This is a genomic window from Yersinia similis (genome assembly GCF_001053095.1).
GTDB classification, from domain to species: domain Bacteria; phylum Pseudomonadota; class Gammaproteobacteria; order Enterobacterales; family Enterobacteriaceae; genus Yersinia; species Yersinia similis.
This window is the reverse complement of the sequence record NZ_CGBP01000004.1, coordinates 1-115,343: the sequence shown is the minus strand read 5'-3', so window position 1 is coordinate 115,343 and position 115,343 is coordinate 1. Positions and strand designations below refer to the sequence as shown.

Below are 115,343 nucleotides of genomic sequence, written 5' to 3'. Positions count from 1 at the left end.
CGAGGGTGATATGCGCTCGTTGCGAGTACAAGAGGTTCCAACGGCTCGTGGCATGATAAGCGATCGCTCTGGCCGCCCTTTGGCGGTCAGTGTACCCGTCAATGCGGTTTGGGCTGATCCAAAAGAACTGATCGAACAGGGGGGGATTTCACTGGATACCCGCTGGAAAGCCCTGTCGGATGCATTAGAGATTCCTTTGGATCAACTTGCCACGCGCATTAATGCCAATCCGAAAGGCCGCTTTGTCTATCTGGCCCGTCAGGTGAACCCCGCAATTGGCGACTATATCCGTAAGCTGAAATTGCCCGGTATCTATCTACGTCAGGAATCTCGTCGCTACTATCCGGCAGGCCAGGTGATGGCTCACATTATTGGTGTGACCAATATAGATGGGCAAGGCATTGAAGGTGTTGAAAAAAGTTTTGATCGCTGGCTCACCGGCCAACCGGGCGAACGAACGGTACGCAAAGACCGGTACGGTCGTGTTATTGAAGATATCTCCTCCGTTGACAGCCAGGCGGCACATAACCTGGTGCTGAGTGTGGATGAGCGTTTACAGGCGCTGGTGTACCGCGAACTTAATAATGCGGTGGCGTTTAACAAAGCAGAATCAGGTACAGCGGTATTAGTCGATGTGAACACGGGCGAGGTACTGGCGATGGCGAACAGCCCGTCTTACAACCCGAATAACCTAACCGGTACGCCGAAAGACGCGATGCGTAACCGGGCAATAACCGATATTTTTGAACCCGGCTCGACAGTGAAGCCAATGGTAGTGATGACGGCCTTACAGCATGGTGTTGTGAAAGAAAACAGTGTGCTGAATACCTTGCCGTACTTTGTTAACGGCCACCAGATTAAAGACGTGGCCCGTTATGCTGAGTTGTCCGTAACCGGGATCTTACAGAAGTCGAGTAACGTCGGTGTTTCTAAACTGGCGTTAGCGATGCCATCCTCAGCGTTAGTAGATACTTACTCACGGTTTGGGCTTGGGAAAGCGACCAATTTGGGGTTGGTCGGAGAAAGTAGTGGCTTATATCCTAAAAAACAACGGTGGTCTGACATAGAGAGGGCCACCTTCTCTTTCGGCTACGGGCTAATGGTAACACCGTTACAACTAGCGCGAGTCTATGCAACTATCGGCAGCATGGGGGTCTATCGCCCGCTGTCGATAACCCGAGTTGACCCGCCCGTCGCCGGTGAACGCATCTTCCCTGAACCCTTGGTACGCACCGTGGTTCACATGATGGAAAGCGTGGCACTGCCTGGCGGTGGTGGTACCAAAGCGGCCATCAAAGGTTACCGTATCGCCATTAAAACCGGTACGGCCAAAAAAGTCGGTCCCGATGGTAAGTATATGGATCGATATCTCGCTTACACCGCTGGCGTTGCGCCGGCGAGTAACCCTCGATTTGCTCTGGTTGTGGTGATCAATGACCCTCAGGCAGGGAAATATTACGGTGGTGCGGTTTCCGCACCGGTATTCGGTGCCATCATGGGCGGTGTTTTACGTACCATGAACATTGAGCCAGATGCGTTACCCACCGGTGATAAAAGCGAATTAGTGATTAATACAAAAGAGGGTTCAGGTGGCAGATCGTAATTTGCGCGACTTATTCGCTCCTTGGGGGCTAGAGGTCCCGGAGCGGGCGCTACGGGAAATGACATTAGACAGCCGTATTGCCGCTGCCGGCGATTTATTTGTTGCGGTTGTTGGCCACCAGACGGATGGGCGTCGCTATATCCCGCAAGCTATCGCCCAAGGTGTGGCTGCAATTGTGGCCGAAGCCGATGGTGTCGCACCGGATGTCAGCGTTTCCGAGATACATGGCGTTCCTGTTATTTATTTGCGTAATTTGAATCAGCGCCTATCCACGCTGGCTGGGCAGTTTTACCATCAGCCCGGAGCAGCATTGCGTTTGGTCGGTGTAACCGGAACTAATGGCAAAACCACCACCACGCAATTGTTAGCACAATGGAGCCAGGCGCTGGGCGAAACCAGTGCGGTAATGGGCACCGTAGGTAATGGTTTATTAGGGCAGGTGATACCCACAGAGAACACCACGGGTTCTGCGGTGGATATTCAACATTTGCTGCGCAATCTGGTTGATCAAGGTGCGACTTTTGCCGCCATGGAAGTTTCCTCCCACGGTTTGATTCAAAACCGTGTTGCTGCATTACCCTTTGCAGCCGTAGTGTTCACTAACTTAAGCCGTGATCATCTGGATTATCATGGCAATATGACGAGTTATGAGGCGGCTAAATGGCAACTGTTCTCCACGCATCAATCCGAACACAAAATTATCAATGCTGATGATGAAGTTGGCCGCCGTTGGTTAAGCCAATTGCCGCAGGCTGTCGCGGTCAGTATGGCAGGCAATATTCCCGCAGGCTGGAATGGCCCGTGGTTATCTGCTAGCAAGGTGATTTATCACGATAATGGTGCCAGCATCGCTTTTGACTCAAGCTGGGGTGAAGGCGAGCTAGAAAGCCGCCTGATGGGCGCTTTCAACGTCAGTAATCTGTTGGTGGCATTAGCGACATTACTGGTTCAGGGGTATCCCATGGCGCAGTTGTTGGCCGCCGCTCCTCATTTGCAACCGGTTTGTGGGCGCATGGAAGTGTTTAATGCCCCAGGTAAACCAACGGTTGTGGTGGATTATGCCCACACGCCCGATGCATTAGAAAAAGCCTTGGCCGCTGCCCGTTTACATTGCACCGGCAAGCTATGGTGTGTGTTTGGCTGCGGCGGTGACCGTGATAAAGGTAAGCGCCCACTTATGGGCGGTATTGCAGAACAACTGGCTGACCATGTCGTAGTGACCGATGATAACCCACGCAGTGAAGAGCCACAGGCGATTGTTACTGACATTCTCAGTGGCTTGCTGGACGCGGGGCGTGTGCAGGCGATACATGGCCGTGCCGAAGCCGTAACCAGTGCCATTATGCAAGCTAAAGAAGACGACGTTGTCCTGATTGCCGGTAAAGGTCATGAAGATTATCAATTAGTTGGCAATCGCCGCTTAGATTATTCAGATCGCGTCACCGTCGCGCGTTTGTTAGGGAGGCCGGCATGATTAAGGTCTCTCTACGTTTGTTGGCGAACTTACTTAATGCTGAATATATCGTTGCTGAATCAGTCAGCGATGATATCGAGATAACCGAAGTGACCATTGATACCCGCAAGGTCACTGCTGGTTGTCTGTTTGTTGCGCTGAAAGGCGAGCGTTTTGATGGGCATGATTTTGCCGAAGATGCTATTGCCGCAGGTGCTGGCGCTTTGCTGGTAAGTAAACGCTTACTGGTGGGGGGGCCGCAGTTAGTCGTCAAAGACACGCGCTTGGCGTTAGGGCAATTTGCGGCCTGGGTTCGCCAGCAAGTTCCGGCTCGGATAGTGGCATTAACCGGTTCATCGGGTAAAACCTCGGTAAAAGAAATGGCGGCAGCGATTTTGCGCCAATGCGGCAATGTGTTGTATACCGCTGGTAACTTTAATAACGATATCGGTGTCCCGCTAACATTGCTGCGCCTAACGGCCGAACATGATTTTGCTGTTATTGAACTTGGGGCCAACCATGTTGGTGAAATTGCCTATACCACTGATTTAAGCCGTCCAGAAAGCGCTTTGGTGAATAATTTAGCCGCCGCTCATCTGGAAGGGTTTGGTTCGCTAGCCGGTGTGGCTCAAGCCAAAGGTGAGATCTTCGCCGGCCTGCCTGCCAACGGCACGGCGATTATCAATGCTGACAGTAACGACTGGCCTCACTGGCAAGAAACGCTGTATGACAAACGGGTTTGGCGCTTCTCGCCCCATGCCGCAGAACATATTGATTTCTATGTCAGTGACGTGCGGATCACCCCTCAACTCACCTATTTTACTTTGCATTCACCGCTTGGAGCTGTGGCTATCGCATTGCCTCTACCGGGGCAGCATAACATCGCCAATGCGCTAGCAGCGGCAGCATTAGCCATGTCGGTCGGGGCTGATTTAGCCGCAGTACGCCAAGGGTTAGCACAGTTACAGGCAGTGCCTGGCCGGTTATTCCCCGTCCCATTAGCGGAGGGTAAATTGTTGTTGGATGACAGCTACAACGCCAACGTGGGTTCCATGATTGCCGCCGCACAGGTCTTGGCCGAGATGCCCGGTTACCGGGTGATGGTGGTGGGTGACATGGCGGAATTGGGCGAAACCGCGGCAGATTGCCATCGTCAGGTCGGTGAAGCCGCGAAACACGCGGGTGTCGATAAAGTATTAAGCGTTGGCACATTAAGTCAGATACTGAGCAGCGCCAGCGGGAATGGCGAACACTTTCAGGATCAAAACACATTGAGCGTCCGTGTAAACGCGTTGCTGAACGAATATCCGGTTATCACTGTTTTAATTAAAGGTTCACGTAGCGCCGCTATGGAAAATGTCGTGCGTGCGTTACAGGAGAAGGCATCATGTTAGTTTGGTTGGCTGAATACTTAGTGAAATTTTACTCAGGCTTTAACGTCTTTTCCTATTTGACGTTCCGCGCCATCGTGAGTCTGTTGACCGCACTGTTTATTTCATTGTGGATGGGGCCGCATTTGATTGCCTGGTTGCAAAAGCTGCAAATCGGTCAAGTTGTGCGTAACGATGGACCAGAGTCACATTTCAGTAAGCGCGGTACGCCAACCATGGGCGGCCTGATGATCCTTTTCTCCATCACCATTTCGGTTCTGATGTGGGCCTACCCCTCTAACCCGTATGTCTGGTGTGTACTGTTCATTTTGGTGGGTTATGGCGTTGTCGGTTTTATCGATGATTATCGCAAAGTTGTGCGTAAAAACACCAAGGGACTGATCGCGCGCTGGAAGTATTTCTGGCAATCAATTATCGCATTGGCTGCAGCATTCACCATGTACAGCATTGGCAAAGATACCTCGGCCACTGAATTGGTTGTGCCCTTCTTTAAAGACATCATGCCGCAATTGGGCTTGCTGTATATCCTGCTGGCGTATTTCGTGATCGTGGGTACCAGTAACGCGGTTAACCTGACGGATGGATTGGATGGGCTGGCAATCATGCCGACGGTGTTCGTCGCGGCAGGCTTTGCTTTAGTCGCTTGGGCGACCGGTAATGTGAATTTTGCTGCTTATCTGCATATTCCTTACCTGCGCCATGCGGGTGAACTGGTCATTGTCTGTACCGCGATTGTCGGTGCAGGTTTAGGTTTCTTATGGTTTAACACCTATCCGGCACAAGTGTTCATGGGCGATGTCGGCTCACTGGCGCTGGGTGGTGCATTAGGCACTATCGCCGTATTACTGCGCCAGGAATTCTTATTAGTGATTATGGGCGGGGTCTTCGTGGTTGAAACCCTGTCAGTTATCTTGCAGGTTGGGTCCTTTAAGTTACGTGGGCAGCGTATTTTCCGCATGGCCCCGATTCACCATCACTACGAACTTAAAGGCTGGCCAGAACCACGGGTGATCGTGCGTTTCTGGATTATTTCGCTGATGCTGGTGCTGATTGGCCTAGCGACGCTGAAGGTGCGGTAATTATGGTTGATTATCAGGGTAAAAAAGTGGTCATCATCGGGCTGGGGCTAACCGGCCTTTCCTGCGTTGATTTCTTTATAGCGCGTGGTGTCACGCCGCGCGTGATGGATACCCGCATCAATCCACCGGGCTTAGATCAATTACCCGAAAGTGTCGAACAGCATGTGGGTGATTTGAACCAACAATGGCTACTGGACGCCGATTTAATTGTTGTTAGCCCCGGTATGGCTCTGGCACATCCTGCATTAAGTGAAGCCGCCGAGGCCGGTGTCGAGATTATTGGTGATATCGAACTGTTCTGCCGCGAGAATCAAGCACCGGTTGTGGCTATTACTGGCTCCAATGGCAAAAGTACCGTGACCACGCTGGTCGGTGAGATGGCAAAAGCGGCAGGTTGGTCAGTGGGCGTCGGCGGTAATATTGGTGTTCCGGCACTGACATTGCTGAAGCAAGATAACCAATTAATCGTATTGGAATTATCAAGTTTCCAACTGGAAACTACCCAGAGCTTGCGGGCCTCTTCCGCGACTATTCTGAACGTGACGGAAGATCATACTGATCGTTACCCGCTCGGCTTGCAGCAATACCGTGCGGCGAAACTGCGGGTGTATGAAAATGCCAAGGTTTGTGTTGTGAATGCCGATGACGCACTCACCATGCCTGTTCGTGGTGCTGATAGCCGTTGCATCAGCTTTGGGGTCGATGTCGGTGACTACCACCTGAATAAGCAGCAGGGTGAAATTTGGTTACGGGTTCGTGGTGAAAAAGTGCTGAACACCCGTGAAATGAAATTAAGTGGGCGTCATAACTATACCAATGCGCTGGCCGCCTTGGCATTAGCTGATGCAGTCGGTATCCCACGGGCATCCAGCCTGAAAGCTTTGACGACCTTTTCTGGCTTGCCACACCGCTTTCAATTAGTGCTTGAGCGTAATGGTGTGCGCTGGATAAATGACTCCAAAGCGACCAACGTCGGCAGCACTGAAGCCGCATTGGATGGTTTACAGGTTGATGGCACCTTGCATTTATTGTTGGGGGGCGATGGCAAATCTGCTGATTTCTCCGGGTTGACGCGTTTCCTGCAAGGGGAGCGTATCAAAGTTTACTGTTTTGGCCACGATGGTGGTCAATTGGCAGCGTTACGTCCTGACGTCTCTCAACGTACCGAGACGATGGCGCAGGCCATGGTGTTGGTGGCAAAAGCTGTATTACCCGGCGATAGGGTGCTGCTGTCGCCTGCGTGTGCCAGCCTGGATCAATTCCGCAGCTTTGAACATCGTGGTAATGAGTTTGCTCGTCTGGCAGAGGAGTTAGGCTGATGCGTATGCCGGGGCTGGGGCTGTTTAATACCTTAAAACATTATGTCATGGGGTCGCGGGAGAGCGACACCACCAGCATGGTGCTTTACGACAGAACCTTGCTGTGGCTGACATTTGGTTTGGCGATCATTGGTTTTGTGATGGTGACGTCGGCGTCAATGCCAATCGGTCAGCGTCTGGCTAATGACCCTTTCCTATTTGCTAAGCGTGATGCGCTCTATTTGGCACTGGCGTTTGGTTTGTCACTGGTGACGTTGCGTATCCCAATGGATGTCTGGCAGCGCTATAGCAATATCATGTTATTGATTTCCATTGTGCTGTTGCTCGTCGTTCTTGTGGTCGGTAGTTCGGTAAACGGGGCATCACGTTGGATTGCACTGGGGCCGTTGCGTATCCAGCCGGCGGAATTATCCAAGTTGTCTCTGTTTTGTTATTTGGCCAGTTATCTGGTGCGTAAGGTTGAAGAAGTCCGCAGTAACTTCTGGGGCTTTTGTAAACCCATGGGCGTGATGGTCATTCTGGCCGTGCTATTGCTGGCCCAGCCCGATTTAGGGACGGTGGTGGTGCTATTTATCACTACACTGGCGATGCTATTCCTGGCGGGAGCCAAGATGTGGCAGTTTATGGCGATTATCGGTTCTGGTGCCTTCGCCGTTTGTTTGCTGATTATCGCCGAGCCTTATCGTATGCGCCGTGTAACATCATTCTGGAATCCGTGGGCCGATCCCTTTGGCAGCGGCTATCAGTTAACCCAGTCATTGATGGCATTTGGCCGTGGTGAGTTTTGGGGGCAAGGTTTAGGCAATTCAGTACAAAAACTGGAGTATTTACCGGAGGCGCACACCGATTTTATTTTCTCTATTTTAGGTGAAGAACTCGGCTATTTCGGTGTGGTTTTGGCCCTGTTGATGGTATTCTTCGTCGCTTTTCGCGCAATGTCCATCGGCCGCCGTGCATTAGAGATTGGTCAACGATTCTCTGGCTTTTTGGCTTGTTCAATTGGTATCTGGTTCAGTTTCCAGACGCTGGTTAACGTTGGTGCCGCCGCCGGAATGTTGCCGACGAAAGGCCTGACGTTGCCCCTGATAAGTTACGGTGGTTCAAGCCTGATAATTATGTCAACGGCGATAGTGCTGCTGTTACGTATTGATTTTGAAACGCGGCTGGCAAAAGCCCAGGCGTTTGTAAGGAGTACCCGATGAGTGGGAAGACCAAGCGTTTGATGGTGATGGCCGGTGGAACCGGGGGGCATGTTTTCCCCGGTTTGGCCGTGGCACATCATCTGATGGCGCAAGGCTGGCAGGTGCGTTGGTTAGGCACTGCGGACAGAATGGAAGCTTCACTGGTTCCCAAACATGGCATTGAAATTGATTTTATTAAAATTTCTGGTTTGCGTGGCAAAGGGCTGATGGCCCAATTGACAGCACCGATACGTATTTATCGTGCGGTGCGTCAGGCGCAGAAAATCATGCGAGATTACCAACCAGATGTGGTGTTGGGTATGGGTGGGTATGTTTCTGGCCCCGGCGGTTTGGCCGCATGGCTGTGTGGCGTACCAGTGGTATTGCATGAGCAGAATGGGATTGCGGGTCTGACTAACCGTTGGTTGGCCAGGATCGCCAAAAAAGTTTTACAGGCATTTCCAGGGGCATTCCCCAATGCAGATGTCGTGGGGAATCCGGTTCGAACCGATGTGCTGGCATTGCCATTACCCGCAGTGCGTTTGAGCGGCCGTGAAGGGCCGATTCGGGTCTTGGTCATCGGTGGTAGCCAAGGTGCTCGAGTACTGAATCAGACCATGCCTTTGGTTGCCGCAAATCTGGGCGAACAAATAACGCTGTGGCATCAGGTCGGTAAAGGCGCATTGCCAGAGGTATCGCAGGCTTACCAACAAGCGCGGCAGGCCGGGCACCAAGTGGTTGAATTTATAGACGATATGGCCGCGGCTTATGCCTGGGCTGATGTAGTGGTGTGCCGTTCAGGTGCACTGACGGTCAGCGAAGTGGCTGCGGCGGGGCTACCCGCGATTTTTGTGCCATTCCAGCATAAAGATCGCCAGCAATATTGGAATGCGTTGCCGCTAGAGAAAGCGGGGGCAGCAAAAATTATTGAGCAGCCACAATTTACGGCAACCAGCGTTAGCACCCTGCTGGCGGATTGGGATCGTGCAACATTACTGACGATGGCCGAACGGGCCAGATCGGTTGCCATCCCTGACGCTACTGAGCGCGTTGCGGCTGAAGTGGTTGCAGCCAGTAAGTCACCATGAAATAGCGATGACCTTGAAATAAACAGTGATCAGTTGGCGATGAATGCAGGCTGTGAATACATGACAGACAAAAAAGTGAAGAGAAACGTGAATACACAACAACTGGCGAAACTGCGTACTATCGTGCCCGAGATGCGACGTGTCCGGCACATTCACTTTGTTGGCATCGGTGGTGCCGGCATGGGTGGTATCGCCGAAGTGTTGGCCAACGAAGGTTATCAGATTAGTGGTTCAGATTTAGCACCTAACCCGGTAACTCAGCATTTGACCGCCTTGGGTGCACAGATTTATTTCCATCATCGCCCAGAAAACGTGCTGGATGCGAGTGTAGTCGTGGTTTCTACCGCAATCTCTGCGGATAACCCAGAGATTGTCGCGGCCCGTGAGGCGAGAATACCGGTGATCCGTCGCGCAGAAATGTTGGCTGAATTGATGCGCTACCGCCATGGGATTGCCGTTGCTGGCACCCACGGCAAAACCACCACAACGGCGATGTTATCCAGTATTTATGCCGAAGCAGGGTTAGATCCAACGTTCGTCAATGGTGGGTTAGTCAAGGCCGCTGGTACACATGCCCGTTTGGGTTCCAGCCGTTACCTGATTGCAGAAGCCGATGAAAGCGACGCGTCATTCCTGCATTTGCAACCGATGGTGGCGATTGTCACCAATATCGAAGCTGATCATATGGATACCTACCAAGGCGACTTCGAAAATTTAAAACAGACATTCATTAACTTTTTGCACAATTTGCCCTTTTATGGCCGTGCGGTGATGTGTATCGATGACCCGGTGGTGCGTGAATTATTACCGCGTGTTGGCCGTCACATCACAACCTATGGTTTCAGTGATGATGCTGATGTGCAGATCGCCAGTTATCGGCAGGAAGGCCCACAAGGGCACTTCACGTTACGCCGCCAGGATAAATCGTTGATAGAGGTGACCTTGAATGCACCAGGCCGCCACAATGCACTGAATGCGGCAGCAGCGGTAGCTGTCGCAACAGAAGAAGGCATTGAAGACGAAGACATCCTGCGCGCATTAGCGGGTTTCCAAGGGACGGGGCGCCGTTTTGATTTCCTCGGCAACTTCTCACTGGCACCGGTTAACGGTAAAGAAGGCAGTGCGATGCTGGTTGATGATTATGGACATCACCCTACCGAAGTGGATGCTACCATTAAAGCCGCGCGTGCTGGTTGGCCGGATAAACGCATTGTCATGCTCTTTCAGCCACACCGCTATACTCGAACCCGCGATCTGTATGACGATTTCGCTAATGTGCTGTCACAGGTCGATGTTTTATTGATGCTGGATGTGTATGCCGCAGGTGAGCCACCGATCCCAGGGGCGGATAGCCGCTCGTTGTGCCGAACGATTCGTAATCGCGGCAAGTTGGACCCTATTTTAGTACCAGACAGTGAATCAGCACCTGAAATGTTGGCGCAAATACTGAACGGGGAAGACCTGATCTTGGTCCAGGGCGCAGGCAACATCGGTAAAATTGCCCGTAAATTGGCTGAGCATAAATTGCAGCCACAGTTAAAAGACGAGGAACATCATGGCTGAGAAAGTCGCGGTATTGCTGGGTGGGACCTCTGCGGAGCGTGAAGTGTCATTACTATCAGGTCAGGCGGTATTGGCAGGCTTGAAGGAAGCCGGTATCGACGCTTATGGTGTGGATACCAAAGATTTTCCGGTAACTCAGCTTAAAGAACAGGGCTTTGATAAAGTTTTTATCGCCCTGCATGGTCGTGGTGGCGAAGACGGTACGTTACAAGGCGTATTGGAGTTTCTACAACTGCCGTATACCGGCAGTGGTGTAATGGCTTCCGCCCTGACAATGGACAAATTGCGCACCAAATTAGTCTGGCAAGCCTTGGGTTTGCCTATTTCGCCTTATGTCGCGTTGAATCGCCAACAGTTTGAAACACTTTCACCAGAGGAATTGGTGGCGTGTGTCACTAAGCTTGGCCTGCCACTTATTGTCAAGCCAAGCCATGAAGGCTCTAGCGTTGGGATGAGTAAAGTTGATCACGCCAGCGAATTGCAGAAGGCATTGGTTGAAGCTTTCCAACATGATAGCGATGTACTGATTGAGAAATGGCTGAGCGGGCCAGAATTCACCGTCGCGATCCTTGGGGATGAAGTTTTACCTTCTATTCGTATTCAGCCTCCAGGCGTGTTTTACGATTATGACGCCAAGTATTTGTCAGATAAAACACAATACTTCTGCCCAAGCGGTTTAAGTGATGAGTCGGAGCAACAATTGGCAGAGCTGGCATTGCAGGCTTACCAAGCGCTGGATTGCAGCGGTTGGGGGCGGGTAGATGTGATGCAAGACAGCGATGGCCGTTTTTACCTGCTTGAAGTGAACACTTCACCGGGTATGACCAGCCATAGTTTGGTTCCAATGGCTGCCCGCCAGTATGGGTTGAGTTTCTCCCAATTGGTGGCGCGCATTCTGATGTTGGCTGACTGATATGTCGCAAGCTGCCTTAAATGCGCGAGAGCGTGCGGCGGAGAAAAATGCAGCCCGGCGCAGTAATGGGAGCCAATTGGCAGGGGTAATTTTTCTGCTGATGGTCCTGGGGACAATACTCTGGGGGGGCTGGGTCGTTATTGGTTGGATGAAAGATGCCAGCCGGCTACCACTTTCGAAACTTGTGGTAACCGGTGAGCGCCATTACACCACTAATGACGATATTCGGCAGGCGATTCTGGCATTGGGCGCACCAGGTACTTTTATGACGCAGGATGTGAATATCATCCAGCAGCAGATTGAACGGTTACCTTGGATCCAGCAGGTCAGTGTCCGCAAGCAGTGGCCGGATGAACTTAAAATCCACCTGGTGGAGTACGTGCCCTTCGCCCGTTGGAATGACTTGCATATGATTGATGAGCAGGGGCGATCATTTAGCGTGCCTTCTGAGCGAATGGGTAAGCTGGTATTGCCGCTACTGTATGGTCCTGAAGGCAGTGAGCGGGATGTTCTGGAAGGTTATCGAGCAATAAATAAGGTGTTAGCGGCCAATAAATATCAGCTAAAAATGGTGGCGATGAGTGCCAGGCATTCTTGGCAGTTGGCTTTAGATAATGATGTTCGGCTGGAGCTGGGGCGGAGTGACCGAATGGGGCGTCTGCAACGTTTCATCGAGTTATATCCGATGTTGCAACAGCAGCCAGATAAACGGGTCAGTTATATTGATTTGCGTTATGACACCGGGGCTTCAGTAGGTTGGGCGCCGGTTTTTATCGACAATCAGGGTGGAGAACCACCGATTAATGGCCAGCAGAACAGTAATCCGTAACAAAATCAGGCACAGGCAAAACAACAATGATCAAGTCGACGGACAGAAAACTGGTAGTAGGTCTCGAGATCGGAACGGCAAAGGTCTCCGCATTGGTAGGGGAAGTTCTGCCTGATGGCATGGTCAATATTATTGGGGTAGGCAGTTGCCCATCCCGTGGCATGGATAAAGGGGGCGTTAACGACCTTGAATCGGTAGTGAAATGCGTTCAGCGCGCTATCGATCAAGCTGAGTTAATGGCGGATTGCCAAATTTCCTCTGTTTATCTGGCATTATCGGGTAAACACATCAGTTGCCAGAATGAGATAGGGATGGTTCCTATTTCAGAAGAAGAAGTTACTCAGGAAGATGTTGAGAACGTAGTGCATACCGCGAAGTCAGTACGTGTACGTGATGAACATCGTATCCTGCACGTCATTCCGCAGGAGTATGCCATCGATTATCAGGAAGGCATCAAGAATCCTGTTGGGCTTTCTGGCGTGCGGATGCAAGCCAAAGTGCACCTGATTACCTGCCATAACGATATGGCAAAAAATATTGTTAAAGCGGTGGAACGTTGTGGCCTAAAAGTGGACCAACTGATCTTTGCCGGTTTAGCCGCAAGTTATGCCGTCTTGACCGAAGATGAGCGTGAGCTGGGTGTCTGTGTTGTCGACATCGGCGGTGGCACCATGGATATGGCGGTTTATACCGGTGGGGCGTTACGGCACACCAAAGTGATCCCCTACGCCGGGAATGTGGTTACCAGTGATATTGCTTATGCCTTCGGTACACCGCCAACAGATGCGGAAGCGATTAAAGTTCGACACGGCTGTGCGCTCGGGTCGATAGTCAGCAAGGACGAAAGTGTTGAAGTGCCAAGTGTTGGCGGACGGCCTCCTCGTAGTTTGCAAAGACAAACACTCGCTGAGGTTATTGAACCACGCTACACCGAATTGCTGAATTTGGTTAATGACGAGATTTTACAACTGCAGGAGCAACTACGTCAGCAAGGCGTAAAGCACCATCTGGCGGCAGGTATTGTGCTAACCGGTGGCGCTGCACAAATTGATGGTTTAGCTGAATGTGCACAACGGGTGTTCCATGCCCAGGTCCGAATTGGTCAGCCACTTAATATCACCGGGCTGACGGATTATGCGCAAGAGCCTTATTACTCCACTGCTGTTGGGTTATTGCATTACGGTAAAGAATCTCATCTCAGTGGTGAGTCAGAAGTAGAAAAACGTGCCTCAGTGGGCAATTGGTTCAAACGTATCAATAGCTGGCTGAGAAAAGAGTTTTAATGTTTCAACAAAGAGATCAAGCTGAACTTATTTTTTTGATCTCGAAGCGACAGGCACAAAACGGAGAGAAACTATGTTTGAACCTATGGAACTAACCAATGACGCGGTGATTAAAGTCATCGGCGTCGGTGGTGGCGGTGGTAATGCCGTCGAACACATGGTGCGCGAGCGCATTGAAGGTGTTGAATTCTTCGCCGTTAATACAGACGCTCAGGCGCTACGTAAGACGGCTGTTGGCCAAACCATCCAAATCGGTAGCGGTATTACCAAAGGTTTGGGGGCTGGCGCGAACCCTGAAGTGGGCCGCAATTCAGCAGAAGAAGACCGTGAAGCTCTGCGTGCAGCACTTGACGGTGCAGATATGGTCTTTATCGCAGCTGGCATGGGTGGTGGTACCGGTACTGGTGCAGCACCTGTTGTTGCTGAAGTTGCGAAAGAGCTGGGTATTCTGACAGTTGCTGTGGTTACCAAGCCTTTTAATTTTGAAGGCAAGAAACGCATGGCATTTGCTGAGCAGGGTATTGCTGAATTGTCCAAGCATGTGGACTCACTGATCACTATCCCGAACGATAAGCTATTGAAAGTTCTGGGACGTGGTATCTCCTTACTGGATGCATTCGGTGCAGCGAATGACGTGCTGAAAGGTGCGGTTCAGGGGATCGCGGAACTGATTACCCGCCCTGGTCTGATGAACGTCGACTTCGCGGATGTGCGCACAGTTATGTCCGAAATGGGTTATGCCATGATGGGCTCAGGTGTGGCTTGCGGTGAAGACCGTGCGGAAGAAGCAGCAGAAATGGCTATCTCCAGTCCGTTGCTGGAAGATATTGACCTGTCTGGTGCCCGTGGCGTGCTGGTTAACATCACGGCGGGTTTCGACTTACGTTTGGATGAATTCGAGACCGTGGGTAACACTATCCGTGCTTTCGCGTCTGACAATGCAACCGTGGTTATCGGTACATCATTAGACCCGGAAATGAACGACGAACTGCGGGTGACAGTGGTTGCGACCGGTATCGGCATGGATAAACGTCCAGAAATCACACTGGTGACTAACAAGAAAACCCAGCCTGTGATGGACCACCGTTACCAGCAGCATGGCATGTCACCTTTACCTCAGGAAGTTAAACCTGCGGCTAAAGTGGTCAATGATACTACTGCTCAAACCAATAAAGAGCCCGATTATTTGGACATCCCGGCGTTTTTGCGCAAGCAAGCCGATTAATTTCCGAATATTTGGAATCTCCGCTCTTTGTGCTAAACTGTCCCACCGATCTTGTTATAAGCTTGGTCGGTAGGATGGATAACATTGCGAGATAAAATGATGATCAAACAAAGGACTTTAAAACGTATTGTTCAGGCGACTGGTGTCGGTTTGCACACCGGTAAAAAAGTCACGCTGACAATGCGACCCGCGCCGGCTAATACCGGGGTCATCTATCGTCGCACTGACTTGAATCCACCGGTTGATTTTCCGGCAGATGCAAAATCCGTGCGTGATACCATGCTCTGTACTTGCCTGGTCAATGAGCATGACGTGCGTATTTCTACTGTTGAACATCTCAACGCTGCTTTGGCAGGGTTAGGGATTGATAACATTATTATTGAAGTTAACGCCCCTGAAGTACCGATCATGGACGGCAGCGCCAGCCCATTCGTGTACTTGTTGCTGGATGCCGGTATTGAAGAGTTAAACTCAGCGAAGAAATTTCTGCGTTTGAAAGAGACAGTACGGGTTGAAGATGGTGATAAATGGGCTGAATTGTCTCCATTCAATGGATTCCGTTTGGACTTTACCATTGATTTTAATCACCCGGCGATTGACTCAAGTACACAGCGTTATTGCTTAGATTTCTCGGCCGATTCTTTCGTCCGCCAAATCAGCCGTGCGCGTACTTTTGGTTTCATGCGTGATATCGAATATCTGCAGTCCCGCGGTTTGTGCCTGGGCGGTAGTTTCGATTGTGCCATCGTGGTAGATGATTACCGCGTATTAAATGAAGATGGCCTGCGTTTTGAAGATGAGTTTGTTCGTCACAAAATGCTGGACGCTATTGGCGACCTGTTTATGTGCGGCCACAATATTATTGGCGCATTTACTGCGTACAAATCTGGTCATGCCTTAAATAACAAGTTGTTGCAGGCTGTTCTAGCGAAGCAAGAAGCTTGGGAATTTGTGACGTTCCAAGATGAAGCCGAAATGCCTTTGGCATTCAAAGCTCCGTCGACAGTATTGGCTTACTAAGTATACTTACACCCAAAGTTATTGGAGTTGAAGTAATTGAAGTTGTAGCCAGGCAGCAAACGAACAGATCCCACTGAGCTGATGTAAATTAGTGATTCGGGTGAATGGAATAGCTACCGCATCATTGATGCAAACAGGGCTGCAACTTCAAGTAAGAAAGGTAGGCTACTTATCACGCTTGGTTGCGTTGGCACCCTCTCCGGCCAACGCAGCCAGTCGTTCCAATATCACTTTCAGTTTTTCAGGGCTACGGCTCGCTAATCCTCTTAGTTCCTTAGCACTTTCCAAACTTAAATGACGTACTGGCGGTGATTTTACAAGATCTTGCGGCGATTTTGCGGCATCTTGTGTCACGTTATGGCCTTTCGCCATTAACGATGGATTAATCCTGATGTCGATTGAAGACAATGATGGTAGAATTTGCGCTCGTAGTGCGGATAGCAACGCGGGTTGTTCGTAGCGTAAGCGCATCAACCAACTGGCATTCGCTGTCTCTAGCACTAAAACACTCTGTCGATAGTTTGCGACACGGCACCACGGCTGTAATTGTGAAGGGAGTAATCCTTTTACTGCACGGTTAAGTTTTAACAGTGCAGTCGCGCGTTGTTGTACGTTATGTAGCGGTCCGTTTTCTGCTGCAACCGCATCATCGAACAGAACATCTAATAATTGTGGGCGGTTTTCACGCATTGACAAGGCTCCGGCGGATTTTAAACTCGTGATCGGTATTCTAAATCGTTGGCGACAATTTGGCAGACGTTATTTCTGGCCGCATCTCCTGTTGGGGATGGTCGCGGCGAGTCTTGGTGTGCCATCAAATCTGTCTGGCGTTCCAGACCATGCGGCATTAGCGAACACATCATCCAGCCAAAGTCGTCAGAATCATGGTACGACAAACTTCAACAGTTTGGCACTGTTGCATGATATACACCGTCGCCCCTCATTCAGTGTAGATTACTGGCAACAGCATGCACTGCGCACGGTCATCCGTCATCTCTCTTTTGCTCTGGCACCACAAGCGGCATATGCACGCGTGCAAGAAGTGATAGAAGTAGAACGGGTTGCACCATCAAAAATTCAGCAACTCGCGTTACTGGATACGCTAAATGCACTACTGACACATGAATTTAAGCCACCGGCCATTATTCGCTATACAGAACAGGTTAAACGGCCTGTTCTTTCGCCATATAAACCCGGGCTCTGGCTTGCACAAGTGCAAGGCATTCGTGCCGGTCCTGCCAACTTAAGCTAATTATTCTCTTGGTTTATCCCAATTTTATACAACCTTTGGCCGCCGGTTTGGTGGTCTTGTAAGAGATATTAAGAATCATGCTAATCAAATTATTAACCAAAGTTTTTGGTAGCCGTAACGATCGTACTCTGCGCCGCATGCAAAAAGTGGTTGATGTCATCAACCGTATGGAACCTGATATTGAAAAACTGACAGACACCGAATTGCGCGCTAAAACGGATGAGTTCCGTGAGCGTTTGGCGAAAGGTGAAGTGTTGGAAAACTTAATTCCTGAAGCCTTTGCGGTCGTTCGTGAAGCGAGTAAGCGAGTATTCGGTATGCGTCACTTCGACGTGCAGCTGCTGGGCGGGATGGTCCTGAATGAGCGTTGTATCGCAGAAATGCGCACAGGTGAAGGTAAAACCTTGACTGCAACCCTACCAGCTTACCTGAATGCGTTGAGTGGTCGTGGTGTGCACGTGGTTACCGTCAACGACTATTTGGCTCAGCGTGACGCCGAAAATAACCGCCCATTGTTTGAGTTTTTGGGGCTGAGTATTGGTATCAATTTACCGAATATGACTGCGCCAGCCAAACGTGCAGCTTATGCCGCTGATATCACTTACGGTACTAACAACGAATTCGGTTTCGACTATTTGCGCGATAATATGGCGTTCAGTCCTGAAGAGCGTGTGCAGCGTAAACTTCACTATGCGTTAGTAGATGAAGTCGACTCCATCCTGATTGATGAAGCTCGGACCCCGCTGATTATCTCCGGCCCAGCCGAAGACAGTTCCGAAATGTATATTCGGGTTAACAAACTGATTCCAAAACTGATTCGTCAGGAAAAAGAAGACTCGGACAGCTTCCAGGGGGAAGGTCACTTCTCGGTAGATGAGAAGTCACGTCAGGTTCATTTGACTGAGCGTGGTCTGATTCTGATTGAACAGATGTTGGTTGAAGCGGACATCATGGATGAAGGCGAATCGCTGTATTCCCCTGCTAACATTATGTTGATGCACCATGTCACAGCAGCTTTGCGTGCTCACGTACTGTTTACCCGTGACGTTGACTATATCGTGAAAGACGGTGAAGTTATTATTGTTGACGAACACACCGGTCGTACGATGCAAGGTCGCCGCTGGTCTGATGGTTTACATCAGGCGGTTGAAGCGAAGGAAGGCGTGGAAATCCAGAATGAAAACCAGACACTGGCTTCTATCACTTTCCAGAACTATTTCCGTATCTATGAAAAACTGGCTGGGATGACGGGTACCGCGGATACCGAAGCATTTGAATTCAGCTCAATTTACAAGTTGGATACGATTGTCGTTCCTACTAACCGTCCTATGATCCGTAAGGATTTGGCCGACCTGGTCTATATGACCGAGCAGGAAAAGATCGGCGCGATTATCGAGGATATCCGCGAACGTACAGCGAATGGCCAGCCAGTGTTGGTCGGGACCATCTCGATTGAAAAATCCGAGGTTGTTTCTGCTGAGTTAACCAAAGCCGGTATTGAACACAAAGTGTTGAACGCTAAATTCCACGCCATGGAAGCAGATATTGTTTCTCAAGCTGGTCAGCCAGGCGCGGTAACCATCGCCACAAACATGGCGGGTCGTGGTACTGACATTGTGCTCGGTGGGAGTTGGCAGAGCGAGATTGCTTCGCTGGAAGATCCAACTGAAGATCAAATTGCGGCAATTAAAGCCGCCTGGCAGATTCGCCATGATGCAGTATTGGCATCGGGCGGTTTACATATCATTGGTACCGAGCGCCATGAGTCACGCCGTATCGATAACCAGTTACGTGGCCGTGCGGGTCGTCAGGGTGATGCGGGTTCTTCACGCTTCTACCTGTCAATGGAAGATGCCTTGATGCGTATTTTTGCCTCTGACCGTGTGTCTGGCATGATGCGTAAATTGGGTATGAAGCCAGGTGAGGCGATTGAGCATCCATGGGTGACCAAGGCCATTGCTAACGCACAACGTAAAGTTGAAAGCCGCAACTTTGATATTCGTAAGCAACTACTTGAATATGATGACGTAGCAAATGATCAGCGTCGGGCGATCTACAGTCAGCGTAATGAACTGTTGGATGTGTCTGATGTCAGCGAAACCATCAATAGTATTCGCGAGGATGTCTTCAAAACCACCATTGACAGCTACATTCCAACCCAGTCACTGGAGGAAATGTGGGATATCGAGGGCCTGGAACAGCGCCTGAAAAATGATTTTGACTTAGATATGCCGATTGCTAAATGGCTGGAAGATGAGCCGCAACTGCATGAGGAAACCTTGCGTGAACGTATTCTTCAGCAAGCTATTGAGACTTATCAACGCAAAGAGGAAGTTGTTGGCATTGATATGATGCGTAACTTCGAGAAAGGCGTGATGCTGCAAACACTCGATTCCTTATGGAAAGAGCATTTGGCTGCAATGGATTACCTGCGTCAGGGTATCCATTTACGTGGTTATGCGCAGAAAGATCCTAAGCAGGAATATAAGCGTGAATCTTTCGCCATGTTCGCCGCAATGCTGGAATCACTGAAATATGAAGTGATTAGCGTTCTGAGCAAAGTACAAGTGCGGATGCCGGAAGAGGTCGAAGCGCTGGAAGTGCAGCGCCGCGAAGAAGCCGAGCGTTTGGCTAGACAGCAGCAACTGAGCCATCAGACTGACAACAGTGCATTGATGTCAGAAGAAGAGGTAAAAGTTGCTAACAGCCTTGAGCGTAAAGTGGGGCGTAATGATCCATGCCCATGTGGTTCGGGTAAGAAATATAAACAGTGTCATGGCCGCTTGCAGTAATACTTGCGCTAACCTGTAATATAGATAACGAGGGCGGCTAATACCGCCCTTTATTTTAAGTTTTTTTCGTTAATAAGTCGGTCATTGAAGCGCCCTGACCAGGAGAAAAAATGAAACACTTACAAATTGCTGTTGGGATCATTCGGAACCCGAAACAGGAAATTTTTATCACTCAGCGTGCTGCTGACTCACATATGGCTGGCTTTTGGGAGTTCCCCGGCGGCAAGATTGAGCAGGGTGAAACACCCGAAATTGCATTAAAACGTGAATTGCTGGAAGAAACGGGAATTGTGGTACAGCAGGCGACTTTATTAAAAGTGCTGGAACATACTTTTAGTGATCGAATCGTCACATTGCACTTCTATTGGGTAGAGGTGTGGGATGGTGAACCCTTTGGCCGTGAAGGGCAGCCTATGCGCTGGGTATTGCAATCGGAACTACGAATTGACGAATTCCCTCCCGCTAATGCCGCAATTATTGAATTATTAACAAAATAAATGATTAACTGCATAGCGCCGCTGTACCTGCTTTATTTTAATGGAGCAAGACGTTGTCTGCTCCATTTTTTAAGAAACAATAACGCTTAAGACACATCTCGGTTAAAGACATATTACCGTTAAAAATAGACAGCGGTTAATGCTTGAGAGGATCTTCCTCGCTCCATTCGTCACTGTCAGACAGCTCTGTATCGCTAGAGATCCGTTTTTCTTCGTCTGCCCACTCACCTAAATCAATAAGCTGGCAGCGCTTGCAACAAAAAGGGCGAAAAGGGCTTTGTTCACCCCAGATAACGACTTTTCCACAGGTGGGGCAGTTAACCTGTATTTGTTCTGATTCCATGTTCTCTCCTAAAATCTATCGATACCCTTCATCTTTCAAGTAGTAGATGTATTGGCGGTTCCCGTTCACCCGTATTATTTGCTGATGTCAATGATGCGGGATTCACTCCTTTGCAGCCTTCCTACGCCTTGAAATCTATTGGGTATCACACTTATTACAAAATCAGCAGCAGGCTAATTCAAACGATAAACGGGCCGGAACGGTACCATTTTCACTATCAAGCGCTAAAAAGCGAATGGCATACCGTGTTTTATGGCCGGAAATCTGTGGATACAGTTGTGGATCGAGCGGTAGACGTAATCTGAGCAGATCAGCCCCCCCAGCATTATCCTGAAAGAAACCATTTAAACTTATCTGGCTACGTAAAGGGCATGACTGGCGAATTAAGTCCAAAATGATCGTCAGTGACTGGTGAAGAGGGGCCAGACTCGCTAGCAATTTATTGATGTGCAGGTCTCGTTGTTCTGGCGGTTGATGTAACCAGACATGTAACGTCGGTAAATCAAAACTACAACATCCTCCAGGGATACTCAGACGCTGGCGGATCACACTGATCAAGCGATCTTCTTTTAGTGATTGCCCGATACGCGGGGCTGACATTAATATGGCGGCACGGCTTTTTAGCTGATTGCGAAGAGAGTCTACCAATGACACGTCAACACCGGGTATATCAGCCCATTGCTGTAGTTTTTGCTGTTGGCGCTCAAGTTCTTTTAACAGATCAGTACGGACTTCACCGCGTTCAAGTACATCAATTAAATCCGATGCGGTACGGAAAAAGGTTAATGCATTGGCAATATTATCTAATGAGCGGTGGCTTTCTAGCTGTTGTAATAAAAACTCCATTCTTAGCCAAGTGCGCATTTTTTCATTGAGCGGATGTTCAAAAAGTATTGTTGAGGTAAGGTCACTCATTGATGTAGATCCTGTTGGGCCGCAGTTGCCAATTTTAAGTACCGTTGGTGTAGTGAGGCAACATGTTGGGCGAGCATTAACGGGTCGCCGCTATTGTCAATAATGTCATCAGCACAGGCCAAGCGTTGTTGCCGCGAAACCTGTGAAGCCAAAATATTTTCTGCCTGTTGGCGTGTAATACCATCTCTCGCCATGGTCCGTGCGAGCTGTATGTCTGGTGTTACGTCGACTACTAACACACGATCTGCCCGGTGATGTAAACCATTTTCAACCAGTAGAGGTACAACCCAAAGGGCATAAGGTTGATCAATACCGGCTAATTGGCGTTGCGTTTCCTGCTGAATAAGGGGGTGTAACAGTGAATTTAACCATGCTTTTTCCTGTTGCTCACTGAAAATTTTTTGTCGCAATGTCGCTCTATCTAATGAGCCATCTTGCTGCAAAATATTTTCACCATAACGGGATACAATGGCCGCTAGTGCAGATGTCCCTGGTTCAACAACCTGACGAGCAATAATATCAGCATCAACCAACGGCACACCGAAATTGGCGAATGTATTTGCTACCGTACTTTTTCCACTGCCGATCCCACCGGTAAGAGCCACAATATAGGTCATTTATTCGCCTTGTTTACTGCCATTGGGTGCTCGAATTGTATCTGAAAGCTTGGGCGAAGGCATAGGCAAGGTATGCATTCTATCTGTGTGGCGCAGTAAAATAAGCGGAGAAAACTCACGGATAAGAGCGTGGTTAGTCATATTCAGGTAATTTGTGGGATTGTAGCGCAAATAAAGGTTAATTCGCAGTCTTGCCGAAGAATTATTCATGCGTATGATAGCTCCACTGGGATGGCGTGTTTTACGCCCGATCACATTTTGCGATCTATCGCCAATAACCAGGGAATAATAAGTCATGCGCATTGAAGAAGGTTTGAAATTAGGCTTTAAGGATGTGTTAATCCGTCCGAAACGTTCAACGCTGAAAAGCCGTTCTGAAGTTGCTCTGGAACGTCAGTTTACTTTCAAACATTCAGGTTGGAATTGGTCCGGTGTTCCTATCATAGCCGCTAATATGGATACCGTTGGTACCTTCCGCATGGCTGAGGTTTTGGCTTCATTTGATATTCTTACCGCTGTTCATAAGCATTACACTCTCGAACAATGGGCAGAGTTCGTTAAGCGTTCTCCAGAATCAGTGTTACGCCATGTCATGGTATCAACTGGCACTTCTTCTGCTGATTTCGACAAAATGAAACAAATTTTGGCGTTATCACCATCATTAAAATTTATCTGTATTGATGTCGCGAACGGCTACTCAGAACACTTTGTTTCTTTCCTGCAAAGAGCGCGTGACGCTTGTCCTGATAAAGTTATTTGTGCGGGTAATGTCGTGACGGGCGAAATGGTAGAGGAACTGATCCTCTCTGGTGCTGATATTGTTAAAGTCGGTATTGGCCCTGGTTCTGTTTGTACCACTCGAGTTAAGACCGGCGTTGGTTACCCACAACTGTCTGCTGTCATTGAGTGCGCTGATGCTGCTCATGGACTTGGGGGACAAATTGTCAGCGATGGCGGTTGTTCTGTTCCAGGTGATGTGGCTAAAGCTTTTGGTGGTGGTGCCGATTTCGTGATGCTAGGTGGCATGTTGGCAGGCCATGATGAGTGTGAAGGGCGCGTTGTCGAAGAGAATGGCGAGAAGTTCATGCTATTTTACGGTATGAGTTCTGAATCTGCGATGAAACGTCATGTCGGTGGTGTTGCACAATACCGTGCGGCAGAAGGTAAAACGGTTAAGTTGCCACTGCGTGGTTCAGTCGATAATACCGTGCGTGACATCATGGGAGGCCTACGTTCTGCATGTACTTATGTGGGCGCTTCACATCTGAAAGAATTAACGAAACGCACAACGTTTATCCGCGTAGCAGAACAAGAAAACCGTGTATTTGGCACTGATTGATGTGGGTTATTACGGCATGATAATTTGCTGGTAATAGCGTCATCATGATACCTGAGCGCTGAGTGACAGGGTACCAACGCAATTCAATATAGGATTGCATGGTAGATAAGGGACTAATTTGTGCCCTTATCTACTGGTCAGGCGATGAGCCGTTTTATTATCGAGTTCGGTGACCGTATTGACGGTCACCTTTAAATTAATATGGTGGCAGTTACACCGAATTATTTATAGGGTCCAGACGAACCCGTCTCAGATCATTATTCCAGGCCGTTGTATGTGTCTGTATTCCATAGACAATTTTTATTTATCTGCTCTACATCCTCCCCCTTAGCCTGTTATATCCACCATGCCCAGCATATCCACCATGTCTGTAATGAGGTTATCCGATAACATCGCCCAACTGGAATATGGGTAAATACATAGCGATTACTAGTACACCTACAATACTGCCAATAATAAGCATCAGAAGTGGCTCTAGCATTTGAGTGACGTTGTCTGCCAAATTCTGAGTTTGTTGCTGATGCCAACAGGCCAACTTTTCCAGCAACACATCCAGTGAACCTGATTCTTCACCAACCCTAATGAGTTGCTGACAAATGGCGGGAAATAAAGGATGTTGAGCAAGAGTGGTATACAGCGGTATACCTTGGCTAATCTGTTTTTGAATACACCTTAAGGCTTGCTGATAATTGTAATTGTGAATGGATCGGGCTGCTGCATCTAATCCGGCCGATAAGGGCAGCCCCGCTTGTTGCGTGATGGCTAACGTTTGAAAAATTTGGCTAAGGCAGCTACCACGGATTAATGTTGAGACCAAGGGAATGCTTAATAGAATGGTCTGTTCCCATTGTTGCCAACGGGCTTTTTTTCGTAATGTATAGAAATACCCAATACACAGTACCGCTATTATCAGCGCCAGATAGGGGCCATAAAAAGTGAGAAAGGTTGATAGCCACAGCAAGCTCGCAGTTAGCCCCGGCAGAGGGGTATCAAACGATTGATATATTTGTGCAAATTCGGGTAACACCATGACTAACATAATGATACTGACTACCAATGCGACGATGCAGACTACAACGGGGTATTTCAGCGCTTTTATGACTTTTTTGTGTAAATTTTGCTGCCGCTCCTGATGGTGTACTAATTGAATACAACATTGCTCAAGATTACCAGTAAGCTCCCCGACGGCAATCACTGGAGGATATAGTCGGGGAAATGCGTGTGGATACAGCTCCATCACTTCCGATAGTGACTGGCCTTGTGCAACTTGCTGACTTATTTCATCTAATAGGCAACGCCATGCTGAGTCATCTGCCTCTTTTGCCAATAACTGTAAACTGTTGACCAACGGTAAACCTGCTTGCAATAAAGTTGCTAATTGGCGGGTCATTGCCACTAACCGTTCCCCTTGCCAGTAGCGTGCAGATAGCCGCCTTCCCCCTTTCACTCCTAGAGGCTGTAAACCATGCTGGATGATATGTTCATAGACACTGTTTCTCTCAGTTGCTAGTAGCATACCCGTCTGTAGCTCCCCTGTTTTGTTTAGAGCTGTCCAATTGAATAAACGATGGTAGCTCAAGAGGTGGCCTCTGTTTCTGCTACGAAGCCCACAACACGATTAATTTCACTAAGGGTAGTGATGCCTTTCTCGATTAAAGCTAAACCTGCGCAGAGTAAGGCTGTTTGTTCTTGTTTCTGGGCAATTTGTACCAGTTTTGCAGGGCTGGCATTATTGAGTAAGGCCTGCTGAATCTGCGGTGTTACATTCAGCATTTCATAAACGCCTGTTCGGCCATAATACCCAGCACAACAGTGCTCACAACCTACAGCTAGATAGTGTTGGATCGGACCAGACCTTATGTGACCTGGTGGAAAAAAGGGGTGAGATGCAGCCTGACGGCAATGTAAGCATAGGCGGCGCACCAAACGTTGAGCAACGACGAGTTTTAGACTTGATGCGATTAAATGGCGTTCTATTCCCATTTGCGTCATGCGTATTAGCGTTTCTGCTGTTGAGTTAGTGTGCAGCGTCGATAGGACCAGATGCCCTGTTTGGGCCGCGTTAACTGCGATACTGGCGGTTTCATTATCACGAATTTCGCCAACCATAATGACATCTGGATCCTGACGTAGGATGGCTCGTAGTACTCGAGAAAAATCCAGACCGATCTTGCTGTTTACCTGGGTTTGGTTAATGCCATCAACGGGGATCTCAATAGGATCTTCGACGCTACAGATGTTTCTTTGTGTCTGATTCAGCCGCGCTAAACTGCAGTATAGCGTAATGGTTTTTCCACTACCTGTGGGGCCAGTGACCAGAATCAACCCTTGCGGTACTGATAATGCCTGCGTTAATTGTTTCAGTGCCGCATCCGTCATCCCCAACTTTTCCAACGTGGTTTGCTGCTGTATTTGAAGAATACGCAACACCACTTTTTCACCATATTGCGTAGGGAGGGTCGCTATACGCATTGAATAGCGTGAATCACCAAAGGGTAAGGTTAGTTGACCATCTTGTGGTAATCGTCGTTCAGCAATATTTAATTTCGCCATGACTTTCAGGCAACTGCTAATCCGAGCTGCCCATTCTGCCTCGGGTGGGGTAAATTCATGCAAGACACCATCAATTCTTAAACGAACACGATAGTGGTGTTGATAAGGCTCAAAATGGATATCTGAAGCGCGTTTTTGAATGGCTAGACTTAGCGTCTGCGTTATGAATTGAATGACAGGTATGTCACTCTCATTATCAAACAAAGTATCATCTATTGGCTGTTGCTGATTGTGCGGTTTTAGTCGTGACGGATCACCTCCTTTTGGGGATAAAGAAGTGCTATTTAGCCCGTTGTTAACACTACTATTTAGGTTGTTTTTCGTCGTACTCCCCAAATACAATGATTGTTCAATCTTGGCTTCGGGCCAATATTCCACTCTTACTTGACGGCCACATGTGAAACGCAGCGCGGTCAATAATGCTTCATCAACGGTCTGGGCTGATGCTATCAAAAGGCTTTTACCATCAAGTGTGAGTGCAACTGCCCGATAACGCCGACAGAGAAGGTGTAATTCATCACTAATTGTCTCAAATGAGGACATCATAAATTCAGCCATTTGATGGGTCCTTATCATTAAAGCGGAATACCATTTTACAGCTATCAGTCATGGCACTATCTGTTGCCGTACACGTTCTGGTCCAGATTAAATTTCCATTGCTGTTTCGGGTTGGTGATATTGCCAATGTCAGGCCAGTAAGTGTGTGTTGTCCGCTTAATGTAATAACACCTTTGGCAATATTTATTGCATTGATATAACGCGATATTTGCCCTGCTGGGATTCCATTACTGCCTGCGTTGCAGCTATCAAGGTTAGATTGCTCGAGAGCGCAAAGCTCTACTGCCATCTTGTAGGGGACAATGGCTTGTAGCATGTCGGTGAGTGCTGCTTTTTGGATATAACGCTGATACGAGGGAATTCCAATACCACTGAGGACCGCGATGATAGCAATCGCAACCATCAGTTCAATTAATGTAAAACCTTTCTGTAATGTTAAACCCTGATGTTTAGTCATTTTACCCCTCCATGTGTTTTAGCAACTGGAGGTAGGGTGCCGTTTTTTAATTCATATCAACAGGGGCTTTGCGCTGAATTGCGGGACGTATTGACGGATATTTAGGTTGTTACAATGACGTGACAGATAACTTCGGCGGTACTCGCAAAACAGGATATTGACCTGATAATAATTGCTATCCGCCGAAGATAGTTTGGTAGGGTTACTGGAAACGCATTGAGAGGTCTAACGCTGTTATGTGCTTGGTAAGCGCTCCTACTGAGATGAAGTCAATGCCGGTTTCAGCGTAACTGCGTAACGTTTCTAAAGTGACATTACCCGAGACCTCCAATTGTGCACTGCCTTGAGTCTTAGCCTGTTCATCGCGCATTTTGACGGCATCACGCATCATTGGAATGGTAAAGTTATCTAACATAATGATGTCTGCACCTGCTTCCAGTGCTTGCTGTAATTCATCGAGGGATTCAACTTCAACCTCAATAGGGACATCGGCATGTATCCAAAAGGCTTTGGCGACGGCTTCTTTAATCGAACCGGCCGCAATAATATGATTCTCTTTAATAAGGAAGGCGTCAGATAGACCGAGCCGATGGTTATTACCACCACCACAGAGGACGGCATATTTTAATGCAGTACGCAGGCCTGGTAGTGTCTTGCGGGTATCGAGTAGTTGTGTCTTCAGCCCAGCGAGTTGTACAACATAGCGGCTGACTTCGGTGGCCACCCCTGATAGCGTTTGCAGGAAGTTAAGTGCGGTGCGCTCACCTGTCAGCAGAATGCGAGCAGGCCCGGTCAAATGGCAAAGTGTTTGATTGGCTGTCAGTTTATCGCCATCTGTAACCAGCCACTGAATTGAGGTTTGTGCACCCAGTTGAATAAAGACTTCATTCAACCAGCGTTGTCCACAAAAGATACCGGCTTCACGGGTAATAATCGTGGCGGTAGCCTGTTTATCTGCGGGGAGTAATTGTGCGGTGAGATCACGATCTGCATTGACCTCCCCGCCTAGGTCTTCACTCAGTGCCTGAGCAACAGTCGCAGGTATATCACTTTGAATTCGTTCCAATAGCGCTACGCGGCGGCTGTTGGAATTGTAGCGGCGGGGCGGCATATAAACTCCGAAATGGCGAATAGACAATCGTCTAAACATGCTACCCTGTTGCAGGCTGAAGTGCTATCAAAGAGCCGCTCAAAGTGAACGATCAGGATGACTGGAGTAAATGATGCTACTGGAAAACGGCTGGATTGTCGGGGTTAAACAGGTGCTTTCCCCCCATTTTGATCAGCGGCCAGAGGGCGAAACGCCCTCTCTGCTGGTGATTCATAGTATCAGTCTACCGCCCAGTGAGTTTGGTGGCCCCTATATCGATCAGCTCTTCACCGGGACACTCAATGCCGATGAGCATCCCTATTTTGCTGATATTGTACATTTACGCGTCTCGGCCCATTGTTTGATTCGCCGTGATGGTGAAATCATTCAGTATATTCCGTTTGATAAACGGGCCAGGCATGCAGGTGTTTCAGTATTTTCTGGGCGTGAGCGATGTAACGATTTTTCTATTGGGATCGAGCTGGAAGGGACAGATGTGTTACCGTTTACTCCCGTGCAATATCAACGGCTGACTGAGATCAGTGCAGTTTTATTTGCCCACTATCCAATAACGGTAGAGCGGGTGACTGGTCACAGTGATATCGCACCAGGGCGTAAAACAGATCCAGGGCCAGCCTTTGATTGGTTTTTTTATCAACAAAGTTTAGCTAAGTTGCTTGTATGATCAGGTTGTCGGTGGCATCACATAGCCAGTGTAATTGCATGATCTATTTAACTATATGATCTATTTAACTACATACTCTGTACAACCATATAATCTCTGTAACTCAGTAAAGTTAATGCAGTCTTATTATCAGGCAGGTATTTATCGCTAGGGGATAGATCCATCCCGAATGCTGTCTGGTTCTGTCATTCATGAATGCCATAGGGTATATGCCCTGTCTCAGGATAGGTTCAATCGAAGGGAGAATAAGAACTAATGACATTGTTTACGCTGTTACTGGTGCTGGCATGGGAGCGCTTGTTTAAACTGGGCGAACATTGGCAGTTAGATCACCGCCTTGAAGTTGTATTTGCCCGCTTGCAGCGATTTTCCTTGATACAAACCATTTTGTTAACTGTCCTATGGATGGTGCTGGTTTGGGGGATTTTGCAATTAGTGCAAAATATTTTGTTTGGCTTCCCACTATTATTGCTTTGGATCCTGATTTGCCTAATGTGTATTGGGGCGGGGGGGATTCGTAGGCACTACCGTGCATATTTGAAAGCTGCTCGCCAAGGCGATATGCATGCTACAGATAAAATGGCAGAGGAACTCGCGCTAATTCATGGTTTGCCGATAGAAAGTGGTGAGAAGGACCGTCTGCAATCTTTGCAAAATGCCTTGCTGTGGATTAACTTTCGCTACTATTTAGCCCCTATTTTCTGGCTTATTGTGTGTGGCAGCTATGGCCCTGTAGCGTTGGCTGGTTATGCCATATTACGAGGATATCAAACGTGGTTAGCACGCCATCACACGCCTTTAGAGCGTTCTCAAACGGGTATTGACGGTATCCTGCATTGGCTGGATTGGGTTCCTGTGCGGTTAGTCGGCGTTGCCTATGCTTTGTTGGGGCATGGTGAAAGGGCTATGCCCGCTTGGCTTGCTTCATTGGGCGATTTCCACTCTCAGCAATATCAGGTGCTGACGCGGCTTGCTCAGTATTCTTTGGCACGAGAACCGCATTTAGATCCGGTGCAGACACCCCGCGCAGCGGTGTCTTTAGCCCGAAAAGTTACATTGACGATCATTGTCGTCGTCGCATTACTGACGATTTACGGCGCACTGGTTTAATACGCTAATGGATTCCGATGCTTGGGGATTATTGTGCCCAATAATTGGTTACCCCAATAATTGGGCGTCTCAGCGTACCCATGCTCTCTGCCTCGGGCACTTTGTCAATAACCTCAGGCCAGCACTTAGTGCTGGCCTTGATAAGGCTAACTAGCGGGTTTCCAAGGAAACGGGCTATTCTTTACTTGGTTACTTGGTTACTTGGTTACTTGGTTACTTTCCTACTGCCAGTGCTCTGCTGCTGGGTCTGATTCTTCAGAATATAACCAATCGCTAGGACGACTACCCAGGCAGGAATAAGTAGTACTGAAATCCGGATGTCGGGTGTCAGAAACATGATCACTAAGATGCCAGCCAAAAACAATAAGCACAGACAGTTACCGAACGGATACCAAAATGCTTTGAATTGTGGGGTTACGCCCTGGCGGTTTTTCGCCGCACGGAATTTAAGATGTGCCAGGCTAATCATCGCCCAGTTGATCACTAAAGCTGATACCACTAATGCCATCAGCAATTCAAAGGCACGGCCAGGTAACAGGTAGTTAATCAGTACACAGAAAGCGGTAGCAAACGCAGAAACAGCAATCGCAATGACTGGAACACCTCGCCCATCCACTTTCAACAGGATTTTCGGGCCGTTACCTTGTTTAGCTAAACCAAACAGCATGCGGCTGTTACAGTAAACGCAGCTGTTGTAGACCGAAAGTGCAGCCGTCAGTACGACAATATTTAAGACAGTGGCGACTGCATTACTGTCCAGTGCATCGAAAATCAATACGAATGGGCTGCCGCCTTCGACCACTTTTCCCCATGGGTAGAGTGATAATAATATTGCCAGAGAACCTATATAAAACAGAAGGATACGGTAGATAACCTGATTGGTTGCTTTTGGAATGCTTTTGGCGGGGTCTTCTGCTTCTGCTGCGGTGATACCCACTAATTCAAGGCCACCGAAAGAGAACATAATGACTGCCATTGCCATCACCAGACCCATGATGCCATTCGGGAAGAAACCGCCTTGGGCCCATAAGTTGGTTACCGTGGCTTCTGGGCCACCCCGGCCACTAATGAGCAGGTAACCGCCAAATAAAATCATCGCAATAATCGCGACCACTTTAATGATGGCAAACCAAAATTCCATCTCACCATAGACTTTTACGTTAGCCAGATTGATGGCGTTGATGGCCAAGAAGAAGATAGCGGCGGAGACCCAGGTTGGGATCTCTGGCCACCAATATTGCACATAGATACCCACGGCGGTCAGCTCGGCCATCGCCACTAACACATAAAGTACCCAGTAGTTCCAGCCAGAAGCAAAACCGGCAAAATTTCCCCAATATTTATACGCAAAGTGACTAAAGGAACCGGCTACAGGCTCCTCGACCACCATTTCTCCTAGCTGGCGCATAATCAGGAACGCAATAAAACCACCAATTGCATACCCCAGTAAAACCGAAGGACCAGCCATTTTGATGGTTTGCGCTATGCCGAGGAAGAGTCCGGTACCAATTGCACCACCTAGGGCAATAAGCTGAATATGGCGGTTTTTAAGCCCCCGTTTTAGCTCAGCATCCTCTTGTTGAACACTCATCAATTGCATCCTCTGTCGTTGTGACTACTCGCGGGCTTAATCTTAGCCTTTTGCTATACCCTTCATTTTTGACGTTACAGAGGCGCTAGCTACATTCACTTGGACCACTTACCGTCACTTGAACCACTTACCATTACTCGAATCGCTTGCCGGAGTAAACTTATCGGAATCCATTTGATTGTTGCTTGCTTACAACGCCAGTGATTTTGGGTAGTTATGTAATTTTTTTATTACATCCATTGTATTTTTTTCTTTACGATAATCCTGTTGTGAATTTTATTCACAGGCTACCGTTTGAGAGAGAATAGTGGTATGAAAAATTTTTTGCATCTGCTTTCTTTTTTAGTTGTCTAATTTTTGAGCAGAATGGCAATAAATATATTGATACGTGATCAAACTGATATTTTGGAAAAAATCTTATAGTGAGGAAAAAGAGTCATGCTGGTGCGCTGATGAAAGAAAAAGTAGATATGACGTTCATTTAGTTAAATGTGAATTTAAATTCAAAAAATATGAATTTAAATTTAATAATTAAATAACTATAACGCTTCAGCTTGCCTAATTATACGTTTTATCAAGGTTAATATTCGGTAGCGTCAGGTAATGGTATTACCACCGGTACGTTATCACTTTGCTCTGCTTTATTCATAAAGTTGTTAAAATGTGCTGGGTTTCATGATTTCGGTCAAGGTCCGTATGGACAGCTAGTGAATACTTTGTTACTTTATCGTCACGTTTTTTAAATTGGTATTACCAATTGACTCCGCGCCACCCGCAGAGACGATTCACTCAATACGGCTTACACCAAATATGGCCTACAACAAAATACGTCAACCCAAACTATCAGATGTAATCGAGCAGCAGCTCGAATACTTGATCTTGGAAGGGACGCTGCGTCCGGGTGAAAAGTTACTGCCTGAACGTGAGTTGGCGAAGCAATTTGATGTTTCCCGACCTTCTTTGAGAGAAGCCATTCAGCGATTAGAAGCTAAAGGCTTACTGTTGCGTCGTCAGGGAGGGGGTACCTTCGTTCAGACCAATCTGTGGCAAAGTTTTAGCGATCCGCTAGCTGAACTGTTGGCAGACCATCCAGAAGCACAATTCGACCTGCTTGAAACCCGTCATGCCCTCGAAGGTATTGCTGCCTACTACGCAGCACTGCGTGGCACTGATGAAGATCTGCAACGTATCCGTGAGTGCCATACTGTCATCCAGCAAGCGCAGGATAACGGTGATTTGGATGCTGAAGCCGATGCGGTGATGCAGTATCAAGTGGCGGTCACAGAGGCCGCACATAATGTGGTCTTGCTGCATTTACTCCGTTGTATGGGGCCAATGCTGGAGCAAAACGTCAGACAAAACTTTGAATTGCTCTACTTGCGCCGCGAAATGTTGGCCACTGTGAGCAGTCACCGAGCCAGGATTTTCGAGGCGATTGTGGCACGTGAACCAGAAAAAGCACGAGAAGCATCGCACCGTCACTTGGCGTTTATTGAGGAGATTCTGTTGGATCTTAGCCGGGAGCACAGTCGCCGTGAGCGATCTTTGCGCCGGCTCCAACAGCGCAAGGAGTAGAAACGAATCATTCGGGTTGCGCCTCTGCAAGACCTCAATAACTCGTTTTGGATTCTCATTTGAGAATTATTAGCGGCAACTAAACTGATGGGCCTATCTTTCTGTTCTTCACCAGGGCGTGTGCTTTAGCCTTGTGTTAAAGCATTAGAAGATGGACTCCAAATAAACCATTAGAAATAAATAAGGAATACCACCATGTCAGAACGTTTAAATAATGACGTGGATCCGATCGAAACCCGCGACTGGCTACAGGCGATCGAATCGGTCATCCGTGAAGAGGGTGTTGAGCGTGCTCAGTATCTGATTGATCAGGTCTTGGGCGAAGCCCGTAAAGGTGGCGTGAGTGTTGCTGCAGGTTCTGCAAACCGTGATTACATCAACACCATCGCAGTAGAAGACGAACCCGCTTACCCTGGCAATCTGGATCTGGAGCGTCGTATTCGTTCTGCTATCCGTTGGAATGCGGTGATGATGGTGTTGCGTGCATCTAAGAAAGACCTGGATTTGGGGGGCCACATGGCGTCCTTCCAGTCTTCTGCTACATTCTACGAGGTTTGCTTCAACCACTTCTTCCGTGCCCGTAACCAAAAAGATGGTGGCGATCTGGTTTACTTCCAGGGCCACATTTCTCCAGGTGTTTACGCGCGCGCCTTCCTGGAAGGCCGTTTGACTGAAGATCAAATGAATAACTTCCGTCAGGAAGTTCACGGTAAAGGTCTGTCTTCATACCCGCATCCAAAACTGATGCCTGAATTCTGGCAGTTCCCAACAGTATCTATGGGGCTGGGTCCAATCAGTGCAATTTATCAGGCCAAATTCCTGAAATACCTCTCGCACCGTGGTCTGAAAGACACTTCAGCACAGACTGTTTACGCCTTCTTGGGTGACGGTGAGATGGATGAGCCGGAATCCAAAGGTGCGATCACCATCGCGACCCGTGAAAAATTGGATAACCTGGTCTTCGTTATTAACTGTAACTTGCAGCGCCTTGATGGCCCGGTTACTGGTAACGGTAAAATCATTAATGAGCTGGAAGGTATCTTCAATGGTGCTGGCTGGCAGGTTCTGAAAGTCATTTGGGGTGGTCGTTGGGATGAACTGCTGCGTAAAGATACCAGCGGCAAACTGATCCAATTGATGAACGAAACGCTGGATGGTGACTACCAGACGTTTAAATCTAAAGACGGCGCCTATGTGCGTGAACACTTCTTTGGCCGCTTCCCAGAAACGGCTGCATTAGTGAAAGACATGACTGACGATGAGATCTGGTCTCTGAACCGGGGTGGTCATGATCCGAAGAAAGTCTTTGCTGCACTGAAAAAAGCGCAAGAAACTCAAGGTAAACCAACGGTTATCCTGGCCCATACCATTAAAGGTTACGGCATGGGTGAAACGGCTGAAGGTAAAAATATTGCTCACCAGGTGAAGAAAATGAACATGGATGGGGTTCGCCACTTCCGTGATCGTTTCAATGTGCCAGTTGCCGATGCTGAAATCGAAAACCTGCCATACATCACCTTCGAGAAAGACTCTGAAGAGTATAAATATCTGCACGAACGTCGTCAGGCGCTGGAAGGCTATGTGCCAACCCGTATGCCTAAATTCACCGAGAAGCTGGAAATCCCTGCATTGTCAGATTTCAGCTCCTTGTTGGAAGAGCAGAATAAAGAGATCTCTACCACTATCGCCTTCGTGCGTGTGCTGAACGTGATGCTGAAGAACAAGTCGATCAAAGATCGCATTGTTCCAATCATCGCTGATGAAGCCCGCACCTTCGGTATGGAAGGTCTGTTCCGTCAAATTGGTATTTACAGCCCGAATGGTCAGCAGTACACCCCACAAGACCGTGAACAGGTTGCTTACTACAAAGAAGACGAGAAGGGCCAGATCCTGCAAGAAGGGATTAATGAACTGGGTGCTGCCTCTTCATGGTTGGCTGCTGCGACTTCATACAGCACCAACGATCTGCCAATGATCCCATTCTACATCTACTACTCAATGTTCGGTTTCCAACGTATTGGCGATCTGTGCTGGGCGGCGGGTGACCAACAAGCTCGTGGCTTCTTGATCGGTGGTACTTCAGGTCGTACAACCCTGAATGGCGAAGGCCTGCAACATGAAGACGGTCATAGCCATATTCAGTCACTGACTATCCCGAACTGTATCTCTTACGATCCGGCCTATGCTTACGAAGTCGCCGTCATCATGCATGACGGTCTGGAGCGTATGTATGGTGAAGCGCAGGAAAACGTTTATTACTACCTGACCACGCTTAACGAAAACTATCACATGCCAGCTATGCCACAGGGCGCAGAAGAAGGTATCCGTAAAGGTATCTACAAACTGGAAACTGTTGAAGGTAGCAAAGGCAAAGTGCAGCTGATGAGCTCTGGTGCTATCTTGCGTCACGTTCGCGAAGCGGCTCAGATTCTGGCTAAAGACTACGGCGTAGGTTCTGATGTGTACAGTGTGACCTCCTTCACTGAACTGGCCCGTGACGGTCAGGATTGTGAGCGTTGGAACATGCTGCACCCGACAGAAACACCACGTGTTCCTTATGTGGCTCAGGTAATGAATGATGCCCCTGCTGTTGCATCTACTGACTACATGAAGTTGTTTGCTGAACAAATTCGTAACTTTATTCCTGCCAGCGAGTTCCGTGTACTGGGCACTGACGGTTTTGGCCGTTCTGACAGCCGTGAGAACCTGCGTCACCACTTCGAAGTTGATTCTTCTTATGTTGTGGTTGCTGCTCTGGGTGAATTGGCGAAACGCGGTGACATCGACACCAGTGTAGTTGCAGAAGCAATTACTAAGTTTGGTATCGACGCTGATAAAGTTAACCCGCGTCTGGCATAAGAGGTAGAGAATAATGTCTATAGAAATTAATGTACCAGACATCGGTGCAGATGAAGTGGAAGTCACCGAAATTATGGTGAAAGTGGGCGATACTGTTGAAGTGGAACAGTCGCTAATCACCGTTGAAGGCGATAAAGCTTCCATGGAAGTTCCTTCACCGCAGGCGGGCGTGGTTAAAGAGATCAAAATTGCGGTTGGCGATAAAGTGGCTACCGGTTCTCTGATCATGGTCTTCGAAGCAACGGGTGCCGCTGCGGCACCGATTAAAGCAGACGAAAAACCGGCAGCACCTGCTCCGGCAGCCTCTGCTGCGAAAAATGTTGAAGTGCCAGATATCGGTGATGACGAAGTTGAAGTTACTGAAGTGATGGTGAAAGTTGGCGATAAAGTTGACGCTGAACAATCACTGATTACGGTTGAAGGCGACAAAGCGTCGATGGAAGTGCCCGCACCGTTTGCTGGGATCGTGAAAGAAATCAAAATCAGTACTGGCGACAAAGTGAAAACCGGTTCTCTGATTATGGTCTTCGAAGTTGAAGGTGCCGCGCCAGCACCAACAGTGGAAGCGGCTCCGGCTCAACAAGCCGCACCTGTCGCGCCAGTGCCAGCCGCCGCACCAGCCGCCAAAGCAGAAAGCAAAGGCGAGTTTGCCGAGAATGACGCTTACGTGCATGCAACGCCGGTTATCCGTCGTCTGGCGCGTGAGTTCGGTGTCAACCTGGCGAAGGTGAAAGGGACGGGTCGTAAGGGCCGTATCCTGCGCGAAGACATCCAAGCTTACGTAAAAGATGCAGTGAAACGTGCCGAAGCTGCACCTGCAGCGGCTGGTGGCGGCCTGCCGGGCATGTTGCCTTGGCCGAAAGTTGATTTCAGTAAATTTGGTGAAATCGAAGAAGTCGAATTAGGCCGTATCCAGAAAATTTCTGGTGCGAACCTGAGCCGTAACTGGGTCATGATCCCACATGTGACGCAATTCGATGAAGCGGATATCACTGAAGTTGAAGCCTTCCGTAAGCAACAGAACATCGAAGCTGAGAAGAAGAAACAAGACCTGAAAATCACCCCGCTGGTGTTCCTGATGAAGGCCGCCGCTAAAGCGCTGGAAGAATTCCCACGCTTTAACAGCTCCATTTCCGAAGATGGTCAGAAACTGACGCTGAAGAAATACATCAATATCGGTGTGGCGGTTGATACACCTAACGGCTTGGTGGTTCCAGTATTCCGTGACGTCAACAAAAAGGGGATTGTCGAGTTGTCTCGTGAGCTATCTGTCATCTCTAAGAAAGCACGTGATGGCAAGCTGACGGCATCTGACATGCAAGGCGGCTGTTTCACTATCTCCAGTCTGGGCGGTATCGGCGGTACGGCATTTACGCCAATCGTCAATGCGCCAGAAGTGGCTATCTTGGGTGTATCAAAATCATCCATGAAACCTGTCTGGAATGGTAAAGAGTTTGCTCCACGCCTGATGTTACCGCTGTCTCTGTCCTTCGATCACCGTGTGATTGATGGCGCAGCAGGTGCACGCTTCACCGCGTATATCGCTACCATTATGGCTGATATTCGCCGTCTGGTGATGTAATCGCCAAGGCCGGCTTCGTGCCGGCCTTGTTGTTACTGCTCTTGTTATTGCTGATTTTGTTATTACTGATCACCGATAGAGAAAAGACACTTATAAACCGACTTTGTCTGGCTGTTACATTAGTCGACAAGGTTGTTGAGACACTGGTCACGCGATGCGGCTTTTCAGTTTATTAACAATTCTGTAAACTGCCCACGAGTCAGTTCCCGGTATAAGAGCGTCCCGGTGGATGAGGGCGTTATGAAATTGATTCGCCTAAAAAATGATGTCAGACCCGCCGGACAAACAATTAAGAGGTCATGATGAGTACTGAAATTAAAACTCAGGTCGTGGTACTTGGGGCAGGTCCAGCAGGGTACTCTGCTGCTTTTCGTTGTGCGGATTTAGGTTTAGAAACCATTCTGGTTGAACGCTACTCCACTCTGGGTGGGGTTTGCCTGAATGTGGGTTGTATCCCTTCCAAGGCACTGTTACACGTTGCCAAAGTGATCGAAGAAGCTAAGGCGTTGGCTGAACATGGTATCGTTTTTGGCGAGCCTAAAACTGATATTGATAAAGTCCGTGTCTGGAAAGATAAAGTTATCAATCAGTTGACTGGTGGTTTGGCAGGTATGGCTAAAGGCCGTAAAGTCAAAGTAGTGACTGGTTTTGGTAAATTTACCGGTGCGAACACCTTAGTAGTTGACGGTGAGAATGGTCCAACAACCATTAACTTCGATAACGCCATTATCGCTGCGGGTTCTCGCCCGATTCAACTGCCATTCATTCCTCATGAAGACCCACGTATTTGGGATTCAACTGACGCACTGGCACTGAGAACGGTTCCTGAGCGCTTGTTGGTAATGGGCGGTGGTATCATTGGCCTGGAAATGGGGACCGTTTACCACGCATTGGGTTCCAAGATTGACGTGGTCGAAATGCTTGATCAGGTTATCCCCGCAGCAGATAAAGACGTGGTGAAAGTCTTTACCAAGCGGATCAGCAAGCAGTTCAATCTGATGCTGGAAACCAAAGTGACCGCGGTAGAAGCCAAAGAAGACGGTATCTATGTCACGATGGAAGGCAAAAAAGCACCTGCAGAACCACAACGCTATGATGCGGTGTTGGTTGCGATTGGCCGCGTACCTAACGGTAAGTTGCTGGATGCGGGTCAGGCGGGTGTTGAAGTTGATGATCGTGGCTTTATCCACGTTGATAAGCAATTGCGCACCAATGTGCCACACATCTTTGCTATCGGTGACATCGTGGGTCAGCCAATGCTGGCGCATAAAGGTGTCCACGAAGGCCATGTTGCCGCTGAAGTTATCGCAGGCATGAAGCACTATTTCGATCCGAAAGTTATTCCATCGATTGCGTACACTGAACCAGAAGTCGCATGGGTTGGTTTGACCGAAAAAGAAGCAAAAGAAAAAGGCATCAGCTACGAAACCTCCACTTTCCCGTGGGCGGCATCGGGCCGTGCTATCGCTTCTGATTGTGCAGATGGTATGACTAAACTGATTTTCGACAAAGAAACTCACCGTATCATTGGTGGCGCGATTGTCGGTACTAACGGTGGCGAACTGTTAGGTGAAATCGGTCTGGCCATTGAGATGGGTTGTGATGCAGAAGATATCGCATTGACCATTCATGCTCACCCAACATTGCATGAATCAGTGGGCCTGGCGGCGGAAATCTACGAAGGTAGCATTACCGACTTGCCTAACCCGAAAGCGAAAAAGAGATGATTTTTTGCTAATGCTGCATTTACAGATGTGAATGTACAGCGATAAAAGTTGAAACGGTCCCTATATAGGGGCCGTTTTTTTTAGCCTATACGCAGTAGTTAAGTGTAGCGACTCAGGGAGATGGTATCCTCTTATTGGTTATGGTTATTATGAGCAGCTGGTTTTACCGATAAACCTTGTCAGCAACAAGCCAAGTGAGAGTGATTATCAATATCTCAGGTGATTACACTGCACTCAACGATTCAGCAAAAATTTAATGTTGCTTTTATGTGAACGAATTAACACTGAGTTTAAATACTGGTATGCTGGCAGGGCGAAACTGGACGTCTTACCCTACATCGACTACATCAGTGCTGATGGCTGGTAGCAATATACCTAATAGATTTTAAGGTGCAGGAGGGCAGCAAGCGAGAGAGGCCCGATGAGCTTATATACCAATAAGTGATTTGGGTGATTGAGCGTAGCCAACGCACATGCAGCTTGAAGTATTACGGGTATAGATAGCCGGGTAAAATAAATGACAATAAGAGCGAGGAGAAAGTCGTGCTAGAAGAATACCGTAAGCACGTAGCCGAGCGTGCTGCAGAGGGTATCGTCCCCAAGCCATTAGATGCGTCACAAATGGCAGCGCTGGTTGAATCATTAAAAAATCCGCCTGCGGGCGAAGAAGAATTCCTATTAGACCTGCTGATTAACCGTGTTCCACCCGGTGTTGATGAAGCAGCTTACGTTAAAGCCGGTTTTCTGGCTGCTATCGCCAAAGGCGAAGCCCACTCCCCACTGATCACCGCAGAGAAAGCGGTTGAGCTGCTTGGCACCATGCAAGGCGGTTATAATATCCACCCGCTAATTGATGCCTTGGATAATGAGCAACTGGCACCTATCGCGGCGAAAGCGTTATCCCACACGTTACTGATGTTCGATAACTTCTACGACGTAGAAGATAAAGCCAAAGCTGGCAATCCGTATGCGAAACAAATCATACAATCTTGGGCTGATGCGGAATGGTATCTATCCCGTCCGGCGTTGGCAGAAAAAATCACCGTAACTGTATTTAAAGTCACGGGTGAAACTAACACTGATGATTTATCTCCTGCCCCTGATGCATGGTCGCGCCCGGATATTCCATTACATGCGTTGGCGATGCTGAAGAACGCCCGTGAAGGGATTCATCCAGATCAGCCGGGTAGTGTTGGCCCGATAAAACAGATCGAAGAACTGAATAAAAAAGGTTTCCCGCTAGCTTATGTGGGCGATGTTGTGGGTACCGGCTCCTCCCGTAAATCGGCGACTAACTCCGTATTATGGTTTATGGGTGACGACATTCCTTACGTGCCGAATAAGCGCGGTGGTGGTGTGGTTCTGGGCAGTAAAATTGCCCCAATCTTCTTTAACACCATGGAAGATGCCGGTGCTCTGCCAATCGAAGTCGATGTTGCCAAACTGAATATGGGCGACGTGATCGATATTTTCCCGTATCAGGGTGAAGTTCGTCGCCACGACACCGGTGAAGTATTAGCCACCTTTGAACTGAAAACTGATGTGCTGTTGGATGAAGTACGCGCCGGTGGCCGTATTCCGCTGATCGTTGGTCGTGGCTTGACCACTAAAGCCCGCGAGTCACTGGGCCTGCCCATCAGCGATGTGTTCCGTGTGCCGAAGCCGGTAGCCAAGAGTAATAAAGGTTTCTCACTGGCGCAGAAAATGGTTGGCCGTGCTTGTGGCGTCGCGGGTGTGCGCCCTGGTGAATACTGCGAACCTAAAATGACGTCGGTCGGCTCACAGGATACTACCGGGCCTATGACTCGCGATGAGCTGAAAGACTTGGCTTGTCTGGGCTTCTCTGCCGATTTGGTAATGCAGTCATTCTGTCATACTGCAGCGTATCCTAAGCCAGTAGATGTGACGACCCATCACACATTGCCTGATTTCATCATGAACCGTGGCGGTGTATCGCTACGTCCGGGCGATGGTATCATTCACTCTTGGCTGAACCGTATGCTGTTACCGGACACTGTCGGTACTGGCGGTGACTCCCATACCCGTTTCCCTATCGGGATCTCCTTTCCCGCTGGCTCTGGTTTAGTGGCCTTTGCGGCAGCGACTGGCGTCATGCCATTGGATATGCCTGAATCTGTATTGGTACGCTTTAAAGGTGAGATGCAACCGGGTATTACCTTGCGTGATCTGGTTCATGCTATCCCTTACTACGCGATCCAAGAAGGCTTGCTGACGGTTGAGAAGAAAGGCAAGAAAAACATCTTCTCAGGCCGAATTCTGGAAATTGAAGGTCTACCAGAGTTGAAAGTAGAACAAGCTTTCGAGCTGGCGGATGCCTCTGCTGAGCGTTCTGCTGCCGGTTGTACCATCAAGCTGGATAAAGCGCCAATTATCGAATACCTGCAATCCAACGTTGTCTTGCTAAAGTGGATGATTGCGGAAGGTTACGGTGATCGTCGCACGCTGGAGCGCCGTATTAATGGGATGGAAAGCTGGCTGGCAAACCCGAATCTGCTGGAAGGTGATGCCGATGCTGAATACGCCGCGGTAATCGAAATCGATCTGGCTGAGATCACGCAGCCTATCCTGTGTGCACCAAACGATCCGGATGATGCTCGCTTGTTGTCTGATGTGGCTAACAGCAAAATCGATGAAGTCTTTATCGGTTCCTGTATGACCAATATTGGCCACTTCCGTGCTGCTGGTAAGTTACTGGATCAGCATAAAGGTCAGTTGCCTACCCGCCTGTGGGTAGCACCACCGACCAAGATGGATGCAGCACAGCTGACAGAAGAGGGCTATTACAGCGTCTTTGGTAAGAGCGGTGCCCGTATTGAAATCCCCGGCTGTTCACTGTGCATGGGTAACCAGGCGCGGGTTGCTGACGGTGCGACGGTGGTTTCCACCTCAACCCGTAACTTCCCGAACCGTTTAGGAACTGGAGCGAATGTTTATTTGGCGTCGGCTGAACTGGCGGCGATAGCGTCTCTGCTTGGGCGTTTACCAACGCCTGATGAGTATCAGACTTACATGGCGCAGGTTGATAAGACCGCCGAGGATACTTATCGTTATCTGAACTTTGATCAATTAAGTCAATATACGGATAAAGCTGACGGTGTGATCTTCCAAACCGCTGTGTAAGGCGTGATACCCTCTGTCAGTGACGTTGGGTATCTATTCGCATCTGCTAAAAACGGGGGGCCATTGGCCTCCCGTTTCTATTTTAAAAACGGTGCCGTGTTTTAACTATCAATTGTGTTTTAACTATCAATTGTGTTTTAACTATCAATTATGTTTTAACTATCAACTATGTTTTAACTATTAGACAATATGTTTTAACCATTCCATCATGTTTTAAACATCACATTATGTTGTAATGCTCGCGGTATTTTAAGTAGTGTGAGCTTTCGCCAAGCTAGGTTGGTAATAATGTTTACACTAATAAAAAGAGCATCAGGAGGACGTGCTATGGATTATGAATTCTTGCGTGATTTAACCGGGCAAGTACTCGTCAAATTCTCCATGGGGCATGAAGTGATCGGCCATTGGCTGAATGAAGAGATCAAAGGTGATCTGGTCAAACTGGACCACATTGAAACGGCGGCTAATGGTGTCAGAGGGAGTGAGCGCCAGTGGCAGCTACCGGGCCATGAATATACGTTGTGGCTGGATGGTGAAGAAGTGATGGTGCGTGCCAATCAATTAGATCTCGATGGCGATGAGATGGAGGAAGGCATGAATTATTACGATGAAGAAAGCCTCTGCTTATGCGGTTTAGAGGATTTTTTGCTGGTGTTGAAAGGTTATCGGGCTTTTATCCTTACTCAATAATATATTACCCAAAGAACATGGAGTTGCAGGTAAGCAGCAAGAGAGCGCCCCCAATGAGCTTAGAATAAGTAAGCGATTTGGTAAGCGAATATCGCTAACAGCCCTGGCTTCACGTACTAAGGGTATTTCGGCTGGCTGACCAGCATAGCAACGAACCCGCCACCACCATGGCAACACCGGGCCAGAAAGCCGCAGAAGGCAAGGTATTGAGCCACAAGCTTGCAATCAATATTGATAACAATGGCGTGAAATAGGATAGGGCAGCGACCAGTGTGGCGTTGCCTTTTTTCATTGCAATATCCCAACACTGGTAGGCCAAGGCGGTATTCGCCCCCATTAGTAACAATTCAAATATAGCTCGTGGGGTAAAGTGTAGTTTGCCCGGAGTCCACATAAAGAACATCAACCACAGGCACAGGGCGCAGGCGATTAAAAACAGCGGCAGCGCCCCTGGCCCTTGGCTATATAACCGTACTAAGTTGGAATAGCCCGCCCAGGTGAATGCCGCAATCAGCGCCAGGCTGTACGCCAGCGGGTTGCTGCTGATATTCACGGCGAGCGTTTTAACGTCCAGCCCTTGGCCACCACTGACTACCCAGATAACACCAAACAGAGCGAGACCTGCCCCCGGCCATAACCACCAACGGGCGCGGAGTTTCAGCAACGGTATTGCCAATAGCAGCGTTAGGCTCGGCCATAGGTAATTGATTAAGCCTATCTCCAGTGTTTGCTGGCGATCATTAGCCATACCGATTGCCAGAGCGAAGGCCACCATATACACCACAAACAGCAAACCGCAACCATACAGATAAGCAGGGTGTTGCCCACGCACTCTAGGCTTACCCGCTACTAGCCATACCAGAATTCCACTGACACTGTAGATGGCTGCTCCGGCACCGAATGGCCCCAGAGCTTCGGCCAGTCCGCGAGTTAAGGCGACACTCATGCTCCACAGTAAAATTGCAATAATGCCATACAGGGTTGGGAGGCGGTTCATTAAAGGAGCATCTTCCTTGTGCAATGCTAAATGGAGAGAATATCATCTTCTTATACTTGTCATCTTTCAAGTTGCCAGTGTGTTGTCTGCGCTCTGCAAATCTGTTCCCGGTAACCCGATTATCTATTTATGTAAGCATCATTCGATACTTTTATTTACCGCCTTCCTGCAACTCGAATTATTTAGGTTATACATATTAAATCGTGGGGAATTATTATTTATCAATAATCATTGTTAAGTCTGGTTATTAATTCGGTAATGCCTCCAATTAGTTGGAACTGAGGTACAATGCGAGTTTTCGAGATTTGCTTATGGTCGCGCTAATGTTCATTGCCACCGGGTATTTCAGCTTACCTACACCTACGAAGCCCGTGAACTTGGGGTGAAAGAGCAGATTGTTGAAATGGCTTTCAATGGCTCCGGTGTCCGCGATACCGCCAGAGTGCTGAAAATCGGCCTCAACACCGTCTCCGTGCTTTAAAAAACTCGCGCCGAAGCGGATAACGTCCTCGCCAGTCGCTCATCTGCCAACTTGATGAGCAATGGCATTACAGGGTTATACGCCGATATAACATATTAAACGGGTAGCCTGATTTTACTTAAGACATCCGTTAAAAATGGGGGGATTACCTGGCAACCCAGAACGGGTAACTGCGGCGAGTTGTTTTTAGGTGATCGCCGGAGCGATCACCTTTAACTTTGTGTAAATAGCACGGAATTACTTAGAGTATAGGCTGTAATACATCACACTTCCGGCACATTGCGGCCATAGTAGATTTCCTGCATTTCTTTGTATAACAGGCGGGTAATACGTTCCTTTTCTTCTGCGCTCAGCTCTTCCGGCTTGGCGTTAAACAGATAATGCTTTAAATCGAAATCTTTCAGCATCATCTTGGTATGGAAGATATTTTCCTGATAAACGTTCACATCCATCATGTGATAAAGCGACTTCATGTCATCGGACATAAAGTTCTGAATAGAATTGATTTTGTGATCGATAAAATGTTTTACCCCGTTGATATCTCGGGTGAAACCCCGTACCCGATAATCCATGGTCACGATATCGGATTCGAGCTGATGGATCAGGTAATTCAGGGCCTTCAGCGGAGAAATCACCCCACAGGTAGAGACCTCGATATCGGCACGGAAAGTACATAACCCCGCTTCAGGGTGGCTTTCTGGATAAGTATGCACACAGATATGGCTCTTATCCAGGTGGGCCACCACGGCGCTTGGCAACGGGCCGGGATGTTCAGAGGTATCAACATCGCGCGGATCAACGGGCTCTTCACTGACCAAAATGGTGACGCTGGCCCCTTGGGGATCGTAATCCTGACGAGCAATATTTAAAATATTTGCACCGATGATCGAGCAGGTTTCGCTCAAGATCTCGGTCAAGCGATTGGCATTGTACTGTTCGTCAATGTAGGCGATATAGCCATCGCGGTCGTCTGCGGTCTTGGCATAACAAATATCGTAAATACAAAAACTCAGGCTTTTGGTCAGGTTGTTGAAGCCGTGCAGTTTAAGCTTGGACAATTTAGTTCACCTCCTTACGAATGAATACTCAACGTTTATACCCTGTTTACTCGACATGACGGCGTTGCTAGCGGCTCTTATTCACTTGAATCATGCTTGGTTGCGACGCCAGTGACTTTGGGTATAGTCGTTAAGGCATCTAGCAAATACTGTGGTAAAGCAAAGCTGCCGACATGAATCGCTGGGTTATAGTAGCGGCAGGCCAAGCCAGCTTGGGCAAAGCGGTTTTGCAAGGTAGCGAGATCCAACTGGCGAAGTGCCGGGTTCTGTGTCGCCCAGGCAAAGGTCATAATACCGCCGTAATACGTTGGAATAGCAGCCTGATAAAAACTCACATCACTGAAATAGTGGCTAAGCTTGTTATGGCTATTGACGGCTTCATCCTGTTGTAGGAAACAAACACCGTTTTGTGCAACAAAAATGCCCCCCTCATTCAGGCTGCGGGCGCATCCCTCATAAAATGCGGAGGTAAACAGGCTCTCGCCGGGACCTATAGGGTCGGTACAGTCAGAAATGATGACATCAAATTTTTCAGTGGTCTGGTTAACGAAATTCACGCCATCGTCGATGACCAGCTTGAAACGGGGATCGTCATACGCCCCCGCGCTATGATTAGGTAAATACTGGCGGCAAAATTCTACGACCCCGGCGTCAATTTCCACCATGGTAATCTGCTCAATATTCCTGTGACGGCTGACTTCTCGTAACATTGCGCCATCGCCACCACCGATGATCAGCACCTTTTTTGCCTGCCCGTGGGCCAGCAAAGGAACGTGGGTCATCATTTCGTGATAGATAAATTCATCACGTTCTGTGGTTTGCACCACGCCATCCAATGCCATTACGCGGCCCAGCTCTGAGTTTTCAAAAATCACCAGATCCTGATGCTCGGTTTTTTCGCGGTACAGTACATTTTCAACAGAAAAGTATTGGCCGAAGTTGGCATGTAATGTTTCATACCATAGTTCTTTCTGTGACATGTTCGGGGCCTCTCCTTCGCAGTAACAGCCATGAAAAATGGGGGGCAATATCATAGCCAACTCTGCCTGAGGTTGCACGGTCAAATTTCAGGCAGAAGGCGTAAAGGTGGGATGGTCAATTAGCGTAGGCTAATAAACCCAAAGAGTCACGGGCGAGAGACTTACATTTTATAGGGGTAGGAAGGGCGATGCCACGTAGATCGCGATAGCTGTCTTCACCTAATGCTTTCATATTAAAGCTATCGTAATTGCGGAGATCCCAACGATTTTGCTGCGCAAAGTAGACAATGGCTCGCTTAATTTCGTTATTAGGGAGTTCCTGATAACCACAATCGTTTTTTAGATAAACGAAAACAGCGGTCAGATCGGCAAGATCTTCTGCTTCAGATTCACTTAATGCAAAGCTGGCAGATGAGAATCCGCACAGAGTAAGCAGCAGCATGACTAACGTTGTTCTTTTCATAGCAGAAATAGGTTTATTTATTGTTCACAGACGTTACCACACAGTGATGTCACAAACTAAATTTTATTGTATTGAGCGAAAGCATAGCGTGAGTGATTGCTTCTTGACCTTCCCGTAGGGGGAGGGTTTAAGCTTGCACTCAGTGCTTTTTATGTGTCAACGAACGATTTGTATGTCAACGGGCTATTTTTGTATCAACGGATGACTTGTATGCCAATTGACCGTTTTTATGCCAATGTACTCTCTTTGCGCCAACGGACGGTCTTCATATCAAAATATCAATGTGCTATGCAGGTACTTACCTACGGTCAGCATTTACTCATAATCAAGAAGGGAGACGACCATGCATCGCCGTGATTTTCTTAAGTTAACAGCCGCTCTTGGGGCTGCCACATCACTGCCTTTATGGAGCAGGGCGGCACTGGCCGCAGATTTTTCCCCGTTACCCATTCCCCCTCTGCTCCAACCGGATGCAAACGGTAAAATTAATCTGAATATTCAGACAGGCAGTGTGACCTGGTTACCTTCCACTGCGACGCAAACCTGGGGCTATAACGGTAATTTATTAGGACCAGCGATTCGTTTGCAGCGGGGTAAAGCGGTAACCATTGATATCACTAATTCTTTACCGGAAGCAACCACGGTACATTGGCACGGTTTGGAGATCCCCGGCGAGGTTGATGGTGGCCCACAAGCGCTGATTCAGCCGGGGGCAAAGCGTCAGGTTACCTTCGCGGTGGAGCAACCCGCCGCAACGTGTTGGTTCCATCCGCACACTCACAGTAAAACCGGTCACCAAGTGGCGATGGGGTTAGGCGGGTTAGTCCTGATTGATGACAGCGATAGTGAGAAACTGCCGTTGCCAAAACAGTGGGGCGTGGACGATATTCCCGTAATTTTGCAGGATAAATTGCTCGATAAGCATGGGCAGATTGACTATCAGCTTGATGTGATGACCGCCGCTGTCGGCTGGTTTGGTGACCGGATGCTGACTAACGGCGTTCTTTATCCGCAACAAATTACGCCACGTGGCTGGGTGCGGTTACGGCTACTCAATGGCTGTAATGCCCGTTCGCTGAATCTGGCGCTTAGCGATGGCCGGCCAATGTACGTAATTGCCAGCGATGGCGGGTTATTAGCCGAACCCGTTGTGGTGCGAGAGTTGCCGATATTGATGGGCGAGCGTTTCGAAGTGCTGGTGGATACCCGCGATGGTAAGTCTCTCGATCTGGTCACCCTGCCAGTCACACAGATGGGCATGACCTTAGCCCCGTTTGATAAGCCGCTGCCTGTGCTACGGATCCAACCCTCACTGGCTGTCGGTAGTCAGGTTTTGCCAGATTCTCTCGTTGTGATCCCAGCGTTAGCTGATGTCACTGGTGTGCAAGAACGCTGGTTCCAACTGATGATGGATCCAAAGCTCGATATGCTGGGGATGCAGGCCTTAGTGGCGCGTTATGGTACGAAAGCCATGGCCGGTATGAACATGAATCATGGTGACATGGGGGGGATGGACCATAGCAATATGTCAGATATGAGCCAAGGTAAAATGAAAGGCATGGATCACGGCACAATGAACAGTGCGCCAGCCTTTAATTTCAATCACGCAAATAGGATTAACGGCAAAGCTTTCTCAATGACCGAACCCGCGTTTGACGCGAAGCAGGGCAAATATGAGAAGTGGACCATTTCGGGTGAAGGCGACATGATGCTGCATCCATTCCATGTTCACGGCACACAGTTCCGTATTTTAACGGAGAATGGTAAACCGCCAGCAGAGCATCGCCGTGGTTGGAAAGACATGGTACGCGTTGAAGGCGCACGCAGTGAGATACTGGTGCGCTTTAATTATCTCGCCCCCGCCAGTACGCCTTATATGGCTCACTGCCACCTATTAGAGCATGAAGATACTGGCATGATGTTGGGCTTTACCGTCAGTGCCTGAGCCATACCCCGGTCGGTTGGCCGGGGATTTTTTATTGAAATGACCGAGGGCTATCGAAATGATAGTTGGAGGAGGTGATAATTGGAGGGGATGATCAAAGAAGGGCGGGGCAACGAAGGTTGTTGCGGCGCTATACTTTTAGCAATTCAGCCAGTGCAGGCAGAAGTATCTGATTTCCGCTCTTTTTATCATTCCTAATGATATAAGCCTGATAATAGCTAAAACCCTCTCTGGGGATCTCTTCAATCAGCCATTCAGCTCGTTGAAGTGTGATCATGTTTTTAACTGTTTGCCATATTTTGTTGATCAGGAAACAGATAATCACCACAGCGAGCACCCTGACAGCCAATAGCAGATAAGGGGGGTCAGTAGGCTCAAGTTCAAGGGTTTGCTGTAGGGCTAAATAAATCGCTGTGGCTTGCATTAACAATTTGATGATCAGGAAGCGCCGAAAGAAGGTGGTCATATAAGTGACACTGAGAAAGCACGGATTTTTTAGCGGTGTTCGGGTTTCTTGAACGGGTATCCCCCTGACATAGACCATCCATTGCGTTTTTTCAGCAATCAGATAGACCACGCCTTTTTCTGCCATTCGATGCAAATGTAATGAAATCCACACACTAAAAACCAAACCAACAACAAGGTAGTAAAATAGCGGGGCATTCAAACCAAAAAATGCCACAAACAGGCTAATGGCAGCAATGACAGTAAAACTTGCGGAATAGATTAGTAGGCTAGTGGACTGATAGTTCATTAAAACATTCCTTGTGAGAGCATTATCCAGAGGCAATATTGAGCCTCAATGGCTCGTTTCCTCATTATATACCCATCGCCCTTCAAGATGCAGGGGTGTTAGCCGCCCTTGCTCACCCCAGTCACTCAATTATCTAAGCTCCTGGGGATTTACTCGGTTGCTGCCGACCTGCATCTTGACGTAACTTGAGTATATCTCTCAATGTTAGTTTGCGAATAGTCAGCATTTCGTTAATCAACAAATGGATGGACACCAAGCCACGCCACTCAATCTTATAAAACCGTCATCAATGCATCCTGTTGTTCATTTTTGTTATACTTTATCTCCGCCTAAGCTGGCAGAGCCACGGGATGCCTCCTGATGTGTGTTAAGCTATGGGCATCAATCGGTATCATTGAGGCCATCAGCGCCGGTTTCTCATTGATATACAAGTTCATTCATTCAAATAGGTATGTTGGCTGTGAAGCACACTGTAGAAGTCATGATTTCCGAACAGGAAGTAAAAACCCGTATCGCCGAATTAGGCCACCAAATCTCTGAACATTACCGCGACAGTGGCAGTGATATGGTGCTGGTGGGGTTACTCCGTGGCTCATTTATGTTTATGGCTGATTTATGCCGTACCATTGATGTTTCTCATGAAGTCGATTTTATGACGGCCTCCAGCTACGGCAACGGTATGAGCACCACCCGTGATGTGAAAATCCTGAAAGACCTGGATGAAGATATCCGTGGTAAAGATGTGTTGATTGTCGAAGATATTATTGATTCAGGTAATACGCTGAGCAAAGTACGTGAAATTCTGCAACTACGTGGCCCAAAATCACTGGCTATCTGTACGCTGTTGGATAAACCCGAGCGTCGTGAAGTGCAAGTTCCGGTTGAGTGGGTGGGTTTCACCATTCCCGATGAGTTTGTTGTCGGCTACGGGATCGATTATGCGCAGCGGTACAGGCATCTTCCGTATGTAGGTAAGGTCGTCACTTTAGACGAGTGATCGGGCTACTGCGCGTCGCCATTTTGAGTTTACGCAGTGCTCAGAATCCTCACGTACTGTATGTACGCTCCGGGACTCTTAATTTAGTGGAAGGATTTGGTGGGAGAGGGTGCGTTTTAACGTACCCTCCCAGAGCGACTTAATGGTCCTCTTTATTGTTTTGTAATAACTCAGCCATCGCTTTGCGATACACCATTTCCAGGCTACCGAGACTGGTGGCTGAGACTTCTAAATCACGCAGCAGACCATTTTCAATACCGTATACCCAGCCGTGGATCATGGCTTTTTGCCCGCGCTTCCAGGCTGAACGCACAATGGTTGAATGACCAAGGTTATACACTTGCTCCACCACGTTTATCTGACACAGCACATTACTGCGTTCCTCTTGCGGCAATTCACCCAGCAATGAGCTGTGCTTATACCAAAGATCCCGAATGTGCAGTAACCAGTTATCGATAAGCCCCATCTCTTCGCCTTTGATGGCGGCTTCAACACCACCACAGCCAAGGTGGCCACAGATAATAATGTGTTCTACCTGAAGAACATCAATAGCGTATTGGACGACTGACAGGCAGTTAAGATCGGTATGGATAACCAGGTTGGCAACATTACGATGAACGAATAGCTCACCTGATTTCAACCCGGTTAACTGCTCTGCGGGAACGCGACTGTCTGAACAACCAATCCACAGGAAGCGCGGTTTTTGAGATTGAGCCAAGTGCTCAAAAAAACCGGGGTCATCTTTACAAATGGTGTTTGACCAAGTTCGATTGTTCTCAATGAGCTTTTCTATTTCTTTCATCAATGTAAATAGCCTGTAGTGTTCGGGTTGCGATAGGATAATATACGGTAAGGATTCCGATTTTGAAATCGGAACAGTAGCTCCGGTAATAACGCAATATTGTCTGCGTAATATCTTTTTGGTGCCTGTTTGATTTTTTATGTTACCCGTAACGTGCCTCGTCTGGGGAGGGTTAAATACGTTATGGGTGCGCAGGACCACCGAGAAACCCATTGAATAAGGTTCCTTTTTACTTATGACATATGCACTGGAAATAACGCAGCTGACCAAAACCTATATGGGTGGCGTTCAGGCACTGCGTGGTATCGATCTGCACGTAGAGGCAGGCGACTTTTATGCTCTGCTCGGTCCGAATGGGGCGGGGAAATCCACTACTATCGGTATTATTAGTTCATTAGTGAACAAAACATCCGGCAAGGTTCAGGTCTTTGGCTACGATATCGATAACGATATTGTGAATGCCAAACGTCAGCTCGGGTTAGTGCCTCAGGAATTTAATTTCAACCCGTTTGAAACGGTGTTGCAGATAGTGATTACCCAGGCCGGATACTACGGTGTGACTCGGCGAGACGCGTTGGCGCGGGCTGAGAAATATCTCAGTCAGTTGGATTTATGGAGCAAACGTGATGAGCGTGCGATCCGTTTATCGGGTGGCATGAAACGCCGTTTGATGATTGCACGGGCGCTGATGCATGAACCTAAGTTACTGATCTTAGATGAGCCTACGGCGGGTGTAGATATTGAATTACGTCGCTCCATGTGGGGGTTCTTGAAAGAGCTGAATGCGCAGGGCACGACGATTATTCTGACGACTCACTATCTGGAAGAAGCAGAAATGCTGTGCCGCAACATTGGCATTATCCAGAATGGAGAATTGGTGGAAAATACCACCATGAAAAAGCTGCTTAGTAAGCTGGAATCAGAAACCTTTATTTTTGATCTCGGGGCGAAGAGTCCACTGCCTAAACTGGAAGGTTATGGATATCGTCTGACGGATACCTCTACGTTGGAAGTGGATGTTAAGCGTGAACAGGGCCTGAATAGTTTATTTAGCCAACTGAACGTACAGGGGGTTCAGGTACAAAGTATGCGTAACAAGGCCAACCGTCTGGAAGAGCTGTTTGTGACCTTGGTTAATGGCCATGAGGGAGAGAAAGCATGACCCGCCTGTATTGGATAGCATTGCAGAGTATTTGGATCAAAGAGATTACGCGGTTTGCACGTATTTGGATTCAAACACTGGTGCCACCAGTGATTACGATGTCTCTCTATTTTGTTATCTTCGGCAACCTAATTGGTGCCCGGATTGGCGATATGGGGGGCTTTGATTACATGCAGTTTATCGTCCCAGGTTTGATTATGATGGCGGTTATCACCAACGCCTACTCAAATGTGGCGGCATCGTTCTACGGAGCGAAGTTTCAGCGCAGTATCGAAGAGTTGCTGGTAGCCCCTGTGCCTACGCATATTGTCATTATTGGTTATGTCGGTGGTGGGGTGGCGCGCGGCGTTTGTGTCGGCATTCTGGTGACGATTATCTCGCTATTTTTCGTACCATTGCATGTCCATTCGTGGTCAATGATTGCCTTGACGCTGATGCTGACGGCCATTCTATTCTCCCTGGGGGGGTTGCTGAATGCGGTATTTGCCAAGACGTTTGATGACATCAGTTTGGTGCCAACTTTTGTGCTGACGCCATTGACCTATCTGGGAGGGGTATTTTATTCGTTATCATTATTGCCACCTTTCTGGCAGGCGGTATCGAAGCTTAACCCTATCGTCTATATGATCAGCGGCTTCCGTTATGGGTTCCTCGGTATTACTGATGTCTCCCTGGTCTATACCATTGGCGTTTTAGTGGTGTTTATCGCGGCATTCTATGCTTGGGCATGGTATTTGATTGAACGTGGAACCGGGTTACGTACCTAATATATTCTCTTGTCATTGGCGCTACAGTGGTGCTCGTTTGCCGCCTTACTGTAGCGTCAATGATTTTGGCAATGTAACTGGCGATGGGCCTGTCAATAAATTGTGTGCTTACCTGATAACGTCTTTCTCAACCTCAAGTCTCTCGTGATATGCTGACGCGTACTATCTCCCTTTTCCATTCAGCGCCGAATGCGCATAAGTAGAACGAACATGTGGCACAAAAACAGAATAGCGATTGGGATGCTACTCGGTATTGTCATGTCGGTAATAATGATACCGACAACCCATGCTGACCTCTTGCCAAATGTAGAGGTAACACCACCGAAATATATGATGACCGAACGCGATAGCGAAGTGTATTCGCTGGTTGGCGAGCGGGTGATCCCTGTTGGCGAAATTCGGAAAGATCAGTTGTTGCAGGTAATCCCTGCCGCGGCGGAATACTATGAATTCAAATTTGGCAACGGTACCGGTTTTATAGATAAAGACGATTTACGTGAGATTAATAAAGCACAAAAAAACAACGATATGTTGGGCGATTTAAATAAGCCCTTGCCGAATCAAAATATTCTGACGACGCGTGAGGCCAAGGTTTATTTAGCCGCTGATGTGCGCAGTGAACAATTTGCTGTTCTGGTAGAGAACTTACGTTATCCCATTGTTGGAAAACTAAAAGATCGGTTAAGTAATACGTGGTATCAGGTCAATATTGGTGATCGTTTGGGGTATGTCAGCAGCGCAGACGCGGAGATAGACAACGGTATTCCGATCCTGACTTACCATCACATGTTGAAGAACGAGGAAAATAAACGTTTCCTGAATACATCAACCACGACATCTGATGTGGCGTTCAGTAATCAAATGGCTTATCTCAAACAGGCGGGTTATGACACCATTTCTCTGTATCAACTTGAAGGCTATCTGAATAACAAGATTAATCTGCCTGCTAAAGTTGTGGTGCTGACATTTGATGATGGTTTGAAGTCAGTGAGTCGCTATGCTTATCCTATTCTGAAAGAGAACGGCTTCCGCGCCACGGCGTTTATTATTTCTTCGCGTATTAAACGGCATCCACAGAAATGGAATCCAGACTCATTACAGTTTATGAGTATTTCTGAACTGAAAGGAATTCAAGATGTGTTTGATATACAGTCTCATACGCATTTTTTACACCGTACTGATAATAGGCACCATCCCATCTTATTGAGTCGCTCTTATCACAACATCATTTTTGATTTTGAACGCTCACGTCGGGCATTAGCGCAGTTCAATCCGCATGTGATTTTTCTGTCATATCCCTTCGGTGGCTTTAATCAAACAGCGGTTAATGCGGCGAAGAATGCCGGTTTTCACTTAGCGGTGACCACCATGCAAGGCAAGGTTAAGCCAGGCGATAATCCATATACCTTGAAACGGCTCTATATTCTACGTACTGACTCAATACCGACCATGGCGGAGCGCATTGCCAATCAACCCGGTGCGGTTGCGGTAAAACCGGCACCAGCGGCGATGGAGACAGATTAGCAACGTTATGACGTAATTCATCGGAGCAGTGCGGTTAACTTTTCACTCGTTGAGCTTTGTCATTAGCCCCAGGTGCTTTATTTAAGCGCCTGGGGCTAACAGTGTCATTATGCTATCTGGCCAGTGATTCGGTGGGAACAAACATCGCTTAATCCCCCTGTGGGGTACGCAGGGGGATTAAGCGACCTGAACCGGTACCGCCTTAGCCTTGCGTTGTAGCTGATTTTCACCTTCAAAATAAGCCACTTTGGGGTGGTGCAAGCGGGCAGCAGCATCTGACATCTGTACATAAGAACAGATAATGAGCTTATCACCGACACAAGCGCAGCGTGCTGCGGCACCATTCACGGAGATAATCCGCGAACCACGCTCAGCAGCAATCGCATAGGTTGAAAAACGCTGACCGTTATCAACGTTATAAATATCAATGGCTTCATATTCCAGAATACCTGCGGCTTCCAGAAAATCCTGATCGATGGCGCAGGAGCCTTCATAGTGCAAATCCGCTTGAGTGACTTTGACCCGGTGTAGTTTGCCTTGCAACATAGTGCGTATCATAACTCTTACCTTTGACCCTGATTAAATCTATTGCCAGACCCTATAATCTACTGATTCAGGGAGTGGCTCAATCATAAAAATAGACCCGGATCGATTTCGCGCTAAGCGGCCCGCGGCCTAAGACTTTCTGCAAAAAATGCCAACTCATTTTTGCTGATTTTATACCACTTGTCTATGATTGACGCTCTATCTATAAATGTTCCTTGCTGCCTTTTTATTTCATTCCACTTCTACGGTATTCGCGTCTCTCACTCACCAAACCGTTGCTCATCGGCGGTCACGGGCTCCGAGCGAGGGGAATACCGTTGATAGTGACTTTTGCCTTGGCGTTCCTGGTTGATTTTGGGCCAACTAGCGGCTTGATGGTAATTCGCAACCGCCTGATTGGTATTTTTTGGGTGTGATTGTCACCACTCTAGCCCATACCCTGATCGGTAAAATATCAGTGGCGTAAATCAACCAGTTGGTTATCAATCAGACGAGCTTTACCCAGCCAGGCGGCCATCAAAATCACCGCTTGCTGGCTATCGACAGTTAGTGGTTGTAAGGTCTCGGCGTCGCGGATAAACAGTTCATCGGGCGTAAAGCCTGCACGGCGTAGCTGCTCTGCCGCCTCTTCCAGCAGGGTGTCAATCTGCCGTTCGCCTAAGGTCATTTTCTCCGCCAGCACCCACATGATCTTACTGAGCTGTGGTGCAATCTGACGTTCTTCTTCCGTCAGGTAGCTGTTACGCGAACTTAGCGCTAACCCATCTTTCGCGCGCACCGTTGATACCCCAACAATATTGATGTCATAACCCATATCCACCACCATTTTGCGGATCAAGGCTAACTGTTGATAATCTTTTTCGCCGAAACAGGCGACATCTGGCTGGATTAGATTAAACAGCTTGCTGACGATGGTTGAGACACCGCGGAAATGACCAGGGCGGCTGGCTCCTTCCAAAATGGTCGATAGGGCGGGAACATCAACATACGTTTGCTTTTCCAGCCCCGCAGGGTAGATATCGGCCGCGACTGGTGCGAACACCAGATCCGCACCGTGGCGGGTCAGTTTCTCGCAATCTTCCTGTAAGGTCCGCGGGTAACGGGCTAAGTCATCCGGCCGTTCAAATTGCAGCGGATTAACAAAAATAGTCACCACAACCACATCAGCGCGGTTTTTTGCTTCATCTACCAGCGTCATATGCCCTTCGTGCAGGTTACCCATGGTGGGTACCAAGGCAATTCGCTTACCTTCCTGACGCCAACGGCGGATCTGTTGACGTAGCAATGGCAATGTCTCAATAATCAGCATTCCCCTTCTCCTATTTTAGGAACCGTCTGTTTTAGGAGGAGCCTATTTTGAAAACTCCCTATTTTAGAAGAAATATTGATGATTCAGTTACTGGAATGTATGCTCTTCAGCAGGATAAATCCCCCCCTCAACTTCTTCAATATAGAGCTTAATGGCGGCACGAATATCACCCGCACTGTGTGCCAAAAAGTTTTTACTGAATTTTGGCGTATGATCCCCAGTAATACCGAGTGCATCATGCATAACCAAAATCTGACCGTCAGTGACATTTCCAGCACCAATACCAATAACCGGTATGGTTAATTCTTCGGTCACCCGCTGTGCCAGTTCTACCGGGACACATTCCAGTACCAACAGTTGCGCCCCTGCGTGTTCCAGTGCAACAGCATCTTGCAACAGTTGATTGGCGGCCACCTCTTCACGGCCTTGCACTTTATAACCGCCGAAAATATTCACCGACTGCGGCGTAAGCCCCAGATGCCCACAAACCGGCACTGCGCGTTCTGCCAACATGCGAATGGTATCGCACAGCCAGCTCCCACCTTCCAGTTTGACCATATTGGCTCCGGCACGCATTAACTCTGCCGAGTGGGTAAAGGCCAGTTCTGGAGTGGCATAACTCATAAATGGCATATCGGCCAATAACAGGCAATGAGGCGCACCACGGCGCACCGCACGGGTATGATAGGCTACATCGGCAACGGTCACTGGCAGAGTGGAATCGAACCCTTGTAACGTCATACCGAGCGAATCCCCCACCAATAGCACCTGAATACCCTGTTCGGCAAATAACCGGGCAAAACTGGCATCATAGGCAGTCAGTGTTGCGAACTTACGTTTCTCTTGTTTCCATTGGCGTAATTGGCTCATGGTGGTGGCTTTCATCACTTTGTCTCCTGAAATTAAAGTGAACAACTTTATCAACAAACGGATAAACCAATACCTGCCCATTACGGGATGGAATATAAGATTATCTGCACGACATTCTACTGCAACCCTGGCCTGACGGCGAGGTGGGCTATTTTTAATTGATAATCATCATGTTATATCAATATAACGTAATGAATGGCCCAACGCACGGGCAGAGTCTGGGTATCGAAGAATAAAAAAGCGGGGAAACAGAGGATTTTGCCGTGTGTGAACAAGTGATATTACCAGAGAACCAAGCCGTTCTTATCGACCCGTTTAAGGCATTCTGATAGGGATTCGCCATCGGGAAAAATAAGATCTGGGGCGATATCGGCCAGTGGATAGAGCATAAATTCACGCTCTTTCAGACCATAATGCGGAACAGTCAGGCGATCGGTTTTTATCACCTGATCGCCATACAGCATAATATCCAGATCCAGCGTCCGTGGCCCCCAGCGCTGTTCTTTTCTCACCCGACCTTGGTTACGTTCAATTGCTTGCGTGTGATCCAGCAACTGTTCTGGTGGCAGTGACGTATCCAGTGCGACTACGGCATTGAGAAAATCGGGTTGATCCTGTGGGCCTAATGGCTTGGTGCGGTAAAGTGGCGAACAGGCCACTAACTGGCTACGCGGCAGATGCGCCAAGGCTTCCCGTGCCGCGTTAACCTGTTGCAGTGGCATAGCCAAGTTGCTACCTAGCGCGATATAGACCCGGATCATGGTGAAAATTATGCCCCTTCATTACGGGATACTGGTTTACGTGGGCGGCGTGGACGTGAACGCCGTGGCGCAGGATCCGCACCTAGTGTATTTAGCATAGACTTCTGTTGTGTGGGTGTGGCTTCCTGGAATTCACCCCACCACTGCGCCAAGCGTTGCAGCTCGTGATTCTTTTCCACTTCAGCCCGCAGGAGCAACAGGTCGTAAGCCGCTCGGAATTTAGGGTGCTCCATCAATTTATGGGCACGTTTCCCCTGACGACGTGACAGACGCAGTTGTAACAACCAGATATCCCGTACCAGCGAGGTGATGCGTTTAGGGATCGCCAGTGAGCGACACTCTTCGTCCAGTACATCATTCATGGCCAGTGCAAAGGCATCGTAATAGGCCAGGCCGCTTTCCTGCGTTAATTTCTGCGCATGTTCAATGAGCGGATACCACAGCATCGCTGCAAATAAGAAGGCAGGATTAACCCGCTGATCATTATGCAGACGGTGATCGGTATTTTTCAGTACCTGAACCAGAATACGCTCCATCGGCGAATCATGCTGTTCAGTAAAATTACGGGCAATCAGTGGGAATAGCGGCTGGAAAAGCTGGTATTCGCACAGTTTTTAATAGGTTTTATAGCCGTAGCCCGATTGCAGCAGCTTGAGTGACTCCTCAAACAGGCGGGCGGGCGGGATTTCGCGCAACAGTGAGGCCAGCCGCGGTATAGGCTCTGCCGTTTCCGGGCTGATTGACATATCCAGTTTTGCGGCAAAACGAACCGCACGCAGCATCCGTACCGGATCTTCACGGTAACGGGTTTCTGGGTCGCCAATCAGACGAATAATACCTTCTTTCAGATCACGCAAGCCGCCGGTGTAGTCACGCAGCGCAAAATCAGAAATACCATAGTAGAGGCTGTTAATGGTGAAATCGCGGCGTTGAGCATCATCTTCGATGGAACCAAAGATGTTGTCACGCAGCAGCATGCCATTTTGCGCCTGCTGGGAGGAGTTCTTATCGCTGTCTTCTGCTTGTTGCTGCTCGTGGTGCCCACGGAAAGTCGCTACTTCAATAATTTCAGGGCCAAACATCACATGAGCCAAACGGAAGCGGCGGCCAACCAAACGACAGTTACGGAACAGTTTTCGCACCTGTTCGGGGGTGGCACTGGTGGTGATATCGAAATCTTTGGGTTTTCTGCCCAGCAGCAGGTCGCGGACACCGCCGCCCACCAGATAAGCTTCGTAACCTGATTTATTCAGGCGATAGAGAACCTTCAGTGCATTGTCACTGATATCTCTGCGGGAGATATTGTGCTGATCCCGCGGAATAATCGCCATTTGACGCTGTTCCGAAGACGACACCGCGTGACTCTTGCGGCCAGTATGTGCTCTGGCAGGCTTTCTTTCTTTGCGGGCCACGTTATCTTCACCGGGCACTTTATCTTTACAGGTCTTGTCATCACGGACAGTTTTGTCTTCGCGGATCAGCACCTTACGGCAGAAATTGGCTACTCGGGTAAAAATGGTACACCTCGATAGTGGCTAATAAATAACAGAACGACAGAAAAACAGCGGCTAATCATAGCTCACCATGCTTACTTTGAGAATGCCGTTGTGTTTTCTGTGGGGTTATTGCCCCCTTGAGTGGGATTGACGCCAACGTCCAATGTTCAACGGCATAACGTAATAATAAATACAAATCAAGATCTTGCCAGTATTCCGGTAGTGGTTGGCGTAAAAACTTTAATGCATCGATTAAAATAGGACGTGGATCGCCATTAGGCAAGGGGGGAGCATGATTCTGCTTGGAGAGCTTGTTCCCCTGATTATTCAGCGCCAACGGCAAGTGTATATAGCCGGGGACGGGGTGTTGCAACTGTTGATAGAGTGCTATCTGGCGCACCGTCGGCTCAATCAAATCAGCACCTCGTACAATTTCGGTCACGCCCTGAAAAGCATCATCCACCACCACCGCCAGATTATAAGCGAACAGGCCGTCACGGCGACGGATAATAAAATCTTCTTGTGCCAACGCAGGGTGAGCATGCAGTTCGCCGAGTAATTTATCATAAAAGACGTAAACCGGCTGAGTCTGCCGCAAACGGATAGCCGCTTCGCTGGCGGGCAAATGACGATCACGGCAATAGCCGTCGTAGAACCCGCCGAGCTGGTGGATGCGGCTACGGGTGCAGGTGCAGTAATAGCTTAATCCCTGCTGTTCCAGCCAGTTGAGCGTGGCCCGATACGCTTCATGGCGTTGTGATTGATAGATGACCGGGCCGTCCCAATGGAGGCCATAATGCTCTAAGGCCACTAAAATACGTGAGGCCGCGCCGGGAACTTCACGGGGGGGATCAATATCTTCAATGCGAACTAACCACTTCCCGCCTTGAGCACGGGCTTGCAGATAACTCCCGAGTGCGGCAATCAGCGAACCAAAATGCAAATCCCCTGATGGCGAAGGTGCAAAACGGCCAATATATTCTGTTGGTTGATTAGTTGATCGTTGATTAGACAATTGTTGATTAGCTGATCGTTGAATAGCCGCTTGTTGAACCACTGGCTGTTGAGTATTGGGAGATTGGGGAGTACGTGGTTGAGCAGCAGCAAACAGTTGAGCCGCGACTAGCTGAAAACCGGGGGGCTGGGAACCGGATGGTTTAGAACTGGATGGTTGAGAACCAAATAGTTGAGAACCAGTGTCTTCAGACATAAAAAGAAGGGGTCCGACATATCAAATACGGTGCCGGAGAGGGCTCTGGCACCGTGTTACACATTATGCTGTGTTAGCCTGCCATCTGCTTTTCGCGGATTTCGGCCAGGGTTTTACAGTCAATGCATAAATCTGCAGTTGGCCGTGCCTCCAGACGACGGATACCAATTTCTACGCCACAAGACTCGCAGAAACCAAAATCGTCATCTTCAACTTTTTTCAGCGTTTTCTCGATCTTTTTAATCAGTTTACGCTCGCGGTCGCGGTTACGAAGTTCAAGACTGAATTCTTCTTCCTGCGCGGCACGGTCCACCGGATCAGGGAAGTTAGCAGCTTCGTCTTGCATATGCGATACAGTACGATCTACTTCATCCCTAAGCTGATTGCGCCATGCTTCAAGAATCAGCTTGAAATGCGACAGCTGGGCGGCGTTCATATACTCTTCGCCTGGCTTCTCTTGGTAAGGCTCTACCCCAGCGATGGCGAGAATGCTCAAGGACGAGGTTTTACGTTTTTGCCCTTCTTGCATGATGCTTCTCCTACATTCATACGCACTATCGAAATCCCCAATAGGGGGAAAAATCAGGCCGCTATAAATAACAGAAGGGAGGTAGGTTGGCAATTATTCCTGTCGCCTGCTTGACAATGGTGTGAAGGAAGGCGTACTTGGCGAGCCACTTTATCCAGTAATTGCTTTTTTATTCAGCGTTTTCTGATGAAAGCATTTCGTCCAGTAATAACGGTAAACGGGCGCTTAGCTCGATACCGTCAGGCGATAGTTGAAAACCATAACAAATAACCTCTACTCCTGCCTGCTGAGCCTGGACTAGCAACTCTGCATAGCGACGATCAATGTGTCGGGCTGGTGCAACTTGTTTGATTCCCGTATGCAATACCGCAAAGAAAAGTACTGCCCGGTGGCCGCTGACAACCCTATTTTGTAATTCCCGAAGATGCTTCTGGCCCCTTAGAGTAACCGCATCTGGAAAATAACCACACTGTTGTTGTAATAAGGTGACTGATTTGACTTCAATATAGCAGTCACGTCTATCTTCTGCTTGTAATAACAAGTCTATACGGCTGTTCTCTTCGCCATACTTAACTTCTCTTTTGACAAAATTGTAACCAGATAATTCAGCAATCTGATTTTTTTCAATTGCCAAGTTCACTAACTCATTGGCACGCATCGTATTGACACAAATCCAATCACCGGTTTGGGTCTGTGTCAGCTCCCAGCTATGGGGATACTTCCGTTTCGGATTATCTGATGTTGAATACCAGATGGTATCTCCAGGCGTAGCACAACCCGTCATCGCTCCAGTATTCGCGCAATGAATAGTCAGCGCCTCTCCAGCGGGCGTCACAATATCAGCTAAAAAGCGTTTGTACCGCAGAATAAGTGTGGCGGGTTGTAACTGGGGACTAAATTGCAGTAACTGGGGGTTAAATGGCAGTAATTGGGGGTTAAATGGTGGCAAGTTGGCGTTAGAAGGCATTTGGTTTCCTTTCACTGCCAGACAGCGGCCAGCTTTGTAAGATGTTATAGCGGGTGCGGCCCCGCGCGAAGACCGATTCATATAGCGAAAAATGGTCCGCCTGGAAGGTCTCATTGCCGCTCTTGGCAGGTAATGCCACCGGGCGGGTTGCGTTACGCAACAAAGTAATATGGGGATGAAACGGCAGCGGCGTTTGATAACACCCACTACGTGCTGCCTGGGAGCGTAGCAGCTGCGCCAATTGCAACAGGCCACGAGGTGGGTTTTTACATCCCAGCCAAATCACGCCTGAACCGGGCCAATGGCCGATATCATCTAATGTCACGCTGAAACCTGCTTGTTGGATACGCCCGGCTTGCTGCTGCAACAACTGTGCTTTTGTTGCACTGACTTCACCAAGGAATGCCAGTGTCAGGTGCAGATTAGCGGCCACGATAGGGCGACCCACCTCTGGCGAGAAATGGTCAGATCGCCATTGCACAATCTCTTGTTGCATGGCATCAGGCAGTGTCAGGGCAAAGAATAGGCGGCGGACACTTTTTAATTCGTCAACGGTATTTGTCATTAGGTTGGCATTATCACTCGGCTAAATACGCTTTACGATCATGATGCTACAATGGCTGGCGATAAAGCTACAGTGGCTAGCGATAAAACTACAGTGGCTAACGATAAAAGTAGAGCGCGTGGAGACGAATGTTGTGTTGAGTGATAGAAAAAATGATGTTGCGATAGCGGCGTTACCGGTGAGTGAAGTGCTCGACGAGTTGCTATCTGCATTGCAATCCTCATCGCAAGTCCTGCTTCATGCCCCGACCGGGGCCGGTAAATCTACCTGGCTGCCGCTACAAATCCTGCAACAAAGTCAGTTTCTTAATAGCGGGTCACCGGGCCGCATCATCATGTTAGAGCCACGGCGACTGGCGGCGAAAAATGTGGCTTACCGTTTGGCGCAACAATTGGGTGAATTGCCCGGTCAGACAGTAGGCTATCGGATGCGCGCAGAAAGCAAGATCGGGCCGGATACTCGCCTGGAAGTGGTAACCGAAGGCATTCTGACACGGATGCTACAGCAGGATGCCGAGCTTCAGGGGGTGTCATTGGTGATCCTCGATGAATTCCACGAGCGTAGTCTGCAAGCAGATTTGGCGCTAGCGTTGTTGCTGGATGTGCAACAGGGGCTGCGCGATGACCTGAAACTATTAATCATGTCAGCCACGCTGGATAACCAGCGCCTTTCTGCTTTGTTACCCACCGCACCGGCCATTGTTTCGGGTGGGCGCAGTTTCCCGGTTGAACGCAGTTATCAGCCTCTTTCCAGCCATGAACGGTTGGAAGAGGGGATTGCCAGCCGAGTTAAGCGCTTACTCAATGAACAGCCTGGTTCCTTGTTGCTATTTTTACCGGGTGTCAGTGAAATCCATCGAGTGATGGAACGGCTATATGGCGAGGTCGCCAACGATACCGATTTGTGCCCGCTGTACGGTGCCTTGCCACTCAGTGAACAGCAGAAAGCGATTCAACCGGCCGCTATCGGGCGGCGCAAAGTAGTGCTGGCCACCAATATTGCCGAAACCAGTTTGACCATCGAGGGTATCCGGTTGGTGGTTGACAGCGGGCTGGAACGGGTTGCGCATTTTGATGTTAAAAACGGTCTGACTCGCTTGGTCACTCAGCGTATCAGTCAGGCGTCGATGGTCCAGCGCGCAGGCCGTGCCGGGCGATTAGAACCGGGTATTTGTTGGCATCTATTTGCCAAAGAGCTGGCTGAACGGGCGGCTGAATACAGTGAACCGGAAATACTGAACAGCGATTTATGCGGTCTGTGGTTGGAATTACTGAGTTGGGGGTGTCAGGATGCCGCACAACTCTGTTGGCTCGACCCGCCTCCGGCGGCGGCACTGGCTGTTGCCCGTGATTTATTAGGGCAACTGGATGCCATTGATGACAAGGGGCTGTTGACGGCCACGGGGCGCACCATGGCAACGCTGGGCTGTGAGCCACGCTTGGCGGCCATGTTGTGCTTTGGGGCGGGGCATAGCCCTGATGCACTGGCTACGGCTGCGTTGTTGGCGGCTATTTTGGAGGAGCCACCTCGCTCTGGTCAGATAGATTTACATGACTGGCTCAGTCGGCCACAGCCTCACTGGCAGCGGCGCGCCAGGCAACTGACCCAGAGGATTAAAGCACCCGTGGGCAGTGTAGACCACGCGCTGGCCGCACAATTGCTGGCGCTGGCTTATCCAGATCGTATCGCCCAGCAGCGCGGGCAGGATGGGCGTTACCTGTTGGCTAATGGTATGGGGGCCGCTATGGCGCAGGACGAGGCGCTATCGCGATCACCCTGGCTAGTGGCGGTTGGCTTATTACAAAGCCACAGCGGGCCAGACGCGCGCATCTTACTGGCCTTGCCCGTTGACATTGAACAACTGGTGAAGTGTCTACCGCGGCAAGTGGAAGAGCGTACGGTGGTGGAGTGGGATGATGAAAAAGGTACGCTGCGAGCCTGGCGACGCTGGCAAATCGGGCGCTTGATCCTGCGGGCGCAGCCATTGGCTAAACCGGATGACGCGGCATTACAGCAGGCATTGCTAAACTGGGTTCGGGAGCAAGGATTACAGGTACTTAACTGGGATGAACCTGCCGAGCAGCTACGTACCCGCTTACAATGTGCCGCCCGTTGGTTGCCAGAGGAGCCATGGCCCGCTGTTGATGACGACAGTTTACAGGATAAACTGGCGCTCTGGTTGCAGCCGTCATTATCCGGTGTTCGTGATCTACGTGGGCTTCGGCAGGTGAATATTGCTGAAGCCTTAACCCGCTTGTTGGATTGGAAACAACGCCAACAGCTGGATACTGAACTGCCAACTCATTACACTGTGCCCACTGGCAGTCGCTTGGCAATCCGCTATTATGTCGACCGGCCGCCGGTGTTGGCGGTACGTTTGCAGGAGGTTTTTGGTGAACAGCAAAGCCCTATGCTGGCGGGCGGGCGGGTTGCGGTGGTGCTTGAACTGCTTTCCCCCGCCCATCGGCCATTACAGATTACCGGCGATTTAGCGGCATTCTGGCAGGGGGCTTATCGTGAGGTACAAAAAGAGATGAAAGGGCGTTACCCCAAACATGTCTGGCCTGATGATCCGGCGCATACCCGGCCAACCCGCAGAACCAAAAAATATCAAGATAAGTGATATATCATGGCTGATAGCCAATAATTTCAGATGTTTCTCGTTTCCATCCGGTGAATTGGGGAACACATTAAGCCGCAATAATCGCCAATGCGCGTGGAGATAGGAAACATGTCTGGGGACGATCGTGAGCCGATAGGGCGCAAGGGCAAGAAAGCCCAACCCAAAGCAGCACCAAAACGTCCACTGCGCCGTCGGCGTGATGAAGATGAATACGAAGAAGGTTATGACGAAGAACAAAACGATGATGATTATGATGACGAGGAGGAACCGATGCCAAGAAAAGTAGCATCACGACCACCTCGCAAGAAACGCCGTTGGCTCGGGTTGTTGATCAAACTGTTCCTGATTGGTGCCGTGGCTTTGGCGATCTATGGGGTTTACCTCGATTCGCAAATCCGCAGCCGTATTGATGGCAAAGTCTGGCAATTACCTGCCGCCGTGTATGGCCGCATGGTCAATCTTGAGCCGGGCATGTCCTACAGCAAAAAAGAGATGATCGCTTTGCTGGAAGGGATGCAATACCGTCAGGTCAGTCGCATGACCCGCCCAGGGGAGTTCACGGTTCAGAACGACAGTATCGATATCTTGCGCCGGCCATTCGATTTTCCAGATGGTAAAGAAGGCCAGATCCGCGCCCGTTTACTGTTCAAGAATGACCGCCTGGCCCAGATTCAAAATCTGGACAATCAGCGTGATTTCGGGCTATTCCGCCTCGATCCCAAGTTGATTACCATGCTGCAATCACCTAATGGTGAACAACGTCTGTTTGTTCCGCGCGCCGGGTTCCCTGATTTGTTGGTGGACACCTTGCTGGCGACTGAAGACCGCCATTTCTATGAGCATGACGGTGTCAGCCCGTATTCCATTGCTCGTGCCGTGGTCGCTAACCTGACAGCCGGTAAAGCGGTGCAGGGGGGCAGTACGCTGACGCAGCAGTTAGTGAAAAACCTGTTCCTGACCAATGAACGTTCGCTGGTACGTAAACTTAACGAGGCCTATATGGCCCTGTTGATGGATTATCGCTACAGCAAAGATCGGATCTTGGAACTGTATCTGAACGAAGTCTATCTTGGTCAGAGTGGTGGTGACCAAATCCGTGGTTTCCCGCTAGGTAGCTTGTATTACTTTGGCCGCCCGGTTGATGAATTGAGTCTCGATCAGCAAGCCATGTTGGTTGGCATGGTGAAAGGGGCCTCACTGTATAACCCGTGGCGTAACCCTAAGCTGGCACTTGAGCGGCGTAATCTGGTTCTGCGCTTGTTGCAGAATCAAGGGATTATTGATGCTGAGCTTTACACCATGCTCAGTGCCCGTCCACTGGGGGTACAGCCGAAAGGCGGGGTCATCACACCTCAGCCTGCCTTTATGCAGATGGTGCGCCAAGAGTTGCAACAGAAGTTGGGTAACAAGGTCAATGATCTGTCTGGTGTGAAGATCTTCACCACCTTGGATCCGGTTTCACAAGACGCCGCCGAAAAAGCCATCGAAGACGGTATTCCTGCGTTGAGAGCTGCCCGTAATATGAATGATCTGGAAGCGGCGATGGTGGTGGTTGACCGCTTCAGTGGTGAGGTGCGTGCCATGGTGGGCGGTTCACAGCCACAATTTGCAGGTTTTAACCGTGCGATACAGGCCCGTCGTTTGGTGGGGTCACTCGCCAAACCGCCAACCTATCTGGCCGCGCTGAGTGAGCCGGATAAGTACCGCCTCAATACCTGGCTTTCGGACCAACCGCTGTCGCTTAAATTATCGAACGGTTCATTGTGGCAGCCGAAAAACTATGATCGCCAGTTCCGTGGTCAGGTCATGTTGATGGATGCTTTGGTGAACTCACTGAACATACCGACAGTCAATTTGGGGATGTCAGTTGGCTTAGATCAGATCAGCGCCACACTGCAACGCCTTGGGATCCCGAAAGCGGCGATTAATCCGGTTCCTGCCATGTTATTGGGGGCGATCGACCTAACTCCAGTTGAAGTCGCGCAGGAATACCAGACTATCGCCAGTGGCGGTAACCGCGCACCGTTATCGGCTGTGCGCTCGGTTATTGCTGAGGATGGGACCGTGCTGTATCAGAGCTTCCCACAGGCAGAACGTATGGTTCCTGCACAAGCCTCTTACCTGACGCTGTATGCGATGCAGCAAGGGGTCGCTCGTGGTACGTCACGTTCTCTATCGGCGAAGTTCGGCAAATATAATCTGGCGGCCAAAACAGGGACAACCAACGATCTACGTGACAGCTGGTTTGCCGGTATTGATGGCAAAGAAGTAGCGATTGCCTGGATTGGGCGCGACAATAACGGGCCGACCAAGCTGACCGGGGCCAGTGGCGCGTTAACCTTGTATCGCCGCTATCTGGAAAACCAAACGCCGTTGCCGCTGATTTTGCCGCCGCCAGAAGGCATTAGCCAAATGAGCATTGATTCGGCTGGGAACTTCGTTTGTGGTGAGGGGAGCGGGGTGCGCGTGATTCCTGTTTGGACCGAAAATCCGCAAGCTCTGTGCCAGGGGCTGGCACCCACTCAAGATCCCACAAAACCTAACGGTGATGGTGTTGCCGATTGGATAAAAGAGATGTTTGGTCAATAAAATGTGACGGCGGGCGTGGTTTACAGACTGCGCCCGCCAATTTTTTCTTTGCGCTTCCCTTCCTTGTTTCTCCCAAAAAATCAGCACAGCATAGCCCTTGCAGTCTTCCGCGGGTTACGCATAAACTACCGGCTTTGATAATTGTTTCGCTTTGCTAATCATTATCGTTACTATTCATTTTTCGCTAACGTTCAGGCCGCGTCTTCCCCCACCTATCCTTACCTCTTGAGATCAAGTTGTAGGGGGGCAGCCGTCTGACGGGTATCTACCCGTTAATTTTTAATCGCGTACAGCAGGGCACTATCTTGGACTTACAGGCAAGCCAATCCAGCACTTTTATACTCCGTGAACTGAGTTTTTCGGTTCCTGGTCGAACCTTATTACAGCCGCTGTCACTGACATTTCCACAAGGAAAGGTCTGTGGGTTGATCGGCCATAACGGTTCCGGTAAATCGACACTGTTAAAAATGCTGGGTCGCCATCAACCGCCATCAAGTGGTCAGGTAGTTCTCAATGATGTGCCACTTGCTCAATGGGACAGTAAGGCGTTTGCCCGCGAAGTGGCCTATTTGCCGCAGCAATTACCAGCCGCAGAAGGGATGACGGTGCGTGAATTAGTCGCCATTGGCCGTTATCCGTGGCATGGCGCGCTAGGGCGCTTTCGTCAGGAGGACCGCCAACAAGTCGAAGAGGCGATTGCACTGGTAGATTTGAAACCACTGGCTAGCCGCCTGGTGGATAGCTTGTCTGGCGGTGAGCGGCAGCGGGCTTGGTTGGCGATGATGGTGGCGCAAAACAGCCGCTGCCTGCTGCTAGATGAACCTACCTCCGCGCTGGATATTGCTCATCAGGTGGAGGTCTTGGGGCTAATTCAGCGTCTCAGCCACGAGCGTGGCCTAACCGTAATTGCCGTGTTACACGATATCAATATGGCAGCTCGTTATTGTGATCATCTAGTGGCATTGCGGGGCGGTGAAATGATCGCCCAAGGCCCGGCAGATAGCCTGATGCAGAGTGCGGTGTTAGAACAAATTTATGGTATCCCAATGGGTATTTTACCGCACCCGGCTGGCGGTGCGCCGGTAAGTTTTGTTTATTAATGAAGACACATTTACCCATGGATCTCTCTTCTTCATCGGCTTCGAATTATTTATCGGGTCCAGATTGCTTATCGGGGCCAGATTATTACCGACGTCGGCTACTGATGGCATTAACGTTATCGCCATTACTGTTCTCATTGCCCAGTCTGGTCGCGGCGGCGCCGAAGAACGATCAGCCATTACTCGATATAGACAGAGTGATCGATATCCAAAGGGATATCGATACTAAAAGGGTCGTCGCATTGGAGTGGTTACCTGTCGAATTGCTACTGGCATTGGGGGTTACACCGTTTGGTGTCGCTGATATCCATAACTATCGCCTATGGGTTGGGGAGCCTGCTCTGCCTGCGGATGTGATTAATGTCGGTCAGCGCACTGAACCCAATCTGGAATTACTACAGCAAATGGCTCCATCGCTGATCCTGCTGTCGCAGGGTTATGGCCCTTCGCCGGAGAAACTTGCGCCTATCGCGCCCACGATGAGTTTTGCGTTTAATGAACAGGGCAGTTCACCGCTGGCTGTAGGCAAAAACTCATTACAGACATTGGGGCAGCGTTTGGGATTGGCGACGGCTGCGCAACAGCATCTTGCTGATTTTGAAAATTTTATGCTGGCAGCCCGTGCGCGTTTATCTGGCGACATGCAGACTCCGTTATTAATGTTCTCTCTGTTGGATCCCCGTCATGCGTTGATTATCGGTAACGGCAGCCTGTTTCAGGATGTATTGAACATCTTGAATATTGAGAATGCCTGGCAGGGGGAGACCAATTTCTGGGGCAGTGCGGTGGTGGGTATTGAGCGTTTGGCGACGATAAAAACAGCGCGTGCGGTGTGTTTCGGCCATGGAAATAATGAAATATTACAGCAGGTTGCACGAACCCCATTATGGCAATCGCTGTCTTTTGTACGAGAAAACCAATTACGTCTCCTGCCACCGGTTTGGTTCTACGGTGCGACACTGTCAGCCATGCGCTTCGTTCGTTTACTGGAACAGGCGTGGGGGAAAGCGCCATGAGGGTTATAAGCTTACGTGAGGGCTGGCGGCTCCCCGCAGGTTTACTTGGCCTATTGGTGGCTATTGCCGTCTCCCTGACGTTTTATAACCTTAACCAATTATTACCTTCCTCTCTCTGGTCTGAAGCCCTATGGCGGCCTGATCGAGACGATGTGCGCCAGATGTTATTTCATTACAGCCAGTTACCTCGTCTAGCGGTGGCATTACTCACCGGTGCGGGGCTGGGGTTGGTAGGGGTTTTATTCCAACAAGTCCTGCGTAACCCACTGGCTGAACCGGCCACTCTGGGTGTTGCCGCCGGTGCCCAGTTAGGGCTAACAATAGCCACGTTGTGGATGTTGCCTGGTGGTGAGTTAACCCGGCAACTGGCGGCGATGATTGGTGGCATGACGGTTGGGGGGCTGGTCTTTGGCGTTGCCTGGGGGAAGCGCCTGTCACCGGTTACATTGATTTTAGCTGGTCTGGTGTTGGGGCTTTACTGTAGCGCGGTGAGTAACCTGCTGGCACTGTTCAATTATGACCAGTTACAGGGACTATTTTTGTGGAGCAGTGGTGCGCTGAATCAGCAGGATTGGAGTACGGTACAGTTTCTGTTACCGCGCTTATTGATTAGCGGCATATTGGCGGCCCTCTTGATTCGTCCGTTGACCCTATTGGGATTGGATGATGGTGTCGCTCGCAATCTGGGGTTAGGGTTGTCACTGGCTCGCCTGAGTGCGCTGGGATTGGCGATTATATTCAGCGCCATGTTGGTTAATGCGGTGGGTGTGATTGGTTTTATCGGGCTATTTGCGCCATTGTTGGCGAAAATTTTGGGGGCACGGCGGTTATCACAACGCCTTATACTGGCACCTATTGTTGGTGCATTGCTGCTATGGGTTACGGACCAGGGCATCATCTGGTTGACACAAGTCTGGCGAGAGATCCCAACCGGTGCCGCTACGGCGCTGATTGGTGCGCCATTGTTATTGTGGTTGTTACCCCGCTTACACAGTACGACTGCGCCAACCATGGATTTGGGGGACTCGGTTCCGGTAGAGCGGCAGCGTTTAGGATTATGGACCAGTGCGGGTTTGCTGCTGTTGTTGGGGGGATTGATTGTAGCGCTGATGTTTGGCCGTGATAGCCAAGGTTGGCGCTGGATAGTCGGTGATGAATTACAGGCACTGTTACATTGGCGCTGGCCACGGGTATTGGCGGCACTGGCTGCGGGTATGATGCTGGCGGTTGCGGGCACATTAATTCAAAAATTGACCGGTAACCCGATGGCTAGCCCGGAAGTGTTGGGTATCAGCTCTGGTGCGGCTTTTGGCGTGGTCATTATGCTGTTTATCGTCCCTGGTAATGCACTGGAGTGGTTGTTGCCTGCGGGGAGTTTGGGTGCTGCCATCACGCTATTGCTGATCATGGTTGTTGCTGGGCGAGGCGGGTTTTCTCCAGGCCGGATGCTATTGGCAGGGATTGCGTTGAGTACCGCTTTTACTACCGTGATCACCATGTTGCTGGCCAGTGGAGACCCACGGATGCGTGGGTTGCTGACATGGATTTCTGGCTCGACTTATTCTGTTGAAGGCTCACAAGCGTTGACGACAGGCTTAATTGCCGTGGTGTTAATAGCATTTTCTCCTTTGTGCCGCCGTTGGTTAATGATTTTGCCATTAGGCAGTGTGACCGCTAGAGCATTAGGGATGGCTCTGGCTCCCAGTCGGTTAGCGATTTTATTGTTGGCCGCTACATTGACGGCTGCGGCGACCCTGACCGTTGGGCCGTTGAGTTTTGTGGGGTTGATGGCTCCGCATATGGCCCGGATGCTGGGCTTCCGTCGTGCTATTCCGCAACTGATTATCGCGGCTATTTTGGGCGGATTATTGATGATATTAGCTGACTGGTGTGGGCGGATGCTGTTGTTCCCAAATCAGATCCCCGCAGGTCTATTAGCGACATTTATTGGGGCGCCCTATTTTGTTTATTTGCTGCGAAAACAGGGGCGGTAATTTTATCAGGCGAGTGCTCTGTTAATGTGATGCCACCGCTTTACTCTTCTGCCTTTTCTCACCGTTTCAGATCGAGTCATCGGGGTCTGTCTACAATCTGAAATCTCCTCCGGAGAGGAGATTTCCTTCTGTTTTTGGCTAAAATTCAAACAGATGTTGGATTAAAGTTTAGCAAAGCATCGACGAGCGGCATTGACGGTTTTCTGAATATCTTCGTTGCTGTGAGCCAGAGACATAAAGCCCGCTTCAAAGGCTGATGGCGCCAGATAGACACCTTCTTCCAGCATCAAATGGAAGAAGCGCTTAAAGCGCTCAACATCACAGTTCATTACATCCTTATAGCAGGTGACGGTATCAGCGTCGGTAAAGAATATGCCAAACATCCCACCGACGTGGTTAACCACCAGTGGGATATTTTCCTCTTTAGCGGCATGCAGCAGGCCAGTAGCCAGCAAGTCGGTTAATTCGGTCAGCGTTTCATAAATACCGACCTGAGAGATTTCTGTCAGGCAGGCAAAGCCAGCGGCCATAGCGATAGGGTTACCGGATAGCGTACCGGCTTGGTAAACCGGGCCAGTTGGTGCCAGTGCATCCATTACATCACGACGGCCGCCAAAAGCGCCTACTGGCATACCGCCACCAATGATTTTACCCAGACAGGTTAAATCAGGGATGACATTGTAATAATCCTGTGCGCCAGCTAATGCTACGCGAAATCCGGTCATGACTTCATCGATGATAAGCAGAGCACCAAACTCATCACACAAAGCGCGCAGACCAGGCAGGAACTCTGGCAACGGGGGAATGCAATTCATATTACCGGCTACTGGCTCAACGATAATACAAGCCACTTCTTGCGGATATTGCTCAAAGGCCTGTCGTACAGAAGCCAGATCGTTATAGGTACAGGTCAGGGTGTGTTTGGCAAAATCTGCTGGAACACCAGGTGAATTTGGCTGACCCAGTGTCAGTGCGCCTGATCCCGCTTTTACTAACAAACAATCTGCATGGCCGTGATAACAGCCTTCGAATTTAATTATCTTATCGCGGCCGGTATAGCCTCGGGCCAGACGGATGGCACTCATGGTGGCTTCGGTACCGGAGTTGACCATCCGTACCATATCCATGGTTGGCACTAAATCAGTGACCAACTGCGCCATCTTCACTTCCATCTCTGTCGGGGCGCCAAAACTCAGGCCACGTTCAACTGCTTCAATGACCGCCTGACGGATCGCAGGGTGATTATGGCCCAAGATCATCGGCCCCCAAGATCCAACATAGTCAATATAGGCTTTGCCATCTACGTCAAAGAGGTAGGCACCATCAGCTCGTTCAATAAAGAGTGGGATGCCACCAACACCTGTGAATGCACGCACCGGAGAGTTAACCCCGCCCGGGATCAACTGTTGTGCCTGGGCATACAGATTTTCGGATTTACTCATAAATTGGCTCCTGAATTGGGCTTGGCAACGTTATTCACTTTGGAAACATTATTCATCTTGGCAATTTTAGCCTCCGTAACGTCGTTCTTGTGACAACATGGGGCTTGAGAAAAGAAGAATGCAGCTTATTCTAAAGAACTGACGGCGGTTATCAAATAATTGGGCATATTTAGCTGTCAGTATGCGTAACGTGCCGCAAATAGCGATAGCCGTACATGAACACGCCTTCCTGAGCCAGATCATTTCATTGGCTATATGGCAGGCGTACCATAGGTGCGTAGACTAGACTCTGGTTACATCAAATTTGTATTACGTATTGCTTAGCTGATAAACAGATTAACTATGACTCATTCAACACAACAACTTCCTGCTGAAGGCACCGCTGAAGGTAAGCGTGGCCGCTTTATCCGTGAACTGGTTAATCGTGATAAGACACCCTTAATTATTCTTATCATGGCCGCTGTTGTCGGTGTGGTAACGGGATTATTAGGCGTGGCATTTGATCGAGGTGTCGATTGGATCCAGCAACAGCGGCTGATAGCACTGGCTAATGTAGCGGATAACGCACTCTTGGTATGGCCTCTGGCTTTTATCATGTCCGCACTACTGGCGATGATGGGCTATTTTTTGGTTCGTCGCTTTGCTCCTGAGGCTGGAGGTTCTGGGATCCCCGAAATCGAAGGGGCAATGGAGGAAATTCGTCCAGTGCGCTGGTGGCGAGTGATCCCCGTTAAATTTATTGGTGGCCTTGGGACATTGGGCGCAGGAATGGTTTTAGGCCGTGAAGGGCCAATGGTACAAATGGGGGGGAACAGTGGGCGAATGATTGTGGATATTTTTCGTTTGCGTAGCTCGGAAGCCCGTCATTCATTATTAGCAACCGGTGCTGCCGCAGGGTTGTCTGCGGCATTTAATGCCCCGCTGGCAGGGATTCTGTTTGTTATCGAAGAGATGCGTTCGCAGTTTCGCTACAGCCTGGTCTCTATTAAAGCGGTATTTGTTGGGGTGATTACCTCAACGATTGTTTACCGCTATTTTAATGGCGAACGTGCAATTATTGAGGTTGGTAAACTCAGTGATGTTCCTCTGAATACCCTCTGGCTTTACTTATTATTAGGCATTATTTTCGGTGCTGTGGGCGTCATATTCAATGCTCTTATCTTTCGAACACAAGATATGTTTGTGCGCTTTCATGGTGGTGATTGGCGTAAATTGGTTTTGATCGGAGGCTTGCTCGGGGGGATGTGCGGTTTATTAGCATTGCTTCATGGCAATGCGGTGGGCGGTGGTTTTGCATTGATCCCTATCGCGGCAGCCGGTAATTTCAGCATCGGCATGCTGTTGTTCATTTTTATCGCTCGGGTCATCACAACTTTACTGTGTTTTGGATCGGGCGCTCCAGGGGGTATATTTGCCCCAATGTTGGCATTAGGGACCATTTTGGGGACTGCATTCGGTCTGTCCTGTGCGCACTTTTTCCCACAATATGGCATCGAAGCCGGTACTTTCGCCATTGCTGGCATGGGCGCACTGTTTGCTGCCTCAGTACGCGCGCCACTGACTGGGATCGTATTGGTACTTGAAATGACGGATAATTATCAGCTTATTTTACCGATGATTGTTACTTGTTTGGGGGCGACGTTGATCGCTCAATTTATGGGAGGGAAGCCGTTATATTCGGCCATCTTAGCCCGCACATTAGCGAAACAGGAGCAAGCTTGTGCCACTGCAATGGTGCAAGAACCGGCGGTTGAAAGTGACCCACAAACAGGCAGATAATATAACATTAGCCCTGAGTACTTGAATGAAATACTCAGGTATTAGATAATCGAGCCATAGATCAGGCTGCCATTGTAGTAACCTGCAACTCGAACACCGGTTGGGAGTGATGAGTATGAGCAACGAAACAGTACTGCCCCTACAGTTTACCGAGGCAGCGGCAAAGAAAGTTAAACTACTGATTTCTGATGAGGAAAACCCGAATCTGAAACTGCGTGTTTACATTACTGGTGGTGGATGTAGCGGGTTCCAATATGGTTTTACTTTTGATGATCAGGTTAATGATGGTGATATGACCATTGAAAAACAAGGTGTTGAGCTGGTTGTTGACCCAATGAGCCTGCAATATTTAGTTGGCGGTGCCGTGGATTATACTGAAGGGCTGGAAGGTTCTCGTTTTATCGTGACTAACCCTAATGCAAAGAGTACTTGCGGGTGTGGTTCTTCTTTCAGTATCTAATTTACCCTGCGTCCTTGGCGCTACAGCGGTGTTAGCCGCACTCACTTACCCGAATCACTGACCTGTCGTTGGTTTTATATAAATAAGCTCATCGGGACGCGTTCGTTTGCTGCCTTGCTGTAACGCCAATGACTTTGGGCATAAACCTGCCAGCAAAGTACCGCTAAAACCAAAGCATCGCTAAAAAACCGCTACCATGTGAATGGCCGCGGTTTTTTATACTCAAAGATGGTTATTCGGCAGTAATATCTCAATGCTCTATTTCGAAGGTTGGTAATTTTAAATGCCAACGGATTGCGGCGAGCCGAATACCGAGGGTTATCACCATACCTAACATCATGGCTTGCTGTAATGGCATGTTAAATGTATAGAAAGCGGTGGCATGTACTATCCCGCCAATGATACAGGCCGTCGCATAAATCTCAGTACGCAGGATCATCGGGATCTCACGGGCCAAGACGTCGCGGATAATTCCACCACCGACACCGGTTATTACGCCCATACAGATAGCGACTAATGGGCTGGCATCAGCGGCAAAAGCTTTATTAACCCCGATACCGACGAATACCGCTAAACCAATCGCATCCAACACTGGCAGGATCCATTTCGCCGTGCGCCTGGGTTGACGCACCAGTACGATGGTTGCCAGACACGTCACCATGGCGACGACCAGATCGGTGGGATCCTTCACCCAAAATACCGGGCCATTGGCTAGTGCCATGTCACGGATCGTGCCACCACCGACGGCAGTAACCACCCCCAGAACCAGTACGCCAAATGGATCCATACGTAGTTTTCCTGCCAGTAATACACCAGAGATAGCAAATACCGCAGTACCTAAGATATCCAGCCAATAAACCAGCATTAATGTGACTCCGCTACGGGGGGTGGAATACTGGCCATTTGTTGGCACAGCTGTTGAGCGGCCAGCAGAATACGTGGGCTGGCACGATTAAACCAGTCTTCATTCAGGGCGATAACCGGTACCGCAAGCTGAGGCAACCAAAAGGCGGTGACGTTATCGACTTGTGACTGCGTACCGCTCACCACGATGATCTGCGGCTTACGTGTCATAACTTGCTCACGGCTGACTTGTGGCCAGGGAACCCGGCTGTCGGCAAAAATATTCTCTCCACCACAGAGTGAAATGACTTCATTCTGCAAAGTGTGTCCAGAGCTGGTAAACAGTGGCTGAGTACCAAATTGCAAAAAGGTACGCTTTGGCTGACTGCTGGCATAGCGGTCACGCAGGGTGTTGACTTGTTGGCGGAATTGTTCGGCAGCCTGATGTGCCTGTTCAGGTCGCGGACTGTATTGCGCTAACTTATCCAGATCGCTGGCAATCTGATCGATATGCGTGGGGTCAGAGTAGAAGATCGGAATACCCAATGCTGCTAATTGATCCAGCGGCCGCTGTGGATTCCCCCCACGCCAGGCGAGGATCAGATCAGGTTTTAATGCCAGAATACGCTCAATGTTAATGCCTTGCCACGACGCCACATGTTCTAACTTTTTAGCCGATTCCGGGTAATCAGAGTACGCGCTGACCGCGACCAGTTTATCGCCCAAACCTGCAGCATAAGCCAACTCAGTGGTGCTGGGCGATAAACTGATAACCCGTTCGGCAGCCAGTGCTGGGAGTGTTAGCAGGCTAATCAGTAACACAGCGGCTACGTGTGGCAGAGGAAAAAGACCCCGTGGCATCATTAACTGCGTTGCGCCAAGGTGGTTAACATGGCTTCGATCATTAGGGTCGATTGCTTCGCCGCAACCACCAGGAACTCTTCAAAGCTTAGGTGAGATGCTTGATCGGCGACATCAGAAATAGCTCGGACTACAACAAAGGGGGTATTAAACAGGTAGCAAACGTGGCCGATAGCCGCGGCTTCCATTTCAACTGCCGCCACCGTTGGGAAGGCCGCACGAATGCGTGCTAAAGGCTCGGCCCCATTAATGAAAGCATCACCGCTACAAATCAGGCCACGGACTGCATTGAGTTTTAATTGTTGAATGCAATTCTCTGCCAGTGCGATCAAATCTTCATCTGCAACGAAGGCGGCTGGGCAACCCGCCATTTGGCCTGGCTCATAGCCGAAGGCGGTTACATCTGCGTCGTGATAGCGGACTTCATTGGAGACAACGATATCACCCACTTTGAGGGTAGAGGCCAGGCCGCCCGCGGAACCGGTGTTGATCACGATATCCGGTTGGCAATGTTCTAGCAGCAGAGTGGTTCCCATTGCCGCGGCAACCTTACCTATGCCCGATTTCAGTAATGCGACATCAATACCGTTTATCTGACCGGTATAAATTTCACAACCCGCACGTGCCAATGTTTGACGGTTTTCAATCCGGTCACGCAGCAATGTTACTTCTTCTTCCATGGCGCCAATAATGCCTACTTTCATATGGATACTCGCTGATTTTAAAGGGAGGGATTAACCTGTCATTTCTCGCTGCGTAGCTTATCAGGTAAGAACATATTCGGGCAATTCGCTGTCATTAATGCGTAATGTGCCGCACTTCATGCGTAATCCATTGCATCTACTGCCACTAATAGGTATCACTGTTGGTAAGTGCATGGTTTTGAATACAGAATATTTTTGACTACAAGATGAATTTGAATGCAGGATGCTTTTGAATACAGGATAGTCTTGATATAGATAGCCAGGGGGAAATATGTCCGGGATCGACTTTAAGCAGAAAATAAGTTTCCAGCGGCCTTTTAGTAAGCCCAGTTCAGCAGAAGATGAATATGAAATAACAAGGGTATTTGAAAGTGATCGTGGGCGGATTGTTAATTCTGCTGCTATCCGGCGTCTGCAACAAAAAACGCAAGTATTCCCGCTGGAGCGCAATGCCGCCGTTCGTAGCCGATTAACGCATTCGCTGGAAGTACAACAAGTCGGGCGTTATATCGCTAAAGAGATCCTGAACCGTTTTAAGCAAGATAAAAAAATCACCGCTTACGGTTTGGATAAGTTACTCGATCCTTTTGAAAGTATTGTTGAAATGGCCTGTCTGATGCATGACATTGGTAACCCGCCATTTGGTCATTTCGGTGAGTCAGCGATCAATGATTGGTTTACAAAACGGATGGATCCTAACGGCGGCAGCGGTTCTGAGCCACAAAGCGCGGATCAATGCCAGGTAGAGGTGCTGAAGCTACGTGAGGGAGAAACCGAGCTTAATATTCTGCGCAGTAAAATTCGTCATGACCTTAGCCAGTTTGAGGGCAACGCTCAGGCTATTCGTCTGGTTCACAGTTTATTAAAACTGAATCTGACCTATGCTCAGGTGGGCTGTATTCTTAAATATACTAAGCCTGCTTATTGGTCAGCACCTATTCCAGCGTCCCATAACTATTTGATGAAAAAACCCGGCTTCTATCTGGCAGAGGAAAATTACGTCAAAGAACTACGCCGCGAACTCAATATGGAGGAGTTTGACCGTTTTCCACTGACCTATATTATGGAAGCCGCCGATGATATTTCTTACTGTATAGCCGATTTAGAAGATGCAGTAGAAAAAAATATTTTCAGTGTCGAACAACTCTATGATCATATGAGCCAAGAGTGGGGTACCGTTGCTCCGGGGGATCTGTTTGATAAAGTCGTGGGGGCCGCTTTTCGTCAATTAGGCCGCGAGCAAGGCAGGCGTAGCTCAGAAGACCAGTTCTTTATGTATCTACGGGTAAATACCGTGGGGAAATTAGTCCCTCATGCCGCACAACGCTTTATTGAAAATTTACCTGCCGTTTTTTCAGGATCTTTTAACCAGGCATTGTTAGAAGATTCCAGTGCCGCTTGTAAATTATTGCAAATTTTCAAACGTGTCGCAGTAAAACATGTATTTAACCACCCAGAAGTTGAACAGCTTGAATTACAAGGATATAGAGTAATCAGTGGATTGCTTGATATTTATAGCCCGCTATTAGCAATGCCAGAAACAGCCTTTACACAATTAGTTGCAGATGATAGCCACCGTAAGTATCCAATTGAAACACGGTTATTTCATAAATTATCGATTAAACATCGGTTAGCTTATGCTGAATCCGCAGAAAGAATCCGTAATTTACCGTCCGAACAATATGAGATATATGAATATTATTATCGTGCGCGGTTAATTCAGGATTATATCAGTGGTATGACCGATCTTTATGCTTATGATGAATACCGGCGTTTAATGGCTGCGGAATAGTATGCAAGAAAGTTGAATTGTCCGTTTAATTAATTATAGTTTTGTAAAGACGGACAATATTTTTTACTCTTAATTTTCTTGGCCCTATGAACTTCATCCCCCATATTTAATCTTACTAGGCAAGACGGCGTACGGTATTAGTCGGCCACATAGCCGCTATTTATTCATTTTTAATTGTATAGTGAGAACGCGAATATATGAAAAAAACAACTTTAGTATTAAGTGCATTGGCATTGAGCATTGGTTTCGCCATGGGCCCGGTTTCTTCCGCCGTTGCGGCAGAGACGGCAGCATCGAGTAGCCAGCAGCTCCCTAGCCTGGCGCCAATGCTAGAGAAAGTAATGCCTTCAGTTGTCAGTATCAACGTTGAAGGTAGTGCGCCTGTAAGCAGTGCTGGTGCGCGCGGTATGCCACCACAATTCCAGCAGTTCTTTGGTGATGATTCGCCATTCTGTCAGGACGGTTCACCGTTCCAAGGCTCTCCAATGTGTCAAGGGGGGCTGGGCGGATTAGGGCAGGGAATACCAAGTAAGCGGGAATTCCGTTCGCTTGGTTCCGGTGTCATTATTGATGCGGGCAAGGGGTATGTCGTTACCAATAACCACGTGGTCGATAATGCGAACAAGATCAGCGTAAAACTGAGCGATGGCCGCAGTTTTGATGCCAAGGTGATCGGTAAAGATCCACGTACCGATATCGCGCTGTTACAACTGAAAGACGCTAAAAATCTGACTGCGATTAAGATTGCCAATTCGGATCAACTGCGAGTCGGTGACTATACCGTGGCTATCGGGAACCCGTATGGCTTGGGTGAAACCGTGACATCCGGTATTGTCTCTGCTTTAGGGCGCAGTGGTTTGAATGTAGAAAACTATGAAAACTTTATCCAGACTGATGCGGCGATTAACCGCGGTAATTCCGGCGGCGCATTAATCAATCTGAACGGTGAGTTGATTGGTATTAACACCGCTATTCTGGCTCCGGATGGCGGCAACATTGGTATTGGCTTTGCTATCCCAAGCAACATGGTGAAGAACCTAACATCACAGATGGTTGAGTTTGGTCAGGTAAAACGCGGTGAACTGGGCATTATGGGGACCGAGCTAAACTCTGAACTGGCAAAAGCCATGAAGGTTGATGCGCAGAAAGGTGCCTTTATTAGTCAGGTTGTACCTAAATCTGCTGCGGCAAAAGCGGGTATCAAAGCGGGCGATATTATTGTCAGTATGAATGGGAAAGCTATCAACAGTTTTGCAGGGTTCCGCGCCGAGATCGGCACGCTACCTGTTGGCAGCAAAATGACCTTGGGTCTGCTGCGTGATGGCAAACCCATCAATGTGGATGTCGTACTGGAGCAGAGCAGCCACAGTCAGGTGGAATCCGGCAATCTCTACACCGGTATTGAGGGGGCTGAACTGAGCAACAGCGACGTTAGCGGTAAGAAAGGGGTGAAAGTTGATAGCGTAAAACCAGGCACTGCTGCGGCGCGTATCGGCCTGAAAAAAGGTGACATCATCATGGGGATTAACCAGCAACCAGTCCAAAACCTGGGTGAGCTGCGGAAAATCCTCGATGCCAAACCACCGGTATTGGCGTTGAATATTCAACGTGGTGACACTTCACTCTATTTATTGATGCAGTAAAGTATTGATGCAGTAAAGTATTGATGCAGTAACGGGTATCAATGCAGTAAATATTATGTAGGTCCCGTGTGATTTCCATCTAACTCAAGGGCACAGTTCACCTCGCTGTGCCCTTTTTGGTTTTCTATTTCCACAAGCGTTCGAGGGTATCACTCTGTACGTAAATAGGTTTTAGCCGCTTCGCTGACATTTTCTATCTCATCCAGTAACTCAAGCCACTCGGGTTCTAAATCCTGCAAATTAACCTGCTGACGCAACTGTAGTTCAATAGTCATGCACAGTTGTCTGAGGCGTGGCACACCGCTACAGGCGCAACTGCCATGGAATTTATGCACCAAATTCAGAATATCATCATCGTCAGCCCCTGCCAGAATCGCCTGCACACGGGAGGTAATCAGCGGCATAAATTCTAGCAACATGGTTAAGAGATCCCGTGCCAGATCTTCTTTATTGGCGGCTTGCCTGACAGCCTGTGCCCAATCTATGACCCCAGAACCTTTAGGCACGGGAAGTGGCAGGCTTTCTGCTGTAGATGCTGTAGATGCTGTAGATAATGGCGGATTATCGCTTTGATAACGGGAGAGTACCTGTAACAGCCGTGCTTCATCAATAGGCTTTGCCAGATAATCTGCCATACCCAATCTTAACAGTTGCTCTTGCTGGCCTTTAACGGCATGGGCGGTGACCGCAATGATTGGTGTATCTTGGTGATGCGGTATCTGGTGAATAATTTCACTGGCACGGATACCATCGATTTCCGGCATTTGAATATCCATTAAAATGATATCCAGAGTGTGATCACGCGCATAGGTGATCGCCTTGGCACCGCTATCGCACAGCACCGTTTCCTCAATTTGCTCTTCAAGCAGGGTACCTATTAGCTTCAGATTCGCAGGGTTGTCGTCAACAGCCATCACCCTGAAAGGTAACTTTGGTTGCCTACGTGGCTGCTCCTCTGGTAGCACTTTGCTATGAGTGTCCTCGGCTAAGAGTAAAGGGATAAGCCTGCTAGATGATATGGGTTTCAGCAGGCAACTTTTGGCTCCGATTTGTTTAAGTTGCTCGGCTTCTACTTGTGATTGGCTTGGTAGCGCCAAGATGACATGATCGGCAATTTTTAGTGCTGTTAGCAATTTATCCTGATGAATTGCCATGTTATTTCTAAATGGGATTGGTACCCCGACCAGCAGGAAATCATAATGTTGTTCAGGTAACTGAGCTAAAGCCTGACGATGAGTCACCTGCAATGGTGTGGTGTTGAGTATATTTATCGTTGCTCTTGCCGCCGTAGAATTACGCTCAATATAAGCCAGCTGTTTCCCCTCTAAATGCGCCATATCAGGCTGGCGATAAGGGATACTCTCGTTAAGTTCTAATGTGAGGTGGAATCTGAAGATTGAACCGCAACCCATCTGGCTTTGGAAACTGATATTACCGCCCATTTCTTTCACTAACCGTTCTGTAATCACCAGGCCAAGCCCGGTCCCCCCATGGCGTCGAGAGGTACTGGCATCCGCCTGACGGAAAGCCTGGAATAGCTGTGCTTGCTGGGATTCGGAAATACCGATACCGGTATCATGGATCTCTACCATTAAGGTCACTTGCTGCGATGCAGTAGCCTTCACGACGACCAAAATATCAATATTGCCTTCTTCGGTGAATTTAATCGCATTACCCAGCAAGTTAGTGACGATTTGCTGCAAACGCATGGCATCACCTAACACTTGGTCTGGCACGTCATTATTGATATGTAACGTCAGCTCTAGCCCTTTTTCATGAGCCGTATGTGCCAGCAAAATAATGACTTCATCTAACGTTCCACGTAGCGAAAAGGGAATATGCTCAAGTATCAGTTTATCGGCTTCCAGTTTGGAGAAATCCAGTACATCGTTAATGATGCATAACAGGTTGTTAGCCGAACGCTGGATGGTTTGTAAATAGTCAGTTTGCGTAGGTGTCAGCGAGGTTTTCAGTGTTTGTCGGGTAAAACCAATTACCCCATTTAGTGGTGTACGCAGCTCATGGGACATATTGGCCAGGAACTCCGATTTAATTCGAGAGGCTTCTTGAGCACGCTTTTTCGCCAGCCCCAGCTCCACATTCTGGATTTCCATTTGTTCGAGTGTTTCGCGCAAGTCCGATGTCGCTTGATCAATATTCTGCTGCATCTCTTCATGATAGGCCGCGAGTGACATCGCCATTGAATTGATACCATTTTTAAGAATATCCAGTTCCCCGAGCATATGGCCTTCAACCCGGCTGTCTAATTGCCCGCGACGAATACGGTCGACGGTATTGACCATGTTGCGGATAGGGCCGGTGACATCTCGCATCAGGCGGTAAGCAAATAAAATGGCTACACACATACAGAACAGCAGTAGCAACGTTGAAATGAATATTTCTTTATATTGTTTCAGGCGTACTGATTGTAAATCCAAATCAATGGCGATATAGCCCAGTATATGGTCACTTTCCCCCTGTCCGGATGCTTGCTCACTGGATAAATTAGATTCAGAGACAATGGGCATTCGTAGGATCAGCGAATCCCCACGATACGAAAGCATCAGAGAGTCGGGGATGGGCTCGCCTTGAGGGAGTCTTAATTGTGAGGAATTGTAATTGTAGTTGGATGTAACAAAAAGCTTATTATCTACGTCAAAAACAGATATTGACCGAACAATATTCGAGTGACGACGGTGTAGTAGGTTAATCAGCTGTCGGACGGTGTCGCGGTTTCGGAAACTCATGCCGTATTCGCTGGCAACGGCCAACGGTTCAATAATATTGGTCCCTGCGCTAACTATTTGGTTTTGCAATTCATTATAGCGATTGACCATAAAGGATGTACTGAGTAACAGCCCAAGAAGCAGCGTGGGAGCCAAGATTAAAATCATCATGCGCGCGCGAAGACTGTATTTGGTCATGGTATTCCAATGTGGGAGAATGAGTCGCTAATGAAACTGATGCTTGATCAATCAATGTGGTGCAATTCTACTCTCCAAACAGGCGTGTGACGACCCGGTAAACCATAACTGTGACAGTATATTTTCTTGGCCCCTTTACTTTGGTGGGGCACACCATCAGGGAGTGATCGTTTTTATCCCTGATATCTTACCGGGAGAGCAAGTTTATCTTGCTGCTGGCGGCGTGTTTGGTAAACCTTTGAGGGTGAAGGAGTTGCGGCGTTTGTCACTAATGGGCTGTATAATGCGTTAAGCAATAATTTACCCAATGCGCCATGTTTTATCAGGAGTGGGTTATCGTCTTGCTCAGGTGCGTATGTTGGATATGTTCCCGCACACCGGGCATCTTGAATCTATGGCGCTGTTTATTCAAGCGTTAGAGGTCGCAAAGTAGGGAGAAGTTATGGTTGCGGTACGAAGTGCGCATTTAAACCCAGCGGGTGAGTTTGCTCTTGACGATTGGATCGCCAGTTTAGGGCTTGCCAATCCGCAGTCATCTGAGCGATTAGCTGAAACCTGGCGTTACTGTGAGCAACAGACGCAAAACCATCCCGATGCCTCGTTATTATTGTGGCGCGGTCTTGAAATGGTTGAAATTCTTTCCACTCTGAGTATGGATAACGACAGTATGCGCGCGGCGCTGCTGTTCCCGCTGGTAGACGCCAATATCGTGGATGAAACTACTCTGACTGAGCAATTCGGTAAGGGGATTACGTATCTGGTACACGGCGTGCGTGATATGGATGCTATCCGTCAGTTAAAAGCCACTCACAACGATTCCATGAGCTCGGAGCAAGTCGATAACGTGCGCCGTATGTTATTGGCGATGGTGGAGGATTTCCGCTGCGTGGTGATCAAGCTGGCAGAGCGGATCGCTCATCTGCGTGAAGTCAAAGATGCGCCGGAAGATGAACGTGTTCTGGCGGCTAAAGAGTGTTCCAATATTTACGCGCCACTGGCGAACCGTTTGGGGATTGGCCAGATTAAATGGGAACTGGAGGATTTCTGCTTCCGTTATCTGCATCCGGATGAATATAAGAAAATCGCCAAATTACTTCACGAGAGGCGTATTGATCGCGAACAATTTATTGATGACTTCGTTGCTTCATTACATAAGGCGATGGCCGACGAAGGCATTAAAGCCGACATTTATGGCCGACCAAAGCATATCTACAGCATTTGGCGCAAAATGCAGAAAAAGTCGCTGGCCTTTGATGAACTGTTCGACGTCCGTGCGGTGCGGGTGGTGGTGGAACGTTTGCAGGATTGTTATGCCGCGTTAGGGATTGTTCACACGCACTTTCGCCATTTACCTGATGAATTTGATGATTATGTGGCCAACCCTAAGCCAAATGGTTACCAATCGATCCATACCGTGGTGCTTGGGCCACGAGGTAAAACGTTAGAAATTCAGATCCGCACCCGCCAGATGCATGAAGATGCAGAGTTGGGGGTTGCTGCGCACTGGAAATATAAAGAAGGGGCGGTAGCCGCGGGCCGTTCGAGTTATGAAGGGCGAATTGCCTGGTTACGTAAACTGATTGCCTGGCAGGAAGAGATGGCTGATTCTGGCGAAATGCTGGATGAAGTGCGCAGCCAGGTATTTGATGATCGGGTGTACGTGTTTACGCCAAAAGGCGATGTGATTGACCTGCCTGCGGGTTCGACGCCGCTGGATTTTGCCTACCATATTCATAGCGATGTGGGTCACCGTTGTATCGGTGCTAAAATCAGTGGCCGCATTGTGCCGTTTACTTATCAGTTACAGATGGGTGATCAAATTGAAATTATCACTCAAAAACAGCCAAACCCAAGCCGTGACTGGCTGAATCCTAACCTCGGTTACATCACGACCAGCCGCGGGCGTTCCAAAATTCATAACTGGTTCCGCAAACAAGATAGAGATAAGAATATTCTTGCTGGCCGGCAAATGCTGGACGATGAGCTAGAGCACCTGGATATCAGTCTGAAAGAGGCTGAGAAGCTACTTGTTCCGCGTTACAACATGAATTCGATGGATGAAGTGTTAGCGGCGATAGGTGGTGGTGATATCCGTTTGAATCAGATGGTGAACTTCCTCCAGGGCAAACTGAATAAGCCAACGGCGGAAGAGGCTGATTTAGAGGCACTCCGTCATCTGAATAACAAGCATCAGCCCGCGCCACGTAACGCCAGCAAAGACAGTGGGCGTATTGTGGTCGAAGGTGTTGGTAACCTGATGCACCATATTGCCCGTTGTTGCCAGCCGATCCCCGGTGATGAAATTATCGGCTTTATCACTCAAGGGCGGGGGATATCGATCCACCGTGCAGATTGTGAACAGTTGGCTGAATTGGAATCCCATGCACCGGAACGGATTGTCGATGCAGTCTGGGGCGAAAGCTACTCCAGCGGCTATTCGCTGGTGGTGCGGGTTACTGCTAATGACCGCAGTGGGTTATTGCGCGATATCACTACTATCCTGGCAAATGAGAAAGTTAACGTACTGGGCGTTGCTAGTCGCAGCGATACCAAAAAGATGGTGGCGACTATCGATATGGATATCGAGATCTATAACTTACAGGTGCTGGGCCGGGTATTGGCTAAGCTGAATCAGTTGCCGGATGTAATAGACGCCCGCCGCCTCCATGGCAATTAGGCTTTTTAATCTGGACTGCTATTGCGCTTTACTCTATTGATTACGCTTTGCTCTATTGATTGCGCTTTACTCTATTGATATTGGGCGGTGCTCGCCCTCCTCATGTACCGGTTTTTATAAGATCGGGTATACATTTCGGGGGCGTGGCGGCTGGCTGCAATCAATCTGCCTATGCTCTCGACGCTTCGAATTTTAAAGACAAAAAAGTGAATAAATTGAAATGACTCAACCAGTGACTTTCCCTGATTCTACAGCAGTCGCCCTGCAACGTTTATTGGATATTATGCGCGCTCTGCGTGACCCAGAGAATGGTTGCCCATGGGATCGCAAACAGACCTTTGACACCATCGCTCCTTATACGCTGGAAGAGACTTACGAGGTGCTTGATGCGATTGCGCGCAAGGATTTTGATGACCTTCGAGAAGAACTGGGTGATTTGCTGTTCCAGGTGGTGTTTTATGCCCAAATGGGGCAGGAGCAGGGGCTGTTTGCCTTTGATGACGTTTGCCATGCGATTAGCGATAAACTTGAGCGCCGCCATCCCCATGTCTTCCCTGATGCGTCTCAAAATGTCACTCAGGCGGCGGTTGACAGTGAGGCCGCACTGGCGGGGTGGGAATCACGGAAAGCCGAAGAGCGAGCAGAGAAGGCATTGTATTCAGCATTGGATGATATCCCTGATGCGTTGCCTGCATTGATGAAAGCCCATAAAATTCAGAAACGTTGTGCGTCAGTCGGTTTTGATTGGAGCACGTTAGGGCCGGTACTCGATAAGGTTTACGAAGAGATTGACGAAGTCATGTTCGAAGCGCGTCAGACAGTCGTCAATGAGGAAAAGTTGGGTGAGGAAATTGGTGATTTACTCTTTGCCACCGTCAATCTATCGCGCCATCTGGGCCATAAAGCTGAGAATGCGCTACAAGCGGCTAATCGTAAGTTTGAACGGCGTTTTCGTCAGGTAGAACAAATAGTTATGGCATCAGGTCAAACCATGGAGAGTGCGACGCTTGATGAAATGGAAGCCGCCTGGCAGCAAGTTAAAAAGCAAGAAACTGAAATGTAAGGTGTTTTAATTCATTTTACAGATGGTTGTGGAATTTTAATTACGTTAATATATTGAATTATAACGGATAGCAAGACGCTGTTCTGCGCGGTTTTAGTGGTAAAAACCGCCACGGGTGCGGAGATCATTTGTAGCGAAACCAAGGTTCCGGTATACTACTTTCCCGTCCTGGTACTTCCATCGTCTTTAAACCTAAACTCTCAGGTTCAGCATGACAACTAATTATATTTTTGTGACCGGCGGGGTCGTATCCTCTCTGGGTAAAGGCATTGCCGCAGCCTCCCTGGCGGCTATACTTGAAGCCCGTGGCCTCAACGTTACCATCATGAAACTGGACCCGTATATCAACGTGGATCCGGGCACCATGAGCCCGACACAACACGGGGAAGTTTTTGTCACCGAAGATGGTGCTGAGACCGATCTGGATTTAGGGCACTATGAGCGCTTCATTCGCACCAAAATGACCCGTCGTAACAACTTCACCACTGGCCGTATCTATTCCGAAGTTCTGCGTAAAGAACGCCGTGGCGACTATTTGGGTGCAACCATTCAGGTTATTCCCCATATCACCAATGCAATCAAAGAGCGCATCATTGAAGGCGGTGAAGGCCATGATGTTGTATTGGTCGAAATTGGCGGCACCGTAGGGGATATCGAATCCCTGCCATTCTTGGAAGCTATTCGTCAGATGGCGGTTGATGTTGGCCGCGAGCATACTCTTTATATGCACCTGACGCTGGTTCCTTATCTGGCTGCTGCTGGTGAAGTCAAAACCAAGCCAACGCAACATTCGGTTAAAGAACTGCTATCTATCGGTATTCAACCGGATGTGCTGATTTGCCGTTCTGACCGTGCCGTTCCTGCTAATGAACGTGCCAAAATTGCATTATTCTGTAATGTGCCAGAAAAAGCAGTTATCTCTCTTAAAGATGTTGATTCCATTTATAAAATCCCAGGGCTATTGAAATCACAGGGCCTTGACGATTATATTTGTAAACGATTCAGCTTAACTTGTCCTGAAGCAAATCTTGCGGAATGGGAACAGGTATTATACGAAGAATCAAATCCGGGTGGCGAAGTGACCATCGGGATGATCGGTAAATATGTAGAATTGCCGGATGCCTATAAATCAGTGATTGAAGCATTGAAGCACGGTGGGTTGAAAAATCGTCTGACCGTTAATATTAAGCTTATTGATTCGCAGGATGTTGAAACCCGCGGTGAAGAGATGCTTAAAGAGCTTGATGCGATCTTGATACCTGGTGGTTTCGGCTACCGTGGCGTGGAAGGCAAGGTCCTGGCGGCGCGTTATGCCCGTGAACACAATATTCCTTATCTGGGCATTTGCCTGGGTATGCAAGTTGCGCTGATGGAGTTCGCCCGCAATGTGGCGGGGATGGAAAACGCGAACTCTACAGAATTTGTGCCAGACTGTAAGTATCCGGTGGTTGCATTAATCACCGAATGGCGTGATGAAGACGGTAACGTTGAAATCCGTACGGAAGAAAGCGATTTGGGCGGTACCATGCGCGTAGGGGGGCAGCAATGTCACCTGACCGAAGGTAGTTTGGTTCGTCAAATGTATGGCGAACCGACCATCGTTGAGCGTCATCGTCATCGCTATGAAGTAAACAATATGTTGTTGAAGCAGATTGAAGCTGCTGGTTTACGCGTGGCGGGGCGTTCTGCGGATAACAAACTGGTGGAAATCATCGAGTTACCAGACCACCCGTGGTTTGTGGCTTGTCAATTCCATCCAGAATTTACTTCGACGCCACGTGATGGTCACCCGTTGTTTGCCGGCTTTGTGAAAGCGGCTGGTGATTATCAAAAGCGCCAGGTGAAATAAAATATTTGGTGGTAGGGGGCGGCTGAGATGTCGCCCCCTCTGTCTGGAGTTTTAGTTTAACTTGTACTGAGGAAAATCTAATGTCCAAAATTGTTAAAGTCATCGGTCGTGAAATCATCGACTCCCGTGGTAATCCAACTGTAGAAGCCGAAGTTCATTTAGAAGGCGGTTTCGTTGGTTTGGCTGCGGCACCATCAGGTGCTTCTACTGGTTCCCGTGAAGCACTGGAACTGCGTGACGGTGACAAATCCCGTTTCTTGGGCAAAGGCGTATTGAAAGCCGTTGCTGCGGTAAATGGCCCAATTGCTCAGGCAGTTATTGGTAAAGATGCCAAAGATCAGGCCAACATCGATAAAATCATGATCGATCTGGACGGTACTGAGAACAAATCCCAGTTTGGTGCTAACGCCATTCTGGCTGTTTCTCTGGCAGCAGCGAAAGCAGCAGCAGCGTCTAAAGGCATGCCTTTGTACGAGCACATTGCTGAATTGAACGGCACCCCAGGCAAATTCTCTATGCCACTGCCAATGATGAACATCATCAACGGCGGCGAACATGCTGACAACAACGTTGATATTCAAGAGTTTATGATTCAGCCAGTTGGCGCTAAAACTCTGAAAGAAGCGGTTCGCATCGGTTCTGAAGTGTTCCACCATCTGGCTAAAGTACTGAAAGCCAAAGGCCTGAACACGGCTGTTGGTGATGAAGGCGGCTATGCACCAAACCTGGGTTCTAACGCTGAGGCACTGGCTGTTATCGCTGAAGCAGTAAAAGCAGCAGGCTACGAGCTGGGCAAAGACATCACTCTGGCTATGGACTGTGCGGCTTCTGAGTTCTATAAAGACGGCAAATATGTTCTGGCTGGCGAAGGTAACAAAGCCTTCACTTCCGAAGAGTTTACTCACTTCCTGGAAGACTTGACCAAACAGTACCCAATCGTCTCCATTGAAGATGGTCTGGACGAATCTGACTGGGCTGGCTTCAAATACCAGACTGAAGTTCTGGGTGACAAAATCCAGTTGGTGGGTGATGACCTGTTCGTAACCAACACCAAGATCCTGAAAGAAGGTATCGAGAAAGGTGTTGCTAACTCTATCTTGATCAAATTCAACCAGATCGGTTCTCTGACCGAAACTCTGGCTGCTATTAAGATGGCAAAAGACGCAGGTTACACCGCGGTTATCTCTCACCGTTCAGGTGAAACCGAAGATGCGACTATCGCTGACTTGGCAGTAGGTACAGCAGCAGGCCAAATCAAAACGGGTTCTATGAGCCGTTCTGACCGTGTTGCTAAATACAACCAACTGATCCGTATCGAAGAAGCGCTGGGCGACCGCGCACCATTCAACGGTCTGAAAGAAGTTAAAGGCCAGTAATTACTGCGCTCTGCTTTCTTAATGAGTTGATTAAGTTAACTGGTTGATTATGTTAACCGATTAATTTAAAACCCGCTTCGGCGGGTTTTTTTATGAGTTGATTTTACTGATCGACAAAATCAGATGCTGGCTTTCTTAGAGCCGCTCAGGTTGGTTTATTGTAAAACCCCACCTACCATAACTATATGGCTCTACCCATATTTCGACCACCAACTAAAACTTTTCCTAAATGAAACACAAATTCAACAAATTCAACAAAACGTGACAACTTTGGTATGCGGGAGAATAAGATATAAGCAATAATTAATCGTCAAAAGTTTCCTATTGACAAGATTAAACCAGACTTAATCAGCATATAAGGGATATAACAATATGAAATTAAGTACATTACTGCTACCTGTTATTCTTTACTCCAGCGCAACATTGGCCGCTAACATGGCCGGTATGACTGATATGGCCAGCATGAATGATAAGGACAGTATGAATAATAAGGCTAGCATGAATGATATGGCTGGCATGAATGATAAGGCTAGCATGAATGATATGGTTGGCATGAATAATAAGGCTAGCATGACTGTGAAGATCAATGAATCATTGCCACAGGGGAATGGGAAAGCGCTTGGCACAGTGACGGTGACTGAGACCGCTTATGGCTTACTGTTTACGCCGCATCTCACTGGGCTGGCACCGGGGATTCACGGTTTTCATCTGCATGAAAAACCCAGTTGTGCTCCGGGGATGAAAGATGGCAAGGCCGTGCCGGCATTGGCAGCAGGGGGGCATTTTGACCCAAATAAGACCGGGGTACACCTTGGTCCTTACAACGATAAAGGGCATCTGGGGGATCTGCCGGGATTGGTGGTTAATGCAGATGGCACCGCCACATATCCCGTATTGGCTCCGCGCCTGAAATCGTTGTCAGAGGTGAAACAGCATGCGTTAATGATCCATGCTGGCGGTGATAATTACTCTGATCATCCAATGCCTTTAGGCGGTGGTGGCGCACGGATGGCATGTGGAGTCATTGAGTAACCGTCGGATACAGTTAAACTGGCTACCCGAGCGTAGCCAGTTTGGTGGAGGCCGGGTAATCTGCGATAATCGGTCACTGATTTGAATAACGATAGAGATACTGATGCTGTACCCGATTAATGAAATGTTCCAGACGTTGCAGGGCGAGGGTTATTTCACTGGCGTTCCAGCGATTTTTGTTCGCTTGCAAGGTTGCCCGGTAGGCTGTAGCTGGTGTGACACCAAACATACCTGGGAAAAAGAAGCGGATCGGGAAGTCGATATGCAGCGCATTATGGTGAAAACCGCAGAAAGTGATGCCTGGGGTTCAGCCAGTGAACAGCAACTGTTAGATCTTTTCGCTCAGCAAGGGTATACCGCCCGCCATGTGGTTATCACGGGTGGTGAGCCATCCATTTACGATCTCCTCCCTTTAACGTCACTGTTGGAGCAAGCTGGCTTCAGTTGCCAGATTGAAACCAGTGGTACTCATGAAGTGCGGTGTTCTGCCCAGACTTGGGTGACCGTTTCACCAAAAGTGAATATGCGCGGTGGCCTAAAAATATTGCCACAGGCACTCCAGCGTGCGGATGAAATTAAGCATCCGGTTGGCCGGTTACGGGATATCGAAGCATTAGAGGCGTTACTGGCGACGTTGGATGATGATAAAAAACGGATTATTGCGTTGCAGCCGATAAGCCAGAAAGAGGATGCGACTAAGCTGTGTATTGAAACCTGCATCGCTAAGAACTGGCGGTTGTCGATGCAGACACATAAATATCTCAATATCGCTTGATACCCTTCATCCTTGACGTTGCAGCGGTATTTGACTAGATGGAAAGTTAGCGGCGCTCACTCGCCCGAATCACTTACTGGTCGTTGACCTTAAAATAAATAGACTCATCGGGGCTTGTTCACTGGCCGCTTTGCTGCAACGCCAATGACTTTGGGTATCAGGTTTTGTCCTTGACGCTGTCGCGGTTTTAGCTGGATGGACGGTTAGCGGCGCTCACTCGCCCGAATCACTTACTGGTCGTTGACCTTAAAATAAATAGACTCATCGGGGCTTGTTCACTGGCCGCTTTGCTGCAACGCCAATGACTTTGGGTATCAGGTTTCGTCCTTGACGCTGCAGCGGTATTTGACTAGGTGGAAAGTTAGCGGCGCTCAATCACTTGCAGAAATTTTTTATCCACGATAAACGCAGCCAGCAGAACAGGTCTCTTTGATCATCACCGCACTGAGTTCTGGTAATTCGGGTTTAAGTTGTTGCCAAATCCAACGGGCTAAAACTTCGCTGGTTGGGTTTTCCAAGCCAGGAATATCGTTCAGATAATGATGATCAAGACGTTCCCAAATGGGTTGAAACACAGCTTTTAGGGCGGCAAAATCCATCACCCAGCCAGAGTGAGCATCAACTTCACCCGTAACTTCCAAACGAACCATAAATGAGTGACCGTGTAAACGGCCACATTTATGACCTTCAGGAACATGCGGTAACCGATGTGCCGCCTCAAACTGAAAATCTTTAAATAGGGTGGTGCTCATAATCATGACCTTATTGACTCAAAAATCCGCCGCATAGTACCGGAAAGCACCGGTACTGGCTATGATCGCGCGTCATATGAATCTTTATTTCGCCCACTGTACTCCGGTTTTATTTACATAGCTTACTGATTTTTATGCAGACATAACAATGTCATCGCCTATTGTAAGCCCCAAAAAATTTCGCTAATAACCTGAACACTTTAATTCATATCGATTACCTGAAAAATTGCTTAGTCGTTTTGGTTATTTATTATTTCTATCGCTTCTTTAATTGTTATTCTCAGGATGGTTAACCTTACAAACTATCAAGACTTTGTGGCACGAATTGTCCTGCTTGTATCGACAAATATTTGTGCCAACCACAGCTAAAGCATAAGGGAATTCGTACTGCAATGACGACTCAGGCTCCTCCAACTTCGTTACTTCCGCTATCGCCAGAGCAGTTGGCCCGTTTGCAAGCGGCGGTGGGTGAGTTCTCCCCAACCCAAATGGCATGGTTGTCGGGTTATTTCTGGGGAATGGTTAACCAGCAGCCCAGTGCTGTTGCTTCCCCTGCGGTAGTGGCCCCCCCACCGGTGACAGTCACCCTGATTTCAGCGTCTCAAACCGGTAACGCCCGGCGTTTAGCTGAGCAACTGCGCGATGATCTTCTGGCTACCCAGCTTCGTGTCAATCTGGTTAATGCCGGTGATTATAAGTTTAAACAAATTGCGCAGGAGCGTTTACTGGTGGTGGTCGCGTCGACCCAAGGAGAGGGGGAACCTGCGGAAGAAGCCGTTGCACTACATAAATTCCTGTTTTCTAAAAAAGCCCCGAAATTACCGGAGACCGCTTTTGCTGTCTTTGGCTTAGGTGATACCTCTTACGAACACTTCTGTCAGGCCGGGAAAGATTTTGATAGCAAGCTGGCAGAACTTGGCGCTCAACGGCTACTGGATCGTGTCGATGCCGATGTTGAATATCAGGCACAAGCACAACAGTGGCGTCAGCAAGTGGTTGCCGCGTTGCAGGCCAAGGTTCCAGTACAATCTGCATCTCCAGTACAATCTGCATCTCCAGTACAATCTGCATCTTCAGTACAATCTACAGCTCCGGCACAAGCTACGGCAGCAGCGGCGATAACGTCTGGTGGTGCTATTAGCGTTAGCCCATACAGTAAAACCGCGCCGCTAACCGCACAGTTATCTGTACAGCAAAAAGTGACTGGGCGTAATTCAGAAAAAGATGTTCGTCATATTGAAATCGATTTAGGTGACTCAGGGCTGAGTTACCAACCAGGTGATGCTTTAGGTGTCTGGTTTGATAATGATCCTGCTTTGGTCGAAGAGTTGCTTGCGCTGTTGTGGCTCAAAGGTGATGAGTCGGTCAGTATTGACGGACAAAATATTCCATTGGCACAGGCGCTGTTCAGTCACCTTGAACTGACACAAAATACGACGCTGATCGTCGATAAGTACGCCGCACTATCACGCGATGAAACCTTGATTGCATTGCTGGCAGATAAACCGGCCTTGCAACGGTACGCTAAGAATACGCCATTCGTTGATATGGTGCGGCAGGCACCGTCTGATCTTAACGCCGATCAACTGGTGGGGTTATTGCGCCCCTTAACTCCACGGTTGTACTCCATCGCCTCTTCGCAAGCTGAGACCGAAAATGAGGTGCATATCACCGTGGGTGTGGTGCGCTATGACATTGATGGCCGACCGCGCAGTGGCGGTGCTTCCGGCTATCTGGCGGACCGGCTGGAAGTCGATGGCGATATCCGTGTCTTTATTGAACATAATGATAATTTCCGTTTGCCTGCTAACCCGGAAATACCCGTCATCATGATCGGGCCAGGCACCGGTATCGCGCCGTTCCGCGCCTTTATGCAACAGCGTGAAGTTGATGGGGCCAGTGGCAAGAACTGGTTATTCTTCGGTAATCCTCATTTCACCGAGGATTTTCTGTATCAGGTTGAATGGCAACGCTATGTCAAAGAAGGCTTGTTGACGCGCATTGATCTGGCCTGGTCCCGTGATCAAGCGCATAAAATATACGTACAAGACAAATTGCGTGAACAGGGCGCGGAACTGTGGAACTGGATACAACAAGGTGCCCACATTTACGTCTGTGGCGATGCTAACCGCATGGCGAAAGACGTTGAGCAGGTTTTACTGGACGTGGTGGCTCTGCACGGTGCAATGGATGCCGAGCAGGCTGATGAATATTTAAGTGAGTTGCGCCAAGCGCGTCGCTATCAGCGAGATGTGTACTGATGAATGAAAAACACCCAGGGCCACTCGTCGTCAGTGGAAAACTTTCTGATGGCGAGCGCATGAAGTCGGAAAGCAATTTCTTGCGTGGGACTATTGCGGAAGATTTGAACAATGGACTGACTGGCGGTTTCAGTGGCGATAATTTCCTGTTGATCCGTTTTCACGGCATGTACCAGCAGGATGACCGTGATATCCGCGCTGAACGTGCTGAGCAGAAGCTAGAGCCGCGCCATGCCATGATGCTGCGTTGCCGCTTGCCGGGTGGGATTATTACCCCGCAACAGTGGTTAGGCATTGACAAGTTTGCCGCTGATAACACCCTATATGGCAGTATTCGCATCACTAACCGTCAGACATTTCAGTTCCATGGCATTTTGAAAGGCAATGTGAAACCCGCACATCAATTGCTGAATGAGTTGGGATTAGATGCACTGGCGACGGCGAACGATGTGAACCGTAATGTGCTCTGTACCTCAAATCCGGTGGAATCAGCGTTGCATCAGGAAGCCTACGAATGGGCGAAGAAGATCTCGGAACATTTATTACCACGTACCCGCGCATATGCCGAAATTTGGCTGGATGCGGAAAAAGTCGCGACTACGGATGAAGAGCCGATCCTCGGCGCAACGTATTTACCTCGTAAATTTAAAACGACAGTTGTTATTCCACCGCAAAATGACGTTGATTTGCATGCCAACGATTTGAACTTTGTTGCTGTGGCAGATAAAGGCAAGCTGATTGGATTTAACGTGCTGGTGGGCGGTGGGTTATCTATTGCTCATGGTGATAAAAATACCTATCCGCGCAAAGCCAGTGAATTTGGTTACATCCCGCTGAAACACACTTTGGCGATTGCTGAAGCGGTCGTGACGACCCAGCGTGATTGGGGCAATCGTACAGATCGTAAAAATGCCAAGACCAAATATACATTGGAGCGGGTGGGGGTAGAGACCTTCAAAGCAGAAGTTGAAAAACGGGCTGGCGTTAGCTTTAGTGCGATCAAACCGTATCAATTTACCGGGCGCGGTGATCGCATCGGCTGGGTGAAAGGCGTTGATAAAAAGTGGCATCTGACATTATTTATTGAAAATGGTCGTCTGCTGGATTACCCCGGTCGTAGTCTGAAAACCGGAGTTGCTGAGATTGCTAAAATTCATCAGGGCGATTTCCGTTTGACGGCTAACCAGAACCTGATTGTGGCAGGCGTCCCGGAAAAAGATAAAGCCCGGATTGAGGCACTGGCCCGTGAACATGGCCTGATGGATGACAATGTCACTTCACAGCGTGAAAACTCGATGGCGTGCGTCTCTTTCCCAACCTGTCCGCTGGCTATGGCGGAGGCGGAACGCTTCCTGCCAGAGTTTGTCACCCGCGTTGAGGGTATTTTGCAGCAACATGGTCTGGCGGATGAACATATTGTTTTGCGGGTGACCGGTTGCCCGAACGGTTGTGGCCGCGCATTACTGGCCGAGGTGGGGTTGGTGGGCAAAGCCGTTGGCCGCTATAACCTGCATTTGGGCGGTAACCGTGAAGGTACCCGTATTCCACGGATGTACCGTGAGAATATTACCGCAGATGAAATTCTGATTATCACTGATCAACTGGTTGGACGCTGGGCGAAAGAGCGTCATGTTAATGAAGGTTTTGGCGATTTTGTTATTCGTGCAGGGGTAATTGCACCGGTGATTGACTCTGCCCGTGACTTTTACGACGTACAGGAGGTGATGTGAGTCAATTTAATCTGAGCGAACTGAATGCGTTGCCGAAAGCTGAGCAAGCGGCGGCGCTGGCGCTGGTGAATGGTCAACTTGAGCATTTGACCGCGCAGGAGCGTGTCAGTTGGGCATTGGATAATTTGCCCGGCGAATTTGTCCTTTCCTCCAGTTTTGGGATTCAGGCTGCGGTTTGTTTGCATCTGGTGACCCGTCAGCGTCCTGATATTCCGGTGATCCTGACTGATACCGGTTACCTGTTCCCAGAAACATATCGTTTTATTGATGACCTAACCGAGAAGCTTCAACTTAATTTGCAGGTGTTTCGTGCCGCACACAGCCCTGCCTGGCAGGAAGCCCGTTATGGCAAATTATGGGAGCAGGGGGTGGAGGGTATTGAGCGTTATAACAACCTCAATAAAGTTGAACCAATGAATCGGGCGTTGGAGACTTTAGGTGCACAAACCTGGTTTGCGGGTTTGCGCCGTGAACAATCTGGTAGCCGTTCACAATTGCCAGTGTTGGCGCTTCAGCGTGGCATATTTAAGCTGTTGCCCATTATTGATTGGGATAATCGCCAAGTTTATCAATACCTAACACAACATGGCCTGAGTTATCATCCTCTATGGGAGCAAGGTTATTTATCTGTCGGTGATATCCATACAACCCGTAAATGGGAACCGGGCATGAGTGAGGAAGAGACCCGTTTCTTTGGCTTGAAACGCGAGTGTGGTTTGCATGAAGGTTAAGTGTAATGTCTATGGCTGATTAGGAGGGCGCTAAGAGCGCCCCTCTTTTTTTACCGCGATTAGCTGATGATTTTCTCACGGGCTAGCTCGGCCAGAAACTGGCTACGATTTTTGTAGCCACGGTTGGTGGCAATGAACTTATCAATCGCAGTAAGTAAGTTTTGTGACATAGTTAGATTAAATTTGACGGCCTTACTTTCATATTTAGCCGGGTCAATCTCAACAAAGCCCAGAATGCCACCCTCTTCTTTTAAACGCGGATCGCCAATATAGCGGTGCGGATCTTTGGGGGGACTAGGCAATGGGAAACCTTCATTCATTAGCGCTTCAATATGGACGGCAAAAGCTTCTTCCGCATTCTTGCTGATATCGGCAAAGGTATTCCCTGCGAAAAAACAGCCGTCAATGTCGGGGAAATAACCGTCGAATCCTTCAACGGTTTTGAAGATAAAAATAGGGTAGATCATGGTTAGCTCCCTAAGCTGTCTATATCCGTCATACTTCAAGTTGCATGTGCGTTGGCTGCCTTCGTTCATCCCAGTCACTGACTTGTCGAATAAATAAGCTCTTGGGATTCGCTCGGTTTGCCGCCTTCCTGCAACTCGAATTATTTAGGGTATGCAGCGTTGTTTAAATCAATTTAATTCCGGCAATTTTCTGAGCCTGTCTCAGTAAACCTTTGGATATATCCTTACGTGGGTAAGGTAGCGTAATGATTTTGCGTACACCGGGTTTGCACAGCGTAACATGGCTACCACTATTCGTTTTTCTGCCTCCTCTGATTTGCCAGCCTGCATCCTCTAAGCGTTTTATTAATTCGCCACTCTCCATGTGAACCCCCTGGTGAGCTACTTGTGGGTATCATACCTACAAGTAGTATTGAGTCAATTAGTTGTGGGTGTAATACCCACCAATTGTTATACGTGAAAAACACGAAAAAGGGCGATCATAATGATCTCCCATGCCTTGAATTTATTGGTTTTTTATCCATTTTGCGCAATATCTCGCAATCGGAAATTATTTTTTAGGCACTGCGAATGTTTGTCGTCGTGGTAACAGGATCCTTGCGCTATCGCAGGTCTGTTTACTGATGCGGCTGGGTCAGTACGTAGCCAAATAGTTTACATTATTAAAATCTTCATCACTTTGCGGTGTTAACTGTACTCACGCCAATGGCTTTAAAACTCACGCCAAAGACTTTAGGAATGCTGTCTAAAATACCGACATCTCTGTCAGCCCATAAGAAAATAACGCATTGTGATAGTCAGCTAACTTAGCTGTGAGCCCTACTATTAAGGCTATATATCATTATGGAACTTGTAATTACTTTTCGTCATTTCATAAGGTCATGGCCCCCCCCTATAGTCACCCTACGCTTTATCATGTAATCGAAGGCTGTTGTGGACTATCTACCTCTATTTGCCGACTTGAAACAACGCCCGGTATTGATCGTTGGCGGTGGCGAAGTTGCTGGGCGAAAAATTGAATTACTGCACCGCGCAGGTGCACAGGTGTGGGTAGTGGCGCAAACCCTCTCATCTGAACTCGAACAGCAGTATCAGGATGGCCGTATCCATTGGCTGGCACAGGATTTTCTGCCTGAACAGTTGGACAACGTGTTTCTGGTGATTGCCGCAACTAACGATACCGTACTGAATGCTGCTGTTTTCGCAGCGGCAGATCAACGGTGTATTTTGGCGAATGTGGTGGATGATCAACCCCTTTGCTCGTTTATTTTTCCTTCGATTGTGGATCGTTCACCGCTGGTGGTCGCGATCTCCTCTTCCGGCCAGGCACCGGTGCTGGCACGGATACTGCGTGAGAAGTTGGAAGCCTTACTGCCTACTCGTCTCAGTGATATGGCCGCTATGGCTGGGCGCTGGCGTGGACGGGTTAAGCAGCATATTACCTCTATGGGGGAGCGCCGCCGCTTTTGGGAAAATGCATTCAGCGGGCGCTTTGCCAGCCTTATCAGCCGTGGTCAGTTAACCGAGGCTGAAAATGAATTACAACTGTCGCTAGAGGGCCAACACAGTGCACTCGGCGAGGTGGCTTTAGTCGGTGCAGGTCCCGGTGATGCGGGGTTATTAACGTTACGTGGTTTGCAAGTGATGCAGCAGGCAGATGTTGTGCTGTATGACCATTTAGTCAGTCCGGAAGTCTTGGATTTGGTGCGTCGCGATGCTGAACGCATCTGTGTGGGGAAACGGGCGGGGGCGCATTCGGTTACCCAAGAGGCAATCAATCAGTTGTTGGTCACTCTGGCACAGCAAGGAAAACGGGTAGTACGGCTAAAAGGTGGCGACCCCTTTATTTTTGGTCGGGGTGGTGAAGAGTTACAAGTTGTGGCGCAAGCGGGGATCCCGTTTCAGGTGGTACCGGGGGTGACGGCTGCTGCGGGGGCGACAGCCTATGCCGGTATTCCCCTGACACACCGCGATCATGCGCAAAGCGTGACATTTATTACCGGGCATTGCCGTCCTGATAGCGATGATCTGGATTGGCAGGCGCTGGCCCGTGGTCGTCAGACACTGGCTATCTACATGGGAACGGTGAAAGCGGCGGCAATCAGCCAACAGTTGATCGCCCATGGCCGGGCCAGTAGCACGCCGGTGGCAGTAATTGGCCGTGGAACCCGTGTGGACCAGCAGGTCCTGATCGGTACGTTGGCACAACTCGAATCACTCGCACAGCAGGCACCGACACCGGCATTACTGGTGATTGGTGAAGTGGTGAATTTACATCACCAAATTGCCTGGTTTGGGCAACAACCGCAGACTGAATCGGCGATCAGCCCATCAGTTGTGAATTTGGCATAAAGGATCTGTTATGGACGAAAAACGACTCACTCATTTACGGCAATTGGAGGCGGAGAGTATCCATATCATCCGTGAAGTGGCCGCTGAATTCGGTAACCCGGTGATGCTTTATTCTATCGGCAAGGACTCTTCTGTGATGCTGCATTTGGCACGCAAAGCATTCTTCCCCGGTAATTTGCCGTTTCCACTACTGCATGTGGATACGGGGTGGAAATTCCGTGAGATGTATGAGTTTCGCGACCACACGGTTAAAGAATTTGGCTGTGAACTGTTGGTTCATCGCAATCCGGAAGGGGTGGCGATGGGGATAAACCCTTTTGTCCACGGTAGTGCCAAACATACCGATATCATGAAAACTGAAGGTTTGAAGCAAGCGTTGAACAAATACGGTTTTGATGCCGCTTTCGGTGGCGCACGGCGTGATGAAGAAAAATCCCGCGCCAAAGAGCGTATTTATTCTTTCCGTGACCGTTTTCACCGTTGGGATCCTAAAAATCAACGTCCTGAGTTGTGGCACAACTACAACGGCCAGATTAACAAAGGCGAAAGCATCCGCGTATTCCCACTATCCAACTGGACCGAATTGGATATCTGGCAATATATTTTCCTCGAGAAAATTGAGATTGTTCCGTTGTATCTGGCGAAGCCACGCCCAGTGGTTGAACGCGATGGCATGTTGTTAATGGTTGATGACGATCGTATCGATTTACAGCCAGGTGAAGTCATCGTTCAGAAGAAGGTGCGTTTCCGGACTTTAGGTTGCTGGCCACTGACGGGGGCTGTCGAGTCTGAGGCTGAAACCTTACCGGCGATTATCGAAGAGATGTTGATCTCCACCACCAGTGAACGCCAGGGTCGAATGATCGACCGCGATCAATCCGGCTCCATGGAGCTTAAAAAGCGTCAGGGATATTTCTGAGGAGCGCCCGATGAGCACGATATTGCAAAACAAGCAGATATTACAAAGTGAACCTATTGCTAAAAAACAGTCAACATTAGAAAGTAACTCAATGATTTTAAAGGGCAACTCTATTGCCCAGCAAATTGCTGATGAAGGCGGAGTTGAAGCCTACTTACATGCTCAGCAGCATAAAACCATGCTGCGTTTTCTGACCTGTGGCAGCGTGGATGATGGCAAAAGTACCCTAATTGGTCGCTTGCTGCATGATACCCGCCAAATCTACGAAGATCAGCTCTCAACATTGCACACTGACAGCAAGCGTATCGGTACACAGGGTGAAAAACTGGATCTGGCCTTACTGGTGGATGGCTTACAGGCCGAACGCGAACAGGGCATTACCATTGATGTGGCTTATCGTTATTTTTCGACGGAAAAGCGCAAATTTATCATTGCCGACACCCCAGGACATGAGCAATACACTCGCAATATGGCCACCGGTGCGTCTACTTGTGATCTGGCGATCCTGTTGATCGATGCGCGCAAAGGAGTGTTGGATCAAACCCGTCGCCATAGCTTTATCGCCACCTTGTTGGGGATCCGTCATCTCGTGGTCGCGGTGAACAAGATGGATCTGGTGGGTTTCCAAGAGAGTGTCTTCACACAATTTAAAGACGATTACCTCAGCTTCGCGGAACAATTGCCAACTGATCTGGACATTAAATTTGTCCCGCTCTCGGCTCTGGATGGCGACAACGTGGCATCGCCCAGCGAGAAAATGGATTGGTATTCTGGCCCCACGCTGCTTGAAGTATTAGAAAGTGTTGATGTCGTTAATGTCAGTCGCCAGCAACCTTTGCGCTTCCCAGTGCAATACGTCAACCGGCCCAATCTGGATTTCCGTGGCTATGCCGGTACCTTGTCAGCAGGCGTGGTACGGGTTGGGCAAAAAGTGAAAGTCTTGCCATCCGGTATGGAATCTACCGTTGCGCGCATCGTCACTTTTGATGGTGACCTGACGGAAGCGAATCCTGGTGAGGCCATTACGCTGGTTCTGGCTGATGAAGTGGATATCAGCCGCGGCGACTTACTGGTAGATGCCAGCGAAACGCTGAAAGTGGCTCGGAACGCGTTGGTTGATGTGGTATGGATGGCCGAGCAACCGCTGGTCGTCGGGCAAAGTTATGACATCAAAGTGGCGGGTAAAAAGACCCGAGCGCGGGTTGAAAATATTCAATATCAGGTGGAAATCAATTCACTAACCCAACGGGTAGTGGAAAATTTACCGCTGAATGGTATTGGTCTGGTTGAACTGGCATTCGATGAGCCTTTATTACTGGATAACTATCAGCGCAACCGTGATACCGGTGGCATGATTTTTATTGATCGGCTGAGTAATGTCACTGTCGGTGCCGGGTTGGTCCGCGAAGCGCTGGCGTCGGTTTATCAGGAAAATCATGATTTCAGTGCCTTTGAGCTGGAATTAAATGCCTTGGTTCGTCGTCATTTCCCACATTGGGGTGCGCGTGATCTGCTGGGGGGTAAATAGCGTGTCAGCCCATCAGTTAGATGACAATCACCAAGAAACACGGGCAGACGATGAGAATATCGTCTGGCACCCCCATGCAATCACCCGACAAGATCGCGAGCAACAGCACGGCCATCAGGGCGTGGTTCTTTGGTTTACCGGCCTGTCGGGCTCAGGAAAATCCACTCTGGCCGGTGCACTGGAACAAGCGTTGTTCGCTCGCGGTGTCAGTACTTACTTACTGGATGGTGATAATGTGCGCCATGGCCTCTGCCGCGATTTGGGCTTTTCTGACGATGATCGTCGTGAAAATATCCGGCGGGTTGGCGAGGTGGCTAAACTGATGGTTGATGCCGGTCTGGTAGTTTTGACGGCGTTTATTTCCCCTCATCGGGCTGAACGGAAAATGGTACAGGATATGCTGGCATCGGGTCAGTTTATTGAGGTATTTGTCGATACGCCGTTAGCAATTTGTGAGGCCCGTGACCCGAAAGGCTTATACAAAAAAGCCCGTGCAGGGGAGCTTAAAAATTTTACAGGGATCGATTCAATTTATGAGTCGCCTGAGTATCCTGATATCCATTTACAGGGTGAACAATTAGTAACAAATTTGATTGAACAATTGTTAGACGTACTGCGTGGTAGAGCTATTATCAAATCCTAAACGTATCCCCTTCGCACTTGACGCTACAGGGTTGTTCGCCGTTGGTACTCACCCAAATCGCTGACGTTGTCAGCTCGACGTGATTTACCTGCAGCCTACCTGACGACAATGACTTTGGGTACAGATGCACTTCTTGCTACAGGGAAGGCGTCCTTAGAACGTGTCGGTAAACTGTGCCTATAGGGGTTTCCATGCAGAATGTCACCCAAATTATGAACGATGAGCAGCAAGAAGAGGGGGAGCAGTCTTACTCCTTCTCTGGTGGCGTCACAGGCTTTGTTTTCTACTGGTTGGCGTTTGCGATCCCTTTCTTTGTTTATGGCCCCAATACCGTCTTTTTCCTACTGTACACTTGGCCGTTCTTTCTGGCGTTGATGCCCGTTTCGGTACTGATAGGTATCGCGCTGGGTATGCTATCCCGTGGTCATCTGCTGTTTACCATTGGTGGGACGGGGATCGCCGTGGTGTGCCTCTTCTGGATGCTGTTTTCACTGCTCACTGGTTGGTGAACGCTTCATTTACCCGATTCCCCGCTACTGAAACACTCTCTGAATATCCCATCTCTTCTTAGCACTTGAAGCACAGGGGGGGGGTTGCTTTTACTGACCCAACTCATTGGCTAATCTCCGTTCATCAGCCGCCTGGCTGAAACGCCAATGATTTTAGGTATAGCCCCGATAATGAATAATGTTTTTTATCGATTTGCATGGTATTTTTGCCTGAAGTCGTCCTTAATCTGAATCTTGTGGCCTATTTCCGTCACAGAGTGGAGTCCGACGAAAAGTTGTGGGATGATTAGGCCGTTTTTCAGGGGGCGGAAATGGGAAAACTTACGCTACTATTGCTGGTTTTACTTGGTTGGCTACAATATTCATTGTGGCTGGGTAAGAATGGTATTCATGATTTTGTTCGGGTAAAAGAAGACGTGGCTGCTCAAGAGGCTAATAACAGCACTCTGAAAGTACGGAACGATCAGCTATTTGCTGAAATTGATGATTTAAACGGTGGTCAAGAGGCGATCGAAGAACGCGCACGTAACGAACTGGGTATGATCAAGCCCGGTGAAAGTTTCTATCGTCTGGTTCCTGACCAATCCAGACGCAATGCGGGTATCCCTTCGACACAAAATAACGCGCAATAAATAATGAGTAACTTCGCAGTTTCCCTTCCTGAAGTGATCGCTGTATTACCGGCTGCGGGTATTGGTAGCCGCATGTTGGCGGATTGCCCCAAGCAGTACTTAACTGTGGGGGGCAAAACCATCATTGAACATGCTATTTTTTCTTTGCTTCACCACCCACGGATTCAGCGGGTTATTGTCGTGATCCATCGGCAGGATACACAATTCTCTACGTTGTCCATTGCGCAGGATCCGCGTATCAGTACAGTTTACGGTGGCGATCAGCGGGCTGACTCCGTGATGGCGGGTTTACAACTGGCCGGGCAGACTGAATGGGTGTTAGTCCATGATGCGGCACGCCCTTGTTTACACCTAGACGACCTCAACCGGCTGTTATCGATTACCGAATACAGTCATGTGGGAGGAATTCTGGCAGCCCCAGTGCGCGATACGATGAAGCGTGCCGAACCAGGTATTCAAGCCATTGCTCATACGGTGGATCGTCAGGACCTGTGGCATGCGCTGACGCCTCAACTTTTCCCGCTAGAGTTATTAAAACTGTGCTTATCCCGTGCGTTGAGAGAAGGGCTGGCGGTGACTGATGAGGCCTCTGCATTAGAGCATTGCGGTTATCATCCAATATTAGTTACCGGTCGTTCTGATAATATTAAAGTGACGCGCCCAGAAGATCTGGCATTGGCTGAGTTTTATTTAACTCAGCGACAGTCCCTAAATAACGACAGCCCCTAAACAGCGACAAGTCAGTGATGCGGGTGAGTAAAAGTCGTGAACGTTAATCAATACTAACGGCACTGCAACGTCAAATAGTCAGAGTATTATAAGGAATGCAAATAATGCGGATCGGTCATGGTTTCGATGTTCATAAATTTGGCGAGAATGGCAGTGGTCCACTCATTATTGGTGGTGTGCGTATCCCATACGAAAAGGGTTTACTGGCCCATTCTGACGGCGATGTTGCATTACATGCGGCCACTGATGCGCTATTAGGCGCAGCTGCATTAGGTGATATCGGGAAACTCTTCCCAGACACTGACCCGGCATTTAAAGGCGCAGATAGCCGAGGTTTACTGCGGGAAGCGTATCGCCGTATTCTGGCCAAAGGTTATAAACTGGGTAATCTGGATATTACCATTATTGCCCAGGCACCGAAAATGGCACCGCATATTCCACAAATGCGCGTTAATTTGGCAGAAGACCTACAATGTCATATGGATGACATCAACGTCAAAGCGACTACCACGGAACAACTTGGTTTTACCGGGCGTGGTGAAGGTATTGCGTGTGAAGCGGTGGTTTTATTAGTTAACGTAGAACAGGGTTAAGGCATAACGAATGGATATGGAAAACCTGACCTGGCTACACGGTAAACCTACGACGAGCGGTATTTTAAAAGCGAATCCGGAAGATTTTGTTGTCGTAGAAGATTTGGGATTTGAACCAGATGGGGAAGGTGAGCATCTGCTGGTTCGTATTCGTAAAAATGGCTGTAATACCCAATTCGTTGCTGATTATTTGGCGCGCTTCGCCAAACTTCATCCGCGGCTGGTGAGTTATGCGGGGTTAAAAGACCGCTATGCGGTCACCGAACAGTGGTTTTGTTTGCACTTGCCAGGAAAAGAAGCGCCAGATCTGGCCACTTTTGAGCTGGAAGGGTGTGAAGTATTGGAAGCGGTGCGGCATAAAAGAAAATTACGCATTGGTTCACTGAAAGGCAATGCGTTTACCTTAGTACTGCGTCACATTACGGATCGCCAGGATGTGGAACAACGTTTACAGCAGATAGCCGCCCATGGCGTACCCAACTATTTTGGTAGCCAGCGGTTTGGCCGTGGTGGTAATAATCTAGTGCAGGCCCGTTTATGGGCGAATAATGAAATCCGGGTAAAAGAACGCAGCAAACGCAGCTTTTATCTGTCTGCCAGCCGCAGCGCGATGTTTAATCTGATTAGCAGTCACCGCTTGGCGCAACAACTATCGACGACGGTGCTGGAGGGTGATGCACTACAATTATCTGGGCGTGGGAGTTGGTTTGTTGCTCAAGCCGATGAGTTAGCCGCGTTACAACAGCGCGTTACTGCCGGTGAACTCAATATCACCGCGCCTTTACCGGGAGACGGTGAACTGGGTACCCACGGTGAAGCATTAGCCTTCGAACAGGCGTGTTTGGCAGAGCAAACTGAATTACTGTCACTGATTAAGCGTGAACGCGTTGAAGGTAGCCGCCGAGCAGTACTGCTAAAACCGCAGAATATGATAAGCAACTGGTGGGATGATGTCACTCTTGAGCTGAGTTTCTGGCTACCTGCGGGGAGCTTTGCGACCAGTGTGGTGAGGGAAATAATGAACCAGGATCGGGCTGATGATACGGATATTATTGAGTAACGATGATGGCATCTCTGCGCCAGGGATCCAGACACTTGCCTGTGCATTGCGGGAATTTGCTCAGGTGCAGATTGTGGCACCTGATCGTAACCGCAGTGGCGCTTCCAATGCCTTGACTCTGGATAGTGCATTACGGATTACCACCTTATCTAATGGCGATATTGCGGTGCAGCAAGGTACTCCCACCGATTGCGTCTATCTGGGCGTGAATGCGCTGATGCGTCCACGCCCTGACATTGTTGTCTCTGGCATTAATGCTGGTCCTAATTTAGGGGATGATGTTATCTATTCGGGTACCGTAGCGGCGGCGATGGAAGGGCGTCATTTGGGATACCCAGCCTTGGCTGTCTCGCTCAACGGTCATCAGCATTACGATACTGCGGCGGCAGTGACTTGCCGTTTATTACGTGCGTTGCAGCGCAAACCACTGCGTACCGGCAAGATCCTCAATATAAATGTTCCTGATTTGCCTTTATCGGAAATTAAAGGGATTCGGGTGACGCGTTGTGGTAGCCGCCATCCGGCAGAGCAGGTATTTTGTCAGCAAGACCCCAGAGGGCAAGATCTTTATTGGATCGGGCCGCCGGGTGAAAAGTATGATGCAGGGCCAGATACTGACTTTGCGGCGGTTGAACAAGGTTATGTATCGATAACGCCGCTTCAGGTCGATTTAACGGCTTATACGGCACAAGAAGTGGTTGAAAGTTGGTTAGCCAATACTGAGGTTGACGGGGAATGGTAAATAAACGCATACAAACATTGTTGATGCAGTTACGTCAGCAAGGTATTCACGACGAACGCCTGTTACAGGCGATCGAAGCGGTACCGCGTGAGCGTTTTGTCGATGAAGCGTTGGCTCATAAGGCGTATGAGAATACCGCTCTCCCTATAGGTGCGGGTCAAACGATTTCTCAGCCTTATATGGTGGCGCGAATGACAGAGTTACTGCAATTGACGCCAACGTCCAGAGTCTTAGAGATCGGAACGGGGTCAGGCTACCAGACGGCTATTTTGGCGCATCTGGTCGATCATGTCTGTTCTGTCGAGCGAATCAAAGGGTTACAGTGGCAGGCAAAACGTCGCCTGAAACAGTTGGATCTGCATAATGTTTCGACCCGCCATGGTGATGGTTGGTTAGGCTGGCAGTCCCGTGGGCCGTTTGATGCCATTATTGTAACCGCAGCACCGCCTGAAATTCCGGATGCATTACTTGAGCAATTGGATGAAGGGGGAATACTGGTTCTTCCCGTTGGAGAGCAGTTTCAAACATTAAAGTACGTGCAACGCCGTAATAATGAATACCATATTGAGACGGTGGAAGCAGTCCGTTTTGTTCCTCTGGTTAAAGGGGAACTTGCCTAAATGAGTCTTTTCTATTTCAGCCTTCACCTTTAACTACAGTGTAAAGGTATTTGGATATATCGCTTATTATTGCTGTCATGGGGGAAGCATGAGCACAGGAAGCCCAATGATTAGATTACGCCGAGTCGCGGCATGTACGGTTGTGAGTTTGTGGTTAGTGGGTTGTACTAATGATAATTCAACATCGGCACCCATCAGCAGTGTGGGGGGCGAACGTTCAGGTACGATGTTGAGTGGAGCGAGCACCGATAGCTCTGGGGGGCGCATAGTTTATAACCGTAGTTACGACAATATCCCCAAAGGAAGCTACAGCGGTAATACCTATACCGTTAAGCGTGGTGATACGCTGTTTTATATCGCTTGGATAACAGGAAATGACTTCCGTGATTTGGCAGCAAAAAATAATATTGCAGAACCCTATAGCCTGAATGTGGGGCAATCTATTCAATTGGGTAATGGGTCTGGTGGCGGTATGTTAGCAGCCACTGATGCTACATCAGGCGGAATAGCACAACCGCCGTCAAATATTCAGAACACAACTACTATTCAGAACACAACTACAACGGTTGATTCTCAATCAACTAGCGCGTATTCTGAAAACTCGGGTAAACAGAATGTTGGTAAAATGTTGCCATCATCTGGTGCGGTTGTCGCTACAACAGCACCTGTTACCGCACCAGGCAGTTCTGTCAGTGAGCCAACCAGCAATGGTGGTCCAGTTAGTGGCTGGAGATGGCCAACCGATGGTAAAACGATCGATAGCTTCTCTGCTTCCGAAGGGGGCAATAAAGGGATTGATATCGCTGGTTCTCGTGGGCAACCTATCCTCGCCACCGCAAGTGGGCGGGTTGTGTATGCTGGGAACGCACTGCGTGGTTACGGTAATCTAATCATCATCAAACACAATGATGATTACCTGAGCGCCTACGCTCATAACGATACAATGCTGGTCCGGGAACAACAAGAAGTGAAGGCGGGTCAAAAAATAGCAACCATGGGTAGCACCGGAACCAGTTCAGTTAGATTGCATTTTGAAATTCGTTACAAGGGGAAATCCGTAAACCCGCTGCGTTACCTTCCGCAGCGATAGATTGGGCAGAATACGCTGTATTCTGCTCGCCGGATTCACGGGTAGGAGCAGCATATGAGCCAAAGTACGCTGAAAGTTAACGAGTTGCATGAAGATGCTGATTTTGATGAGAACAGTACGGAAACTGAGATTTTTGATGAAAAAGCATTAGTAGATGATGAACCTACCGAAAGCGAGTTAGAGTCAGCGGAAGATGAGTTGTTGGCGCAAGGTGTTACCCAGCGTGTGCTGGATGCGACGCAGCTCTATCTTGGCGAGATCGGTTATTCGCCACTGCTGACTGCGGAAGAAGAGGTTTATTTTGCCCGGCGTGCATTGCGCGGAGACGTGCCCTCACGTCGTCGTATGATTGAGAGTAACTTGCGGTTGGTGGTGAAGATCGCTCGCCGTTACAGTAATCGCGGTTTAGCGCTGTTGGATCTGATAGAAGAGGGTAACCTTGGTTTGATCCGTGCGGTGGAAAAGTTTGATCCTGAACGCGGTTTCCGTTTTTCCACTTACGCTACTTGGTGGATTCGCCAGACGATTGAACGGGCGATTATGAACCAAACCCGTACCATTCGTTTGCCTATCCATATCGTTAAAGAACTAAACGTTTATTTACGCACAGCACGAGAGCTTTCTCATAAATTGGATCATGAACCGAGCGCGGAAGAGATTGCAGAGCAACTCGACAAGCCGGTCGATGACGTGAGCCGTATGTTACGCCTTAACGAACGTATCACTTCTGTTGATACGCCTTTAGGCGGCGACTCAGAGAAAGCGTTGTTGGATATTCTGTCTGACGAAAATGAGAACGGTCCGGAAGATACAACACAAGATGACGATATGAAACAGAGTATCGTTAAGTGGCTGTTTGAATTGAATGCAAAACAGCGCGAAGTGTTGGCCCGTCGTTTTGGTCTGTTAGGATATGAAGCGGCAACATTGGAAGATGTTGGTCGAGAAATTGGTTTGACACGCGAACGTGTCCGCCAGATTCAGGTTGAAGGCTTACGCCGTCTGCGGGAAATCCTGCAAACGCAAGGCCTGAGCATCGAGGCGTTGTTCCGCGAATAAGTGTGTCTTCAGAATGAAAGGCGGTGAACAGTAAGCTTTGTGCAAAATGCAAAGTAAACTTGGCCGATATGAAGCACAACAAGAGTCGATGAAACACAAAAACGGTGAACAGATAGATGTTCACCGTTTTTGTGTGCCCCCGCAAAGATTTTGATACCCTGGCAAAGAGAATGGGCTGCTCATAAAGATACCGCTAATCTCTAGAGGTTTGAGCCTTGATATCATGGAACGGACGCTTTACTCCCAGCGCCCCGTCTAGGATCGAACGATCAGAGGCTGGGAACCTGCGCCTAAAAATGATTTTAGGCGCAGGTTTTTTAGCTTACACCATGTTCTTCAAGCGATAGATCCACTCCAGTGCCTGACGTGGTGACAATGAATCCGGATCCAGCGCTTCCAGCGCTTCCACTGCGGGTGGTGTCTCTTCATTTAACAACGTCATTTGTGATCCATCAATCGTACTGCCTACGGCGTTATTAGAGAGTGACTCCAGTTCTTTCAGTTTTTGTCGCGCTCGCTTAATGACATCGCGCGGCACACCGGCCAGCGCTGCTACTGCCAGGCCATAACTTTTACTGGCTGCGCCCTCTTGTACACTGTGCATAAACGCGATTGTTTCGCCGTGCTCCAATGCATCAAGATGAACATTCACCACCCCTTCCATTTTTTCTGGCAATGTCGTTAATTCAAAGTAGTGTGTCGCAAATAGCGTCATTGCTTTGATACGGCTGGCCAGATTTTCTGCACAAGCCCAAGCCAGTGATAAACCATCGTAGGTGGACGTGCCACGGCCAATTTCATCCATCAATACCAAGCTTTGTTCGGTGGCGTTATGCAGAATATTGGCGGTCTCGGTCATTTCAACCATAAAGGTCGAGCGACCAGAGGCCAGATCATCAGCGGCACCGACGCGGGTAAATATGCGGTCAATAGGACCGATGGTCGCCTGATCCGCAGGGACATAGCTACCCATGTGTGCCAAGAGTACAATCAGCGCCGTTTGACGCATATAGGTACTTTTACCGCCCATATTCGGGCCAGTAATGATCAACATCCGTCGCTGAGGAGATAACGTCAACGGGTTAGAAATAAAGGGTTCTTTGAGAACTTGTTCGACAACCGGATGACGGCCACCGGTAATCTTAATCCCCGGTTTATCGCTCAAGGTTGGGCAAGAGTAGTTAAGTGTTTCAGCTCTTTCCGCCAGATTAGCCAGTACATCTAATTCAGCCAGTGCATTGGCACTGAGTTGTAATTCTGGCAGATGCGGCAGCAGCAAATCGAAAATCTCTTCGTACAACCCTTTCTCAATTGCCAGTGCTTTGCCTTTTGAGGTCAGAACCTTATCTTCGTACTCTTTCAGCTCCGGAATAATGTAGCGCTCGGCATTTTTCAGTGTTTGCCTACGGACGTAATGAATAGGAACCAGATGGCTCTGACCACGGCTAACCTGAATGTAATAGCCATGTACGCCATTAAAGCCCACTTTTAGTGTGTCTAGCCCTAACTTCTCCCGCTCACGGATTTCCAACCGATCCAGATAATCGGTTGCACCATCGGCCAGCGCCCGCCATTCATCTAACTCGGCGTTATAACCTGATGCAATAACGCCGCCATCGCGGACTAATACTGGTGGGGTCTCGACAATGGCCCGCTCCAACAAGTCTTGCAATTCATCGAATTGGCCCACCTGCGATAACAAGTTCTGCACATGAGGAACATCAATGGGTTGCAGTAAACGGTGGATTTCCGGCAGTTGCTGGAAAGCATGACGCATTCTGGCTAAATCGCGTGGACGGGCCGTCCGCAGAGCTAAACGTGCCAAAATACGTTCTAAATCACCCACTTGCCTCAATGGCGTTTGTAACTCTGTGGTGATATCTTGCAAACCACCAATAGCTTGTTGCCGATCCGTGAGCACGCGAATATCGCGGATTGGCATATGTAACCAGCGTTTTAGCATCCGGCTACCCATTGGCGTCACGCTGTAATCGAGGATGGCTGCCAGCGTATTTTCATTGCCACCGGATAGGTTCTGCGTCAATTCGAGATTACGGCGGGGAGGGGCATCCATAATGATGCCATCTTGCTGGCGCTCCATGGTCAGGCCACGGATATGCGGTAGGGATGTGCGTTGGGTATCTTTGACATATTGCAGCAGGCAGCCCGCCGCCCGCAGTGCCAGATGGGCTTGCTCAACGCCGAAACCAATTAAATCACGGGTCCCGAATTGCAGATTAAGCTGTTGTTTGGCGGTATCCAGCTCAAACTCCCACAAAGGCCGGCGGCGTAAGCCATGTCGATGCTCGATCAACGACATAGGCTCGAAGTTTTCCGGATACAGTAACTCTGCAGGATTGGTGCGTTGTAACTCGGCAGCCATCGTTTCAAGATCGGCGGGTTCTGCGACCCGGAAACGGCCAGAGCTGATATCCAGTGTGGCATATCCAAACCCTCTGGCATCCTGCCAGATAGCCGCCAGTAAGTTATCTTGCCGCTCTTGCAGCAGCGCTTCATCACTGATTGTGCCCGGTGTAACGATACGGACGACCTTACGCTCAACCGGCCCTTTGCTGGTGGCCGGATCACCGATTTGCTCACAGATGGCGGCTGACTCACCTAATTGGACCAGCTTAGCCAAATAGTTTTCTATCGAATGATAGGGGACGCCTGCCATAGGTATGGGTTCACCAGCTGAAGCACCACGTTTGGTTAGTGAGATATCCAACAGTTGTGACGCTCGCTTGGCATCACTATAGAACAGTTCATAAAAATCCCCCATTCGGTAGAACAGGAGTATTTCAGGGTGCTGGGCTTTTAGCCGAAGATACTGCTGCATCATTGGGGTATGGGAATCGAGTTTGTCGTTATTTTTCATGTG

The 115,343-nt window shown here is 48.9% G+C and carries 95 protein-coding genes and 3 pseudogenes (1 of these 98 running past the window's edge); 64 read left to right on the top strand and 34 right to left on the bottom strand.

What is annotated here, in order from left to right:
* The 13 genes from AC971_RS04850 to lpxC form a co-directional block, all read left to right on the top strand.
* On the top strand, positions 1-1,603 hold the 3' portion of the coding sequence (locus AC971_RS04850) for a peptidoglycan glycosyltransferase FtsI (protein ID WP_025382589.1). Its footprint begins 161 nt before the window's first position; 1,603 of the gene's 1,764 nt are visible here — the last part of the coding sequence; the start codon falls outside the window, past its left edge; it ends in the stop codon at positions 1,601-1,603.
* Entirely contained in the window at positions 1,590-3,077 is a 1,488-nt protein-coding gene (gene murE / locus AC971_RS04845; protein WP_025382590.1) for a UDP-N-acetylmuramoyl-L-alanyl-D-glutamate--2,6-diaminopimelate ligase, read from the top strand. Before AC971_RS04850 ends, murE begins: the two co-directional genes overlap by 14 nt.
* Entirely contained in the window at positions 3,074-4,450 is a 1,377-nt protein-coding gene (gene murF / locus AC971_RS04840; RefSeq protein WP_025382591.1) for a UDP-N-acetylmuramoyl-tripeptide--D-alanyl-D-alanine ligase, read from the top strand. Before murE ends, murF begins: the two co-directional genes overlap by 4 nt.
* The gene (gene mraY / locus AC971_RS04835; RefSeq protein ID WP_025382592.1) at positions 4,444-5,526 is read left to right on the top strand and encodes a phospho-N-acetylmuramoyl-pentapeptide-transferase; all 1,083 of its coding nucleotides are present in this window, start codon (positions 4,444-4,446) and stop codon (positions 5,524-5,526) included. The genes murF and mraY overlap by 7 nt, the downstream gene beginning before the upstream one ends.
* A gap of 2 nt (positions 5,527-5,528) precedes the next feature.
* Positions 5,529-6,845, top strand: coding sequence for a UDP-N-acetylmuramoyl-L-alanine--D-glutamate ligase (gene murD, locus AC971_RS04830; RefSeq protein WP_025382593.1), 1,317 nt, complete (start codon positions 5,529-5,531; stop codon positions 6,843-6,845).
* Positions 6,845-8,047: a cell division protein FtsW gene (gene ftsW / locus AC971_RS04825; protein WP_025382594.1), complete on the top strand. Its 1,203-nt coding sequence runs from the start codon at positions 6,845-6,847 to the stop codon at positions 8,045-8,047. The genes murD and ftsW overlap by 1 nt, the downstream gene beginning before the upstream one ends.
* Positions 8,044-9,114 carry an undecaprenyldiphospho-muramoylpentapeptide beta-N-acetylglucosaminyltransferase gene (gene murG / locus AC971_RS04820; protein ID WP_025382595.1) on the top strand — a complete coding sequence of 357 codons (1,071 nt, stop codon included), beginning with the start codon at positions 8,044-8,046 and terminating at the stop codon, positions 9,112-9,114. The genes ftsW and murG overlap by 4 nt, the downstream gene beginning before the upstream one ends.
* An 87-nt stretch (positions 9,115-9,201) precedes the next feature.
* Positions 9,202-10,677 carry a UDP-N-acetylmuramate--L-alanine ligase gene (murC, locus tag AC971_RS04815; protein WP_038402547.1) on the top strand — a complete coding sequence of 492 codons (1,476 nt, stop codon included), beginning with the start codon at positions 9,202-9,204 and terminating at the stop codon, positions 10,675-10,677.
* Entirely contained in the window at positions 10,670-11,590 is a 921-nt protein-coding gene (locus AC971_RS04810; RefSeq protein WP_025382597.1) for a D-alanine--D-alanine ligase, read from the top strand. The genes murC and AC971_RS04810 overlap by 8 nt, the downstream gene beginning before the upstream one ends.
* Before the next feature lies 1 nt (position 11,591).
* Positions 11,592-12,419: a cell division protein FtsQ gene (gene ftsQ, locus AC971_RS04805; RefSeq protein ID WP_025382598.1), complete on the top strand. Its 828-nt coding sequence runs from the start codon at positions 11,592-11,594 to the stop codon at positions 12,417-12,419.
* Positions 12,420-12,445: 26 nt separating this feature from the next.
* Positions 12,446-13,702, top strand: a complete 1,257-nt coding sequence (gene ftsA / locus AC971_RS04800; RefSeq protein ID WP_002210431.1) for a cell division protein FtsA — start codon at positions 12,446-12,448, stop codon at positions 13,700-13,702.
* Positions 13,703-13,775: 73 nt separating this feature from the next.
* Positions 13,776-14,927 (top strand): cell division protein FtsZ, encoded by a 1,152-nt coding sequence (gene ftsZ, locus AC971_RS04795; protein ID WP_002210430.1) that lies wholly within the window; start codon positions 13,776-13,778, stop codon positions 14,925-14,927.
* 99 nt (positions 14,928-15,026) lie between these two features.
* Entirely contained in the window at positions 15,027-15,947 is a 921-nt protein-coding gene (gene lpxC / locus AC971_RS04790; protein WP_002228285.1) for a UDP-3-O-acyl-N-acetylglucosamine deacetylase, read from the top strand.
* A 165-nt stretch (positions 15,948-16,112) separates the two neighbouring features.
* On the opposite strand, the gene AC971_RS04785 is transcribed toward lpxC, so the two are convergent.
* Positions 16,113-16,637, bottom strand: a complete 525-nt coding sequence (locus AC971_RS04785; RefSeq protein ID WP_025382599.1) for a DUF721 domain-containing protein — start codon at positions 16,635-16,637, stop codon at positions 16,113-16,115.
* A 28-nt stretch (positions 16,638-16,665) separates the two neighbouring features.
* On the opposite strand from AC971_RS04785, the gene secM reads away from it, so the two are divergent.
* From secM to mutT, 3 genes are all read left to right on the top strand, one after another.
* Positions 16,666-17,199, top strand: a complete 534-nt coding sequence (gene secM / locus AC971_RS04780; protein WP_025382600.1) for a secA translation cis-regulator SecM — start codon at positions 16,666-16,668, stop codon at positions 17,197-17,199.
* Positions 17,200-17,276: 77 nt separating this feature from the next.
* Positions 17,277-19,991 carry a preprotein translocase subunit SecA gene (gene secA / locus AC971_RS04775; protein WP_025382601.1) on the top strand — a complete coding sequence of 905 codons (2,715 nt, stop codon included), beginning with the start codon at positions 17,277-17,279 and terminating at the stop codon, positions 19,989-19,991.
* Between the two features lie 110 nt (positions 19,992-20,101).
* Positions 20,102-20,488 (top strand): 8-oxo-dGTP diphosphatase MutT, encoded by a 387-nt coding sequence (gene mutT / locus AC971_RS04770; RefSeq protein WP_025382602.1) that lies wholly within the window; start codon positions 20,102-20,104, stop codon positions 20,486-20,488.
* A 136-nt stretch (positions 20,489-20,624) separates the two neighbouring features.
* On the opposite strand, the gene yacG is transcribed toward mutT, so the two are convergent.
* From yacG to AC971_RS25030, 4 genes are all read right to left on the bottom strand, one after another.
* Positions 20,625-20,831: a DNA gyrase inhibitor YacG gene (yacG, locus tag AC971_RS04765; RefSeq protein ID WP_025382603.1), complete on the bottom strand. Its 207-nt coding sequence runs from the start codon at positions 20,829-20,831 to the stop codon at positions 20,625-20,627.
* A 162-nt stretch (positions 20,832-20,993) separates the two neighbouring features.
* A complete protein-coding gene (gene zapD, locus AC971_RS04760; protein WP_025382604.1) occupies positions 20,994-21,746 on the bottom strand; it encodes a cell division protein ZapD in 753 nt (250 codons plus the stop codon).
* The gene (coaE, locus tag AC971_RS04755; RefSeq protein WP_025382605.1) at positions 21,743-22,363 is read right to left on the bottom strand and encodes a dephospho-CoA kinase; all 621 of its coding nucleotides are present in this window, start codon (positions 22,361-22,363) and stop codon (positions 21,743-21,745) included. The genes zapD and coaE overlap by 4 nt, the downstream gene beginning before the upstream one ends.
* Positions 22,364-22,573, bottom strand: coding sequence for a hypothetical protein (locus tag AC971_RS25030; protein WP_038402127.1), 210 nt, complete (start codon positions 22,571-22,573; stop codon positions 22,364-22,366).
* 85 nt (positions 22,574-22,658) lie between these two features.
* Between AC971_RS25030 and AC971_RS04750 the strand changes: the two genes are divergently transcribed.
* Positions 22,659-23,702: a GMP reductase gene (locus AC971_RS04750; protein ID WP_025382606.1), complete on the top strand. Its 1,044-nt coding sequence runs from the start codon at positions 22,659-22,661 to the stop codon at positions 23,700-23,702.
* A 379-nt stretch (positions 23,703-24,081) separates the two neighbouring features.
* Here the strand turns inward: AC971_RS04750 and hofC are convergent, their stop codons facing one another.
* The 4 genes from hofC to nadC form a co-directional block, all read right to left on the bottom strand.
* Complete coding sequence (hofC, locus tag AC971_RS04745; protein ID WP_025382607.1) at positions 24,082-25,281, bottom strand: protein transport protein HofC; 1,200 nt, start codon at positions 25,279-25,281, stop codon at positions 24,082-24,084.
* Positions 25,278-26,813 (bottom strand): type II secretion system protein GspE, encoded by a 1,536-nt coding sequence (gene gspE / locus AC971_RS04740; RefSeq protein ID WP_025382608.1) that lies wholly within the window; start codon positions 26,811-26,813, stop codon positions 25,278-25,280. Before gspE ends, hofC begins: the two co-directional genes overlap by 4 nt.
* On the bottom strand, positions 26,806-27,270 hold the full coding sequence (ppdD, locus tag AC971_RS04735; RefSeq protein ID WP_025382609.1) for a prepilin peptidase-dependent pilin: 465 nt from the start codon (positions 27,268-27,270) through the stop codon (positions 26,806-26,808). Before ppdD ends, gspE begins: the two co-directional genes overlap by 8 nt.
* Positions 27,271-27,472: 202 nt before the next feature.
* The gene (gene nadC / locus AC971_RS04730; RefSeq protein WP_025382610.1) at positions 27,473-28,381 is read right to left on the bottom strand and encodes a carboxylating nicotinate-nucleotide diphosphorylase; all 909 of its coding nucleotides are present in this window, start codon (positions 28,379-28,381) and stop codon (positions 27,473-27,475) included.
* Between the two features lie 112 nt (positions 28,382-28,493).
* Between nadC and ampD the strand changes: the two genes are divergently transcribed.
* Both ampD and ampE read left to right on the top strand, forming a co-directional pair.
* Positions 28,494-29,045 carry a 1,6-anhydro-N-acetylmuramyl-L-alanine amidase AmpD gene (ampD, locus tag AC971_RS04725; protein WP_025382611.1) on the top strand — a complete coding sequence of 184 codons (552 nt, stop codon included), beginning with the start codon at positions 28,494-28,496 and terminating at the stop codon, positions 29,043-29,045.
* 255 nt (positions 29,046-29,300) lie between these two features.
* Entirely contained in the window at positions 29,301-30,155 is an 855-nt protein-coding gene (gene ampE, locus AC971_RS04720; protein ID WP_025382612.1) for a beta-lactamase regulator AmpE, read from the top strand.
* 205 nt (positions 30,156-30,360) lie between these two features.
* Here ampE and AC971_RS04715 read toward each other — a convergent pair whose 3' ends face one another.
* Positions 30,361-31,746, bottom strand: coding sequence for an amino acid permease (locus tag AC971_RS04715; protein ID WP_025382613.1), 1,386 nt, complete (start codon positions 31,744-31,746; stop codon positions 30,361-30,363).
* Positions 31,747-32,556: 810 nt separating this feature from the next.
* Here AC971_RS04715 and pdhR point away from each other — a divergent pair.
* The 6 genes from pdhR to yacL all read left to right on the top strand — a co-directional run bounded on the left by pdhR (position 32,557) and on the right by yacL (position 43,320).
* The gene (gene pdhR / locus AC971_RS04710) at positions 32,557-33,321 is read left to right on the top strand and encodes a pyruvate dehydrogenase complex transcriptional repressor PdhR (protein ID WP_025382614.1); all 765 of its coding nucleotides are present in this window, start codon (positions 32,557-32,559) and stop codon (positions 33,319-33,321) included.
* Between the two features lie 195 nt (positions 33,322-33,516).
* On the top strand, positions 33,517-36,180 hold the full coding sequence (aceE, locus tag AC971_RS04705; protein WP_025382615.1) for a pyruvate dehydrogenase (acetyl-transferring), homodimeric type: 2,664 nt from the start codon (positions 33,517-33,519) through the stop codon (positions 36,178-36,180).
* A gap of 13 nt (positions 36,181-36,193) precedes the next feature.
* Positions 36,194-37,762: a pyruvate dehydrogenase complex dihydrolipoyllysine-residue acetyltransferase gene (gene aceF, locus AC971_RS04700; RefSeq protein WP_025382616.1), complete on the top strand. Its 1,569-nt coding sequence runs from the start codon at positions 36,194-36,196 to the stop codon at positions 37,760-37,762.
* Between the two features lie 302 nt (positions 37,763-38,064).
* Complete coding sequence (lpdA, locus tag AC971_RS04695) at positions 38,065-39,489, top strand: dihydrolipoyl dehydrogenase (RefSeq protein ID WP_038402129.1); 1,425 nt, start codon at positions 38,065-38,067, stop codon at positions 39,487-39,489.
* Positions 39,490-40,032: 543 nt separating this feature from the next.
* Positions 40,033-42,630 carry a bifunctional aconitate hydratase 2/2-methylisocitrate dehydratase gene (gene acnB, locus AC971_RS04690; RefSeq protein WP_025382618.1) on the top strand — a complete coding sequence of 866 codons (2,598 nt, stop codon included), beginning with the start codon at positions 40,033-40,035 and terminating at the stop codon, positions 42,628-42,630.
* A gap of 327 nt (positions 42,631-42,957) precedes the next feature.
* Entirely contained in the window at positions 42,958-43,320 is a 363-nt protein-coding gene (gene yacL, locus AC971_RS04685; protein ID WP_025382619.1) for a protein YacL, read from the top strand.
* Between the two features lie 109 nt (positions 43,321-43,429).
* Here the strand turns inward: yacL and yddG are convergent, their stop codons facing one another.
* Positions 43,430-44,317 carry an aromatic amino acid DMT transporter YddG gene (gene yddG, locus AC971_RS04680; protein ID WP_025382620.1) on the bottom strand — a complete coding sequence of 296 codons (888 nt, stop codon included), beginning with the start codon at positions 44,315-44,317 and terminating at the stop codon, positions 43,430-43,432.
* A gap of 331 nt (positions 44,318-44,648) precedes the next feature.
* Here yddG and AC971_RS24175 point away from each other — a divergent pair.
* Positions 44,649-44,869: pseudogene (locus tag AC971_RS24175) on the top strand (IS1-like element transposase); the annotation flags it as partial.
* 192 nt (positions 44,870-45,061) lie between these two features.
* On the opposite strand, the gene speD reads toward AC971_RS24175, so the two are convergent.
* The 3 genes from speD to AC971_RS04665 form a co-directional block, all read right to left on the bottom strand.
* A complete protein-coding gene (speD, locus tag AC971_RS04675) occupies positions 45,062-45,856 on the bottom strand; it encodes an adenosylmethionine decarboxylase (RefSeq protein WP_025382621.1) in 795 nt (264 codons plus the stop codon).
* A 77-nt stretch (positions 45,857-45,933) separates the two neighbouring features.
* Positions 45,934-46,836, bottom strand: coding sequence for a polyamine aminopropyltransferase (speE, locus tag AC971_RS04670; RefSeq protein WP_025382622.1), 903 nt, complete (start codon positions 46,834-46,836; stop codon positions 45,934-45,936).
* A 115-nt stretch (positions 46,837-46,951) separates the two neighbouring features.
* Positions 46,952-47,299: a YacC family pilotin-like protein gene (locus AC971_RS04665; protein ID WP_038402130.1), complete on the bottom strand. Its 348-nt coding sequence runs from the start codon at positions 47,297-47,299 to the stop codon at positions 46,952-46,954.
* A gap of 343 nt (positions 47,300-47,642) precedes the next feature.
* On the opposite strand from AC971_RS04665, the gene cueO reads away from it, so the two are divergent.
* Complete coding sequence (gene cueO, locus AC971_RS04660; protein ID WP_025382624.1) at positions 47,643-49,244, top strand: multicopper oxidase CueO; 1,602 nt, start codon at positions 47,643-47,645, stop codon at positions 49,242-49,244.
* A 130-nt stretch (positions 49,245-49,374) separates the two neighbouring features.
* Here the strand turns inward: cueO and AC971_RS04655 are convergent, their stop codons facing one another.
* Complete coding sequence (locus AC971_RS04655) at positions 49,375-49,998, bottom strand: hypothetical protein (protein ID WP_025382625.1); 624 nt, start codon at positions 49,996-49,998, stop codon at positions 49,375-49,377.
* 451 nt (positions 49,999-50,449) lie between these two features.
* Between AC971_RS04655 and hpt the strand changes: the two genes are divergently transcribed.
* Positions 50,450-50,995 (top strand): hypoxanthine phosphoribosyltransferase, encoded by a 546-nt coding sequence (gene hpt / locus AC971_RS04650; RefSeq protein ID WP_025382626.1) that lies wholly within the window; start codon positions 50,450-50,452, stop codon positions 50,993-50,995.
* A 139-nt stretch (positions 50,996-51,134) separates the two neighbouring features.
* Here the strand turns inward: hpt and can are convergent, their stop codons facing one another.
* Positions 51,135-51,797, bottom strand: coding sequence for a carbonate dehydratase (gene can / locus AC971_RS04645; protein ID WP_025382627.1), 663 nt, complete (start codon positions 51,795-51,797; stop codon positions 51,135-51,137).
* A gap of 235 nt (positions 51,798-52,032) precedes the next feature.
* Here can and AC971_RS04640 point away from each other — a divergent pair, with 235 nt between their 5' ends.
* From AC971_RS04640 to AC971_RS04630, 3 genes are all read left to right on the top strand, one after another.
* A complete protein-coding gene (locus AC971_RS04640; RefSeq protein ID WP_025382628.1) occupies positions 52,033-52,959 on the top strand; it encodes an ABC transporter ATP-binding protein in 927 nt (308 codons plus the stop codon).
* Positions 52,956-53,726: an ABC transporter permease gene (locus AC971_RS04635; protein WP_025382629.1), complete on the top strand. Its 771-nt coding sequence runs from the start codon at positions 52,956-52,958 to the stop codon at positions 53,724-53,726. The genes AC971_RS04640 and AC971_RS04635 overlap by 4 nt, the downstream gene beginning before the upstream one ends.
* 210 nt (positions 53,727-53,936) lie before the next feature.
* Positions 53,937-55,250: a polysaccharide deacetylase family protein gene (locus tag AC971_RS04630; RefSeq protein WP_025382630.1), complete on the top strand. Its 1,314-nt coding sequence runs from the start codon at positions 53,937-53,939 to the stop codon at positions 55,248-55,250.
* A 177-nt stretch (positions 55,251-55,427) separates the two neighbouring features.
* On the opposite strand, the gene panD is transcribed toward AC971_RS04630, so the two are convergent.
* From panD to thpR, 9 genes and pseudogenes are all read right to left on the bottom strand, one after another.
* Positions 55,428-55,808: an aspartate 1-decarboxylase gene (gene panD / locus AC971_RS04625; RefSeq protein WP_011191751.1), complete on the bottom strand. Its 381-nt coding sequence runs from the start codon at positions 55,806-55,808 to the stop codon at positions 55,428-55,430.
* A 442-nt stretch (positions 55,809-56,250) separates the two neighbouring features.
* A complete protein-coding gene (panC, locus tag AC971_RS04620; RefSeq protein ID WP_025382631.1) occupies positions 56,251-57,105 on the bottom strand; it encodes a pantoate--beta-alanine ligase in 855 nt (284 codons plus the stop codon).
* An 87-nt stretch (positions 57,106-57,192) separates the two neighbouring features.
* Positions 57,193-57,990: a 3-methyl-2-oxobutanoate hydroxymethyltransferase gene (panB, locus tag AC971_RS04615; RefSeq protein WP_025382632.1), complete on the bottom strand. Its 798-nt coding sequence runs from the start codon at positions 57,988-57,990 to the stop codon at positions 57,193-57,195.
* Positions 57,991-58,256: 266 nt separating this feature from the next.
* Positions 58,257-58,736: a 2-amino-4-hydroxy-6-hydroxymethyldihydropteridine diphosphokinase gene (gene folK, locus AC971_RS04610; RefSeq protein WP_025382633.1), complete on the bottom strand. Its 480-nt coding sequence runs from the start codon at positions 58,734-58,736 to the stop codon at positions 58,257-58,259.
* Positions 58,737-58,744: 8 nt separating this feature from the next.
* Positions 58,745-60,067 (bottom strand): annotated as a pseudogene (gene pcnB / locus AC971_RS04605) (polynucleotide adenylyltransferase PcnB).
* A 241-nt stretch (positions 60,068-60,308) separates the two neighbouring features.
* Entirely contained in the window at positions 60,309-61,289 is a 981-nt protein-coding gene (gene gluQRS / locus AC971_RS04600) for a tRNA glutamyl-Q(34) synthetase GluQRS (protein ID WP_025382635.1), read from the bottom strand.
* A gap of 226 nt (positions 61,290-61,515) precedes the next feature.
* Positions 61,516-61,971, bottom strand: coding sequence for an RNA polymerase-binding protein DksA (gene dksA / locus AC971_RS04595; RefSeq protein WP_002209354.1), 456 nt, complete (start codon positions 61,969-61,971; stop codon positions 61,516-61,518).
* Between the two features lie 169 nt (positions 61,972-62,140).
* Positions 62,141-62,938, bottom strand: coding sequence for a DNA/RNA nuclease SfsA (sfsA, locus tag AC971_RS04590; RefSeq protein ID WP_071825472.1), 798 nt, complete (start codon positions 62,936-62,938; stop codon positions 62,141-62,143).
* Positions 62,928-63,503 carry an RNA 2',3'-cyclic phosphodiesterase gene (gene thpR / locus AC971_RS04585; protein ID WP_025382637.1) on the bottom strand — a complete coding sequence of 192 codons (576 nt, stop codon included), beginning with the start codon at positions 63,501-63,503 and terminating at the stop codon, positions 62,928-62,930. The genes sfsA and thpR overlap by 11 nt, the downstream gene beginning before the upstream one ends.
* 43 nt (positions 63,504-63,546) lie before the next feature.
* On the opposite strand from thpR, the gene hrpB reads away from it, so the two are divergent.
* The 5 genes from hrpB to fhuB all read left to right on the top strand — a co-directional run bounded on the left by hrpB (position 63,547) and on the right by fhuB (position 72,825).
* Complete coding sequence (gene hrpB / locus AC971_RS04580) at positions 63,547-66,126, top strand: ATP-dependent helicase HrpB (protein WP_048677424.1); 2,580 nt, start codon at positions 63,547-63,549, stop codon at positions 66,124-66,126.
* A gap of 108 nt (positions 66,127-66,234) precedes the next feature.
* Positions 66,235-68,715: a bifunctional glycosyl transferase/transpeptidase gene (gene mrcB / locus AC971_RS04575; RefSeq protein WP_025382639.1), complete on the top strand. Its 2,481-nt coding sequence runs from the start codon at positions 66,235-66,237 to the stop codon at positions 68,713-68,715.
* A gap of 305 nt (positions 68,716-69,020) precedes the next feature.
* Positions 69,021-69,815 carry a Fe3+-hydroxamate ABC transporter ATP-binding protein FhuC gene (fhuC, locus tag AC971_RS04570; RefSeq protein WP_025382640.1) on the top strand — a complete coding sequence of 265 codons (795 nt, stop codon included), beginning with the start codon at positions 69,021-69,023 and terminating at the stop codon, positions 69,813-69,815.
* A 104-nt stretch (positions 69,816-69,919) separates the two neighbouring features.
* A complete protein-coding gene (gene fhuD / locus AC971_RS04565; protein ID WP_025382641.1) occupies positions 69,920-70,831 on the top strand; it encodes a Fe(3+)-hydroxamate ABC transporter substrate-binding protein FhuD in 912 nt (303 codons plus the stop codon).
* Positions 70,828-72,825: a Fe(3+)-hydroxamate ABC transporter permease FhuB gene (fhuB, locus tag AC971_RS04560; protein ID WP_025382642.1), complete on the top strand. Its 1,998-nt coding sequence runs from the start codon at positions 70,828-70,830 to the stop codon at positions 72,823-72,825. The genes fhuD and fhuB overlap by 4 nt, the downstream gene beginning before the upstream one ends.
* A 161-nt stretch (positions 72,826-72,986) precedes the next feature.
* Here fhuB and hemL read toward each other — a convergent pair whose 3' ends face one another.
* Entirely contained in the window at positions 72,987-74,267 is a 1,281-nt protein-coding gene (gene hemL, locus AC971_RS04555; RefSeq protein WP_025382643.1) for a glutamate-1-semialdehyde 2,1-aminomutase, read from the bottom strand.
* Between the two features lie 342 nt (positions 74,268-74,609).
* On the opposite strand from hemL, the gene clcA reads away from it, so the two are divergent.
* Entirely contained in the window at positions 74,610-76,046 is a 1,437-nt protein-coding gene (gene clcA / locus AC971_RS04550) for a H(+)/Cl(-) exchange transporter ClcA (protein ID WP_025382644.1), read from the top strand.
* Positions 76,047-76,161: 115 nt separating this feature from the next.
* Entirely contained in the window at positions 76,162-76,506 is a 345-nt protein-coding gene (gene erpA, locus AC971_RS04545; RefSeq protein ID WP_002209365.1) for an iron-sulfur cluster insertion protein ErpA, read from the top strand.
* Positions 76,507-76,756: 250 nt separating this feature from the next.
* Here erpA and AC971_RS04540 read toward each other — a convergent pair whose 3' ends face one another.
* The 3 genes from AC971_RS04540 to mtnN are packed head-to-tail and all read right to left on the bottom strand — an operon-like array spanning position 76,757 to position 78,914.
* The gene (locus AC971_RS04540) at positions 76,757-77,371 is read right to left on the bottom strand and encodes a TRIC cation channel family protein (protein WP_002209366.1); all 615 of its coding nucleotides are present in this window, start codon (positions 77,369-77,371) and stop codon (positions 76,757-76,759) included.
* Positions 77,371-78,213 (bottom strand): vitamin B12 ABC transporter substrate-binding protein BtuF, encoded by an 843-nt coding sequence (btuF, locus tag AC971_RS04535; protein ID WP_025382645.1) that lies wholly within the window; start codon positions 78,211-78,213, stop codon positions 77,371-77,373. Before btuF ends, AC971_RS04540 begins: the two co-directional genes overlap by 1 nt.
* Entirely contained in the window at positions 78,213-78,914 is a 702-nt protein-coding gene (gene mtnN / locus AC971_RS04530) for a 5'-methylthioadenosine/S-adenosylhomocysteine nucleosidase (RefSeq protein WP_025382646.1), read from the bottom strand. Before mtnN ends, btuF begins: the two co-directional genes overlap by 1 nt.
* A gap of 271 nt (positions 78,915-79,185) precedes the next feature.
* Between mtnN and dgt the strand changes: the two genes are divergently transcribed.
* A complete protein-coding gene (gene dgt / locus AC971_RS04525) occupies positions 79,186-80,706 on the top strand; it encodes a dGTPase (RefSeq protein WP_025382647.1) in 1,521 nt (506 codons plus the stop codon).
* A 197-nt stretch (positions 80,707-80,903) separates the two neighbouring features.
* Positions 80,904-82,349, top strand: coding sequence for a serine endoprotease DegP (gene degP / locus AC971_RS04520; protein WP_025382648.1), 1,446 nt, complete (start codon positions 80,904-80,906; stop codon positions 82,347-82,349).
* A 149-nt stretch (positions 82,350-82,498) separates the two neighbouring features.
* Here the strand turns inward: degP and barA are convergent, their stop codons facing one another.
* Positions 82,499-85,273, bottom strand: coding sequence for a two-component sensor histidine kinase BarA (barA, locus tag AC971_RS04515; RefSeq protein ID WP_025382649.1), 2,775 nt, complete (start codon positions 85,271-85,273; stop codon positions 82,499-82,501).
* Between the two features lie 307 nt (positions 85,274-85,580).
* Here barA and AC971_RS04510 point away from each other — a divergent pair, with 307 nt between their 5' ends.
* The 7 genes from AC971_RS04510 (at position 85,581) to queE (ending at position 94,045) form a co-directional block, all read left to right on the top strand.
* Positions 85,581-85,706 (top strand): 23S rRNA methyltransferase, encoded by a 126-nt coding sequence (locus AC971_RS04510; RefSeq protein ID WP_025382650.1) that lies wholly within the window; start codon positions 85,581-85,583, stop codon positions 85,704-85,706.
* Between the two features lie 9 nt (positions 85,707-85,715).
* Positions 85,716-87,950: a GTP diphosphokinase gene (relA, locus tag AC971_RS04505; protein ID WP_025382651.1), complete on the top strand. Its 2,235-nt coding sequence runs from the start codon at positions 85,716-85,718 to the stop codon at positions 87,948-87,950.
* A 220-nt stretch (positions 87,951-88,170) separates the two neighbouring features.
* Positions 88,171-89,013 (top strand): nucleoside triphosphate pyrophosphohydrolase, encoded by an 843-nt coding sequence (gene mazG, locus AC971_RS04500; protein ID WP_025382652.1) that lies wholly within the window; start codon positions 88,171-88,173, stop codon positions 89,011-89,013.
* Between the two features lie 211 nt (positions 89,014-89,224).
* A complete protein-coding gene (gene pyrG / locus AC971_RS04495) occupies positions 89,225-90,862 on the top strand; it encodes a glutamine hydrolyzing CTP synthase (protein ID WP_002209376.1) in 1,638 nt (545 codons plus the stop codon).
* Positions 90,863-90,942: 80 nt separating this feature from the next.
* Positions 90,943-92,238 (top strand): phosphopyruvate hydratase, encoded by a 1,296-nt coding sequence (gene eno / locus AC971_RS04490; protein WP_002209377.1) that lies wholly within the window; start codon positions 90,943-90,945, stop codon positions 92,236-92,238.
* 507 nt (positions 92,239-92,745) lie between these two features.
* Positions 92,746-93,270 (top strand): superoxide dismutase family protein, encoded by a 525-nt coding sequence (gene sodC, locus AC971_RS04485; RefSeq protein ID WP_048677422.1) that lies wholly within the window; start codon positions 92,746-92,748, stop codon positions 93,268-93,270.
* A 103-nt stretch (positions 93,271-93,373) separates the two neighbouring features.
* Complete coding sequence (gene queE, locus AC971_RS04480; protein ID WP_025382654.1) at positions 93,374-94,045, top strand: 7-carboxy-7-deazaguanine synthase QueE; 672 nt, start codon at positions 93,374-93,376, stop codon at positions 94,043-94,045.
* A 392-nt stretch (positions 94,046-94,437) separates the two neighbouring features.
* Here the strand turns inward: queE and queD are convergent, their stop codons facing one another.
* The gene (queD, locus tag AC971_RS04475) at positions 94,438-94,797 is read right to left on the bottom strand and encodes a 6-carboxytetrahydropterin synthase QueD (RefSeq protein ID WP_025382655.1); all 360 of its coding nucleotides are present in this window, start codon (positions 94,795-94,797) and stop codon (positions 94,438-94,440) included.
* Between the two features lie 392 nt (positions 94,798-95,189).
* Between queD and cysJ the strand changes: the two genes are divergently transcribed.
* From cysJ to AC971_RS04460, 3 genes are read left to right on the top strand one after another with little or no spacing between them, the layout of a single operon-like run.
* Complete coding sequence (cysJ, locus tag AC971_RS04470; RefSeq protein WP_025382656.1) at positions 95,190-97,058, top strand: NADPH-dependent assimilatory sulfite reductase flavoprotein subunit; 1,869 nt, start codon at positions 95,190-95,192, stop codon at positions 97,056-97,058.
* A complete protein-coding gene (gene cysI, locus AC971_RS04465) occupies positions 97,058-98,788 on the top strand; it encodes an assimilatory sulfite reductase (NADPH) hemoprotein subunit (RefSeq protein ID WP_025382657.1) in 1,731 nt (576 codons plus the stop codon). Before cysJ ends, cysI begins: the two co-directional genes overlap by 1 nt.
* Positions 98,785-99,519, top strand: a complete 735-nt coding sequence (locus tag AC971_RS04460; protein WP_025382658.1) for a phosphoadenylyl-sulfate reductase — start codon at positions 98,785-98,787, stop codon at positions 99,517-99,519. Before cysI ends, AC971_RS04460 begins: the two co-directional genes overlap by 4 nt.
* 59 nt (positions 99,520-99,578) lie before the next feature.
* Here AC971_RS04460 and AC971_RS04455 read toward each other — a convergent pair whose 3' ends face one another.
* Positions 99,579-99,986: a type II toxin-antitoxin system HicB family antitoxin gene (locus AC971_RS04455; protein WP_025382659.1), complete on the bottom strand. Its 408-nt coding sequence runs from the start codon at positions 99,984-99,986 to the stop codon at positions 99,579-99,581.
* A gap of 163 nt (positions 99,987-100,149) precedes the next feature.
* Complete coding sequence (locus tag AC971_RS04450; protein ID WP_025382660.1) at positions 100,150-100,350, bottom strand: type II toxin-antitoxin system HicA family toxin; 201 nt, start codon at positions 100,348-100,350, stop codon at positions 100,150-100,152.
* A 92-nt stretch (positions 100,351-100,442) separates the two neighbouring features.
* On the opposite strand from AC971_RS04450, the pseudogene AC971_RS21740 reads away from it, so the two are divergent.
* The 14 genes and pseudogenes from AC971_RS21740 to rpoS all read left to right on the top strand — a co-directional run bounded on the left by AC971_RS21740 (position 100,443) and on the right by rpoS (position 112,462).
* A pseudogene (locus tag AC971_RS21740) lies at positions 100,443-100,639 on the top strand (hypothetical protein).
* 280 nt (positions 100,640-100,919) lie between these two features.
* Complete coding sequence (cysG, locus tag AC971_RS04445) at positions 100,920-102,338, top strand: siroheme synthase CysG (RefSeq protein ID WP_025382661.1); 1,419 nt, start codon at positions 100,920-100,922, stop codon at positions 102,336-102,338.
* Between the two features lie 10 nt (positions 102,339-102,348).
* Entirely contained in the window at positions 102,349-103,257 is a 909-nt protein-coding gene (gene cysD / locus AC971_RS04440) for a sulfate adenylyltransferase subunit CysD (protein ID WP_025382662.1), read from the top strand.
* Between the two features lie 91 nt (positions 103,258-103,348).
* Entirely contained in the window at positions 103,349-104,785 is a 1,437-nt protein-coding gene (cysN, locus tag AC971_RS04435) for a sulfate adenylyltransferase subunit CysN (RefSeq protein WP_038402550.1), read from the top strand.
* Between the two features lies 1 nt (position 104,786).
* A complete protein-coding gene (gene cysC, locus AC971_RS04430; protein WP_025382664.1) occupies positions 104,787-105,428 on the top strand; it encodes an adenylyl-sulfate kinase in 642 nt (213 codons plus the stop codon).
* A gap of 191 nt (positions 105,429-105,619) precedes the next feature.
* The gene (locus tag AC971_RS04425) at positions 105,620-105,937 is read left to right on the top strand and encodes a DUF3561 family protein (protein ID WP_025382665.1); all 318 of its coding nucleotides are present in this window, start codon (positions 105,620-105,622) and stop codon (positions 105,935-105,937) included.
* Positions 105,938-106,248: 311 nt separating this feature from the next.
* Positions 106,249-106,569: a cell division protein FtsB gene (ftsB, locus tag AC971_RS04420; RefSeq protein ID WP_025382666.1), complete on the top strand. Its 321-nt coding sequence runs from the start codon at positions 106,249-106,251 to the stop codon at positions 106,567-106,569.
* Positions 106,570-106,572: 3 nt separating this feature from the next.
* A complete protein-coding gene (gene ispD, locus AC971_RS04415; protein WP_025382667.1) occupies positions 106,573-107,298 on the top strand; it encodes a 2-C-methyl-D-erythritol 4-phosphate cytidylyltransferase in 726 nt (241 codons plus the stop codon).
* 104 nt (positions 107,299-107,402) lie between these two features.
* The gene (gene ispF / locus AC971_RS04410; RefSeq protein ID WP_002209392.1) at positions 107,403-107,891 is read left to right on the top strand and encodes a 2-C-methyl-D-erythritol 2,4-cyclodiphosphate synthase; all 489 of its coding nucleotides are present in this window, start codon (positions 107,403-107,405) and stop codon (positions 107,889-107,891) included.
* 10 nt (positions 107,892-107,901) lie between these two features.
* Positions 107,902-108,951 (top strand): tRNA pseudouridine(13) synthase TruD, encoded by a 1,050-nt coding sequence (truD, locus tag AC971_RS04405; protein ID WP_025382668.1) that lies wholly within the window; start codon positions 107,902-107,904, stop codon positions 108,949-108,951.
* Positions 108,929-109,693, top strand: coding sequence for a 5'/3'-nucleotidase SurE (surE, locus tag AC971_RS04400; RefSeq protein WP_025382669.1), 765 nt, complete (start codon positions 108,929-108,931; stop codon positions 109,691-109,693). The genes truD and surE overlap by 23 nt, the downstream gene beginning before the upstream one ends.
* Entirely contained in the window at positions 109,687-110,313 is a 627-nt protein-coding gene (locus tag AC971_RS04395) for a protein-L-isoaspartate(D-aspartate) O-methyltransferase (RefSeq protein WP_025382670.1), read from the top strand. The genes surE and AC971_RS04395 overlap by 7 nt, the downstream gene beginning before the upstream one ends.
* Positions 110,314-110,419: 106 nt before the next feature.
* On the top strand, positions 110,420-111,403 hold the full coding sequence (gene nlpD / locus AC971_RS04390; RefSeq protein ID WP_025382671.1) for a murein hydrolase activator NlpD: 984 nt from the start codon (positions 110,420-110,422) through the stop codon (positions 111,401-111,403).
* 54 nt (positions 111,404-111,457) lie between these two features.
* A complete protein-coding gene (gene rpoS, locus AC971_RS04385) occupies positions 111,458-112,462 on the top strand; it encodes an RNA polymerase sigma factor RpoS (RefSeq protein WP_025382672.1) in 1,005 nt (334 codons plus the stop codon).
* Between the two features lie 322 nt (positions 112,463-112,784).
* Here rpoS and mutS read toward each other — a convergent pair whose 3' ends face one another.
* Positions 112,785-115,340, bottom strand: coding sequence for a DNA mismatch repair protein MutS (gene mutS / locus AC971_RS04380; protein WP_048677372.1), 2,556 nt, complete (start codon positions 115,338-115,340; stop codon positions 112,785-112,787).
* Between the last annotated feature and the right edge of the window lie 3 nt (positions 115,341-115,343).

Coding starts and splice junctions, on each gene's coding strand:
- ftsZ (WP_002210430.1), top strand. CDS start 13,776: ATGTTTGAACCTATGGAACTAACCAATGACGCGGTGATTAAAGTCATC.
- ftsB (WP_025382666.1), top strand. CDS start 106,249: ATGGGAAAACTTACGCTACTATTGCTGGTTTTACTTGGTTGGCTACAA.
- fhuB (WP_025382642.1), top strand. CDS start 70,828: ATGAGGGTTATAAGCTTACGTGAGGGCTGGCGGCTCCCCGCAGGTTTA.
- pyrG (WP_002209376.1), top strand. CDS start 89,225: ATGACAACTAATTATATTTTTGTGACCGGCGGGGTCGTATCCTCTCTG.
- mutT (WP_025382602.1), top strand. CDS start 20,102: ATGAAACACTTACAAATTGCTGTTGGGATCATTCGGAACCCGAAACAG.
- yddG (WP_025382620.1), bottom strand. CDS start 44,317: ATGAACCGCCTCCCAACCCTGTATGGCATTATTGCAATTTTACTGTGG.
- hemL (WP_025382643.1), bottom strand. CDS start 74,267: ATGAGTAAATCCGAAAATCTGTATGCCCAGGCACAACAGTTGATCCCG.
- cysN (WP_038402550.1), top strand. CDS start 103,349: ATGATTTTAAAGGGCAACTCTATTGCCCAGCAAATTGCTGATGAAGGC.
- nadC (WP_025382610.1), bottom strand. CDS start 28,381: ATGCCGCCCCGCCGCTACAATTCCAACAGCCGCCGCGTAGCGCTATTG.
- nlpD (WP_025382671.1), top strand. CDS start 110,420: ATGATTAGATTACGCCGAGTCGCGGCATGTACGGTTGTGAGTTTGTGG.
- can (WP_025382627.1), bottom strand. CDS start 51,797: ATGAAAGAAATAGAAAAGCTCATTGAGAACAATCGAACTTGGTCAAAC.
- thpR (WP_025382637.1), bottom strand. CDS start 63,503: ATGACAAATACCGTTGACGAATTAAAAAGTGTCCGCCGCCTATTCTTT.
- AC971_RS04635 (WP_025382629.1), top strand. CDS start 52,956: ATGACCCGCCTGTATTGGATAGCATTGCAGAGTATTTGGATCAAAGAG.
- pdhR (WP_025382614.1), top strand. CDS start 32,557: ATGGCCTACAACAAAATACGTCAACCCAAACTATCAGATGTAATCGAG.
- mrcB (WP_025382639.1), top strand. CDS start 66,235: ATGTCTGGGGACGATCGTGAGCCGATAGGGCGCAAGGGCAAGAAAGCC.
- dksA (WP_002209354.1), bottom strand. CDS start 61,971: ATGCAAGAAGGGCAAAAACGTAAAACCTCGTCCTTGAGCATTCTCGCC.
- ampD (WP_025382611.1), top strand. CDS start 28,494: ATGCTACTGGAAAACGGCTGGATTGTCGGGGTTAAACAGGTGCTTTCC.
- speE (WP_025382622.1), bottom strand. CDS start 46,836: ATGTCACAGAAAGAACTATGGTATGAAACATTACATGCCAACTTCGGC.
- mazG (WP_025382652.1), top strand. CDS start 88,171: ATGACTCAACCAGTGACTTTCCCTGATTCTACAGCAGTCGCCCTGCAA.
- cueO (WP_025382624.1), top strand. CDS start 47,643: ATGCATCGCCGTGATTTTCTTAAGTTAACAGCCGCTCTTGGGGCTGCC.
- AC971_RS04630 (WP_025382630.1), top strand. CDS start 53,937: ATGTGGCACAAAAACAGAATAGCGATTGGGATGCTACTCGGTATTGTC.
- cysI (WP_025382657.1), top strand. CDS start 97,058: ATGAATGAAAAACACCCAGGGCCACTCGTCGTCAGTGGAAAACTTTCT.
- relA (WP_025382651.1), top strand. CDS start 85,716: ATGGTTGCGGTACGAAGTGCGCATTTAAACCCAGCGGGTGAGTTTGCT.
- AC971_RS04540 (WP_002209366.1), bottom strand. CDS start 77,371: ATGCTGGTTTATTGGCTGGATATCTTAGGTACTGCGGTATTTGCTATC.
- AC971_RS04455 (WP_025382659.1), bottom strand. CDS start 99,986: ATGATCTACCCTATTTTTATCTTCAAAACCGTTGAAGGATTCGACGGT.
- mtnN (WP_025382646.1), bottom strand. CDS start 78,914: ATGAAAGTAGGCATTATTGGCGCCATGGAAGAAGAAGTAACATTGCTG.
- cysJ (WP_025382656.1), top strand. CDS start 95,190: ATGACGACTCAGGCTCCTCCAACTTCGTTACTTCCGCTATCGCCAGAG.
- AC971_RS04510 (WP_025382650.1), top strand. CDS start 85,581: ATGCGCCATGTTTTATCAGGAGTGGGTTATCGTCTTGCTCAGGTGCGT.
- AC971_RS04665 (WP_038402130.1), bottom strand. CDS start 47,299: ATGAAAAGAACAACGTTAGTCATGCTGCTGCTTACTCTGTGCGGATTC.
- AC971_RS04395 (WP_025382670.1), top strand. CDS start 109,687: ATGGTAAATAAACGCATACAAACATTGTTGATGCAGTTACGTCAGCAA.
- ampE (WP_025382612.1), top strand. CDS start 29,301: ATGACATTGTTTACGCTGTTACTGGTGCTGGCATGGGAGCGCTTGTTT.
- queD (WP_025382655.1), bottom strand. CDS start 94,797: ATGAGCACCACCCTATTTAAAGATTTTCAGTTTGAGGCGGCACATCGG.
- ispD (WP_025382667.1), top strand. CDS start 106,573: ATGAGTAACTTCGCAGTTTCCCTTCCTGAAGTGATCGCTGTATTACCG.
- mutS (WP_048677372.1), bottom strand. CDS start 115,340: ATGAAAAATAACGACAAACTCGATTCCCATACCCCAATGATGCAGCAG.
- queE (WP_025382654.1), top strand. CDS start 93,374: ATGCTGTACCCGATTAATGAAATGTTCCAGACGTTGCAGGGCGAGGGT.
- murD (WP_025382593.1), top strand. CDS start 5,529: ATGGTTGATTATCAGGGTAAAAAAGTGGTCATCATCGGGCTGGGGCTA.
- surE (WP_025382669.1), top strand. CDS start 108,929: ATGATACGGATATTATTGAGTAACGATGATGGCATCTCTGCGCCAGGG.
- sfsA (WP_071825472.1), bottom strand. CDS start 62,938: ATGCCTTCTAACGCCAACTTGCCACCATTTAACCCCCAATTACTGCCA.
- rpoS (WP_025382672.1), top strand. CDS start 111,458: ATGAGCCAAAGTACGCTGAAAGTTAACGAGTTGCATGAAGATGCTGAT.
- clcA (WP_025382644.1), top strand. CDS start 74,610: ATGACTCATTCAACACAACAACTTCCTGCTGAAGGCACCGCTGAAGGT.
- barA (WP_025382649.1), bottom strand. CDS start 85,273: ATGACCAAATACAGTCTTCGCGCGCGCATGATGATTTTAATCTTGGCT.
- yacG (WP_025382603.1), bottom strand. CDS start 20,831: ATGGAATCAGAACAAATACAGGTTAACTGCCCCACCTGTGGAAAAGTC.
- hpt (WP_025382626.1), top strand. CDS start 50,450: ATGTTGGCTGTGAAGCACACTGTAGAAGTCATGATTTCCGAACAGGAA.
- truD (WP_025382668.1), top strand. CDS start 107,902: ATGGATATGGAAAACCTGACCTGGCTACACGGTAAACCTACGACGAGC.
- AC971_RS04810 (WP_025382597.1), top strand. CDS start 10,670: ATGGCTGAGAAAGTCGCGGTATTGCTGGGTGGGACCTCTGCGGAGCGT.
- degP (WP_025382648.1), top strand. CDS start 80,904: ATGAAAAAAACAACTTTAGTATTAAGTGCATTGGCATTGAGCATTGGT.
- murF (WP_025382591.1), top strand. CDS start 3,074: ATGATTAAGGTCTCTCTACGTTTGTTGGCGAACTTACTTAATGCTGAA.
- ppdD (WP_025382609.1), bottom strand. CDS start 27,270: ATGACTAAACATCAGGGTTTAACATTACAGAAAGGTTTTACATTAATT.
- AC971_RS04450 (WP_025382660.1), bottom strand. CDS start 100,350: ATGGAGAGTGGCGAATTAATAAAACGCTTAGAGGATGCAGGCTGGCAA.
- panD (WP_011191751.1), bottom strand. CDS start 55,808: ATGATACGCACTATGTTGCAAGGCAAACTACACCGGGTCAAAGTCACT.
- ispF (WP_002209392.1), top strand. CDS start 107,403: ATGCGGATCGGTCATGGTTTCGATGTTCATAAATTTGGCGAGAATGGC.
- AC971_RS25030 (WP_038402127.1), bottom strand. CDS start 22,573: ATGAATAATTCTTCGGCAAGACTGCGAATTAACCTTTATTTGCGCTAC.
- AC971_RS04715 (WP_025382613.1), bottom strand. CDS start 31,746: ATGAGTGTTCAACAAGAGGATGCTGAGCTAAAACGGGGGCTTAAAAAC.
- panC (WP_025382631.1), bottom strand. CDS start 57,105: ATGCTGATTATTGAGACATTGCCATTGCTACGTCAACAGATCCGCCGT.
- ftsA (WP_002210431.1), top strand. CDS start 12,446: ATGATCAAGTCGACGGACAGAAAACTGGTAGTAGGTCTCGAGATCGGA.
- coaE (WP_025382605.1), bottom strand. CDS start 22,363: ATGACCTATATTGTGGCTCTTACCGGTGGGATCGGCAGTGGAAAAAGT.
- mraY (WP_025382592.1), top strand. CDS start 4,444: ATGTTAGTTTGGTTGGCTGAATACTTAGTGAAATTTTACTCAGGCTTT.
- btuF (WP_025382645.1), bottom strand. CDS start 78,213: ATGATGCCACGGGGTCTTTTTCCTCTGCCACACGTAGCCGCTGTGTTA.
- AC971_RS04425 (WP_025382665.1), top strand. CDS start 105,620: ATGCAGAATGTCACCCAAATTATGAACGATGAGCAGCAAGAAGAGGGG.
- ftsW (WP_025382594.1), top strand. CDS start 6,845: ATGCGTATGCCGGGGCTGGGGCTGTTTAATACCTTAAAACATTATGTC.
- murG (WP_025382595.1), top strand. CDS start 8,044: ATGAGTGGGAAGACCAAGCGTTTGATGGTGATGGCCGGTGGAACCGGG.
- aceE (WP_025382615.1), top strand. CDS start 33,517: ATGTCAGAACGTTTAAATAATGACGTGGATCCGATCGAAACCCGCGAC.
- lpxC (WP_002228285.1), top strand. CDS start 15,027: ATGATCAAACAAAGGACTTTAAAACGTATTGTTCAGGCGACTGGTGTC.
- AC971_RS04640 (WP_025382628.1), top strand. CDS start 52,033: ATGACATATGCACTGGAAATAACGCAGCTGACCAAAACCTATATGGGT.
- yacL (WP_025382619.1), top strand. CDS start 42,958: ATGGATTATGAATTCTTGCGTGATTTAACCGGGCAAGTACTCGTCAAA.
- lpdA (WP_038402129.1), top strand. CDS start 38,065: ATGAGTACTGAAATTAAAACTCAGGTCGTGGTACTTGGGGCAGGTCCA.
- gspE (WP_025382608.1), bottom strand. CDS start 26,813: ATGGCTGAATTTATGATGTCCTCATTTGAGACAATTAGTGATGAATTA.
- AC971_RS04750 (WP_025382606.1), top strand. CDS start 22,659: ATGCGCATTGAAGAAGGTTTGAAATTAGGCTTTAAGGATGTGTTAATC.
- fhuD (WP_025382641.1), top strand. CDS start 69,920: ATGGCATTAACGTTATCGCCATTACTGTTCTCATTGCCCAGTCTGGTC.
- AC971_RS04655 (WP_025382625.1), bottom strand. CDS start 49,998: ATGAACTATCAGTCCACTAGCCTACTAATCTATTCCGCAAGTTTTACT.
- erpA (WP_002209365.1), top strand. CDS start 76,162: ATGAGCAACGAAACAGTACTGCCCCTACAGTTTACCGAGGCAGCGGCA.
- folK (WP_025382633.1), bottom strand. CDS start 58,736: ATGATCCGGGTCTATATCGCGCTAGGTAGCAACTTGGCTATGCCACTG.
- eno (WP_002209377.1), top strand. CDS start 90,943: ATGTCCAAAATTGTTAAAGTCATCGGTCGTGAAATCATCGACTCCCGT.
- aceF (WP_025382616.1), top strand. CDS start 36,194: ATGTCTATAGAAATTAATGTACCAGACATCGGTGCAGATGAAGTGGAA.
- AC971_RS04785 (WP_025382599.1), bottom strand. CDS start 16,637: ATGCGTGAAAACCGCCCACAATTATTAGATGTTCTGTTCGATGATGCG.
- ftsQ (WP_025382598.1), top strand. CDS start 11,592: ATGTCGCAAGCTGCCTTAAATGCGCGAGAGCGTGCGGCGGAGAAAAAT.
- zapD (WP_025382604.1), bottom strand. CDS start 21,746: ATGAGTGACCTTACCTCAACAATACTTTTTGAACATCCGCTCAATGAA.
- sodC (WP_048677422.1), top strand. CDS start 92,746: ATGGCTGGCATGAATGATAAGGCTAGCATGAATGATATGGTTGGCATG.
- cysD (WP_025382662.1), top strand. CDS start 102,349: ATGGACGAAAAACGACTCACTCATTTACGGCAATTGGAGGCGGAGAGT.
- panB (WP_025382632.1), bottom strand. CDS start 57,990: ATGAAAGCCACCACCATGAGCCAATTACGCCAATGGAAACAAGAGAAA.
- hrpB (WP_048677424.1), top strand. CDS start 63,547: ATGCTACAATGGCTGGCGATAAAGCTACAGTGGCTAGCGATAAAACTA.
- dgt (WP_025382647.1), top strand. CDS start 79,186: ATGTCCGGGATCGACTTTAAGCAGAAAATAAGTTTCCAGCGGCCTTTT.
- secA (WP_025382601.1), top strand. CDS start 17,277: ATGCTAATCAAATTATTAACCAAAGTTTTTGGTAGCCGTAACGATCGT.